Raw genomic sequence first — 115,343 nt, 5'->3', positions numbered from 1 at the left:
TACTGAGGCGTAAACCCACATTCGCTAGCAGTGTTTACGATCAGTAATACCTGACCTTTGTATTCCGATAGATCGTTTGACTCACCGTTTAATCGGTTTACTTTTTGGTCGTAAATCGGGTGGGACATGTTGGACTCCTGAACTCTGCAAATTAAATTGCAACTTTATTTAACAACATCTTACAACACAACACGGTATTTGATAATCTTTTCGCACTATTAATCTGGAGATAGAAATGAAAAGTATAATTACCCAGTTATTCATTGCTTTAGTGATTGTTTTTTCGCCTGCGTTGGTAATGGCAGCCGGTAAACTAGATCAAGCTGATATTGAGAGAGCTGCCGAGTTAAGAGATAAAGCGCTTAAAAGTGATCTGGCTTATGACATTTTAGAGTCTTTAACCACCGAGGTCGGGCCCCGTATGGCGGGCACCGAAGGGGATAAGCGAGCAGTCAAATGGGCTAAAAATAAGTTCAAACAATTGGGGTTTGATAAAGTATGGACTGAACCGGTCACTTTTCCTTCCTGGGATAGAGGCGTTGAGCAAGCTGAAATTATTTCACCCTTTCCTCAAAAAGTGATTGTTACTGCATTAGGCAACAGTGTGGGTACTGGTAATGAAGGCGTAAGAGGTGAGATTGCTCATTTCAAAACCTTTGAAGATCTTCAGGCTGCTGAAAGAGGGGCTGTAGGAGGTAAAATCGTTTTTATAAGCCACAAAATGAAGAAAACTCGGGATGGACGCTCTTATGGCAAAGCGGTTGCTGCCAGAAGCCGGGGAGCCTCTGTTGCTGGCGAGAAGGGCGCCAAAGCCATTGTCATTCGATCCATCGGTACCGATCATGACCGTTTACCCCATACCGGTAACATGGGTTACGCTGAAGGTGTGAGAAAAATTCCGGCAGCCGCCTTATCAAACCCCGATGCCGATTTATTGCTTAATCAATTAAAGCGCGGTTCTGTGGAGTTTGGCCTAACTTTAACCTCTTCGCCCGGTGAGTTGTTGACGACTTACAACGTAATCGGAGAAATTACTGGTCGAGAAAGTCCCGAAGAAGTGGTAGTGATAGGCGGTCACCTTGATTCGTGGGACTTGGGTACGGGCGCGGTTGACGATGGCGCAGGCGTTGCAATTACCATGGCTGCTGCAAAGCTAATCAGTGAAGGCAAACGACCGAGAAGAACCATACGGGTAGTTTTATGGGGAAATGAAGAGCAGGGATTGTGGGGAGCGAAAGCCTACGCAAAAGCTCATAAGGATGAAATGGATAAGCACATTACAGGTGCTGAGTCGGATTTTGGCGCCGGTCTTATTTGGTCATTTGATTGGACTTCAGTCAATGAAAACGAGCCTCTTATCGATCAAATGGCGCAATTGTTAAAGCCGCTGGGTGTAAAGAAAGGAAATCCAAAAGCAACCAGTGGGCCGGACTTATGGCCATTAAGAGGCCTGGGAATGAGCACTTTTGCTTTAAGACAAGACGGTACCGATTACTTTGACTTGCATCATACCGCAAATGATACTCTGGATAAGGTCAACCCTGAGCACTTAAAACAGAATGTAGCGGTTTATTCAGTATTTGCCTATGCCGTTGCTGAAGTAACGGGTGATTTTGGTCGTGGTATTAAATATTAGAGCCGTTGGTTTACTCTAAAACAGGATTTCATAAAATGAGTCAGAGCAATATTATAAAATCGATTGATGGCGCTGTAGTGACATTACAATTTAATCGAGCAGATAAGAAAAATGCTATTACGGCAGACATGTATCAATTACTTGCGGATGGCTTAAACGATGCGAATAAGGATCCCTCGGTAAAACTGGTTAAAATTATTGGTGCTGATAATGCTTTTTGTGCGGGAAATGATTTAAGTGACTTTTTGAAAAATCCGCCCCACGAAGATGATAATCCTGTGTGGCAATTCTTATTCGCACTGGATGCCTTTGAAAAGCCTTTGATTGCTGGCGTTAATGGTCCTGCGGTAGGCATAGGAACGACTCTATTGCTGCATTGTGATTTGGTCGCCGCATCATCCAGTGCTGTCTTTGCATTACCTTTTACTGCATTAGGTTTATCTCCTGAAGCGGCATCCAGCTTGTTAATCCCGAAACAATGCGGCCTTAAAAAGGCCACAGAGTGGTTAATGCTGGGAGAGCGTTTTAATGCTGCGGAGGCTGAAAAGTTCGGATTGATTAATTGTGCACTGGAAACACCGGAGCAAGTCAGCGAACAAATAGAAAAATGGCAGGCCAAGTTATTGAAACTTCCATTTGAATCGGTGATGGCGACTCGAAAGTTGCTGCGTCAGGTAGATGATGGAAACGTTAAGGCCAGAATGACGCAGGAAGGTGATATCTTTAAACGTCTGCTGAAAAGTGATGCCGCTCAGGCGGCATTTCAAGCCTTTTTAAATCGATAAAATATCTATATTGAAACATCACAGCAGCCTATGAAAAGTTTGCTGTGATGTTGATTTCAATTCGCTATTCAAGCAACAGTCATTCGAGCATATACCATTCGAGCAAACATCGATTTCATAACAAAAAGTATTGAAAGCGAGTGTTTATTTCTCGGATATTTTGCTTCGACTCATCCGGCTTAATTCATCGGTTAATTGATTGGCCGGACCTCGTCTTTCGCGACGGAATAAAAATTCACCGCTTAATCCAAGGTTTGAGCGAGCGAAGGCTCGATGTTTGATTCGTCTTGTATTCATGGTGTTCATAATAATATTCCTTTATGTCAATTCAGTGACACCCATTGCCACCAGGTTCAGTATAACGATTAATCACCGAAATAGTAACACTCTCTAGCTGAGCAGCAGTAAACATGAGCCACTGATCACAACAACACCGACAAAATTTAGTGTCATTCCTTTACTGGCCATTTGCCTGACGGTCAGTTTTTCGCTGCCAAAGACCACTGCATTAGGGGCCGTGGCAACCGGCAACATAAACGCACAACTGGCACTCATGGCTGCAGGCACCATAATAATCGCAGGATCGATACCTGCTGCAATCCCCGCCGCTGCTAGAATAGGCATCAGCAGGGTAGTGGTTGCCGTATTGCTGGTGACTTCTGTAATAAAGGTGACCGATAAGCAAATTAATGGCACCAGCAACCAGAGCGGTTGATTGATTAATACTGTCAAATGCTCACCGGCAACCTGACTCAGCCCGGATTCAGCGAAGGCTTTGGCGATACAAATACCGCCTCCAAACAATATAAGAACGCCCCACGGGATTTTATTGGCCGTTTCCCAGTCCAGCAGTCGCTCGCCTTTGCCATTGGGCAACATAAACATTACTGCTGCAGCGAGTAGTGCAACGCTGGCATCGTTTGCCGTTTTAAGATCAAACCAGCTGCTCCAACCGCCAAAGGGTTCTTTACGGGTAATCCAGAGTAGAGCGGTGATCGCAAAAACAGTCAACACCCGTATTTCTTCGGTTCGCCAGTGCCCCGGATGAGGCACTTCAAGATTATTACTGGCGGATAAACCCTTACGCAGCCAAAGCCAGGCGAGCGGGATCAAAACCACCACCACCGGCACAGCCCAGCTCATCCATTCAGTGAAGGAAAGCGATTGACCAGTGGCTTCTTCATAAACACCGCGAAATAGCATATTGGGGGGTGTGCCGATGGGCGTACCAATACCGCCAATGGAGGCTGCATAGGCGGTGCCCAATAACAAAGCTGGAACTAACGTCCTGTCGGTATTCTTCTCAAGTACCGCTAATGCAACGGGTAACAGCATTAGGGTTGTGGCAGTGTTAGAAATCCACATGCTTAACAGAGCTGAAGCAACCATAAATCCGAGCAATACTTGTGAAGATGATTTACCACCAAAAAGATGAATCATCTGTAAAGCAATGCGCCGGTGGGTGCCTGATTTCTCCATTGCTTTTGATAACATAAAACCGCCCATCAGCAATAAAATCAGTGAATGACCGTAAGACTGGGCAACTTGTTTGCTGTTCAACACGCCAAATAATGGAAACAGAGCTAAGGGTAATAAACTGGTAGCGGCAATGGGAACAGGCTCGGTGATCCACCAGATGGCACACCAGAGAGTAACGCCAAGGGTTAGCCCCATAGCAAAGCCAAAATCGGTATTAGCAAGAATTAAGGTCACTACAAGACACACCAGCGGCCCTGTAATTAATGCAAGCTGTTGAATTATTGAGAATTTATTTTTACCGGTATTCGAGAGTTGTTCCGTCATAAGCAAATAAGTTACTGTTGTTATCTATCTTATTGATTTTTATGGAGTATATTACATCATTTATCCGAGGGCTTAGCGAATGATAATTTATAATCCACACAAATTATAATCGATTTAAGTTAATTTACCTTGGTCGTTGTTTGACCAAATATAAAAAAAAGGCCAAAATAATCAATATATTGCAAATACAATCTATAATTGAGTTTAACTAAAAGTAATAATAAAGATTATGTCCGCAAAAGTTATTGCAATCGCACAGGCGAAAGGAGGAGTGGGTAAAAGCACTCTATGCGCCAATCTCGCGTCGACGTTTGCCGATGTTGCCAAAACATTGGTAGTTGATTGCGATCCACCCCAGCACTCCATGAGTGCCTGGCACGATGTCCGGTTTGAAATCTATGAAGAAACCGGTATGGATCTTCAACTGGCCACAAAACCATCCGAGCTTTTGAATATTCTTGAAAAAGAGCAAAACAATTACGATGTTATATTGCTTGATGGTCCACCCCATATCAATGCGATGACCCGCACAATGGTTGCAATAGGCTCAATGGTACTGGTTCCTCTGGCACCATCTCCGGTGGAAATTTGGTCGTTTCAGGAAATGGACAAGCTGGTGAGTGAAGCCCAGAAGTTAAACCCAGATTGCCAGTCTCGTATTTGCTGGACCCGGGTAAGAACCCGTGTAAAGTCAGCGGAAGATCTTATTTCAGAAGTTAAAAGTGCCAGTCATATTAAACCTTTTAATTGTCAGCTGACTCAACGGGTGGCTTACGTTGATTCATTTGCCGAAGGATTGTCGGTATATGAGTGGCCAGATCCCGTGGCCCGGGCTGAAGTATGGTCGCTGCACTCGGCGATACAGCGACTGATTAAAAAATGCGGTACACCCAAGTTTACCAAACGTACTAAAATCCTCGAGTTTTCCAGGCAGTGATGGTTTTAAAGAAGCATTAGAAGATTCAAAAGGATTTTTAAAGAGTTTTTAAACAGCTTCTTAAAGAGCTCTCAAGTTTATTGAGCTTCGAATGACACTTACAGAAACACTCAATTGACCGTTGAAGATTGGCTAAATAGAAAAAATTAAAACCTTTTTGCCATTTAATACGTCTATATCATTATCTCAGGGTATCTAATCAGTATGTCTTTTGACTGGAGAAGGTCATGCGCTCACATCTTAGTAAAAGCTGGATTTACACCGCAATATTAGTTGGTTCATTAGTCTTTACTTTTCTATCACTGCATTCCGGCACTCATCGATTACAATTGCAGGCTTTTTTACCTTTTAATGATCAACCTCTTTTGATTGAACTTGCCGATGAATATTCGGAAAAACAGATGTCGGATCTATGTGGATAGTTGCGAGAAACTCTAAATTATCCACTGAACAGATCCGATTTACGCTCCCTACCTATGATTCTCACAATAACTCTCTGTTGAAAAAATAACCCGCCGGGGAGGCGGGTAAATGGGGTTATTTTGAGGAGCTTGTCTTAACCAAGTGTTACTTTGGCTAAAAAAGCATCTTAAGAATATACCCGCCGAATGTGATTGAGTGTGTAAAGGTGTAAAAAGTTATTTCAGGCGAATGTTTTATATCCGCTTAATATTTATATTTCATAAACGTCCTCATTTCAGTATGCGTTATTAAATCCGTCTATGGATAAATTAATAGCAATATGCAAGCTTAGCTATTTTTGAGTTGTTGGGCTCTCATGCTAAAGTAGTTTGGAGTTATCAATGGCATTGTTATAAGAGCAAACCTGTGACAAATACAACCAATCAACGACAACCGATACATAATCGTAATATTAACTCTACAGGCTATTTACGTGATGATGGTCTTTGGGATATAGAAGCTGTATTGATCGACACCAAAGATTATTATTTTGAAACCATAGAGCGGGGCACTTTATCGCCTGGAGAGCATGTCCATAATTTAACGGTTTGTGTAACACTGGATGATAGTTTTACCATTCGGGATGTTAACGCGGTAATGGAAGCAACGCCTTTTCAACTTTGTAAACAAGTACCCCCAAGAATGAACAAAATAGTCGGAATTACCATAGGTAAAGGCTGGATTAAACAGGTACTAGAATTATTGGGCGGAACTCAAGGGTGTACTCATTTTATTGAAATGCTTAAAATCATTGCAACTACCGCGTATCAAACCATTCATCCTTATCGAATAAAAGATACCCAAGGTCCAAAGATTATTCATCCATCCATCGTCGATCAATGTCAGGGATTTGCATCAGATGGCAGTGTCGTTCAGAAACACTTTCCCGAGTACTCTTTATTAAATGTTAAAGAGACATCATGAGTCAGATTCATCAGGAGTTAATGTCATTTATTGATGAGCTTAGCTCGACAATGAGGCAGTTAAATCTTTGGGCAGAACAACCACCTGAAGAATATTGTTTTGAAAGCACAGCGCCGTTTTGTGCGGATACCATGGCTTTTGAGCAGTGGCTACAGTTTGTGTTTATACCCAGGTTACAAATGTTGGCAGAACAGCAGGGCACTTTGCCGGCACCAGCTAATATATTACCCATGGCAGAGCAAGTTTTTAAAATGGATTATCAAACCAAAAAACCACTGTTGCTGCTTATGGCTTATTTTGATCGATTATCGAAGCGGTTAGTTAATGTTAAGTGATAAACAAGTAAAGCATTATTACCAGAAGCTGATGACTCTCAAGCAGGAGCTTCAGGATGATATAGAGTTAGCTCAAGATTCTGCGAAGACGGTTGAGCTGGATCAAACCTCCACTGGCAGAGTGTCACGGGGCGATGCACTGCAACAGCAAGCAATGGCGAAAGCCGGGTTGGAGCGTGATCAGAAACGTTTTATAAAAGTAATTAAAGCACTGAGCAGGATAAGCGATGACGATTACGGTTGGTGCTTACGGTGCGATGAACCCATTTCAGAAAAACGACTCGAGATAATGCCTGAAGCTGAGTTTTGTATTGATTGTGAGGCTAAAAAGGAAACTCAACAGAGTTGATATTTGGTTACGGTTTTACTTTACAGTTTGGTTCGATTAAGTGATTATCCTGATCAAATAACGGTGTCTGACTGTAAACAGAAACCGTAATAAATTATTTAATGTTATTAATGATCCCTAAAGCGGAGAGTATCATGATAAAACCAATTATAATTGCATGCCTGTGTGTTTCTTCACTGGCTATGGCTGACGATCCCATTTCTGCAGACAGACCCGGTTTTAGTAGCGGGACTTATACTGTTGCACCTGGTCGTATCAACGCAGAGTTTGGTTATCAATACAGTGCCAATAATCATGGTATTGATCAGTCTACTCATACGTTACCGCTTATGGTATTGCGAGCCGGTTTTTTATCGGATATGGAAATAGATTTGATGTGGGCTGGTTGGGATATTGACAAAGTTGGAGAACAGTCGTCAACCAATTCTTACTCGGATTTAACCGTAGCAACAAAATACAGGTTACACCGGGGTAATGATTTTAATTTAACCGCATTAGCCAGTGTTTCGTTGCCCATTGGTTCTGAGCCTTCTACTTCTGACAATACCGATCCATTAATTGGTTTGCTCTGGGATTATCAACTGGTTAATGACGTGAGTTTATTTGGGGTGGCTCAGGTGAGTTCGTTTAAAGTGGCGGGTTCCCGTGAACAAGATTTGCAATTAGCCATTGGAGCATCGTTTTCGCACAGTGATGGCTATGGCTCCTTTATTGAACTCTATACCATACAGCCGTTTGACTCCCGTTTGGACGATGAAGTTGTAATCGATGGTGGCATTACTTACTTGGTGAATAATGATCTACAACTGGATTTTAATATTGGTCTGGGGTTAAACGATACATCGAGTGACTTTGTGGGTGTTGGAGTGGCTACTCGTTTTTAATGTCGGTGATTTTTTCACACTATTTTATCCAACACGAAATTTCTGAACATGAAATCTATCACCCTTGTTGATGTCTTCAAGGGTGATGTTGATTGGATGGCTAAAACAGGGTGCGTTTGTCACCAGTGTATGAAACTCGCCATTTTCCCCACATGGATCAACCGAGGATGGAAGTTCATTCAATAGTTGTTGGTTGTAATTGCGGCCAACAAATTGACCATCAAGTTGGCTAGTATCGACGGTTATTAATTGAGTTTCGATGTTTCTTTTGAGAATCTCCTGAGAAAGACTTTCAGGTGTCTGACCCAGTAAAGGGAAAACGCATTCAAAACCTGCGGGCTCTAGAAACGAGCGACGGTAGTCTTCAATGCCATTACAAAACATATCACCAAATGCAATGGCATCAATGGGGACCTCTGCGTTTTTTAAATGATCCACAACTATCTTCTGATAAATGTTGTTATCCGGAAATGTTTTTGGCAGTTCTGCCGTTATTAAAGGTAAGTTTAATCGCTCAGCCTGCATTTTTATAACATCAAGAGGTGTTTCCTGAAACGGCACATGATTTTTCACATGTGTGGTGAATAACCCTGTGACTTTATAAGCAGGGTTATCGAGCAGTTCTAACAAGCATAAGCAAGAGTCTTTGCCGGAAGACCAGCTAACAACCACGTGTTTAAGTTTAGAAGTCACTTAACTGTCCAGTCTTTGGTAAATGGCTTCAGCAAGTGCGAATGCAGCAGGGCGATGAAAGCGGAAAAACAATTCAGGCTCAATCAGTTCAAGTTCCATTAATGATAGTTTGTCATCATTGTCACGAATAATATCAACGCGTGCATAGATGGGTTTTGGATCACAGGCCAGTATTGCTTGTTCGGCAAATTGAGTTTCGTTTTCATCTGGCTGATGAGGCACAACGGTTCCACCATGATCATCCTGCACTCGAAAATCACCTTCGGCCGCTATTTTTCTAACCGCATGAGTTACCTTACCATCAATAACCATAAGTGAAAGCTCGCCATCTGACATAATATTTTTTTGAAAAGGTTGTAACATAAAGTCTTCCTGCTTGATAAGGTCAGACAATTTTTGCTCCATGTCATCTATATTTTCTTTGGTTATCCGATAGGTATGTCGGGCGGCACCTGAAACCACTGGCTTTAAAATGGCCTCTGAAAGTCCATGGTCTTCCAGTGTTCGTTTTAAGTTGACAACTTTCCCTTTCGGTAGAATATAGGTATCAACCGATCGAATACCTTTTTGCGCCATTTCGATTAAATAACGTTTATCCATATTCCACAGAATAGTTGACAGATCGTTAATGCAAACCACTTTCGATTCGATAGTTTTTAGCCAGTGAGAAAACTCACCAAACCGGTCAAAATAATCCCAGGTAGTACGGAATAAAACGGCACGGCACAGAGACCAGTTGTAGTCAGGATCGGACCAGCTTTTTTTAATGACGTTTAATTTTTTCTGTTTCAGCGCATCAATCACAAGTTCATCTTCAAGTAAAACTTGCAGTGTGTACCAGCCAAGCTCAGGCAGTTGTTGTTTATCGGCAGGCGCGTATTTATCTTCCGTCAGTACAACAATATCAACAGGACTGTTGTTATTTACAGAATTACTATTCATAGAACTACTCTTATTATCAGAGAAAGTATCCTTTGCAGAACTTGTCATTCGGGTCACAATGTTATTGATTTTTCATAGTCGCATAGTAACTGATCGAGTCTGCATGTCACAAGCCGCCTGGCTACGAAGGAACATTGGTTATTCGATCAAAGCAAGACGGCTTTTCATACCAAGAGAGGTGCTATAACCGACACTGACAGACTCTAACTGATCATTCGAGTTACTAATGTAATAAGTTGGAAATCCTTTGATATTAAAGTCTTTTAGCTGCTGAACGGTGCCGAGCAATACATCCACGGGCAGATCGTGTTCGGAAACAAACTGTCTGACCTCATCAACGGTTTTCCAGTCCAGAGCAATAATATAAACGTTAACATTTTTATTATTGATATCCTGTTTCAGGGTATTGATATTTTCTATGGATAGATGGCAGATATTGCACCAGGGGGCAAAAAAATAGTAGATACTGGGAACCGCTGCTTTGTTATTCGAATCAATAATCTGACCGGATAAACTTGGCAGTACAAATGAAGGTGCAGTGTTTGCACCATCTGTTGGCAGACTATCTTTGACTTGCCAAAAGTGGATGCCGATCATTATGGCGATAATAATCATTAGATCGCGCCAGCTAAACCAACGATTTTTACCTGCGTCATTGGTATTATTGGTGACACTACTTTTATTCAAAAACTTGTCAAACAACTGTCTTAGTTTTGTCATGTATCAACTTTATAACTGGGGTTCATTTAGCAAAGTATGTATTAATTTATTACCTGGCAGTTTGGGAGCTCACATGAAATCGGTCGAAACGATTAATTCACAATCAAAATTTCCATCACAAGCGCAATTACAATCAATAGACTATCAAACACTCGGAAAGTTACTGGGCATTAACTTTAATCAGTTAAAATCTTCTGAACAACAACCTAAGTGGCGAAAGCTTGAAGTGTTGAATGAATTGAAGCAACTTGAGTCGGATGTTAATGACTTTAACATAAACTGATTGCGCACTAGTGTTTGTATTTTGCGATATTGAGGCCCAGGCTTTGAGCCCAATGTTCAACAAGATGGTATGAAATGGAGCCGCTGCTCGGCAATATTATGTCGCCACTTTCCAATTGCTCAATAAAATTGTCTGCATTAACCCATATGGCATGCTCAAGCTCCTGATCAAGCAAATGCACATTCTGGCTCGATGCTTCGGCAGTAAAACCAATCATGATGGAGCAGGGAAAAGGCCAGGGCTGCGAGCCAAGATATTCGACATTGCTGACCTTTAATTGACTTTCTTCCCAGACTTCGCGTTTTACCGCCTGTTCAAAACTTTCACCTGGCTCAACAAAACCGGCTAACACTGAGTATCTGTGCTCAGGCCAGCTGGACTGCCTGGCCAGTAATAATTCATCTTTATAAGTGACAGACATAATAACGGCCGGATCGGTTCTGGGGTAGATCGCTGAATCACAATGACTGCATACCAGCTCATGACCCGCAGAATATATTTCTGTCGGTTCACCACAACGACCACAATATTGGTGTTGCTGATGCCAGTAATGCAAAGCTTTGGCATAGGCAATGGTTGATGCATAAGGTTCTGCAATTAAAGGCAATGCCAACCGCAAAGATTTCCATTGTTGGTGGAAACTGAGTTCAAAGTCATGACTGTCAACAACGGCGCTGAACCAGGGGGTATTTTCTGCATGGCCCAGATAAAGCCAGTGTTGTTGATCTGGAGCATTGGTGTGGTGCGCTGCATTTGCTGCATGAAGTCCATCGGGTGACATAAGCAGCTGTAAGTCTTCGTTAAACACGACCAACTTTACGTTATCTTGCGCTCGCCATTTAGCCTGTTGAGTCTCATCTGAGCGGCAGTGCGATTGTCGATCGAGTGGTGAAAATGAAAACTTCCACATGATTGAATCCTAAGTATATTTAGAGTATCTGTAGTCTGAAAGAAAAATTCTGTCTGGCACATTCGGTCTGGCACATATAAAGCATCTGGAGTTTGAATGCTTCTGAATAATTATCAATCTATCGATAACAAATGAATCATTTACAAATAAGTTACTTACAAATAAATGACAAGTGCCAGAGAAACCACTGCTAACACCAGCCAGAGTATAGCGCCCATAATCAGTGGTTTGCTATCCACCTGTTTAATAACCTGAGGTGTAATGCCGAGTCCTAATAGATAAAGTGCAAATATCAGGAAGAACTTCGCTATTTCGGAAATCTGCTGGAAGACAGGCGCAAAACTTGGTATTGCACTGTTGGCGGCAGAGGCTAAAACAAAAAATACGATAAACACCGGTAAATTAAGTCTGGACTTATGCCCATTAAACCAGACTGAAGCGAGCAGGGTTACCGGAATGATCCACAATGTTCGGGCCAGTTTGGTCGCGGTTGCAATTTGCAAAGAAGCATCACCGTATTGAGAAGCCGCACCTACAACGGAACTGGTGTCATGGATGGCTAAAGCGGCCCAAATACCAAATTGGTATTGGGTTAAATCAAGCCAGTGGCCGATATAGGGAAAGGTATAGAGGGCAACAATATTTAATAAGAACACCACGGTAACGGCCATAGCTGTCCGATCCGGATGGCTTTTAATAGCCTGTGATACGGCCGCTATGGCACTACCTCCGCAAATTGCAGTACCCGAGGTGATGAGCAACCCGGTTTGATGATGAATTTTCATAAGTTTGAACACGACAACACCGGTTGCTATAGCTACGGCGATGGAGATAAAGGTGATCAAAAAGGTATCTTGGGTGGTTTGCCATAATCCTTGCAAATTCAAACCGAAACCAAGGCCAACAATGGATAGCTTTAGTAACTGCGCAGACACTTTACGGCAAAACCCGCTGTATGAATGACGCAGCACTAAAGCCGTCGCCAGTCCTGCAAACAGAGCGAGTCCAGCGTTTAGCAAATTAAGGTAAATCAAAACAGCTACGGACAGCGAAATTACGATAACAACGGAGCGTACCACAAGACATCTCTATGACTAAATTTTAGCGCATGCTACCACATGAACTGGTTAAAGCGGTATCTCAGAAAGATTTGTTACAACTTCAAGTTAACATAAAGATATTATAAAACAGATAGTTAGAGTTGATTGGTAGAACGTTTAATCGATTCGATGAGAATATTTTATTGCGTTATGCTGATATGGTGATATAGTTATATATAACACCAGTTCGGTGGTTTGGTTTGTATCAACGTCAGGCCAATTTTTTATGACAAAGGTGAATGAACTATGCAAGCAAACTGGAACGATAGTCAGCCTATTTATCGTCAGTTACGAGATAAGGTCATCGCATCCATTCTGGATAATGAGTTGAAGGAAGGGGATGCATTACCTTCGGTACGTCAGGTGTCTGCTGATTTTCAGTTGAACCCTATTACCGTATCGAAGGCTTATCAGGAACTGGTTGATGACAGTGTGGTGGAGAAAAAAAGAGGGGTTGGAATGTTTATTCAGCAAGGTGCTCGAGAAAAGTTACTAAATCAGGAACGACAGCAGTTTTTAACACAGGAGTGGCCATTGATTGTTGAACGAATCAGTCGACTAGGGCTTAAGTTAAGTGACTTGCCTGATGCTGACACAAAGTCTAACAGTGAAGGAGGTAACTCATGAGCGCGGTTGTAACAGCAAAAGGATTAAGAAAATCCTATGGTGGTTTTGATGCCTTAAAATCTGTTGACTTTACCATTGAGCGCGGCCGCATTGTTGGTTTGATTGGACCCAATGGTGCTGGAAAAACCACTGCATTAAAGTCACTGCTTGGTTTAACGACTTTCGATGGTCACCTTGATGTGTTTGGACTGGATCCCAGACAGGATCGTCATTTGCTTATGCAGCGGGTCTGTTTTATAGCCGATGTCGCGGTTATTCCTCGTTGGATGAAAGTGTCACAGTCCTTGGAGTTTGTAGAAGGTGTGCATCCTAAATTTGATCGTGTTAAAGCCGAACGGTTTTTACAGAAAACTAAAATTAACCTGAACAGTAAAGTTGGGCACTTATCCAAAGGTATGGTGACGCAGCTTCATCTGGCACTAATTTTAGCCATAGATGTTGAACTGCTGGTACTCGATGAGCCGACACAGGGGTTGGATATTCTGTATCGAAAAGAGTTCTATCAGGAGCTTTTAGGTGAATTTTTTGACGACAACAAAACCATCGTTGTAACAACCCATCAAGTTGAAGAGGTGGAGAATTTATTGACCGATCTTATGTTTATCAAAGACGGCAATATTGTTCTGGACTCAACCATGGATGAAGTGGGTGAACGTTTTGTTGAAGTTATGGTGTCAGGCGACCAAGTAGACGTAGCAAGACAACATAAGCCCATTGCAGAGCGAGAGGTTTTTGGCCGAAAAGTATTTTTATTTGATGGCATTGGTAGTGAAACCGCCGAGTCATTGGGTGACACTCATAGACCGAGCGTTTCAGACTTATTTGTTGCAAAAATGAAAGGAGTTAGCGCATGAACATAACCGTTTTTAAAACATTGTTATTGCGAGAGTACTGGGAAAATAAAAGTTTTGTCAGAGCACCTCTTATCATTTCGGCAGTCCTTATTTTTTCCATGATTGTTGGCATGTTCACTGCACAAAGCATGATTTTTTCGCTCGGTGATGACTCAGGCTTTCAGTTTGATGCCGGCTTTGAAGCTTTGAGCGAAGCCAATTCTTATGAGCTAACCAAAGGTTTGCAAGCGTTACAGTTTGGTGTGTTTTTATCGCCTCTAATCGTTGGCATGGTGTTTGTTTTATTCTTTTATGCACTTGGCAGTTTGTACAATGATAGACGCGATCGCAGCATACTGTTCTGGAAGTCTATGCCAGTGTCTGATTTGCAAACGGTTATGTCAAAGGTTTTCTCAGCACTGATTATTGTGCCTGTATTGACTGCAATTGTGGCAGTAGCCACCCAGATAGTCGGTCTTATTTTAATGACTCTGATGATCTGGTTTAACGGTGGTTCAGCTTGGGACTTGTTGTGGAGCCATTCATCATTTTTTAGCGTGATTTTTAACTACTTTGCATCACTGTTTATGTTGGCATTGATTATGGCGCCTATCTTAGGTTGGCTATGGTTGGTGTCGGCTTATGCCAAACGAGCTGCATTTTTAATCGCGCTGTTTATTCCATTAGGATTGATGTTGGTTGAAGGTATGATTTTCCACTCTGGTAATCTTGCAAAATTGATTGGTGATCATATCTCAAAAACTGAAATTATTATGGAAGGCGTGGTTATGCATGGGCATCCGTTTGCGGTGCTTAGTGAAGGCGGATTTTGGGGTGGTTTGTTGATTAGTGCAGCATTTATTGCGGGTGCAATCTATATACGCCGCTTTAGAGATGACAGTTATTAGCCCACATATTTAAAGGATAGGGTGCGAAAATAAATTTCGCACCCAGTGGAGAAAAGTTATGAAACAAGTAAGACGTTACATTGACCGCGTGAGTTTAGCCGTATTTATTATCAGTACTGGATTTATGCTGGCAAACCTAAAATCGTTTCCTGAAGTTGCGCATTATGAAAGTACCAGCGAAGCGATTATTGAGATGATGTGTATTTTATTGTTTTAAGTGTTTTATTTGAAAGCGTTTAAATTAATCGATCATAGCTATTATTAATTTTTTGATGGTGTGGTTGACACTAAATTGACAGTAAAGTTATAAAATTAATTAAATAGCTGGCAGTGCGCCACGATCATGCAAAAACTGATAGATGCTTTCTGCTAATTTTCGATAACCAAGTTGATTTAGGTGAATAGTATCTGATTTAAGTTGTTTATCAGACAGTAAATCCGAAAGGGCATCTTCAATCAATGGAACATTCGTCTCTTTGGCAACTTCTTCATAAATGTCAGCGTCCGACAAAAAAACACCAATGTCGGGTACTGCAATTAATACAACTTCTGAATTATTCTGTTGTATCCGATGAATAATGTTGATTAAATTTCTTTTCGTTTCTTCCGACTTTCTTTTCCTTAAAAAATCATTGCCGCCTAAACACAAGAGTACAAGATCCGGGTTATAGGTTGATAACATGGTATCAATTCTTTCTAGACCATCTTGAGTTTTATCGCCTGGTATTCCTCTATTGATGACTTCAAGCCCGGTTAGAGCCATAAGTACATCCGGGTAGCTTTCGGCGCTTTTGGCTCCGGTTCCATAGGTTAAACTGTCACCAAAGGCGACTATGGTTGATTCGGAGTTTAATGGTGAAAGGTGAGGAGGGGTATCACAGGCAAGTAACAGCAGTGAAATACATGCAAGAATATGAATTTTAAACTTTTGCATTACGGCGTAACTTTATTTTTTTTGAGCAAAAACGAAAGGAGCCACAACGACTGCCCAAAAAGGTGTGTCTGTTTGACAATTTTGTTTTACCCAGTCAATAGTAGGTAAAAACAATTGCTTATTGTTTAATTGTTGTTCAATAAAAGATTTGTCATCGTTCGAAACTCTGGCCGCTGTTGAGATCAAATCCTGTTGCTGTTCGACAATGTAAAGCTGTCCTTTGGCGAAAAAACGTTCAATTTCAGCCCAGGCAACGACGGCTGTTTCCAAGTTTAATTTATCGGTAACTGATTCTGGCGTGTTATCGGAGGACATTGTTTACTCTTGTATTCATTTGACTAGCTTGCAGTGATGCTAACTCTAACTGTTTTGGAGTTCAATATTTTGTGTCTAATCATTGTTTGACTCAATATTATTGAACGAGTCGCTATCTTTTAGTGGCAATGTAAAGCAGGCAGTATACTCAGTTTTGCCCGATTGTGCATTGTTGGACTCTATCCATAACTCTCCATTGAGCTGATTTATGATTTTCTCAGACAAAGACAAAATACTGCTTTTAGTTGTGTTGTGGGCTTTAGTGTTTTCTGTTGTACAAGTGTTTTTTGATAAGGGGACATTGGAAATTCTTATCATTAGATGTTGCTGGCTCGGGTAGGCGTGGAAGTAAATAGTTCCCACACCCATATGAGTTATCAGATAGTCTGTGGTATTGAATATAACCTGATTAACACAATGTTCATCGGCCCATACATCAGGCGGAGTCTGAATATTATTGATAAAGTTTATAGACAGATCATCAAGACTGTCGTGAAATACATCAATTAATACGGGTATTAGACTACTTAGTTTTACAAAGTATTTTTCGGTGCATAACGAATCAATATTGTTGGTCACGGAAAAAATTAAATTTCTAAGGTGAATGTTCAACTTTACTGAGTGGCATGTAAGAGATTTGATTTGGGCTTTGGACAACTGCTGTTTGTCAGATGATTGAAGATCATGTCCCAAGTTATTAATTGCTTGCAATGGCTTTAATAATTTATCTTGAAGCTTTTTATCAGAAAGTTGTTGTGGGTTAATATTATTTTTTAGAGTATCCCATGAGGCTTTTGCAGGCTTGCTATTCATTTTTTTATTTTTATAATAAATTATTGATATAGCTAATAATATGATAAGAATGACAATCACTCCAAAACTGAATAAAAGCCAATTTTCAAGTTCACCGTACTTTAAGGTTTTTAGATTTAGTTGGGTATTGAGCTCAGTGATTTTCTGATCTTTTTTCAAAAGTTTATTCTGAAATTCGACGCGTTTTACATTGTTTCCCTGGTCCTCTCCTAGCAGTTCCTCGGCAACGTTTTTATATTGTTTATAGTGATGTAAAGCCGCTTTATGATTTTGATTTGTTTCATAAGCATCAGCCAGGTGTTGATGAAAACGCATGATCTTTTCTTTTTCAGATGTTTTTATTGCAATGGATAATCCTTTTTTCCAGAAGTCTATAGCCGCTGTAAAATCATCCAGACTGATATGGAGTTGACCGAGTTGAAATAATGCTTCATTTTGTACTTGAGTCGCTTGTGAGGCTAGTCCAAGTTGATGAGCTTTTTCCAGATGAAGCTGTGCTTCAGCTAACCTGTTTTGTTTTATTAAAACGGCACCTATGGTTGCATGTGAAAACCCTTGTCCGCGTTTGTTATTAATTTCCTGCTCTATAGACAAAGATGACTCATAGTGTTCGATCGCCTGTTCAAACTGACCTAGTTTCTCTAATGCTTGGCCTTTATTATTAATGGGATCCGCTTGCTCTGTACGTAAGCCGAGTGATTGATAGACTTCGATGGATTTATTGTAATAAAGAATGGCTTTTTCATATTGTTTTAAATAGAAATAGACGACACCAATATTATTTAAGGTCGAGGCAACAGAGCCCGGATTATCAAGGGATTCTTTAATTGCCAGGCTTTTAAGTAAATAATCCAATGCCTGCTCATAATTTCCAAGATGACGATGAATAATTCCCAGGTTATTTTGTGCTATTGCTATGTCATGAGGCTTATTAGCTGCACGGTACAAATTTAAGCTTTTCTCAAGACTGTCTACTGCTTGATAGATATCACCCTGGTACCAGTATATCTCGCCTTTTCTTGACAGGGCCTGAGCCTGTTTATCGGCATGGGTCTGAATGGATGTGTGTGCGAGTAAGTGTTGAAGCAGCACATGTGCTTGTTGGTAATTATCCTGCTGTACATAAGTGTCCGACAGGGTGATATTCAGGACATAATAGAGTTCAAAGTCGGGTTGTTGTTCAAGTAGCTCAAGCCCATGCTCAATGAGCCTTATCGCTTTTTGGGGATTTTCATATATGAGTGAGTTGGCTTGCTGGTTTAGCTCAAGGACTTGTTGGTGCAGTTTAGTAGCTGAGTGAGCCGGTTGGACGAATTGGATGTAAAGTAAAACAAAGAGAGCTCCTTTACCGAACAGCCCCAAGCATACCGATTTTATTTTCAATCCTTTATACTCCCGAATAATTCAGGTATCAAAACAATAAGATATCGGTTTCAGGAACTCAAGTTTTATCCCAATAATTTAATTAAAACGTATTAAAGCATAATGGGTTGACCTGCAATAACTTGTTAATATTAAAAGGGAAAATAGCTTGAGGACCCGTTCTGTATAGTGTAGTGTAAAGTATACCTACTTAATGGAGGTGTTTATTTATGAAACATACTACTCTTCGACCTTCCGCTATTAAACTTTTGCCCATTAGTATTGCTGTTATTTTCTCAGCATCGACATTTAGTGGCGTTCAAGTGAATCTGGTTGAGCCTGAACGTTATACCGATATTCAAGACACAAACTCCAGCCGAAAATCTTCTATCCAAGACTTTGAAAAAGAGATGAAAAGCTTTTTCGACAGTAAAAGCAAGGCTGTGCTTAAGTCAGGACATAATCTGTCAGTTGATATACTGGATGTGGATCGAGCCGGTGATCTTCGTTATAACTACACGGCAACTCACGAGGATATGCGTATACTTCGTGATACTGTCAGAGTTCGTGTAAAACTGAAGTATACAATTTCAGACTCGGATAAAAATGTGATTAAGTCTGGCGAAGAGCATTTAAAAGAGTTTTATCAAATCGGTAGTATTGACGCTCGAAAAAACCAGCGTGAAAAGCTTTATTATGAGAAAAAACTGATTAGTGACTGGCTCGATAAGTTATATTAGAAAAAAAGCAGCGAAAGCTGCTTTTTTTATGCCTAAACATTTCAAAAATACAATCAGTTGAGCTAGATTTATATTAGGTGGTTGTTAAAAAGTGGGGATGTGCGATGCCAACGAACGATATTGTTTTTTTATTGCAAGATTTGGAGCAAAAGCTAAGTGATCTGGAAACGAATGATCCGGCTGTGGCAAAAGATGTCAGGTTGGCCAGGCATCAAATTCGCAGCTTGTTATCTAATCCAGATAGTGTGCCAGAACCTGATGAGTTTTTAATTGATCAGCTGGCGGGTGTTGCCGAGCATTTTGAAACTGATCATCCCGTGTTATCGGAATGGGTTAGCAAACTGAGTGACTTATTCAGCCGAATTGGTATATAACCCGTAGCTATTGGCATTTTTTGTTTAACTTAAGAATAATTAAGCCATGAATACTTTTAATACATCTCTAATTTACCGAGCGATTCCTCCCATTTAGGAGGCGGTGATTTAGTGTTTACACTAAACCCGCAGTTTTTTATGAACTGCGGGTTTTTTTATGCCAAAAATAATTGACTGATTAGATAACCTAAACGGTTAAGTTGATAGTTAATAAGTGAGCTTGCTTTTGGATTCCAGTAAAACGGTGGTTATTAAACTCGGCAGTCAGGTGGTGAGTAAACTCTTTAATGACAGACACTCTGTATTCTGGCAACAGCTGCAGTTACTTTACGATAAAGGCTATCAGCCCGTTATTGTATGTTCAGGCGCGGTCGCTCTGGGTTGGCAGGTATTTCAATCAATGGCTTCAGATAAAGCTAAATTGCTGTCGAAATCAATCAGGTTTGAAAAAGCGCAGTTGCAAAAGCATTCATTTCAGAAGGAGCAGTTTCAAACAGAGCCAAAACAAACAGCTAAACATCAAAGTTATCCTGTAGCCAATAAAACAATGCTCGCCTCTATTGGACAGGGTGAATTAATCAATATGTGGAGAAATGGTTTAGGGCGGCCAGTTGCCCAAATTCTCGTGGAGCAAGCGCATTTTAACGAACGTCATTGTTATAACGATTTATCGGCAACTTTTCGGCAGTTGTTAAAGCATGATGTTGTACCAATCATAAATCAGAATGACGCACTGGCAGAGGCTAACAGTTTAATTTCTAATAATGATCGTCTGGCAGCACATGTGGTTAATATGCTTGGGGCGAAATGGTTATTTATGGTCAGCGAAGTTGGTGGCATATACCGAGACTATCCAACCTGTCAGCAATTGGTTTCTGTTTTTGAAGTTAAAGAGCCTGATTCTGAATATCGTTATGAAGATGTTATATCCAGTGATTGTTCTGCCATGGGCACAGGCGGTATGAGAGAAAAGTTGGATGCTGCATTATTGGCAGCCAGGCAAGGCGCTCAGTGCTTCATTTGCGATGAAAAAGCACCGTTTTTGCATATTATTGAGTCCAGAGCGACCTATGGCACATACATTCGTTATTCGTCTCAGCCAGTAAAAAGAATAAAACACTGGTTGCTTAATACTGCTGAGTCAAAAGGTCTGATTATCATTGACTCTGGTGCTGCAACCGCACTACGACATCGTAATGCTTCTTTGTTAATGTCAGGGATCGTTGGGGTTGCTGGCACTTTTTCAAAACAAGCCATTGTTGAGGTAAAAGAACAGGGGACTGGTGAAATTATTGCCAAGGGCATGGCCCGTTTAAATTCAAATCAGATACTGATAAATCTTGCTTTAAGACAAAATCAGGCATCGAACAGCCAATTTATTCCATCCAATATTGTACCTGACAACCCATTACATTTAGCTAGCGAATGGGTGGTAGATAAAATCGAACACAATGACATCCAAGAACATCCCGATAATAGTTTAATAAAGGGGTCTACTATTGTGCTGCATCGAAACCAGTGCGCTCTGTTATAAGCTGACTAATAAGCTTAGTTATTTTGTATAAACGTCTATTGTTTGAAATTTATCCATTAAGAGGCCGATTTGTTGAAGAAATAATCAGTGCTGGTAAGACTTTACCGAATCATAGCTGTTTTTAGTCAATACTCACTTGCGCAGACTGGATTAATTGTGATGTTATTGGGGTTTATCTTAATATTAACGAGTGCTGCAGTGCAGCAGGCTGGTTGGGGCACGTCTGCACTGGGCGTATATGCACTTAGTAGAACGTATAACTAAAAAGCTAACAAAAAGAGAATATTCATTATGGCCGCCAGAGGTTCATTTGATACACGTTTGGGATTTATTCTAGCTGCCGCTGGTTCGGCAGTGGGGTTAGGTAATATATGGAAGTTTCCATTTGAAGTAGGCGATGGTGGGGGTGCTGCCTTTGTAATTGTATACCTCGCATTTTGCTTTATTCTTTGTTATCCGGTTTTGGTCACCGAAATAGCCATTGGGCGTAAAACCCAAAGAAATCCGGTGGGTGCCTTTAAAGCGCTCGGTTATAAAAAATGGTCGATCATTGGTTACATGGGCCTTGCGAGTGGTGTACTCATCTTGTCGTTTTACAATGTGGTTGCTGCCTGGTCTTTTGGTTACGTTATAGAGATGATTCAGGGCAACTTTGGTATCGGTGAAGATTTTGGAGTATTTATTACCGATGCCCTAAAAGTCGGCTTGTACGGTGTGATTTTCATGTCGACCACCGCGTTTATTGTTTCTAATGGTGTTTCCGGTGGTATCGAACGTGCCGCGAAAATTTTAATGCCAAGTCTTATTTTTATCATTCTTTGCTTACTGGCCTATGCCTTAACCCTGCCAAATGCGATGGAAGGGGTGAAGTTTTATCTGGTGCCTGATTTTTCAAAACTTACCGGTGATGTTATCTATTCGGCCCTTGGGCAAGCGTTTTTCTCCTTATCATTAGGTATGGGCGCTTTAATCACTTACGGCAGTTATGTGTCCCGTGATCAAAATATCGTCAGTGCCGGTGCCATGATCACTCTGGCAGATGTTGGTATAGCCTTTATCGCTGGATTTATGTTGTTTCCAATTGTTTTCAGTCAAGGCATTGAGCCAAGCGGTGGGGCTGGATTAATCTTCATCACCTTGCCAGGGGTGTTTGAAACTTTGGGGCCAAATATGGGCGTTGCTGTTGGCGTTCTGTTTTTCTTACTGCTGACCTTTGCCGCATTAACTTCAACCGTGTCCTTGTTAGAAGTACCAACCGCTTATGTGGTTGATGAGCATGGTGTAGAGCGTAAGAAAGCCGTTTGGGGACTGGCATTTGTTATTTTCCTAATCGGTATTCCATCTTTATTATCAAATGGTACCACTGAGTGGTTAACGTCCTTTATCCAATTGCCAGGCCATGATTCACCCATCAGCTTTATGGATTTCGTTGAAGATTTAGCGGCCGATTCGTTCTTGCCTGTGGGTGGATTCTTAATCGCTGTCTTTGCTGCCTGGGTATGGCGTAAAGAGAATTTGAACGAAGAGCTAGCCTATGGTGATCCTTCGATTCGAGGCGGCATACTGCTGAAGTACATTAACTTTGCAATCAGTTATATCTGTCCATTAATGCTTGGCCTGATTGCTGTAGTGACAATTCTTGATCGTTTCCTGGGTATTCAGTTGATTGGTTAAGATCGATATTAATAAAGGGCTCAATTGAGCCCTTTAAGTTATCAGTATGTAAATTGAAGCATGTAATTAGCAGTTTGCAATTAGAAGCATGCAATACGAAGTATTTAAGTTTTATTTTTAATAATAATTAATAACGATTACAAAAGCAGGACCCTATGACGCAAACCAAGTCTCCATCGTTACTGGATGCTCTGATTCCCGTGTTAGTACTGGTAGGGCTATTGGCTCTGTCGGTTACTTTGTACGGTGCAGATTCTTCCTATGGTGCGAATCAGATTGCTTTAATTATTTCTGCCGGGCTGGCCGCTTTAATTGGCATTAAAAACGGCTACCGCTGGAAAACCATTGAAGAGGGCATCGTTAAAGGCATATCCAGTGCACTGGGTGCGATTCTAATATTGCTGGCGGTTGGCTCGCTTATTGGTACCTGGTTATTGTCGGGCACTGTACCTACCATGATTTATTTTGGACTGCAGATAATGCATCCATCCATTTTTTATTTTGCAGCTTGTATTATTTGTGCGCTGGTATCGGTAAGTATTGGCAGTTCCTGGACTACCGCAGGTACTATTGGTGTCGCCTTAATTGGTGTGGCTAATGGACTGGGCTTGTCTCCAGAAATTACTGCTGGTGCAATTATTTCTGGTGCCTACTTTGGCGATAAAATGTCGCCACTTTCAGATACTACCAATTTAGCTCCAGCTGTCGCTGGCAGTGACTTATTCACTCATATTCGCCATATGATGTGGACAACCGGTCCCAGTATTATTATTGCCTTAACGGTGTTTTTTGTTATTGGTATGGTTCAGACATCCGATGGTCAGGTGGAAAAACTTGAACAAACTTTGATGGTGATCGATCAACACTTTAACGTCACTGTCTGGACATTAATTCCATTGGTAATTGTGTTCGCTATGGCGATAAAAAAATACCCGGCATTTCCAACCATTATGACCGGTGCATTGGTGGGTGGTGTGTTTGCGTTCTTCTTGCAGCCCGACGCCATTAATCAGTTTGTTGGCGACACCGGCCATTATCGATTTGTCGATAAGATAGATGCTGTATGGCGAGCGTTGTTTAATGGGTTTACTATCAATACCAGTAACGCCGAAGTAAATGAGTTATTAAACCGTGGTGGCATGAGTAGCATGTTAAATACGGTATGGCTTATTTTGTGTGCGCTGACTTTTGGTGCGGTACTTGAGCGGACTTTGCTGCTTGAAAGGTTAGTGATATCCGCACTTAAAATGGTGCACTCTACAGGCTCTTTAATCGTTACGGTTATTTTAACCTGTATTGGTATTAACATTATTGCTGCGGATCAATATATCGCCATTGTTTTGCCCGGCAGAATGTATAAAGCAGAATTTAAACGACGTAAATTACAAAGTAAAAACCTTTCCAGAACCCTTGAAGATTCAGCCACGATTACCTCACCACTTATTCCGTGGAATACCTGTGGTGCTTATATGTCGGGCACACTAGGGGTTGCAACACTGGCTTACCTGCCATTCTGCTTCTTTAATCTGGTTAACCCTTTTGTGTCGATGCTTTACGGTTTGTATAATTTCAAACTGGAAACATTTGAAGAGCTTGAACAGCAGGGCGCTGAGACATCATCTTAATTTAAAGGCTTTGTATACTTTATGACGAAACAACTTTTTTCATTAGCGGGTAATTCACAAAAACTGGATGGCGGCGCCATGTTTGGCAATGTGCCAAAAGCCATGTGGCAAAACTGGGTAACCGTGGATGAAGAAAATCGAATTGATCTGTCCTGTCGCGCGCTTTTGGTAAAAGAGCCTTCTCGAAATATATTATTTGAAACCGGTATTGGTGCGTTTTTTGAGCCCAAATACAAACAGCGGTTTGGGGTAAATGAAGATGATCATATTTTACTGGATTCGTTAAAACAGCATGGATTAACCCATGAAGACATTGATATCGTTGTGTTGTCGCATATGCACTTTGATCACGCAGGTGGTTTGCTGACAAAGTATCAGGAAAATAAAGAGCCTGAGTTGCTGTTTCCAAATGCAACCTATCTGGTTGGTGCTGCAAATTGGGAGCGTGCCAACAATCCGCATTTTCGAGACAGAGCTTCATTTTTACCGGTATTAAATAAACTACTGGAACAATCCGGTCGGCTGGTTATTGTTGAAGGCAATTCGAATGATTTGTTAGGAGAGGATTATCACTTCCATTACAGTGATGGTCACACCCCCGGTATGATGTTAACCGAAATAGCCACAGAGAAAGGGCCTGTTGTATTTGCCGCGGATCTTATTCCCGGAGCTCCCTGGGTGCACTTACCCATTACCATGGGCTATGACCGTTTTCCGGAGCACTTAATTGAAGAGAAGTCGTCATTACTCGGTGATTTAAGCACGCGAGATGGCTGGATCTATTTTACCCACGATCCTGAGATTGCCTGTGGTAAAGTTTCGAAAAATGAAAAAGGTCGATTTCAGTTATCGGAATCCTACTCGGATTTAACGGGCTGGTAATTTCGTTCACTATAATGGCAAGTGCCATATAAGCGGTGATTTCCTAAAGTACAAATCGACTGAGCATTTGAGTTGCTAAACTCGGTGGTTGGTGTAAAGTTAAATCATGCGTTATGACTAGGGGCTTCTTATGTATAAAGAGATGTATTATCACGATGATTTGGAAAACCTGGCCGAAGAAATCGTCTTTGAACAAATACACGAGTTAATACAGTCTGGCGAGCAGGATTTCAATCAGTCGGATGTCAATATTCAGGATATTGCAGCTATTGCACTGAATAATATGCCTGCTAAGTATGTCTGTAATTTCCTTGAGAAACAAAACCCTGGGCCAAATTTAAGAGAAGAAGTTAATGATCTTAAAAAGTACGCAAAACGTCAGGTGATAAAAGCCATCAAAAAAGTCAATAAGCATCCTCACGACTGATTGCCCGATTAGTTAATCCTTAAATCCTAAATACAATGGTATTGCTCAACCTGTGATCCAACATAATCTTTCTCTTTGTGGTACTCAATGTGCAGTGCATGAATACGGTTTAAGCGATGGTGAGCCGATTATTTTATTACATGGGTGGTTAGATAACCTCGCCAGCTTTGAAACATTAATTCCTTTTTTTAAACAGTATCGTGTTATTGCTCTGGATTTCCCGGGGCATGGATTCTCCAGTCATTTACCAGAAGGTATGGCGTACCATTTTTTTGATTTGGTATACGTGATTCAGGACTTAATTGCAGCTTTTAAACTTGATTCGGTAACTCTTATTGGTCATTCAATGGGTGGTGCGGCCTCAACTCTGGTGGCCTCGGTTAATGAATCGGTTAAACGTCTTATTTTGTTAGAGGCGCTTGGGCCACTTACGGTATCAGCCAAAGGAACTGTTGAGCTTATGCAAAAAGCTTTGGCAGAAAGAGCTAAAATTAACAATAAATCACTGCGTTTGTTTGAATCTGAAGCGCAAGCGATTTCGGTACGCGCGAGTCATTCTAATATGGACGCTGATATTATTGCGCCTGTTGTTCGGCGAGGATTATTAAATAAAGGTAATGGTTTTCAGTGGCGTAGCGATCCGCGCTTAAGAATCGCCAGTATTAATCGGTTAACCGAATCTCAACTGGAACCTTTACTGAAAAAAATTACCTGTCCTGTTTTGTTGATTGAAGCGGATAAAGGGTTGTTTGCCGATAACCAGGCAATACAGGCGCGTAAGCAATTGCTAAATAATCTGACAACAAAAGTATTAACCGGCGGGCATCATGTACATATGGAACAGCCGGAAAAAACGGCTGCCATGATTGTCGATTTTATTGAAAAAGAAAGTTTAGATTAGAAAAATATCCCTTCCAAAATACGAGAGTTAAGTATTCAGTGGAAGATATTCTATTAAAAGTATTTTCTAAGCGAAGTTAAAACGGACTCTGTTTATAGTCACTACAAGTTACTTCTTCTAACTGAGCACAGTCGCCAGTAACTGTTTAACGTGATCCGGTTCAAATGGTTTGTCACAAATTGCAGACACACCTATTTGTTCGATATTGTTTAACACTGCGCGGTTTTGTTCACTGGTTACCATTAAAACAGGAATATGCGAAATTAATTCATTTGAACGAATGTATTGAACCAGCTGCTTTCCATCAACTTCAGGCATATTATAGTCGGATACAATTAAATCAAAATCGCTGTTTTGTTTTAATAAATCAATGGCGGCTTGTCCATCTTCTGCTTCAATAAAGTTCTGAACGCCTAAGCCTTGTAAAGTTTTAATAATAAAGGTGCGAGCCAGCTTACTGTCATCCACCACGAGCACTCTAAGGGTGGTCGGATCATAGTTATCCAGTTCAAGCTCATCGGGTTCAAGAAAGTGCAGGGTATTTTTAAGCGCTGTTTGTAATGCTTCATGGTCAAATGGCTTGGGTAAAATAGCCACCACACCGGCCTGCTTGATGGGATCAATTCGGCCAAAGCGTATTTCGCTCGACACTAACATAAACGGCAAGCGATTCAGTTTATCGTGCTCTCTTATGTATTTTACCAGCTCGAAGGCTGTCATATCTTCAAAATACATGCTGCTGACGATTAAGTCGGGCTGCGTATGTTTCAAATATTCCAGCGCCTGATTGCCACCTGAAACGGCATCCACTTTTTCGACACCCGCATCGGCGAGGTTGTTAATGATAATTTTGCTCTGGGTAGAAGAAGGCTCAACTAATAATATCGTGAGATCGCTCACTAATAGCTTTGACAAAATAACACACTCTTAATGGGTAATGAGTTAAGTGTAGAACAAGTTTCCAAGACTGCCACAGCAAGGTGTTTGGCTATAAAGTAGCCAGTGGAGTGCGGGTATGGTCAAATTGGTCGGACAAGTACTTTCCTTCCACAACGGCAACTGATAGCATTGAGTGATACCTTAAAACTAAAGAGCTGTAATTTAACAGCCGTTTCGCATCAAATATGCGCATTTACGTGACAGGAGTTGGTGATGGATAAAGTCTGGCTGAAGAGTTATCCGGAAGATGTAGCATCAGAAGTCGATCTGGATCAATATCAATCGATAGTTGATATTTTTGATGAAAGTGTCGAACGATTTAAACAAAAACCGGCGTTTACCAATTTAGGCGTGACATTGTCGTTCCAGGATTTGGATGAACAGTCAGCCAAGTTTGCCAGTTATCTGCAAAATAACCTTAAGCTGCCTAAAGGCTCGCGCGTCGCTATTATGATGCCAAACCTGTTGCAATATCCGGTTGCTATATTTGGTGTGCTGCGCGCCGGTATGACCGTCGTTAATGTTAATCCTTTGTACACGGCTCGCGAATTAAAGCATCAGCTTAACGACTCACAAGCAACAACCATTGTTATTGTCGAAAACTTCGCCTCTACGTTAGAAAAAGTAATCGATGAGACCAGTATACAAAATGTAGTGTTAACAGCCATCGGTGACTCTTGCGGCTTTTTAAAGCGATTTATAGTGAATACTGTTGTTCGAAAAGTTAAAAAGATGGTTCCAGAATACAGTATTAAAAAGTTTCACTGGTTTAATGATGCAATGGCGAGCGGAGCAAAACAGCCATTTCGCAAAGTGTCCGTTGTGGCTGACGATATAGCTTTCCTGCAATACACAGGTGGCACAACTGGCGTGGCGAAAGGCGCCGTATTATTGCACCGAAATATGGTGGCCAATATTCAGCAGGCATCGGCCTGGTTAAAGCCGTTAATTGAAGAAGGCAAAGAAGTGATTATTACTGCGCTTCCGCTTTACCATATCTTTTCATTAACCGCGAACTGTATGACCTTTATGAAGTTTGGCGGACTGAATGTTTTGATCACCAACCCTAAAGACATGCCGGGTTTCGTTAAAGAGTTATCCAGTTTTAAATTTACGGCACTAACCGGTGTTAATACCTTATTCAATGGTTTATTGAATACCGATGGCTTTTCAGATCTCGACTTTTCACAATTAAAAGTCACCCTTGGTGGTGGAATGGCTGTGCAGGAATCCGTTGCTAAACGATGGCAAGACACTACCGGCACGCCATTGCTTGAAGCCTACGGCCTGACAGAAACAGCGCCGGCTGTTTCAATTAACCCCATGAACTTAAAACAGTACAACGGCACCATTGGCCTACCTGTTCCCTCAACTGATGTGTCGATTCGAGACGAAAAAGGGAAAGAGTTAGGATTTAATGAGCCGGGTGAACTTTGGGTGAAAGGCCCTCAGGTGATGGACGGTTATTTGGGACGTCCGGAAGAAACTGCCAAAGTTATTAAAGAGGGTGGTTGGCTGTTAACAGGTGATATCGCCTGCATTGATGAAAAAGGTTTTCTGAAAATTGTCGATCGTAAAAAGGATATGATTTTAGTTTCCGGCTTTAATGTTTACCCCAATGAAATTGAAGACGTAGTAGCGTCGCATCCTGGAGTACTTGAAGTTGCCGCGGTAGGTGTTGAGTCCGAATCAAGTGGTGAACAGGTAAAACTGTTTGTGGTTAAGAAAGACAGTGACTTAAATGAAGACCAATTGTTCGACTACTGTAAAGAGAACCTCACCGGTTATAAACGGCCAAAGCTGATTGAGTTTCGGGATGAGTTGCCCAAATCCAATGTCGGTAAAATTTTGCGCCGTGAATTACGGGATGAAGGATAGTCATTGTTTTATTTTTGTTCAAAGCCAGTTAAATAGAAAGGATCATTTTGAACGATTCTCATACCGCTGATTTTCAATGGGTGACACACTCAGATGATCTTTCTCAACTGGCTCTACAATGGCGTTCTTTGGACGCATTGTTCATAGATACCGAGTTTCATCGCGAAAAAACCTTTTATCCGGAGCTGGCCCTTATTCAAATTTTTGATGGCCAGCATTGTTATTTGATCGAGCCAGTCGCGGCTGATCATTGCCCTCCGTTTATCGAATTATTGACTTTAGAATCCTTGCGTAAAGTGTTCCATTCCGCTTCGGAGGATTGCGAAGTGTTGTATCGCCGGTTCGGCTGTCGTCTGGTTAATTTATGGGATACTCAAATTGCCGCTGCGTATCTGGGCGATGGTTTAAATTTGGGTTATGCGGCAATGATCCAAAAGTATTGTGATCATACCTTAGAAAAGGGTGCGACCCGCTCAGATTGGTTGCAGCGACCTTTGAGTGCTCAGCAATTGCAATACGCTATTGATGATGTGTTGTATCTTGGCAAAGCCTATCAGCAGCAAATGAAGCTGACTCAATCTTTGCCGAATAGTGAAAGTTGGGTTACTCAGGACTGCGAGCAATTGGCTGCGCGGGTTGATGAGCTTGATGATATCGAGTCCGCGTATCTGGATATTAAAAATGGCTGGAAGCTGAGTAACCGTCAGTTGCAACGATTAAAAAATCTGGTTGAGTGGCGTGAGCGGCTGGCAAGGGAACGAGATGTACCTAAGTCATTTGTTTTGAAAAATGATGTCCTGTTTACCTTGGCTCACAAAGGCTTGTTAAACGACCAACGATTGCCCGATATCACTAACTGGCATCCAGCCTCGAAACGTCGCTATTCCGAGGCAATTATCCATATTTTAAAACAACCGTATGACGAAGCACTTCAAGTCAAGGCGCCATTAAGCCCTAAGTTTTGGCAGGAGTATACCCATAAGTTACAGCAAGCAAAGGATGTTGTTGCATCGGTAGCCCAAACACTTGGGTTTGAGCCAGATGTCATTTGCAGTAAAAAGTTATTACGCCGTTATGCGAGCTTTCTATTGGGCTTTTCTAACCAGCCTCCCCGAGGATGGACCTCCTTGCGAGAGCAATACCTGGGTGAACAATTGCACTCTATTTTTCAAGAATAAACGGATGTTCAAAGATAGCGCTTTTCAAAAAAGAGTCTTTAATGTAAACCCTCTTTAATGTAAGTCCTCTTTCAAAGTAAACCACTATCCAGTGTAACCATCCTGAACAAGCTTTAAATATTGGCTTGATCTTCAATTTTGCCACTTTTGAAACCTTTAATGACTTTTTCAGTCAGCAAAAAGCCAATGATTTAAGTCGCTTAGCTGTCGGAGTTTTCTAGATTCTGATTTTCTGCGACAATAGACGACATTGAATTCCTTTAAAATAATTGAAGTCTTAACGCCTTGTTTGGCTGATTTAGCCGGAAGTGCTGAATAGATAATTTGTATTCTTGATAAGAGACGTAGTTTTCCATGTTGACCTTTGTTTACCGTAGCCCTAAAAGAAGTGAAATGTACCTGTATTTGATGGAGCGTGATAATTTTGATGCGGTGCCCGAGTCATTGCTTAAAGCGTTTGGCACTCCAGAGTTTGCTTTACATGTTAATTTGGAGAAACGGGAAACATTGGCACGCGAAAACATAAATGAAGTGAGACAGCAGCTTAAAGAGCAGGGCTTTTTTCTGCAAATGCCACCGTCGCAATTGCTTGATAAAAATCAGTTAAAGCCAGCACAGCAATGAGTCAGCCAATAACTAACTATCAACCAATAATGAACTATCAGCATCAAAGTGATATAGATTCTATTAAGCGTTTGCCCGCTGGCAAGGTAGTTTGCATAGGCCGTAATTACGCGGCGCACGCCAAAGAGTTAGGAAATCCTGTACCCAAACAGCCAGTTATCTTTATCAAACCCTCAACCTCCTTGTGTCACTGGAATGAAAAGGTTTACATTCCAGCTGGTTTGGGGGAATGCCACCATGAGGTTGAACTGGCGATATTGATTAAAGAACGGTTAACTAACCTTGATGAAACCGATGATGTCGTATCTGCCATTGCCGGTGTTTCGCTGGCACTGGACTTAACTCTAAGAGACCTTCAGCAAACATTAAAGTCTCAAGGACATCCATGGGAAATGGCAAAAGCGTTTGATGGCGCCTGTCCGGTGGCAAACTGGGTTGAGCTGCCTTCGGCAAAATGGTTAGAGCAGGCGGAGTTTAGTCTGTCGATAAATGGTGAGTTACGCCAAAGTACAACGGCTCAGTTAATGCTCTGGCCGGTTATCGAGTTAATCCGTTATATTTCTCAAACCTTCACATTACAGCCGGGCGATATGGTTTTAACCGGTACACCAGAGGGCGTAGCTGCTTTACAGCCTGGCGATAAACTACAGGCCAGTTTATCCGATTTACTAACAATCACTTCTAAGGTTGAGTCATATGGCGGATAAACCATTTTGGCAAGTTACCGCGCTTGATGACATGACCGAAGAGCAGTGGGAATCACTGTGTGATGGTTGTGGAAAGTGCTGTGTGTATAAACTTGAAGGCGACGAAGGGGAGTTTTATCAAACCGATGTCAGTTGCCAGTATTTCGATCAGCAATCCTGCCGCTGTAGCCAATATACTAACCGTTTTACACTGGTGCCCGACTGTATTCAGGTAACCCCTGATGCAGCAAGAAGTTTTGACTGGTTACCCAACACCTGTGCTTATAAATTGTTGGCAAAAGGGCAAGATCTGCCGCAATGGCATCCGTTGGTCAGTGGCAACTCTGAATCAGTGCATCTTGCAAACCGCTCTGCACGGGGTAAGGTGATTTCCGAGAAAAAGGCCTCTGAGCTGGAAGAGCATATCATTGCTATATTGATCCCAGAAGATGATGAGGCGGATCCATTATCAGAAATAGAGCCGGAGCCGGTTAATTAAATGTGTTCTGTTGTCTTGCTTTTTATTCGTCTATTCTAATTAACCTATTAGTCGTTAAATCAAAGGCTTAGCACCAGCCCATGTTTAAAATCGTCAAATTATTCGACAAAATGTGATGGTGTGGCAAAAATGTTCAATTTCTCGGGCTAAGTTAAAGCAACTTCTTGATTTTTACGCTAAACTTCTGAAAATAGATACATTTATTGTCATAGACAAGTTGATAGGTGGTACAGAATTGCTTCTGTTTGATTCGTCAACAATCGGCAATCGGTCGCTCTAAATCCGGTGCCACCAGTCAATAAAACGCATTTATCACGATAGCGGGTGTGCATATGTCACAAAGCCGAGCCATAAAAACCAGAATGCCAGGCAAACGAACTGCGTTTATCGCACTAGTGCTTCTTTGTTTACATCAATTCGCCTACACAGCGGAAGCGGACAAACAGAAACGTTCTGATGTGCGCGTGTTAATTGATATTTCCGGCAGCATGAAAAAAAATGATCCTGAAAACTTACGGATCCCGGCGTTAAAAATTATTACCAACCTGATGCCTAAAGGCTCGGAAGCTGGCGTCTGGGCGTTTGGTAAATACGTCAATATGTTAGTACCTATCAAGGAAGTCGACAGTCAGTGGCAAGCTAATGCCAACAAAGCCGCTGACAAAATAAATTCTGCAGGACTGTTTACCAATATCGGCGACGCTATGGGCAAATCCAGTTGGGACTGGAATAAACCCGATGATTCTGAGTCCCGAAGCATGATTTTGTTAACCGACGGAATGGTCGATATATCGAAAGATGCGGCAAAAAATAAGGCTGAGCGAGAAAGAATATTAAATGTGTTATTACCAAGACTTAAAAATGCCGGCGTAACCATTCATACCGTTGCTTTATCTGAACAAGCGGATAGCGAGCTGCTATCAGAATTATCCAATCAAACCGATGGCTGGTTTCAATCAGTCTCAAATGCAGAAGATTTACAGCGGGTATTCCTTAAAATATTTGAGCAGGCAACGCCCAGAGACAGCCTGCCGCTGGACAATAATACCTTTAAGGTTGATGCCAGTGTTGAAGAAATGACCTTACTGGTGTTTCGCGAAAAAGACAGTGAGCCAACACGATTGGTTGAGCCTACTACAGCGACGCTGGATAAAAACAGTGACAAGCAAGGATTACGCTGGTTTTCCACCAACGCCTATGACTTGATCACCATTGAAAACCCACAGCCCGGAGATTGGCAGATAGATGCTGCAATTGATCCGGATAACCGGGTAATGGTGGTGAGTAAGCTTGGGCTGCAAGTCAGTGATATTCCCAATAATGTATTGGCAAACGAACAAATCAGCTATTCCGTAAAGCTTATTGAAGATGGTCAGGTTATTACCAAGCCAGACTTTTTACAGCTGGTTGATGCAAAGCTCGAGACTCGTTACAAAGGCAAAACTCAAAACACACCATTACTGCGGGACGATACGGGTACTTTTCGTCAGGTGTTTTTTGCAGGTGAAGAAGATGGCGTACTTGAAATTAAACTGACCGTTAAAAGTCCAACATTTGAGCGAAGTCGTACCCATGCCGTCAATATCTACGGCAATCCGGTTGAAACAGACCTTCAGTTATCTTACGAGGAAAACGAGCCTCATAAAATACATCTACGAGTGGCTGAAGACGTTCTCGATTTATCGAGCCTTAAAGTAGCCACCGAAATCACCTACCCGGATGAGAGCAGTCAGTTCATTACTTTCAGTGACTGGCAAACACCCCAAGCAATTGAGTTAAAACAATTCCCCAAAGGTGGTCGCTATAAAGTTCAGCTAACGGCAAGAGGGCATTCTCCTCTTGGTCGAAGTTTTAGCAGTGAAATGCCCGTGGTTGAGTTTGAAGCCGAGCCGCTGGAAGGGTTTGCGACGCCGGAAACGCCTGTCGAACAAGAGCCGGTCAAAGAAGAACCGGTTAAAGAAACTGAACCAGAGCCAACTACTGCAGAGCCAGAAGTTACCACTCCTGAAAAAGTCGATGAGACTGCCGATGAACCAGTAAAAGAGCCGGTAAAAGAACCGGTTAATTGGACTTTATGGCTAAGCCTGGGACTTGTTGGCAATGTGGCTTTAGTGGCACTGGGTTGGTTTGGTTGGCGAATGCTGCGGAAAAAGTCGCGCAGCAGTTCGGAAAAACTTGCAGAAGAATTATTTGAAGACGAAGAAGGCAATGATTCGCCGGAGGAAGATCGTTCATGAATGAATCATGGTTTAGCTGGTTACTGGTGGTGGAAATCGTACTGCCCTTTGTAATCGTTTCTATTCTACTCATTGTTTTATTGGTTAGAGGTCAGTCTCGATATAAAGATGCCATGCGGGAGCTGATCTTAAATGTAAAAGATAACGAACCTGTGCAAAAAGAAGCCACCCAACGGTTTTTGCATGAAAAGCTAGGCCTTGATGAGAAAGCCGTAGAAAAGCATTCGGCGGATATCATACGAGAACGAAAGTTTTTCTTTCGTACCTTTGTAAGCAGTGTCTTAAACAAAGACGTTGAAAACTTAGCGTCGCTGGATGAAGAGTTGTCCCGGATCACCGAGAAATACCATGATCTAACCGTCGGCTCAGCAACGAAACCTGCTCCGGAAGAGTCTGACGCCAGCTCTGATACCAGTGCCCTTAACAGTCAGTTGGAGGCGAAAGAGGCTCAAATTGAAGCGTTAAAGCAAGAGTCCAAAAGTCTGAAACAGGAAGTTCATATAACTTTAACCACCTTAAACAATATTTTTGCCGAGTATTCATCAATGTTTGGAGAAGATATAGCGAAAAAGGACATGTCGGTTGAGCAAATTTTAACGGCTATGGAATCATTTTCTGGTGCCAAATCTGACGACAGCTCTTCGGATGCTGCTCCAATGGATGCGACTACCGAAGATGAGCCCGATGATGTCTCTGATTTAGATTCAATGCCGTTAGAGGATATATCCACAGGCGAAGCCGATGATGATGCAGGTACTCAGGAGGAAAGTGGTTCGGATGATCCTAGCTGGGAAGATGCGTTTGAAGAGTCTGGCGATGAGATGGAAGAGTCGGATCAAAATAAATCGTGATCTTGTGTTTATTTTTAAGCACAAAAATCAGACAAATTAGCCCAGAATTTGATGTTTAAATAATCAGTTTGAACAGCATTTAATCGACTGATTTTAAATGTTAAAAAATTTAAAAAAGTTTGTTGACAGGCCTAAGGGCTATACGTATTATAGCGCCCACCTCGCAAGGGGTACCTAAGCGGAGCGGTAGTTCAGCTGGTTAGAATACCGGCCTGTCACGCCGGGGGTCGCGGGTTCGAGTCCCGTCCGCTCCGCCATTTTCCTTCTCTCTTTCCAAATTTCTGAACACTCAATTTCCTATATATTTACTCAATCTGTAATTAAGTTTTTTTCGTTATCCGTCTGATTAATCTTGATATCTTGTTGTTTTTGCGCGAGTATTTAGCCTATCAAATCGCAATATAAAGATAGAGAGGACATAATGAAAAGGCTTGCGGTCGCAATCATTCACGGGATGAGCACTGAAGACCAACATTTTTCAGTTGAGCTTAAGCATCGAATCATTGAAGAATATGTCGCCGGTGGTGAAGGTCGACTTGAAGATGATTTAATGTTCAAAGAAATTTACTGGGCAGATGCCATCAAAGATGAACTGTCAGAGTTTTACAAAAGCATTAATTACAAAAATGATTTGGCCTACGAAGGTACTCGAAAAATGTTTATCGATTATCTTGGGTCAGGGTTGGCGTACCATAAAGGTTCCAGGCTTTACTCGAAAGTGCAAAATCGTGTTGCCGATTCTTTGAGAGAGTTTGCCGGTCATCGTCGGGTGAATGAAGAAAAAACACCATTGATAGTGCTGGCGCATTCATTCGGATCAATCATTATGCAAGATTATATTCGAGAAATGCGAAATACGACGCCAAAGACTTCTAACTTTGAATCTATGCAAAATTTAGTTGGTTACGTTACTTTTGGTAGTCCTCTGGCAATTTATGTTCGTCACCACGAAGAGTTACACCAGCCAGTAAAAGTGGCGGGTGATGCGCTTCCAGAAGATTTTGCAGAACGCGCACGCTGGTTAAACTTTTATGATAAAGACGATATTGTTGCTTACCCATTAAAAGGTATTAATGAATCTTATAATAAAGCCGTTGCAGGTGATTATGAGATTAACGTGGGTAATCCGGCGACGTCATGGAATCCTGCTTGTCATAATGGTTATTGGGAAGATAAAGATTTTATCAAACCAGTAGCAAAGTTTATGGCTGATGTATTAAAGCCCCACGAAATCTGGGATTAAGCTTTAATAATTTCCATAAAAGCCTGTTTGTTTATGGCAAACAGGCTTTTTTCGTTTTTGCCAATTGATATAATATCGTTCGACTTACTAATCCTGTTATTACCGATTTGTTCTCACGCTAATTTTTTAATTTGCAGTTTCTTTCACTAACAGACTTATATTCGATACTGGATTTTACGGTTATACAATGTCTAATAATTCCTCTACTGATATTCTTGAGTGTCTGACACGTGATGCTGGCAAAATAATAGGATTGAAAAAGAAAATCGCTGGTCTAAAACGGCGTAACAAAGATACTCAATCGGCTGAGCAGTCATTACAAAAATTATTTGATTCCTCAAAACATTTAAAAACACAGCGCGATAGCCATAAACCCACCATAAGTTTTCCTGCCCAATTACCCGTCAGTGAGCAGTCTGAAAAGATTATCAAGTTGATTCAGCAAAATCAGGTTGTCGTAATAGCGGGCGAAACCGGTAGTGGTAAAACGACTCAGCTACCAAAAATTTGTCTTAAGGCCGGATACGGTGGTCGGGGATTCATAGGTCACACTCAGCCTAGACGTGTTGCGGCGACGTCTGTTGCTTCCAGAATAGCCGAAGAAGTCAACACACAACTGGGTCAGGATGTTGGTGTGAGTGTACGGTTTTTTGAAAAAGTGTCTGAGCAAAGTTACCTGAAGGTAATGACGGACGGCATGTTACTCGCCGAGATTCAGCAAGATCCATTTCTCAGTCGTTATGAAGTTATCATTATTGATGAAGCCCACGAACGCAGCATTAATATTGATTTTTTATTAGGGCTTTTAAAGAATTTGACCCAAAAGCGTCGAGATCTAAAAGTTATCATTACATCGGCAACAATCGATGTTGAACGCTTTTCAAAGTTTTTCGACGATGCACCGGTACTGGAAGTTAAAGGTCGTACTTATCCGGTTGAAATGCGTTATTTGCCTGCTGACAGCATGGAAATCCCCCACGGTGAAGAACCTGAACTGTGGCAAATTAGAACCGCGGTACAGCAAGCCTGTAAAGAAGGTCCGGGTGATATTTTGATCTTTCTACCCGGTGAAGGGGAAATTCGTCAGGTAACACGTCAGCTGCGGCGTTTAAATTTATCCCAAACTCACATTTTACCCTTGTACGCCAGATTAAGTATTGGTGATCAGCAAAAAGTATTTAAGCCACTACAAGGTCGGAAAATTGTATTGGCAACCAATGTTGCTGAAACCTCGTTAACGGTACCGGGTATTCGTTTTGTGATTGATCCTGGAACAGCCAGGATCAGTCGCTTTAGTATGCGCAGTAAAATTCAACGTTTGCAAATTGAAAAAATTTCACAGGCCAGTGCCAATCAACGGGCAGGGCGCTGTGGTCGTGTGTCATCGGGTATTTGCTTTCGGCTTTATTCGGAAGACGATTATGACAGTCGATCTGCGTTTACCCTGCCAGAAATTAAGCGAACAAATTTGGCGTCGGTGATTTTGCAAATGAAATCCATGGGCATTGATCAGCCAGAAACGTTTCCGTTTATTGAAAATGCCGAAGAAAAACACTGGCGTGATGGCATGAACATGCTGTTTGAACTGGGGGCTTTGGACAATGATTTTAAGCTGACCAAAATCGGCCGGCAAATTGCCCGGCTGCCCGTTGATCCGAAGCTGGCGGTTATGTTGTGTTCGGGAACCGAGTTTGCACTGAAAGAAATGCTGGTGATAGCCAGTTTATACAGTGTGCGCGATCCCAGAGAGCGGCCGCACGATAAAGCACAAAAAGCAGATTCAGCCCATGAACAGTGGAACGATAAAAAGTCAGATTTTATAACCTTTTTAAACGTCTGGAATGGCTTGCATAAATTGCAGGAAGATATGGCAAACCGGCAGTTTAAAGATTATTGCGCTACCCATTTTATAAACTTTCCTGCTTGGCTTGACTGGCGCAATACATTTCGTCAGTTAAAACAGTTAATGTTGCAAGCTGGTCATAAACTGAATAAAGCTCCGGCGGATTATGAGCAGATCCACCGGGCACTGCTACCAGCTTTAATTACCAACGTTTTAACAAAAACCAATGAGGCGCATTATCAGGGGGCCAGAAATACAAAAGTCTACGTTCATCCATCGTCGGTTAACTTTAAAACAAAATCACAGTGGATGCTGGCGGCAGAGTTAATTGAAACGGGCAAACTTTATGCACGTGCAACGGCACCTATTGAAGCAGACTGGATTGAAGATTGTGCCGAGCATATCGCTAAAGTCAGTTATCTTGATCCTCACTGGCGTAAGAAAAAAGGTGAGGCCTGCGCGTATCTGCAAAAATCGTTGTTTGGACTTATTTATGTGGCCAATAGACTGGTTGGTTACAGTCAACAAGATCCAGCACTGAGTCGAAACTGGTTAATAGAGAAGGGCTTTATTGATGGAGAGCTTAATACCAATGCGCCTTTTCAAAGTATCAATCAATCGTTATTAAATGAATTTCGGGACGAAGAATCCCGTCAACGTCGAACCGATATTATTAAAACGGATGAAGAACTGGTTGACTACTTTGACCAACGGCTGCCGTCACAGGTGTTTAATTTAAAAACATTATTGCGTTGGTTAAAAAAAGACTGGAAAGCCCGTAATCAGCAATTAACTTTAACCGAGCAGGATATTTTAAATCCGGAAGCTGAACTGGATGAATCGGCCTTTCCGAAAACACTGGTCATCAGAGATACCGAGATTAAACTGGAATATCGTTTTGAACCGGGACATCCTGATGATGGCGTTTCCATCTGCTTACCGTTACCCATGTTAAAACAGTTTAAGCCAGCGGATTTTGAATGGCTGGTTCCCGGTCTGTTGCAAGAAAAAATACTCTGTTCCATAAAAGCCTTACCCAAGTCTATCCGTAAAAACTTTATCCCGGCACCGGAATTCGCATCGGCCTGTTATGAACGACTGAAAGATAATTTTGGCAAAGGTGACTTTTTTCAAGAGTTAGCGACTGTACTTTATCAAATATCCGGCCGCTCAATTGATCTTGATTACTGGAATAATCTGGAGTTGCCCAGCCATTTAACGCCAAACTTTAAAGTGTTTGCAGAAGGTAAACAGCCTATAAAAAAAGGGCGGCAGTTGAGCGATTTACAACAGTTCTTAAGTGACAATGTAAAAGCCGCATTGCAACTATCGACAGAGCAAGTTAACAGTGCTGGCAATAAAAGCCAAAAAACAGCCCATAAAACGGTTAAACAACCGACAAAATTAACCGAGTGGCCAGCAGGCTATCAATTTCAGCTTGAAGTGGTTAATACAAATAACCGACAACAAACACGATTGTTGCAGGCTCTGGAGGACAATCAAGATTATGTCCAACGAGTTGGGTGCGAGTCCCGTTTTGTCGCTGAGCAAACTCATCAAAGAGGCCTATGTCGATTACTGTTGCTAAGTCAGGATAAAAAGCTGAAGTATTTTTTACGCTCATGGCAACATCGAAACGAGTTGACCAAACTGGCTATCTTGATAGACGGTTATCCGGCGTTGGTTGAAGATTTGGCGATGGCCGTTGCCAAAGACTGTTTACCCGATGCTCCAATTGAATCGGAACAGACGTTTAAAGTCGCTAAGCAACGGTTCGCAAAAATATTTACAGAGCGAATGAATGATAATTTGTCGTTGATATTGTCGTTATTACGAACAACACAAGCGATCAATAAGCAGGTTTATGAGAAGGTCGAGCCAAAATATTTACAGTCGTACCTGGATATTCGTCAGCAGCTGGAGTCCCTATGGTACACAGGTTGTATTTATCAGCACGGTGTTGAACGATTAAGAGATTATCAACGTTATTTAACGGCACTGGATAAGCGACTCGAACGTATGATGGTGAACTTTCCTCGCGAGTCCACCTGCCTTAAAGAATTTCAGAGGATCCAGCAACGGGTCAATAAACTTGAACAATCGCCGCATAATAAAGCTTATTCGAATGCTCTGGATGAACTCTACTGGATGTTGCAGGAGTTCCGGATCTCCTTGTTTGCCCAAGGTATTAAAACAGCCTTTCCAATATCGACAAAAAGGATTGAAAAACAGATAGATAGCTTAAAGTACTTAGAATAAGCTTTAACTATATAAGGTAACTCAGAATAGCGCTAATTGCCTATAAATGTAATAAATTGTGTTAAGTTGGTCGCAGTTTAACCAAGGGGTTGTTGAAATATTAACCAACTTTGCTAGGCTTAATCTGTGTCTGGTGGCTACTGGTTTCTAACCCGGTCCACCATTTAATCTTCTTGGTTGTTGTTTCAGGTAGGTCTATGAGTGCTTTGAGTTTGTTGTCCAATGCATTCGTGTCAGGGAAGTACATGAGTGCTGTTTTACCTCGGTTTATGCTTTCTTGTCTGGTAGCTGGTGCTGTTTTTAATAGCACGGCAGCTTCAGCGTCCGGTAATCGATTTTTATCCTCCGTATTATTCTCTGATACTGTTCTTAAAGAGAATGCTATTCAAGAGAATGCTATTCAAGAGAATGCCATTGAAAATAATGATTTAGAGCCAAAAACGACGGATTCTATTGATTTGGAATTGCCGCTGGGTGATCGCTATGGCATTGAGTACTCCATTGATAAAAACCAGAGTTACAGCGATATGGTGTCGCTTTCCTTTCTTAGCCGTTATGAAAACTCGGACCAAAGTGCAAACCGCTATTCCTTCGCCAAACCAGTTGTTTTCAGGGTTACCCTGAAAGGCTACAGCCTGTTTCAGTCCGAGCAGGGTGAGAACTACTTTTTCTCTCTCGATAAGGCCCGAGAAAAAGAAATCCGTAGCCCCCGTTTCTTACTGTCGTTAACCAAGCATTTCTAACGGTTCAATCATTTCTAACAGTTATTGTTACTCGATTTCATTATGGTCGATTTTTACAAGTCTTCCCGGTAATTTTCATACCAGAGTGCTGTCGCGCCCGCGACAGCAACTGGCATAACCAGAATGTTCGCTACCGGAACCATGGTTATGAGCATAACGGTACCACCAAACCCAAGTGGCCCACCGCGCCTTGCTCTGAGCTGGGTAAGCATGTCATGAAAGCTGACTTTATGATTATCCATTGGATAGTCTATGTACTGCACGGCCATCATCCAGGCGCTGAATAATACCCAGATAACCGGTGCAACCAGGTTAACCCCGGGGATCAAAAATAAAATCAGGCAGGCCAGTGCCTTTGGTAGCCAGTATTTAAGTTTTGCCCATTCACGCCCAAATATTCTTGGTAAGTCTTTGATAACCGAACTAAAAGACTCATTTTGTGAGGTATCCTTGCCGGCAAGGTGACGTTCCACAGCTTCTGAGAGTAAGCCATTAAATGGCGCCGCCAACCAATTAGCGATGATGGCAAAAAAATAAAAGACCGAGAGAAAAATAACAATGAAGACCACCGGCCATAACAGCCAGCCAAAGTTATCCAATATCCATTGGACCCATTCCCAGCTCCAGTTATAAAACTGCGTTTTCCAGTCAAGCAGTTTGTTGAACACCCAAATACAGGCCGATAACAATAAAACGATGTTGATGAGCAGTGGTAACACCACAAAGTGGCGAATGCCCTTTAATCGTACAAGCTGTAAACCTTTGGTGAAATATTGAGCACCACTGAATCCGCTTTTTATCATAGACTAAAAATTTCTCTCATTTTTTGATACTACTGTGTGTGTTTAGCAGTGAAATAATTTACACTACTCGGCTTAATCAGAATAAATAAAACTGTTTACAAAATGTAAGTTCACGGTCAGCCGAAGGCCATTGTAAAGATAAAAAATACAGATTTCAGGGTTATGCGCTTAAAACAAATAAAATTAGCTGGATTTAAATCGTTTGTTGACCCCACGGTTGTTCCGTTTCCTCAAAACCTGACCGCTATCGTAGGGCCTAACGGCTGTGGTAAGTCGAACCTGATAGATGCGGTACGCTGGGTTATGGGGGAGTCCTCGGCCAAACATTTGCGTGGCGACTCCATGACGGATGTTATATTTAATGGCTCAACAGCCCGTAAACCAGTTGGTCAAGCCAGTATTGAGTTGGTGTTTGATAATAGTGAAGGTAAGTTAGTTGGTGAATACGCCTCTTATGCTGAAATTTCCGTACGCAGAACCGTCACCCGCGACGGTCAATCCTCTTATTTTCTAAATGGCACCAAATGTCGTCGAAAAGATATAACCGATATTTTTCTGGGAACCGGTCTTGGACCGCGATCTTACGCGATTATCGAACAGGGTATGATTTCCCGGCTGATCGAGTCAAAACCCGCCGAGTTACGGGTGTTCATTGAAGAAGCTGCCGGTATTTCAAAATATAAGGAACGACGCCGCGAAACGGAAAATCGTATTCGACATACCCGTGAAAATCTTGAACGACTAGAAGACATCCGCGAAGAACTGGGCAAACAGTTAGCACACTTGCAACGCCAGGCAACCGCGGCACTAAAATACAAAGATTTTAAAAGTGAAGAGCGCGAACTAAAAGCTCAGTTATCGGTATTGCGTTGGCAGCGTTTTAACAAACAAATGCAAGAGTTTGATACCTTAATCAGTCAACTTGAAACCGAGCTTGAGTCAAGAGTTGCTGAGCAGCGCAGAGCAGATGCTGAAATTGAACAAACTCGTGATTTACATGTTGAGTTGAGTGATCAGTTTAATGAAGTGCAGGGGCGTTACTATGGCATAGGCGCCGATATAGCACGACTTGAACAAGCCATTAAGCATCAGTCTGAACGTAAAACACAGCTGCATGAAGATCTGCAAAATGTTTCGGCATCACTGAAGCACGTTAATGAGCAGAAACTCAGTGATGAATCCCGTATAGAAACATTACAGCAAGAATTAATGGAAGCAGAGCCTGAGCTGGAAATGCACAATGAAACCGTTGATGTATCGCAGGAGACTCTGCATCAGTTGGAAGATGCCATGAACAATTGGCAACAGGACTGGGATAACTTTAATCAGGGCGCTTCAGGAAATACGCAAAAGCTGGAAGTTGAAAAAACACGAATTCAATCGCTTGAAGCCCACTTAACCCGGTTATCTGCGCGAATTGACGCAATGGATCGAGAGCTGGATGGTTTTCAGTCCGAGCCCATGGAGTCATCGGTTATCGAAGCATCAACGGAACTCTCCAAAGTTGAGCTGGAAGCGGCCACCTTGTCAGAAACCGTTGATGAGTTCGTAGAGAAAATATCGGAACTGCGTGAGCAGCGGCAGCGAAAATCCCAAAGTATGGATGAGCTGCGTCGTGAAGTTCAAAAGATGCAGGGACGAAAAGTATCACTTGAAGCGCTGCAAAGTGCTGCTCTTGGTAGTGAAAATAAAGCCACTCAAAAGTGGTTAGAGACTGCCGGCATGCTTGAGCAACCCCGTCTGGTGGAAAAACTCGATGTTGAAACGGGTTGGGAAAAAGCCGTTGAAACCGTGTTGGGTGATACGCTACAAGCCGTACTGGTTGATGACTTCAGTTTAACGGAAAACTTGGAGACTCTAACCGAAGGTTCATTACAGTTTATCGAAGGCTCTGCCCAATACAGCGGCACAAAGAGTTCATTAGCGACAAAAGTTTCGGGTGCCGTGGATATCAGTCATTTATTGACCGGCATCAGTGCAGTAGACACGTTAGACGAAGCCATAAAACTCCAGGCTAATTTAGCGGACGGTGAAAGCATCATTACCAAAGATGGCATCTGGATTGGTAAGCATTGGTTAAAAGTTTCCAGAAGTACCGATAAAGAAGCCGGGCTGGTCGAGCGTGAAGCCGAGTTAAAAGAACTTTCGCTTAAGCTGGAAGAAAAAGAAATGTTGCTGAACGAGCTCGAAGAACAGGAATCTGCCATTCGAGAGCAAATTCGTGATCTGGAAGGTAGCTGGGAGCAAAAGCAGCGCGAGCTTAAAGACGCCAATAAACGCTACTCTGAACTGCGGGCAAAAGTTGGCAGCCAACAAGCGAAGCTTGAACAAACTCGTCAGCGCATTGAAAAGCTAAACAAAGAAAAAGCTGAAGCCACACGACAAATGAAAGACGATGAAAAAGCCATGTCTGCCAGCCGTGCGGTAATCGAAGAACTGGTTGAGCACCTGGCCAGTGACACTGATGAGAAAGAAGCCCTAAGCGCAAAGCGAGAAGAAATCAGAAGTGAACTGGAGCAATCGAGAAATCGCTCTCGTGAAGCTAAAGATGTGGCGCATAAATTGGCGCTTCGAGTGGAATCGCTCAAAACAGAAATTAATTCAGCACAGAATAACTTTCAACGAATGGATCAACAGATTACTCAGTTGCAGCAACGTAAAGTTGAACTTGAAGACAGCCTGAACAATATGGAAGAGCCGGGCGATGACCATAAAATAGAGCTCGAAGAAGCACTTGAAAAACGCTTGTTGGTTGAAGAAGAATTAAAGTCTGCTCGTGAAAAAGTGACGGAAGCGGATAATAACTTACGAGCTTTTGATAAAAAACGTCTTGAAGCCGAGCAGGCTGCACAAGCGATTCGAAGTCGACTTGAGCGCGCAAAAATGGAATGGCAGGAATGTAAAACTCGCCAAAATACTCAGGCCGAATCGTTGGCTGATGAAGAGTTAAGTATTAAAGCCATTGCTGAATCAATGCCTGAAGAAGCCAATGAACATGATTGGCAGCAAAATCTGGAAGTTATCAGTGGAAAAATTCAGCGTTTGGGTGCTATTAATTTAGCGGCCATCGAAGAACACAAACAACAAGAAGAGCGAAAGGTTTATCTGGATGCGCAGCATGAAGATCTGGCCGAAGCATTAGAAACCCTTGAAGCTGCAATAAGAAAAATTGACAAAGAAACCCGTACACGATTTAAAGAAACCTTTGAGCGAATTAATGCTGGCTTGAAAGATTTATTCCCAAAAGTTTTTGGCGGTGGTCATGCTTATCTTGAGTTAACCGGCGATGATTTATTGGATACAGGCGTTACGGTAATGGCACGACCACCTGGTAAACGCAATTCGACGATTCACTTGTTATCCGGTGGGGAAAAAGCATTAACAGCGATTGCGTTAGTGTTTTCTATATTCCAGTTAAATCCTGCGCCGTTTTGTATGCTTGATGAGGTTGATGCACCACTTGATGATGCAAACGTTGGGCGCTTCTGTAATCTGGTTCGTAGCATGGCTGAAAAAGTTCAGTTTATTTATATTTCACACAACAAAGTCGCCATGGAAATGGCTCATCAACTTGCAGGTGTTACCATGCAAGAGCCTGGTGTTTCTCGACTCGTTGCGGTAGATATTGATGAAGCCGCAGCTATGGCATCTATGTAACAGGAGGTTCAATACATGGAGTGGGAGCTTCGAATAATTCTAGGCATTATTGGCGCCGCCATCATAGGCTATGTTGCTTTTGACGGTTGGCGTCGCAGTCAAAAAGCCAAACAAGCGCGTCAGGAAATTAAAGATTTGGTCAATGTTGATCAGGATGCTCGCGATCGACAAGGTTTTGACTACCTAGGTGTGAGCGAGCCGCGAACGATAAAGCAATCGTCGGCTAATGAACAAGACAGCGATAACTCTGCCAGCGAAATAGATAACGCATCCGTTAGACCTTCTGCTTCAAATACAAATGCTGATCAATCAAGTGATAAGTTATCCGCCAATAAAGCAGAACAAATTGTTATTACAGAAGATGATGCAATAACAGCCGATCGTCATACGATGTCGTCTGGTGGAGAAGAGCATTTAACCGCTGAACCATTGGTGAAGTCCTCCGATAAATCATCCAGCAAACACACCGATACTGTTACTCATCAAGAACCAGAGTTGATTTTTTCGTTAACGTTATTATCGCAAGAGACTCCGTTTAATGGCGATGCATTATTGCAGCGATTAATTGAGTTTGGTTGTCGCTTTGGTGACATGAATATTTTTCATTGTTGTAAAACACCAGGTAACGATAGCGAAAAATATTTTTCTGTGGCCAATGCATTTAATCCAGGCGTGTTTGATCTGGATAACATGTCGCAAGAATCGTTTAAAGGCGTATCTTTCTTTATGGGGATCCCGGGTGCTTATGAGCCTGAAGTCGCCTATAAAAAAATGGTAGAAACGGCCCGTGCTCTGCAGAAAGAGTTTGGTGGTAAATTAATGGACAGTTCCAGAAGTGTATTTACCGAGCAAACCTATCAGCATGAAAAAGAACAAATCAACGACTACAAACGTAAATCTTTAACCCGAAGTTAATCTATCTATGAGCCAGTCTGTAGAGCAGCGCATCAGTGAACTGCGTGACCAAATAAATGATCACAATTATGCTTATTATGTACTTGATGATCCTTCAATTCCTGATGCCGAGTTTGATCGACTGCTAAAAGAATTGCAGCAAATAGAACAACAACACCCGGATCTCATTACTGCTGACTCACCAACGCAACGTGTTGGTGCTAAATCCGATACCGCTTTTAATGAAGTGGCCCATGAAATACCTATGCTGTCGCTGGATAATGTATTTAGTGACGAAGAACTGTCTGCTTTTGAAAAACGTATTAGTGAACGATTGGTTGCTGCAGAAAAAATTAATTTTGTCTGTGAGCCTAAGCTTGATGGTTTGGCGGTTAGCATACTTTATGAAAATGGTCAGCTTGTTCGCGCCGCTACACGGGGTGATGGACAAGTCGGTGAGGATATTACACAAAATATTCGAACCATTAAAAGTGTACCTTTAATGTTACGAGGTGACTTTCCTGATCGGGTTGAAGTGCGCGGTGAAGTGTTTATGTTAAAGCGTAGTTTTGACCAGTTAAATCAGGTAGCTAAAGACAATAACGAAAAAGTTTTTGTTAATCCACGAAATGCCGCCGCGGGCAGTTTACGGCAACTTGATCCTTCCATTACCGCAAAACGAAACCTTTCAATCTATATTTACAGTCTTGGCCTGGCGCAAGGCGTGCAGCTTGCAGACAGTCATTTTCAGCGTTTACAGCAAATCAAGCAATGGGGCTTACCCGTCTGCCCTGAGGTAAGACAATTGACGGGCACCGACGGTTGCCTGGAATACTATAAAGACATAGGCGAACGACGTCAGCAGTTGCCTTATGAAATTGATGGTGTGGTTTACAAAGTTGATAGCATCGAGAAGCAGCAACAACTTGGCTTTGTAGCCAGAGCTCCGCGTTGGGCGATTGCACACAAGTTTCCGGCGCAAGAAGAAATGACCGTGTTGGAAAAAGTCGAGTTTCAAGTAGGGCGCACGGGGGCTATTACACCGGTGGCACGATTAACCCCCGTTTTTGTAGGAGGTGTAACCGTTAGTAATGCGACATTGCATAATATGGATGAAATTAATCGACTTGGCGTTTATCAGGGTGACACGGTCATTATTCGTCGAGCGGGTGATGTTATACCGCAAGTTGTCAGTGTTATAAAAGATCGTCGACCAGAAGATGCCCAGCCGATTGACATGATCCGGCAGTGCCCGGTTTGTGGCTCTCCGGTTGAGCGTGAACAAGATCAAGCGATTTATCGTTGTACGGGCGGTTTGTTTTGTGGTGCTCAACGCAAAGAAGCCATTAAACACTTTGCTTCTCGTAAAGCAATGAACATTGACGGACTTGGCGATAAACTGGTTGAACAGTTTTGCGACTTAAATATGGTTGAGTCCTTATCGGATTTATACCGACTTACGGTAGAGCAAGTTTCCAGTATTGAGCGTATGGGCGAAAAGTCATCGGAAAACCTTATTAATGCCTTGGAAAAAAGTAAGCAAACCACACTTGGTAAGTTTGTTTACGCACTGGGGATTCGAGAAGTGGGTGAAGTTACAGCATTAACGTTAGCAAATGAACTGCAGACTATCGACAATATAATTGCAATTAAAGAGGATGAGTTATTAGAGTTGCCGGACATTGGTCCCGTTGTTGCCCATCATATTGTTTCTTTTTTTGCTAATGACACAAATTTAAAAGTGATCAATGAGCTCATCGAGTTAGGTGTTAATTGGCCTGCGATAGAGAAAAAATCCGCAAGCGAACAACCTTTACAAGGGCAGACTATTGTCTTAACCGGTAGTTTTGAAACCATGTCACGCAGTGTAGCCAAAGAAAAGCTTATGGCAATGGGAGCTAAAGTGAGTGGTAGCGTATCAGCAAAAACATCCATTGTTTTTGCGGGCCCCGGTGCCGGATCAAAATTAAAAAAAGCACAAGAGTTAGGTGTGACGGTAAAAGATGAGGATGAGCTGTTGTCTCTGATTAAATAACCAGAACCAAAACTATATTCGAAATACTGGTAATAATAATTAATTACAATAAAGGTGGGCGCATGTTTCGGTTTAAAAGTAGTATAACTTTTATTAGTTTGATGTTTTTATCTTCAATAGTTTCCCAGGCTAAAGAATATTCTACCAACGATCTCTTACAGCGTTCAGCGACATTTGACAATAACGAGTTGTTTCAGCAGGGGTTAAAAGTTGACAGTTTAGGTCGCGTATTGTCACCGCGCGAACGCATAAAACCGATCAACGACATAGTAAAGTATCGCCTTGATCACTTACTACCTGAACTGATGCGTCAGTCTGATCTTGATATGTGGATTGTCATCAATCGAGAATATGGAGAGGACGCTTTATTTTATACACTGGTACCTCAACCCACCTTTGCAGCTCGTCGAACGACCATATTGGTTTTTGCCCGTAAAAATGACAAGGTCGAACGATTCAGTGTTAGCCGTTACGCCATTGGCGACTTTTACCCGACACGATGGCAGGGTGGAACCATAGACTCTCAATGGCAACGACTCGCCGAACTGGTTGCTGAGTATGATCCTGAAAAAATAGGCATTAATACCAGTCAACACTGGGCATTGGCGGACGGTTTAACTACCGGACTTCATCAACAGTTACGAGCTTCATTACCGAAAAAATACGTTAACCGTTTAACCAGCGCCGAGTCACTGGTGGTCCGTTGGCTGGAAACTCGAACCGAGCCAGAGATAAATATTTACCCGCATGTTGTTAAATTGGCGCGCCGTGTGATCGCTGAAGCTTTTTCACGACAAGTGATCACACCAGGTATAACCACAGCAGATGATGTTGCCTGGTATATCCGGGAACGTTTTGAATCACTAGGGCTTACTCCGTGGTTCCAACCCTCGGTTAGTACCCAGAGAATGGGTGACGATAATCGTGAGTACAGTAGTTTTTTTGGTCGATCCAACCGAACAATTTTACCCGGTGATATTTTGCATACCGATGTTGGGATTTGTTACCTGAATTTATGCACCGATACTCAGGAAATGGCTTATGTGGCAAAAATGGGTGAAACAGAATTACCCACAGGGATTAAAGTGGTTATGGCAGCCGGAAATTTATGGCAAGATTCATTAACCGCAGAATTTAAAACGGGTTTGAGCGGTAATGAAATTTTAGATCGTGCCAAATCAAGCGCTGCATCTCTTAATTTGAACGCCAGTATCTATACGCATCCTATCGGTTTTGTCGGTCATGCCTCTGGGCCAACCATTGGTATGTGGGATAATCAGAATGCAACACCGGTTAAAGGTGATTGGTTATTGTACCCAAATACAGCCTACGCTATAGAAGGTAACGTAAAGGTTCAGTTGCCAGAATGGAACAATCAATGGATACAGGTAATGTTGGAGCAAACGGCACTATACGATGGTAATCAAGTTTATTATGTCGGTGGTCGTCAAACAGAGTTTCATTTTGTTCATTAATAAAATGTTAAAGCTGGTTTAAATAAGTTAGTTACAGTCTCCAGTCACAGAGCAGTCTCATGTTAAACCAGCTCTTTTTAGGCTCACATACAAATCTTCGACTTTAGTTTCGCAGTGGAAATACACTTACTACAATTTTTTATTGTTTTAATGTGACTGCTTTCATGTCTTTCATATAGGCTCGAAGTTTCCGACCAACAAGCTCTACTGGATGGTTGCGAATAGAATCGTTTGCCATTTTGAGCATTTGGTTTTCCACTTGATAGTCACTCACATCAAGGCTATGTCCCATAAGCTGAGTGTTTAACTGTTCGGTAATTTGAGGCATTAGCTGATTTTGAAGCAAAGTAAGTGCTTTATTAGTGAATAAGTAATTACCATATTCAGCGGTATCAGAAATAACCACATTCATTTCATGCAATCGTTTACGAGCAATAGTATTCGCAATTAGCGGGACTTCATGCAACGATTCATAGTAGGCCGACTCGGGTAATATGCCACTTTCTACCATTAGTTCAAAAGATAATTCAACACCAGCTTTAATCATTGCAACCAGAAAAATGCTTTTATCAAAATAGTGTTGTTCAGGTATATATTCATCTGTTGTTGCTGCATGTTCAAATGCAAGCTCACTGGTTTGCTGTCGCCAACTTAATAGTTGCTTATCATTGTTGTGCCAGTCTTCAATCATCTTGGTAGAAAAATGACCCGATAAAATATTATCCATATGTTCTGTAAATAATGGCCGCAGTATTTCTTTGGCTTGTTCAGATAATTGATTTGCCGCAAGTTTTGACGGGTTGTTAAGCCTATCCATCATGTGGCTAATACCGCCCACCTTTAATGCTTCGGTGATAACTTCGAGTCCATTTTGTATCAGCTTAGCGGCATAGCCAGAATCAATTTTGCTGGCGGTCATAAAGTCAAACGCCAAAATCGAAGCGGTTTGTAACATGCCGCATAATATGGTTTGTTCACCCATAAGATCCGACTTAACTTCAGCAATAAAAGAAGACTCAAGTACACCTGCGCGGTCGCCGCCGGTAGCTGAAGCCAATGCTTTGGCTTGCTCCAAACCTTTATTGTAGGGATCGTTTTCTGGATGCACGGCAATTAAAGTGGGTACACCAAATCCGCGTTTGTATTCTTCACGAACCTCTGTACCGGGGCATTTTGGTGCACACATGATGACGGTGATATCGCTGCGGATTGATTGAGCTTGCTCAACAATGTTAAATCCGTGCGAGTAGGCGAGAGTTGCTCCTTGTTTCATTAGTGGCATGATTGTTTCAACCACGCTTTGATGTTGCTTATCGGGCGTGAGGTTATACACCACATCGGCCTTGGGTATCAGATGATTGAAACTGGCAACTTTAAACCCGTTCTGCGTTGCTCGCTGCCAAGATGTTCTTTGTTGTTTAATGGCTTCATCCCGCAGAGCATAACTGACGGATAAGCCTGAGTCACGCATATTAAGGCCTTGGTTCAATCCCTGAGCGCCGCAGCCGATAATTACGATTGATTTATTTTTTAATGCATCACAGCCCTGTTCAAATTCATCTTTAGACATGAATCGACATTGACCTAATTGCTGACGCTGTAACCGAAACGGCAATTGATTGAAGTAATTACTCATAATGTAGTCCCTGATAAGTGGTGTGGCAAAATTAGATTAAATAACAACACTCTTAGGCTAAATATTTTTTAAAGTTGCGTAAAACGATATATTGGCAACTTGTGATTGCAAAAAATGCAATATAATATGATAAGGAAATTGAATTGGTTGATAATGGCTATTGAGAGTTTTGAATGGATTTAAAAGTTATTCAGGCATTTTTAGTGTTGGCTGATACACTGCATTTTGCTAAAACGGCGGAGACAATACATGTGAGTCCATCTACCTTAAGTCGTATGATGCAGCGACTTGAGCATGAGACTAAGCAGTCTTTATTTCAAAGGGACAATCGCCAGGTCGTTTTAACGGAAGCAGGGCAACGGTTTCGGTTATTTGCTGAAAAGGTAACTAAGGAATGGCAACGATTGACCAGTGATTTTGACCGTTATTCGTTAGAGCTGACCGGTAAGTTATCTTTATATTGCACGGTGACCGCGGCTCACAATTATTTACCGCAATTGATCGAACCTTTCCGCCGTCAACATCCGGGATTAAACATTGATTTAGAAACTGGTGATGTGAGCGTTGCGTTTTCAAAGGTTAAAAAGCAACACTCCGATATTGCCTTTGCGGTTGCGTCAGAAAAAATACCCGAAGAATTTTATTTTTATCCACTGGATATCATTTCATTGAAAGTGATTGCACCCAAAAAATACGTTGAGTCAAATCGTGTATTCAGTAGCCATGAGATCGACTGGGACAATATGCCGATAGTCATGGCGGAGTCAGGGCCAGGGCGTACGCATACACAAAACTGGCTGCAACGAATGTCTATCAACCCTGAAATCTATGCCAATGTCTCTGGCCATGAGGCGATAGTCAGTATGGTAGCCTTAGGCTGCGGTATTGCGCTGGTGCCTGAGCCTGTACTGCAAAACAGTCCATTAAAGGATAAGGTGGCTCAGTTATCATCGCCTGTTGCACCAAATCCTTTTACGCTGGGTATTATTTGTTTGCAGCAAAACAGACATAAGCCTCAAATAGAAGCTTTTATATCGCTCGTCCATCAGGTATTTTCAGCGACTGTTTAGCCAATTAAGGCTTAGGCTTCCAAAATTGGTTATATTGACCAAACCTTTTACATTATCGTCACGTCTAAACTCAAGATGGGAGAGCTGAAAATCATAAGTTATTGATTATTATAAATTAAATAATTGGAACGATAGTTGCTATCTCTAGCTTATAACAAGCATTTAACTCTCTTAAAAAACTCAATCTATTAAGGAATGGAAGATGAACGTAAAATCAAAGCTTAGTTTGTTGTGTGCGATGACATTGTCGACCGGGATCATCACCAATAACGTTAACGCGGGTGATTTCGATATTGAAAAAACTGAATCTTTAGAAATATCTGCAGCCAATCTGAATTCATTATCAATCAAAGCTGGCGCTGGCTCCTTAACCATTAAAGGAAACTCTGAACTGTCACATATAAAAGTGTCGGCTGATCTTAAAGTGGACAAAGATAACTACGAACTCAGCTTAACGTCAGAAGATGAAGTTGCATACTTGGTTTCTGATGCAAATCCAAACAATGACAGTAACTGGTGGGGTGAAAGTCCTTCTATCGATTTGACGGTTGAACTGCCTGATCATTTTAAATTAAAAGTAAAAGATGGATCCGGTGAAATCGATATTATTAATATTTCAAATGACTTAACTATTCGCGATGGATCCGGTTCTATTGAGGTATCGGGTATCAAGGGTAACCTGGATATTAACGATAGTTCAGGCAGCATTACGGTGAATGATATTGATGGCGAATTAACCATTGATGATGGTTCTGGCAGTATTACTGTAACCAAGGTTTCTGGAAAAGTAGTGATTGATGATGGTTCCGGAAGTATCAATGTTTCCAATCTTGCCAGCACACTTGATATTGAAGATGGTTCCGGCAGTATGAGCATTACCGGCATTAAAGGTCATGTCACCATCGATGACGGCTCTGGTGGCATTTCACTGGTGGATTTAGCACAAGGTGTCACTGTTATTGAAGAGGGCAGTGGTGGGCTCTCCATGAAGGATGTAAAAGGCAAAGTGAATATGAAGTAGTCAAGCTTCTGACTTTCTTTCTAAAAAGCCGGGCAGTATTCTGCTCGGCTTTTTATTGAGTCGAACAATTGTTTTGCAATAGTGTGGTTATGCCATAAAAAACATCTTTTACTTTTCTTCACTCATTATTTTTGTAACACTACCGGCATTAAACGTTATTGATTAAGATAAAACTATGGTTCAAGGCACACTTAAAAAAATGCGCTCAAATTTAGCGCAACCAGTAGAATATTTTCTACCCGTTGGTGATGAAAATATTCCGTTAAATCCTGTTCTTGGAAAAACCATTAAGCTTCATCATACAGGCAATATTTTTTGCGCCAATTGTGAACGGAAAACCAACAAAAGTTTTTCACAAGGTTATTGTTTTCCTTGTATGAAAAAGTTGGCACGTTGTGATATGTGTATTATGAAACCTGAGCTTTGTCATTACCATGAAGGCACCTGCCGGGAACCTGAATGGGGTGAAACCAATTGTTTTATTCCACACTATGTCTACTTATCTAATACCAGTGGTTTAAAAGTGGGAATAACCCGACATTCTCAAGTGCCCACCCGCTGGATCGATCAAGGCGCTACACAAGCGCTATTAATGTATCGAGTTGCCACCCGACAACAATCGGGATTGGTTGAAGTCGCGTTTAAAGATTTGATTGCTGACAAAACCAACTGGCGAGCCATGTTAAAGGGCAACGCTGATGATATGGACTTAATAACGCACGCCAATCAATTAAAACAAAAGCTTAATGATTCCATTGCCAATATTATTACGCAACATCCTGATAACGATATTGAATCGATTGAAGATGAAGTAACTCAAATTAGTTATCCCGTTATGGAGTTTCCAACTAAAATTTCGTCTCACAACTTTGATAAAAATCCGACAGTAGAAGGTACTTTACTCGGCATAAAGGGACAGTATTTAATACTTGATACGGGTGTTATTAATATTCGTAAATTCACGTCTTATGAAACAGAGGTTTCATTGTAATAAACTATAAATATTATGATTTAGAGCTGTGTGATCTGGCTACACTAATCTGGAGACTCAATTTCATATAAACTTAGCATTAGAAATTGAGGACAGTATAGTGACGAAAAGAAGTAAGCAAGAATATAGCAAAGCGCAGTTAAAATGGTGATTTCATCAGATAAATCGATCGCTCAAATAGCCAGAGAATTAGGTGTTAAAACACCCACACTATATTCTTGGGTCAATAAAGAGAAAGATGACGAGGTGACGAATGAAGAAGTCACTAAAGCTGAGCTGTTCGATGAATTGAAGCGCCTTAAACAGGAGCTTGCTGACGTTAAAGAGCAAAGAGACATCCTAAAAAAGGCAACGGCATACTTTGCGAAAGAAAGCCAATAAAGTGTGCCTGGATAAAGGCACATCGGGAGGCTTTCAGCATAGAAAAGATGTGTCAGATGCTCGGAGTTTCCACTTCAGGCTATTATGACTGGTTAAATCGTCCGCCTTCACCACGGCAGTTAGATGATAAGCATTTAATCCCGCTCATCACCGAAATCTTTAACAGTCAACGCAACGGTTGTGGAACGCGAGTGATTAAGAAAGCGCTGAGTCGACAAGGTTTTCAGCTCAGTCGCCGACGGATAGGCAGATTGATGAAGCTGGCAGGACTTAAGTGTAAGACACGAAAGAAGTTTAAAGCGACTACGGACTCTAGACATCACTATCCGGTTGCACCGAACTTACTAAATAGAGCGTTTGTGGTTGATAAGCCCAATCGAACATGGGTTGGCGATATCACCTACGTGTGGACAGATGAAGGTTGGTTATATCTGGCGATGGTGATTGACTTGTTTTCCCGTCGAGTAGTTGGATGGTCTATGGATAAAAAAATGAAAACATCACTCGTTAACAACGCATTACTGATGGCTATTTGGCAGCGAAAACCAGAGCGAGGATTGTTATGGCATACCGATCGAGGTTCTCAATATGCATCGGACAGTCATAGAGAAATTCTGGCCGACCATGGCATTACACAAAGTATGAGCCGAAAAGGAAATTGTTGGGATAATGCCGTTGCTGAAAGTTTCTTTCATACGTTAAAAGTTGAGCTGATCCATCAGAGTCGATTTAAAACCAGAGAAGAAGCTAAGCAAGCCATTTTCGATTACATTGAAGTTTTTTATAACCGACAAAGACTTCACTCAACCAATGATTATTGGTCTCCGGTTGATTATGAAAAGATGAATAAAGTTTCGTAGATGAGTGTCCGGGAAAGTGTTGACGGATCAGTGTTATTGAGTAATACAGTTATAAACGTTTATGAAATAGAAATGAGCGATGATCAGTTTAGTCATCGCTTTTTGAAGCTTCTTTTTTATCTTGTGCGCTTTCCAGTGTTATTAACTCTACATTTTCAACCGTTACCATAATGGTCTCATCACAGGTTAAGTGATACAGGTAAATAAACCGGGTAGTGGTGCCCAATAATTTCCATTGACTATCATTCCCAGACCAACACTGTGGTTTTATGGGTCCACCGTTTTGCCATGCTTGAACAAAATTACTCTGACTGGTTTTGATTCGCTTTACTTCTTCTGCAATAAACAGCTCCAGGAAAATCATAAAGTATGCAATCAGGGAGATAATGAGTGTTAGCCGAAATAAAACAATATTCTTTGGCACATAAAATATCAAATTGAAAAAGTACCGTCGCTTACCCGTAAATAAATGCGGCCGCTTGTTTTTGAATTTTTCAGACCATAGGGTGGAGTAATATATAAAAGTAACCAGGACTAGAGCACTAAATAATGCCAGTGATACCCGAGGCTCTTGCAGTCCGGCCAATAATACATCACTGATCTCAAGTGTTTTTAAAATGGGAATATTAAAATTCGCATAAAATACAATCAGATAAATTATGCCAATAACCGCCCAGGAAAAATACGCAATACTTAATAAAAAGCCGGGGTGTGCTTTAAATGTTTTAATTACACCGCCGACGGTTTTTTGTTGTAAGTCACTCATCAAGTATTCCTTGTATTAATCAGCAAATGCTGACAAATCATAATTAGCCTAAATGACACAACTAAAGTCATAAAACACTGAAATATCTTACGGGCTTATTCCATTGTAAGTGATAAATTTATCACTTAATTTACTTGTTATTTAAATTATCCAGCTTAAAAAAAAGGCTCTTATTTTGATAAATAAGAGCCTTTCACTAAGCTATTTTAGTAATAAATACTAATTTGCTTTTGCCAGGTCTTCCATAATTGCTGCCAGGAACCGGGCTGCTTCACCACCAGTACATGCACGGTGATCGAAGGTTAAGGATAATGGCAACATTTTTTGATTCATAATGCCTTTATCGGTTAGCTGCAATTCGTTTCTAAAGCGACCCGTACCCAGTATGGCTACTTGCGGTGGAGAAACAACTGGCGTGCCATATCGACCGGCGATCGAGCCAAAGTTCGACAAGGTGATGGTGGCATTTGCCAGATCATCTGGCTTAATGCCTTTATTGGCAATTTTATCGCGTAACACCTGAACCTGAGCGCGAGACTCGGCCATACTCATTTGATCGGCATTATGGACCACAGGAACGTATAATCCGTCAGGTGTATCGACAGCAATACCGACATTAACATCAGGATGAACCAGCTTTTCCATATTATCGCCATCGAACCAGGCGTTCAACGCCGGCTCAGCACGACTGGCGACAACCAAAGCGCGAATATAACGGGCCAGTGAATCGGTTCCTTTTGGCCACGCAGAAATATTAACATCCTCCACCAATGTAGTTGGTACCACTGTGGCGTGAGAATGTGCCATACCTTGAGCCATTGCACGACGCGCACCACGAACCGGTTGAGGATCGCGGGTTACGGTAATGCTAGGTAGACGGGAGCCACCAGAAGAAGTGGTAGAAGATGCGCTGCTTGCTTGTGATTGAGCGGCTGCAGGTTTACTGCTGCCACCCTTGGCGGCTTGCTCAACGTCATCACGGGTAATACTGCCTTTGCGTCCCGAAGCATTACACTGACCTAAATCAACACCCAGGCGACCGGCTAAAGCGCGAACGGCCGGTGAGGCTTTGTAAGCCAGTGGGTTAGAGGTTTCAGTATTTGCAGTCGGCGCTGACTGGCTGGACTGACCTAATTTAGCACTGCCATCTTTTGCCGCAGCTTTGACATCGGCTTGAGTGATTTTACCGTCTTTACCGGTGCCGGTTACTTTTGTCAGGTCGACTTTTAATTTACGTGCTAGCGCACGAGCCACCGAATCGGCAGATTCTGCAACGACCTGATCACCCACTTCAACGGCACCAACAACAGTTCCTGCATCAGAAGATTTTTCTTCAGCGGCAGGTTCTTCAGCACGTTCCTGATGATCGCTGGCGGCTTCAGCGCCAGAGCCGGCAAAGGTGACCAGTGGTGCGCCTACTTGAATGACGTCACCTTCTTGACCGTGTAATGTACCAATTGTTCCTGCCACAGGTGAGGGAACTTCAACCACCGCTTTTGCGGTTTCCATTTCAACCATAGGCTGATCAACGGTCACTTCATCGCCTTGTTTTACTAACCAGCGAACGACTTCAGCGTCGGGTAAACCTTCGCCCAGATCCGGAAGTTTAAACACTTCACCGTTGGACGATTGCTTGGCAGCAGGTTTATCGGCAGGTTTTTCCTCAGCAGCGGCTGGTTGTTTTGCCGGTGCTTCAGCTGCAGCCGAGCTACCATCGCCATCAAATTCAACCAGTGGCGCGCCAACTTGAATGACATCGCCGGGCTGACCATGAAGCTTTGTGACTTTTCCATCAAATGGAGAGGGGACTTCAACTACCGCTTTGGCAGTTTCCATTTCAACCATGGGTTGATCGACAGAAACCGTATCGCCTTCCTTAACTAACCAGCGTACGACTTCAGCGTCGGGTAAGCCCTCGCCTAAATCGGGTAAGTTGAAGATGTTCATTTGTACTCCATAATTTTTCTGGCTTCTTCGAGAACGCGATCTACCGTAGGCATGTACTGCTTTTCCAGACGATAGTAAGGCATAACCGTATCATAACCGGAAACACGACCAATAGGCGCTAATAAGTTTAGAATGCCTTTTTCAGCAATTTCGGCAGCAATTTCTGAGCCCAGGCTGCCGGCTTTGGGTGCTTCTTGAACAATCAGTGCACGGCCTGTTTTTTCTACCGATTCTAAAATGGTATCAATATCCAGAGGACTGACAGTTGCGACATCGATCACCTCGGCGCTAATGCCTTCTTCAGCCAGTTTATCGGCTGCCTGATTGGTTTCGTGCAACATGGCACCCCAGCTGATTAATGTAATGTCGGTGCCTTCGCGATCAACAAAACAACAGCCAATTGGGTAATCTTCGCCGTTATCTTCCACTTCGTGCTTAACAATTCGATAAACACGCTTAGGTTCCAGGAAAATAACCGGATCGGGATCCCGTATTGCCGCAAGCATTAAGCCGTAAGCCCGTGACGGGTTTGATGGAATAACAACTTTTAGACCCGGAATATGGGCAAAAATGGCTTCGGTACTTTCAGAGTGATGCTCTGGTGCATGGATACCACCACCAAAAGGTGCACGTACCACCATTGGAAGTGTGATACGGCCACGGGTTCGATGGCGCATTCTGGCCATGTGACAGATAATTTGGTCCACCGCAGGGAAGATAAAGCCCATAAACTGCATTTCAGCGACGGCTTTGATGCCTTGTGCGGCCATACCGATAGAAACACCGGCAATCATTGATTCTGCCAGTGGTGTATCAATAACGCGTTCTTTACCAAACTTGGCCTGTAAACCATCGGTTGCGCGGAATACACCGCCATTGGTGCCGACATCTTCACCTAAGGCAACCACCGATTTGTCTTGCTCCATTTCGTGAGCGAGCGCCATATTAACGGCTTCAATTAACGTAATTGCTGGCATGGTTACTTCGCTCCTTTGTTGGCACGTTGAATGGCATACTCACGCTGCTCCATGGTGCGGGCAGGGAGTTCATCATATAAGTAGTCAAACATGGCTTCTGGAGCATCGGGTGGCAAGTTAACGTAGTTGTCGACCGCTTGCTGAACTTCTTTTGCAAGTTCTTCTTGCATGGTTTTTTCGTCGTCTTCCGTCCAGGCGTCTAGAGACTCAAGGTATTTACGCAAACGTAAAATAGGCTCTGCTTTCCAACCTTCGTCAAGCTCGCCTTCTGGGCGATAGCGACGGGCATCATCGGCGGTTGTGTGGTCACACAGTCGCAGAGAAATGCATTCAATAAGTGTTGGTCCTTTGCCTTCACGGGCTTTCTTGTAGGCTTTTTCGGCGGCTTCACGAACAGCTATGACGTCGTTGCCGTCAACTTGTATCGCTTCAATACCGGCAGCAATAGCTTTTTGAGCATAGGTTTCGCAAGCGGTTTGAATTTCAGAAGGTACAGAAATGGCCCATTGGTTATTATTGATGAAGAAAACCACTGGAAGATTCCAGATACCGGCAACATTGATAGCTTCATAGAAATCACCTTCGGAGGTTCCACCTTCGCCGATTTCAGTGGCAACGCAACGTTTCTCACCTTTAATTTGCATTGCTTTACCGATGCCAGCAGCGTGCAGTAGCTGGGTTGCAATGGGGACCGCAATAGGAAAGTCTTCTTTGGCGTTTTTAAAGTCTGAGCCGCGCTCATCGCCGCCCCAGTACAACAAAACTTCTTCCATGGTAACGCCATGCTCGATCATGGCAGCATGACCACGATAATAAGGGACCAAAACATCTTCTTTAGTTAATGCAGAACCAAAGCCAACACCAACGGCTTCCTGGCCAAGTGCAGCCGGGTAGGTTCCCATTTTACCGGTACGCTGTAGTGCGTAAGCTTTGGTATCAAGCGTTCGGATAAGATTCATTGAGCGATACAGGGTTTTTAATGTATCGACATCTTTAGCAAGTTTTGGCAGCTTCTTGGTAGTCGGCTTACCATCTTTGTCCAGGTACTGAGTGTACTTTATTTCAAACTTTGCAACCGTGGTCACAACAAACCTCCTTTCGAGGCAGCCTGGTAGAAATTACCGGCTGGTTTATAGTCAATTTTCATGCGGCGCCGATCATAAGGATCTCAAAGGCATTTGTATAGTTAAAAACAGTAAAAGTTACTCTTTGTTGGCTGTATTTTGTTCAGTTTTAGCGTAAATTAGCGTCAAATTCGAAACATATCAGACCAGTTAAGTGTAATATGGGTTTTGATTTTAACGACTTTCCGTTAGGCTTTGCATCATAAAGTCAGACTGTTGTTTGCATAAATATCAATTGAATTAAAGGCTTTGAGACACCTCTATGAAAAACTCTTCGGCACCGATTACAAAGTATAGAAAGGATTACCAGCCTTCCAACTTTTTAATTTCTGAAACCCATTTAACATTTATATTGAATGAGCAAGAAACTCTGGTGAAGTCGCGACTTTTGTTGCGCCGCAACCCAAAGGCAGACCTTGAAGCAAAATCAATCCAGTTTGACGGCGAAAATCTGACGCTGCAATCCATATTATGGAATGGTGAAGCGCTGAGTGCCGATGAGTACAAGGTTACCGACGAGGGCCTTGAGCTCACAAAAGTTGCCGATGAGTTTGAACTTGTGACTGTTTGTAAAATACTGCCACAAGACAACAGTTCATTAGAAGGCTTGTATAAGTCGGGCGATAAATTTTGTACCCAGTGTGAAGCCGAAGGCTTTCGTAAAATTACCTATTATCTTGATCGACCCGATGTGTTGTCGCGTTTTTATGTGCGAATCGAGGCCGATAAGTCACGCTATCCATTATTGCTTTCTAACGGCAATCCTGTAGCCAGTGGTGATATGGACGACAACCGACATTTTGTCGAGTGGCAAGATCCTTTCTTAAAACCCTGTTATCTGTTTGCGCTTGTAGCGGGTGATCTTGATTTACTGGAAGATCAATTTATTACCAAAAGTGGTCGTACCGTAAAGCTGCAACTCTATGTCGATAAGGGCAAACTCGATCAGAGTGACTTTGCCATGCAGTCGCTAATCAATGCCATGAAATGGGATGAACAGCGATTTAACCTCGAATACGATCTGGATTTATACATGATTGTTGCCGTAAGTGACTTCAATATGGGAGCCATGGAAAATAAAGGCCTGAATATATTTAACACCAAATATGTTCTGGCCAATCCACAAACGGCAACGGATCAGGACTTTGAAGGCATCGAAAGTGTTATTGGTCACGAGTACTTTCATAACTGGACAGGAAATCGGGTTACTTGTCGAGACTGGTTTCAACTGAGTTTAAAAGAAGGACTGACGGTATTCAGGGATCAGGTTTTCACCGAAGATATGCGCTCTAAAGCGGTGAAACGCATTGATGATGTGAAAGTGATCCGCAGTCATCAGTTTGCAGAAGACGCCGGCCCCTTGGCCCATCCCATTCGGCCAGATGAATACATTGAAATGAATAACTTTTACACGGTTACCGTTTATAACAAGGGTGCTGAAATCATTCGAATGATTCATACCCTGTTAGGTGAGCAGGCTTTTCAACGAGGAATGGCGTTGTACTTTGAACGTCACGATGGTCAGGCCGTTACCTGTGATGATTTTGTTAGTGCCATGGCTGATGCCAGTGACATTGATTTATCGCAGTTTAAACATTGGTACAGTCAGGCGGGCACACCGCAAGTATCCATAAACTATCAATATCATAAAGATGAGGGGCGAATGACGCTTATCGTCAAACAATCGAATCAACATCCTTCATCTAAACAACCCTTCTTAATCCCATTAAAGCTTGGCCTGGTTGGTCGTTCAGGAAAACCTCAGTCATTTTCGCTAGAAAAGCAGGACAATAAAGTCACTGAAACGCTGATACACATTACCGACTCATCACAAGTTATTGAGCTTTATAAGGTGGATGAATCTTCGGTTCCTTCATTGTTCAGAGACTTTTCGGCGCCGGTTAAATTTGACGTCAACTATACACACGACGATTTAGCCTTTTTATTTGCTTACGATGAAAATACATTCACCCGTTGGGATGCCGGTCAACAACTGATGGAACAATGCATTGTATCTGGCAATGATGCGCTCATGTCTAATATAGCCGAAGCGTTTAAACAAATACTGAATGATTCAACGCTGGATAATGCTTTTAAAGCAAGAGCACTGGTCATTCCCGATCTTAAAACATTGTTCGAGTCACACAGTTCGAAAGGCGTGGACTTTTTAATAGAGCGTCGTCGTTCGTTAAAGGACTTTTTGGCCAAGTCTTTAGAGCAAGACTGGCTCAAGCAATACCAGTCGCTGCATCAGTTGTCAGATAAGTCTTTGGATCAGGACTCTATTGCTCGTCGCAGTATCAAAAATCTAGCGTTAAGTTATTTGGTTTGTGCCAGTGACGAGCATGCTGAGCTTTTAAAGCAGCAGTTTAGTCAGGCGCAATTAATGACTGAAGAAATCAGTGCGCTATCCATAGCGGCACATGAGCAGGTTAGGCCGGCTCAATCAATGCTCGATGATTTTTATAAAAAATGGCATCAAGAACCGCTGGTTATGGACAAGTGGTTATCGGTGCAATCGACCATTGATTCAGACAATGTGTTTGAGGTAATTGAGCGGTTAAAACAAGATCCTGTTTTCAGCTTAAAGAATCCTAATAAAGTTCGTTCACTTTACTCCGCTTTTGCCGGGTTAAACTTTGCCCAGTTTCATCGAAAAGATGGCAAGGGTTATCGTTTAATTGCCGATACTGTTTTTGAGCTAGATTCTATTAACGCACAAATTGCGGCGAATCTTTCGAAGCAGTTTTCGGGCGCCGCTAAACTTGACAAGCAGCGTCAAAAGCAGGTGGCTGCTGAACTGAAAAAAATTAAAAATAAACCTAACCTATCCAAAGATGTCTTTGAAGTAGTGTCAAAAACATTGGAACAATTAGTAGAGTCCGGAGACTGATTATGGCGATAATTAAATGCCCAGAATGTCGTAAGCCTATTTCTGATAAAGCCAATATATGCACTCATTGTGGCTATGCAATGAAAGGCGCAACCGACGAAGATTTAGCGCGTGCCGCCAGAATAAGTCGCCTGAAAAAACAGAATCGCATGCAAATGATTATTTACGGTTCCATGGTGGTATTTTTGGCAGGCGTGCTGTTTTTCTATTTTGGCCGGGAGTCAGGCTCTAATTTGTATCGGGTATTAGGTTACTTTGGTATTGCCCTTGGAGGGCTCGGTTATCTGTTCAGTCGTATACAGTCTGTGATAAGTAAACGCCGCTGAACAATAATTGGAAAAAGCGTTATATTTTTATTGCAGTAAACAAAAATTAGCCTATAATTCGTGCTGAAACTTGATAAGGGCAACCTGAACTGAAAAGTGCAGGGCGCAAAACTACCGGCCTAAGGGGCAACCTGTAAAAGGGGTTACCTACGGCAGCGGAGTTTCCGGGTTTACAGCACATCTACGATAGCCAGTCCCCAAATCGCTCTTATCTCCGTTAAATAATTAACATGACTTTTGTTATTTTTTGGAGAAACCAATGAAATACATACTCGTTCTTTTGCTAATCACTAGCACAGGTTTGGCTCATTCATCCATGGATGAAATCAACCGGTTATCTTCTGCTTTGTGCGAGTACATCAAAAATGATGACCGCACCAGTATTCGTAAAAAGCTTCGTTCTGCCAACCTTGATCTTCGAAAAACTTATACAGGGTTTGTTTGCCAGCCTGAAGGTGATTTTAAAGGTGGCAGCTTGCTTCGGACAGCAACTTACTTTGGAGCAAGCCAGGTATCGACATTTTTAATACGTAAAATGGAGCGCTCGGATATCGCCTTTAAAGAACACGACGGTAAAACAACTGTTGAGTGGGCTAAAGAAGCAGTCGAATCCGGCGCTGTTAAAAATGCCGATAAAGCCAAGTCAATATACGCTGAAATGGAAAGTCGTTCAGCCGATTAACCATTAACATTGAACTGTCAATTGATGACAAATGTTTGGAAGTTGACACTCGATGAGATGAGTTGCAATTTATAATCTGAAATAAATCTAATTATAAATGCAACTCATTGTTGTGTTAGAACGGAGGTGCTTGGGCTAGTGATTCTGGGTTAGCTTAAAAAATCATGCCTTAGCGCTGCTGATGTGAAGCTGCGTTTGTTGTGCCTTTCCTTTAGAGGAGTAGGTAGTTAAGTTATTAGGACGCAGTGACTGTTTAAAGATATTAACAGTACGCTCCAGACTTTTTTGCGACAGGTCAATGATCCGCCCATTTATTTCATTTTGTGTTTTGCAGCGAAACATGGCTGTTTTAAGTGACTTCCATTGATCGAGTAGCTCAGTGTTATTGGCTATTTGTTGTTCGTAAATATCTTGATGATTTTTAAGCAGTGACTTGATACCAAATACAGCCAGTCGATGCTCGGAAGATTTTTCAAGTTCATCCAATAATTTCGACTTCTCTTTAAGAATTGTTGAGATTTCATCGATATTTTGTGTCTCATAGCATTTCTGTTCGTCAGCCAGTAGCTCAAACAGTGTTTGACATAGGGTTTCTTCACGAGACATTGCTGTCTTTAAAAAGTTAGTGACATTGGAATCAAGCATAACTTATCTCACTTTACTGTAGCCGACTTCGAAGTCGAGCATTTTATTGGCGACTCGTTCGGGTTCTATTTCATAGCGCCCCTGGTCAACTTTTTCTTTAACCGGTTCGACACGGCTGTTATCAACAACCGGTGACGACATCATTTGCTTTATTAACGATTGAATTTGTGACGCTTTTCCGGTGAGCTCCACAGAGTCAGCAGCAGTATCACCTGAATCATCAGCATTACTGACAGCATTGTCTTTCAGCTTTTTACTTTTTGTACTGTTGGTACTGATTTTTCCGGAACCAACGTTTCGTACATCAATAACCATAAATTGCTATGCTCTTTTGGGGTTGTTGTTGTGTTTCAATAAACTCAAGGTTTATCATAAATTAATCGTCACTTTTTTCTCTGCAACTACTGTTCCAGAAATTTCACGCTTTGATTGTAAATTTTCAATTAACACGCGTTCACCATAATGTCCGTCTTCTAAAGCCGTGCCCGCCATAGATACTGAAAACCGCTTGTTGCCGGTGGTGATCATAAGTTTATCGCCTTTACACACCATGCAGGCATTTCGGGCATTAACGGTTTGGCCATCAAGCACTCTACGTTTCAATATTGAACCAACAATCTGGCTTTTCTTGATTAGAGGCGTGTGTCTTAACTGGCTAATATCGACCTGTTTAAATTCAATGTCGGCTTCTGAAACGCGGTCACCTTTTGCCATGGTTTTATTGTAGACCAGTATATTTTGTTTAATAACAAGAGATACCGGAACATAAATATGCCAGCTTTTGACGCCGACACAGCGTATGCCAACAATTGAGTTACCTTTTAGATCGGTACCTTGCGGAATAAAAGCGCTTAGTGGCTGACTGCATTTTGACAGTCGCAACCTGGGATCAACCTTACCTATGTTGATTTCAACCTGATTTTTATCGGCAGAAAAGTGCTCCTGAAGGAAAGTTTTTGCCGTATTGATAATTGTTTTAACCGGTTGAGCTTCTGCATTAGCCACGGGTGAGCTAGCAAATAATGATAGCAGCAGAGTGTGAGTTAAAAATTTACCTAAATTCATAAGCTTGGCTCAATTATATAAACTCCAAATTAATGCCTTGAATACTGCAATTCAATAAATTTGGGCTATGCTATAAATATTCAGTTTTAATACTTATCGGCATAATCTCAAAAAAGCTAAGGGTTATTTATGCGCTTTATTATAAAGCAGTACAAAAAGTGACCTAAGCCTCGCAGTTTCACTAAATTAACTGATATGGGATTAAAGGTAGCAACTTTTGTGCCGTTAATATTAACGACTGTGCTTTAACGTTTAATAAGTGCTTCTGTAACAATTTGCAGACATCGGAGAAATTAATGTCGAGTATTCTTGATAGTGTTAATCAACGCACCCAGATGGTGGGGCAGAATCGCCTTGAACTGTTATTGTTTAAGCTGCGAGGACGACAGGTTTATGGCATTAACGTCTTTAAAGTTCGCGAAGTGTTGCAATGCCCTGAACTGACTCAAATACCTCAACGGCACAATGTAGTGCGGGGTGTCGCACATATACGTGGGCATACCATATCGGTCATGGACTTAAGTCTGGCAACGGGTGGGCCGGCACTTGAAAATCTTGATAAGTGTTTTGTGGTGATTGCAGAGTACAACAGAGGAGTCCAGGGCTTTCTGGTTAACTCGGTTGAAAGAATAGTTAATATGAACTGGAGTGATATTCATCCACCGCCCAGAGGCAGCGGAAATGATCATTATCTGACCGCCGTTACCGAAATTGATAATGAGTTGATTGAAATAATCGATGTGGAGCGGGTTTTGGCCGAAATTGCACCCACAAGTGATGTGGTTAGCGAAGAAGTTCTGGCAAAATCGGCGGGTAAAGAACCTGAAGATAAAATCGTTCTAATTGCCGATGACTCGGCGGTCGCTCGTAATCAGATTAAGCGAACAATCGAACAGTTGGGTATGAACGTGGTAACCAAAAAAGACGGTCGAGAAGCGCTGGATTACTTACTCGGTTTAGTGTCTGAAGGAAAAGTGATTAATGATGAAATTTTATTGTTAATTTCCGATATTGAAATGCCCGAGATGGATGGCTATACCTTAACGGCTGAAATCAGAGCGCATGATCAACTGAAAAGCTTGTGGGTGCTATTACATACTTCATTGAGTGGTGTGTTCAATCAGGCAATGGTCAAGAAAGTAGGCGCGAACGATTTTATTCCCAAGTTTAACCCTGATGAGCTGGCGAGTGCTGTACAAAAACGACTTGAAGTAGAACAAGATTAAAGTAGGCGTTCAGAATTAAATGATACTTTCTGCAAGTGAATACAGTGAGTTTCAGAAGCTGTTACATACTAAAACGGGAATATTACTGGGTGATAATAAACAGTATCTGGTTTCCAGTCGGCTTAGCGCTTACCTGAAAGAGAATAGTTTAGAATCTTTTGGTGATCTGCTAAAGGTGCTAGCGCGGCCTGGTAGTAATGTGCTTCTGCAACAAGTCATCGACCGTATGACCACCAATGAAACCCTATGGTTTCGTGATGGCTTCCCTTTTAGCTATTTAATGTCGCATATAATGCCTGAGTTAAAGAGCAAAGGGCAGTCGCGTGCGAATATCTGGTGCGCGGCCTGTTCGTCAGGGCAGGAGCCTTATTCGATCAGTATTGCATTAGAAGAAGCCTACAGCGGAGCGTTTCGTCATAAAATTCCGGCTCAGGTGGATATATTGGCGACGGATATTTCGAGCCGTATTTTAAAACAGGCTCAGCGGGCGGAATATCAGCCTCTTGAAATTACCCGTGGCTTATCACCAGAACGGCAAAAACGTTTCTTTGAACAATCGAGCACTGGTAGCTTTCTACTTAAGCCCGAGTTAAAGAAACGGGTTAAATACATGACGTTAAATTTGATGCAATTACCTTATCGGAGCATTAATCGTTACGATGTTATTTATTGTCGCAATGTTTTAATCTATTTTTCAGCGGAACTGAAAATTCAGGTGATCAAAGGAATGGCCGATTGTTTAAAACCTGGTGGTTATTTTTTCCTCGGCGCCTCAGAGTCTATGCCAAGCAGTATTCCCGGATTTGAAATGGTTCGTTGTAATCCGGGTCTTGTGTATCGCAAAAAGTAAACACGCTCTAATTTATAACTGCAAATAGATTTAAAACTCCCATCAAAACAGACATTTCGTTTGTTGCCGCTTTCGCGGATCTCCCTTGCCGCTTTATACCTTTTTAACCAAGCATTATATAGATTTATCGCTCTAATTCATTGAAATAAAACAAATACCCAATTTTGGCACAGTGATTGCTCTATCTAAGTGAAACAGAGTTTGGAGAGATTTAATGGGCATTTCATTTGACAAAGCACTCGGCATTCATGAGCACACTTTGTCATTGCGATCTAAGCGTGCGGAAGTCATTGCTAATAACTTGGCGAATGCAGACACACCTGGCTATAAGGCGCAGGCATTAGATTTTGACAAGGCATTACAGAATGCCATGAATGGTCATAACAAAGGCTTATTAAGAACTCATGAGAAGCATATTTCATCTTCAGCAGGTTCTTCAGCGTTTAGTGATGTTGTTTACAGCGTACCAAACCAACCAGACACTGGTGATGGCAATACGGTCGATAGCCAAAAAGAAATGGCGAAATTTGCTGAAAATGCCATGGAGTATCAAACCACTTTGATGTTTCTGAGTAAAAAGTTTAAGGGTATGAAAACGGCTCTGAAGGGCGAGTAATTCAAGCATGAATTTAGCAATTAACATGATTATAGCGACAAACAGTTAACGATAAAGGTAAGCAAGCATGAGTTTGTACAATATTTTCGAAATTTCTGGTACCGGCATGAGCGCACAAAGTGTTCGGCTTAATACCACAGCCAGCAATATGGCTAATGCCGAGAGTGTCGCCAGTAGTGTTAATGAAACCTATAAGGCACGACACCCTGTTTTCAGTGCGGTTTATCAATCGTTAAAAGGCAGCAATTATTCGGGAGCAGGGGTTGATGTACTGGGTGTCGTTGAGAGTGAAGCTGCGCCCAGAGTGAAGTATCAACCGGAAAATCCAATGGCTGATGAGCAAGGCAATGTTTATTTACCAAACGTTAACATTGTTGAAGAAATGGCGAATATGATTTCTGCATCTCGCAGTTATCAGGCAAATGTACAAATTGCCAATACAGCTAAAACTCTCGTTCAACGAACGTTAAATCTTGGTCAGTAACAAACGATCAGTAATCAATGGTCAGTAGAAATCAACGGATAAAGCAATGACTACTATAAACAACGATGCAAACAATATTCTTCGCGACCTGGGCTTAAACCAGGAAGAAAACCTTGAGTCGGGTCGTAAAGAACAGTTAGGCCAGTCAGATTTTTTATCATTGCTGACCACACAACTTGCCAATCAGGATCCCTTTGATCCTATGGATAACAAAGAGTTTATCTCGCAAATGGCGGAGTTTTCCAGTTTGTCCGGGATGGAAGAGTTGAATCAAAACTTTAATACATTAGCGTCTTCCTTGACTTCAAATCAGGCATTACAGGCATCTGCTTTGGTTGGTCGAAGTGTCATGGTGCCGACAAGTGTTGGCCATCTGGGTGAAGAGGGTGGTATTGAAGGGCGCGTCAGTTTAGATCAGTCCACGCAAAACATGTGGGGCGAAGTAAAAGACGCGTCGGGTCAGGTTGTTCGACGGTTTGAAATCGGTAATTACTCGCAGGGTGATCTTGAGTTTGAATGGGATGGTATGAGTGATACCGGTGAGCGAATGCCCGAAGGTGTTTATTCCGTCAATATCTACGGCCAGGTTGGCGGCACAACCGAACAACTGGGTACCGTGATAAAAGCACAGGTTAACAGTGTCAATCTGGGTGGCAGCGATGGCCAGGTTGTGTTGAATTTAACAGGGTTAGGTCAGGTGAACCTGGCGGATATCGAAGAGATTGGAATATAGAGCGCAGAGCGTTTTATCAAATAATTGTTCATTATGTTGGGTAAGTTGGAGAAGTAACTATGTCTTTTAATACAGCGTTAAGTGGTTTAAATGCAGCGCAGGCTGACTTAAATGTCACCAGTAATAATATTGCGAATGTATCAACCACCGGATTTAAATTTTCTCGTGCAGAGTTTGGTGATATTTTTGCAACATCAACGCTCGGTAGTTCAAAAACAGCGATTGGTAATGGTGTTATTTTAGGAAACGTGGCCCAGCAGTTTGGTCAGGGAAATCTGGAATTTACTTCTAATACGCTGGATCTTGCTGTGTCAGGTCAGGGCTTCTTTGTACTGGAACCGAGTCAAAATAATCAAAACCAGATCTTTACCCGCGCTGGCGAATTTGGCGTCGATAATAATGGTTTTGTGGTAAATAATGCTGGCGCCCGTTTACAGGCTTTCCCAACAAACTCTGATGGCACCGTAACCGCTACCGCTTTATCCAGTACCCAGCCATTACAGATTCCACAATCCGCCGGTTCTCCAACATCCACCACAGAAATTGATATCGGCGTTAATTTACCTGCCAATGCTACGGGACTGAATGTTAACGCATTTGATCCTAACTCACCCTCAACATTCAGTGCTTCAACGTCATCCACTATTTTTGATTCATTAGGTGAAAGTCATATCGCTACTGTGTATTACGTTAAAGATGCCGGAGCACCAAACCAGTGGGCTTCTTATTACTTCGTGGATGGTAACCCAGTTGATATTACTGGTGGAACGGCAGGGGCAAATGGTCAGCTGTATCACACCGTCGAGTTTGATGCAGCGGGTAATTTTCAACAAACCGTACCGGCAAATCCATCAACGGCTGCATTAGGTTTTACCAATGGCTCTAATGCTGCGCAAACAATTGCACTTGATTACGCAAATAATGCACCTACTCAATTTGCATCCCCCTTTACGGTTAATACTTTAGATCAAAACGGTGCAACCATTGGACGGCTAGCGGGAATCGAAATTGGAGAGTCTGGAGTAGTACGAGCAAACTTTACCAATGGTCAGTCGAACTCCATCGGTAAAATTGCTCTGGTTCGTTTTCCCAACCCTCAAGGATTAGCACAATTAGGAAACAATGCATGGTCAGACACCATTGACTCAGGACAGCCTCTAGCAGGTGAAGCTTTAACATCAAGTTTTGGTCAAATTCGATCTGGCGCATTGGAAACTTCCAACGTTGATTTAACGTCGGAACTGGTGAACTTGATTACAGCACAACGTAATTTTCAGGCCAATGCCCGAACCATCGAAACCAATAATCAGGTCACACAGACCATTATTCAAATTCGATAAATAATCCGTTAAACGAGTGAGTAAAACAGGACTAAACAATGGATAAAATGGTTTACCTCGCAATGTCTGGCGCTAAAGAAAATATGTTGGCTCAGGCAAAGTCTGCCAATAATCTTGCCAATGTTAGCACCACAGGTTTTCGTGCTGATTTACAGCAAGCACGATCCATGCAGGCTTTTGGTGATGGTCATCCGAGTCGTGTTTTTTCACTCACTGAACGTCCGGGCTATAAGTTTGAAACCGGCACCATTCAAACTACCGGAAATGATTTTGATATTGCTGTTAAAGGTGAAGGCTGGATTGCTGTGCAAGGTGCTGATGGTAATGAAGCTTATACCCGTCGAGGCGACCTGAAAATTAACGCCAATGGATTACTGGAAAATGGCGCCGGTCATCTGGTTCTTGGAAACGGTGGACCAATTGCTTTACCGCCTTTTGCAAAAGCGGATATAGGTGTTGATGGCACTATTACAATTCGACCAAAAGGCGCGGCACCGAATGAATTACTGGTGGCTGATCGAATTAAACTGGTTAATCCAGATAATGGGGATCTTACAAAAGATCAGTTTGGTTTGTTTGTACGAAAAGACGGCGGTATTGAGCCGCCAGATGCCGCCGTTAATGTGATTAATGGTGCAATTGAAAGCAGTAATGTCAATGCCATTGAAGAAATGGTGCAAATGATCAGTTTATCCCGACAATTTGAACTGCAAGTGAAAATGATGAAAACCGCTGAGGAAAATGGACAAGCATTGGATCAGCTGGTTCGAATGGGTTAGTAAATTTTTAAATTAGTTAAAAATTACAATAGTTGAGTAACAGGATCGAACTAAAGCCAACGAGCTAAAGTATTCGAAACAAGCGTTAATACATAAGTAGCGCAACCCGATTAACAGGTGGAGTAAGGTTATGCATCCCGCACTTTGGATTAGTAAAACCGGTTTGGACGCACAGTCGACCGATTTGCAGGTAACGTCAAACAATCTGGCCAATGCCAGTACTGTTGGCTACAAGAAAAATCGTGCCGTGTTTGAAGATCTTTTTTATCAAACTGTACGAGCTCCTGGCAGTCAGTCGTCGCAAAATACTAATTTGCCGTCCGGTTTAATGTTGGGTACCGGTGTTAAAACTGTTGCCACTCAAAAAGATTTTACACAGGGTTCTTTTCAGTTAACCCAAAACCAGATGGACATGGCAATTGAAGGGGCTGGTTTCTTTCAAGTGTTAATGCCAGATGGCAGTACCACTTACACCCGTGCCGGTAATTTCGCATTAAATGAAGATGGTCAGGTTGTTACTTCTGGCTCAGGATTTTTATTACAACCCAATATTACTGTACCCGACGATGCCACCAGTTTTGATGTCAGCATCGACGGTATCGTTACGGCCCGTGTTCCTAATAATCCGGCTCCAGTCAATTTGGGCCAGATTCAGTTAGCGGATTTTATTAATCCCGCAGGTTTAGAGCCGATAGGGCAGAATTTATTTCGAGAAAGTCAGGCCAGTGGTGCACCCATTATTGGCAATCCATCCGAAGATGGACTGGGTAATTTACGTGGTGGTCAACTGGAATCATCCAATGTTTCTGTAGTGGAAGAACTGATTGGATTAATTGAAACGCAGCGTGCTTATGAAATTAATGCCAAAGTTATATCGGGTGTTGATCAAATGCTGCAGTACGTTAATCAAACGCTTTAATGTTAGTCAGTAAATAAGAAACTATTGCTTAGAGAATTTATTATGAGCCGTTACAGTTTGATTGTTTTAAGTCTGTTGTTAATCACTGGGTTGGTAGGGTGTGCATCCTTTACGCCTCCTGCACCGGATGATCCTTACTTTGCGCCCAAAATTCCTGATGTACCAAAACACCAACGCGTCAGTAATGGTTCATTGTTTTCAACAAACAGCCAAATGTTGTTGTATGAAGATCGTAAAGCCAATCAGGTCGGCGATATCATCACGGTTATTTTAACCGAAGTAACCGATGCTTCAAAACAGGCCGACACAGAAACCAAAAAAGAGTCCGATGTATCATTACCGAACCCAATCATTGGTGGCCGTAACTATACCTTTAACTCAGGACAGTCTTCATTTGAAATGGACATTGGCATGGAGAGTGAGTTCAAAGGTGAAGCGGAGTCGAAGCAAAGCAATAAACTAAATGGAACCATTTCAGTAACCGTACAAAATGTATTACCAAATGGAAATTTAATTGTTCGTGGTGAAAAGTGGATTACGCTTAATCAGGGCGATGAGTTTATACGTGTCTCAGGCATTATTCGGCCACAAGACATAACATCCGATAATACCGCACCATCATCTCGTCTGGCGAATGCCCGTATCCAATACAGTGGCACAGGTGCGGTGGCCGATGCCAACAGTCACGGATGGTTGGCACGATTCTTTAATAGTAGTTGGTGGCCATTTTAAAAAAGAGAGCAACCCATGAAGGCAATTGTAACGTTTTTTGTAGTTTGTACGCTGGTGATGAGCCAGAACAGTTTTGCCGATCGGGTAAAAGATATTGCATCAATTCAAGGCGTTAGAAGCAATCATCTGATTGGATATGGCTTGGTGGTTGGTCTTGATGGCACTGGAGAGCAAACCGCCTACACCGCTCAAGCGTTCAAAACAATGCTTAACCGATTCGGCATAACCTTGCCGCAAGGACTGAATCCCAAGCTGAAAAATGTTGCCGCTGTTGCCGTGCATGCCGAGTTACCTCCGTTTATTAAACCCGGACAGACCATTGATATCACGGTTTCCAGTTTAGGTAATGCCAAAAGCTTAAGAGGCGGGGCACTGTTATTAACGCCGTTAAAAGCGGTGGACGGTCAAATTTATGCGTTAGCACAAGGTAATATGGTGGTGGGTGGATTTGGTGCCGAAGGTAGAGATGGCTCAAGTGTTACCGTTAATATTCCAACCGCAGGACGCATACCGAATGGTGCAATTGTTGAGCGCAGCGTCGCCAGCTCTTTTGCAGACGGCGATCATTTTATTTTTAATTTAAATCAGCCCGACTTTACAACCGCGCGGCGTCTGGCAAAAGCCATCAACGAATTTGTTGGCCCACAAACCGCAAAACCGATGGATGCTACTTCAGTTAAAGTCAGTGCACCAAGAGATGTATCCCATCGTGTGGCATTTATGTCGGCGTTGGAAAATGTTCAGGTTGAACCGGCCGATAGCAGTTCAAAAATAATTATAAACTCACGCACTGGAACCATCGTGGTTGGTAAAAATGTCCGTTTGAAGGAAGCTGCGGTTGCTCATGGTTCACTTGTGGTGACCATTGCCGAAGCACAACAAGTCTCGCAACCTAATCCTCTTGCGCAAGGTGAAACAACGGTAACACAACAATCACAGGCTGCGGTAGCCCAGGAAGATGCAAAGATGTTTCATTTCGATCCCGGTGTTTCGCTTGATGAGTTAGTTAGAGCGGTGAATGCGGTGGGTGCTGCACCAGGTGATCTAATGGCAATACTCGAAGCCTTAAAGCAGGCAGGTGCCATTCAAGGCCAACTGGTGGTCATTTAATAATGATTTCTTTTGGAATGGCTGGTTTAGAGATGATCGATTTAGAGTTGATCCGTTTAAAGATAAGCAGTTTAGATATGTTCTGTTTAAATACGCACTGTTTGAAAGTGCAAGGTAAAGCAGAGGCATTATAGTGGACTTCTCAAAACCGGCAACAGCATCACCAAGCGTTTATCACGACTTAAACTCTCTGAATAAGTTAAAGTCAAATAACCCTCAGGGTGAGCGCGAAGCTTTGCGAGCTGCGGTAAAAGAATTTGAAGCCTATTTTTTAAACCTGATGTTAAAAAACATGCGCTCTGCGAATAAACTTTTAAATGAAGATAGCCCGCTAAACAGTAGTGATGTTGAGTATTATAATGAAATGCACGATCAACAACTGGCGGTTAATCTGTCGCGCTCCAGTCAGTTTGGTATTGGTGATTTATTGTTTAAACAGTTATCGGCTCACTTGCCAAAAGACAGTTCAGAGAAACAACAAGCACAGGTTCGGCTACCTAATTATTCCGATGTTAGCCTTGGAAAAAATGTTGATTCTAATCATACGGGTATTAATCAGAGTAATAAGGCAAATAATTCTCCAAATACAAACTCATCAGAAAGCTACAATGTTAATCCATTGATGACCATGAATGTATCGGTGCGAAATTTATTGGTTAATCCTGAGCAGTCGAAAGATCTTTTGGCCAAACAAGCCGTCGAAAATAACGCGGCGGTCTCTGTAAATAACTCTCAATTGAATCAATCAAACATCGGCAAAGCAGTTTCAGGTAAAGATGATTTTTCTTTATCCTTTGCTTCAAAGTCCGACTTTATTGATAAAATTAAACCTTATGCCGTATCTGCGGCAAAAGCTATTGGGACTCATCCTGGAATTTTAATTGCACAAGCGGCACTTGAAACAGGATGGGGGCAATTCTTTGGCAAGAATGAACAGGGCAAATCGTCATTAAATCTATTTGGCATTAAAGCGGATAGCCGTTGGAGTGGTGAGTCTGTCGCAACCCCAACGTTAGAATTTAAACAAGGGATCCCGGAAAAAATAACCCAGTCATTCCGCGCATACGACTCTCTGGAACAGAGCTTTAATGATTACGTTGACTTTATTCTTAATAATCCACGTTATAAAAATGCATTAAATGAATCCAGTGATCCTGAGTCTTACATTCAGCAAATACAATCAGGCGGCTATGCAACGGATCCCGACTATGCCGAAAAAATAAAGTCCATATTCAATCGCGAATCTTTGTTTAATATAACAAGTGAAAAGCCGTAAATACGATTTTGAAATTTTATCATTAACTTTTACATTCCATTCACCACTCAAGCCACCCAGCGATTGTCCTTCGCAAATACTTGGTACGAAACCTGCAGTTATATCCACTATGTTAATCAACCAATTGATAATTTTACTAACACTGTTGCAAGTCTTCAGTAGGGAGCCTATTTATGGCCGGTAATTTCTTAAACGTTGGGGTTTCAGGACTCTTGTCCAATCAGGCTGCCCTAAATACGGTATCGCATAATATTGCTAATGCAAATACCGAAGGATACAGCCGACAAGTTACTGAAATCGATACCCGACTACCGCAATTTCTTGGTGGTAACTACGTTGGAACAGGGGCTCAGGTAGACGCTATTAAACGTGTGTTTAACTCGTCAGTTGCAAATGAATTAACGGCAAATACGTCCGTTTTCAACCAGTTAGAAACATATCTTGATCAAGCGTCTCGTGTCGACAGCATGGTTGCGGATGCATCAACTGGTTTGAATCAGGCATTACAAAACTTTTTCTCTGCGGTGCAAACTGTGTCGAATGATCCAACCTCTATTGCGTCAAGACAAGTGATGTTGAGTCAGGGCGAATTACTGAGCGATCGATTTAAAACGTTAACAGAACAGTTTGATACACAAACTCGTTCACTTAACTTGGCGTTAGAAACGTCAGCTGAAGAGATTTCCGCATTGGGGCAAAGTATTGCCGATATTAATGTTAAAATTGCCGCTGCTTCAGGCGGCGGGCAGGGTACGCCGAATGACTTATTGGATGAGCGAGAACGTTTGATTAATGATCTGGCCGAGTTGGTTGATGTTAAGCCTTTAAGACTTGATGATGGAACCATGAGCATTTTTATTGGCAGCGGTCAGGCGTTAGTGGTTGGTGCAACAGCGAATAAAATATCTGCCGTTCCGCGTCCGAACGATCCTAAAAATATGTCACTGGTTTTACAAACAGGTTCCGCGTCTATTCCAATCACAGAAAGTATAAAAGGTGGAAAGATGGGCGGCTTATTGAGGTTTCGAGAAGAAATATTAGAGCCAGCTTATAATGTTTTAGGGCGGGTAGCTTTGGCCGTTTCCGATAGTGTTAATTCACAAAGCCAGTTGGGAATGGATTTAAATAATCAGCTTGGCAGTAACTTTTTTAATGATATAAATGATATCGCAGCTATGCAGCGTCGTGTTGTGGCCGGAAGCGGTAATACCGGTACGGCCAGTATCGCGGTTCAGATTGATGATGTGAATGCCTTGGGCAATGATAACTATCAATTATCCTTACAGGGCGGTACATACACCTTAACTAATCAAACAACCAATTCGGTAGTTGCTAGTTTTGCTCCTCCTGGTGCAACTCCAACAACAGTTGCCGTGCCTTCGGAAGGAATTAGCATTGTATTTGAGGCTGGTGCGGCGGCTAATGGTGATGAGTTCTCTTTGTTTCCCACACGTAATGGTGCGGCTGAAATAGGTATGAATATAACGAATCCTTCTCAAATAGCTGCGGCATTACCGGTTGCTGCTAATGAAAACCAGAGTAATATAGGAACAGGTAATGTCAGTAGTGTAACCGTATCTGATACGACAACACCTCAATTTACGAATGTTCCTGGTGATCTTGATCCACCATTAATATTCGAGTTTGTCGGACCTAATTCTTTTAACGTTCGTGATGCAAATACCAATGCAGTTATTACAGGGCCGGTTGGTGGTTATGTGCCTAATCAGCAAAATGACATGATGGCTTTGGCTGGTTTAAATCATGGTTATGAAGTTACGCTTAACGGTGCCCCACAAAGCGGCGACACTTTTAATATTTCTTATAATACTAATGGATTCGGTGATAACCGAAACAGTTTATTGATTGGTGATTTGCAGCAACAAGATACGCTTGATAATGGTACTTCTAATTTTCAGGAGGCGTTTGGTCGTCTGGTAAGTGATGTCGGAACCCGAACTCAGGAGTCTCGAATTAACTTATCTGCATCTGAAAGTATTTTAAATCAGGTAAAAGAGCGACGAGAATCGATATCTGGGGTGAATTTAGATGAAGAAGCGGCAAAACTAATTAAGTTTGAACAAGCGTATCAAGCATCCGCACAAATAATTCAGGTGGCCAGAACTTTATTCCAAACGGTACTTGATTCTACAAGGTAGAGAGTCTAACTATGAGAATCTCCAGTAATCAAATAAATACAGCCGGCTTACAGGAAATACTGCGCAAGCAGAGTGAAGTGCGTGAAACACAACTTCAAATTTCTACTCAACGGCGGTTTTTGACCCCTGCAGATGATCCCGTTGCAGCCACATCAGCGTTAAATATTGAAACGGAAATTTCTTTGACTGAACAGTTTAATCGTAACGGTATATTTGCAGAAAACAATAACGAGCTTGAAGAGTCAATTTTGACGGGTGTCACTGAAAATCTATTTCGCGTCCGTGACCTGATGATATCCCTTGGTAATGGCATATACGGACAGGAAGAATTGCAAGGGTTAAAAGCAGAGGTTGTTGAGCGGCTTGATGCGATAGCTGGGCTTGCAAACAGCCAGTCGTCAAATGGAGAATATGTTTTTTCAGGATTTCAATCTGACACTAAGCCTTATGTAAAAGACGCCAGTGGAAATTATATTTATCAAGGTGATAATGGTCAGCGTCAGCTTAAAGTTAGTAGCGGTACCAGTGTCGCAATTTCTGATTCTGGGCAAAAAGTATTTGGCAGTTCATTTACCGGCAATAAAACATTTTCAACGTCGGCAAATGCAGCAAATACAGGCTCTGGCAGTATTACAGTTGGTTCCTATCAGGGAGCATCTCAGTTTTTGGCGGAACCTTATCAAATTAATTTTACAGCGGCCAACACCTATGAAGTGGTAGGAGTTAATAGTGGAACAACTATAGTGCCTGCTACAGCATTTTCACCGGGAGACAACATAAGCTTTTTAGGGGTAAGTGTTGAAGTGAATGGTACACCAGCAGCAGGGGACAGCTTTAATGTTGCTCCCAGTCAGCGACAAGATATCTTTACTACACTGCAAAACGTTATCACAATGGTTGATAACTTTACGGGGACTCCGGCAAGTCGAGCCCAGTTTGAGACTGAGCTAGATTCTCAACTCGCAAACTTTGATAATGCCTTTGATACCATCGATTTAGTCCGAGCCGATGTTGGTAGCCGACTGAACGCCATAGAGACAGCAACCTTTTCAAATGAAAGCCTGGTGCTCAATTTCAAAACAACATTGTCAAAAATTCAAGATTTGGATATGGTGGAGGCGGCCAGTCGGTTATCTCGCCAAACCACAACACTAGAAGCTGCACAAGCAAGTTTTGTAAGAGTGCAAAACTTATCGATCTTTAATTTCTTGAGATAATTTTTAAGATGGTTCTCGACATAGTTATAGAGGTAGTTTGTTAGTTGTCTAATGCTATAAAAGGTATATTACTGTAACTGCTTTCTGCAGGTGACCGAAGTCGGTATCAAACCAACTGAGTCCCAAAATTTTTCTGCCACCTTGTTATTGGCGGCGTACTCCACATCATAATAGGGCAGGCGCTGCTCTTTGAACAACTGCTCGATAAACTGAACAGTTTGTTTGCCAAAACTTTTCTTTCGACAGGTTTCTTCTAACCATAGTGACTGCACAAGTCCATAGTGCGTTATATCGGTAAAGTTATTGTTTACAGGGACTACTTTTATGTGGGCAAACCCTACGGCAGTCGAGTCGAGATAAGATAGGAATAAAATGCTTTCTGGCAGGTTGAGTTCTAAAGATAGCCAGTCTTTAAGATGACGTTTAAAATCTTGTTTGACGGTTGGGGTGGTTAGACTGTCTTTTGTTTCAAATTGATGGAGCTGATAGGTTCTATCTGTTAGATAATCCAGATCATTAATGGTTGCCTGGCGAAATTCAAGTTGTGCATCAGGTTGATTCATGAATGGATTTATATTGTTTAGCAGCTTTAAATTTTGATTTTATATCAATTATATTGCTACTTTCACCTTTTTTCTGATTTTTTACTTCCTGAGCGTATGCTTGATCCAGTTTTAATATACGCTCAATACTATTTTTAACTTCATCTACCAGGCTTTTATCGATATCCTGATTAAAGATGCTTTCTAACTTTTGCTGCCGTTTAACAGTCAAAGACGATAGTTGATCCCACTGCTTATTCTTAATAAGTGTTTTATAGGACTCTGTTTCATTCTCAATATGTTTTAATGACTCTAAAATCGATGGCATAGTAATTCTTATTAAGTGAATTGAATGTTAAACAGCTGCTGTTTTCTGATTCGATGAAAATATTTTTTTTGCTTCATCTTCAATACCATCCCAACCTTCTTTGATATTTTTAATGACCGATATTGCGCTATCAACATTTTCGATGTTGTTAGTCTGGTTGGCAGTAATTAAGTTGTGAATGGCGTATTCGTATAAGTCATCCAGATTGTTTGAAAGATCTCCGCCAGCGTCAGCGTCCAGACTGTCTCTTAGTCCATTGATTATTTTAATAGCCCAGCTGATGTGGTGAGATTTTTTATCGTATTCTTTACGATCAATAAAGCCTTTCGCTTTAGACATTTTCTCAAGCGCACCTTCCATTAACATCTGTATAAGGCGATGTGGATTTGCATCGATCACACCACTTTGAGTGCTGGTTTTCTGGTAAGCATTTAAACCACGTAAGCTCATAATAAACCTCTAAATGTTAAGATTTGGATGCACCTGGCAAAGCAGCAAGCTGCTGAGCCAAATAGTTTCCTGTAAAGTTAAACTGACTTACTAAAGCGTCCATCGCGCCAAATTTTGAGCGCAACTGTATCTCAAGCTGTTCAAGTCGGTAATCCAGGTTGAGTCGTTTGTCTTCAATTCGATCAAGTTGCTGATTTAGCGATTGTTCGCGTAAGTTTATAATTCCATTTAATTGAGTATAAGGCTCAACCGTATCAGACAGTTGAGTTGCGATACCATTGGACCCGGCAAAAAGCTCTGATAAATCACTAAAGGCATCGTCGCTTATTTTATCAAATTCGACGGTATCAAAGTTTAAGTCACCGGTGTCTAATGTTTTAATCCCAATGCTCGACAAGGTATCGAATCCTGAAGTAATGCCTGAAACACTGTTTCCTACGACATTTCTGACTCTAGAAACAATCATTCGCAATGTGGAATCACCAGCAAGATCACCAGTAGCCAACTCTGAGCTTTTCCCCAGACTGTTAGCCGTACTGATAAAGCTGTTGTAACTGTCTACAAACGTTTGAATGTTTTCTTTTACTGTTTCGATATCTTTACTAATGGTTACATCAACAGCTGTGGCTGTTTCTTTCGTCGCAGTAAAGGTTATGTCTTGTATGGTATCGGTAAAAGTATTGGTTGAATTAGTTATCTGAATATTATCAACAAATATGGTTGCATCACCGGCGGGTTGGTTAGTGACTAAGTTAGTAGAAATGCTATCAAGCGATGCATTGTCATTGGTTACGCTAAGAGTGTTTCCAGTACCCGTTACATCAGAGTCAAATACAAGATAAGTTTGCGTACCAGTATTAATTAAGTTTACGTTTACGCCAAAGTTGTCTGCAGCGTTATTAATTTTTGATCGGATGTCGGATAAAGTGTCTGCTGCATCGATAGTTACATCAAAGGTGTCACTACCAGCAGTTAAAGTGAGTGTTCCACTACCAACTGTGTCCGAAGATGAAGTAAATGCACCAGACTGCAATTCTGATCCTTGTGCCAAGGTATCAACTAATACGGAAAACGTCCCGGAAGATGCCGAAGAGTTAGCTGATCCTGTGATGGCTTCTTCATCGCTACTGGTAAATTCGTTAATTTGAAATTTATCGCTGGAACCTAAGTTTTCCAGTGCATCGGTCAGCGATGACAAGGAGCTTTTTAAGCTGCCAAGCGCAGACAGTGTTGTACTGGCTTTACTTTCCTGACGATTTAATGAGGATTCTAATGGGGCTCGTTCGGCTTTCAGCATAGCTGAAATAATCGATTCAACATCGATACCTGAGCCAATCCCTGCTGATGTAATTAAACCCATAAAATAAGTGCCTGATAATTAAATGAATGACTAATTTGTACTACTAAGTATATCGGCTTAAAAAACGTCAACTTTACTGATTTAATGAGATAATTATCACTGAAATAATTGACGTTGATATATGTTGCTTTCATCGAAAACACTACATGTTATCGTCTATTTACAAATATTGTCTGTTTATAAATTTACGTTAACAAACAGGTGATTAGCAGTAATTTAAACTGTCTATTAGATTAGGTTAAGCAATGCTTATGCCAAGATATTGCTTAACAAGCTATTACTATCTGAGTATTTCAAATACTAACCTCTAGCATCTAAGAAGAGCTGTTAATAGATTAAAAACACATCGATGTATTCTGCTAAGTATAGTGAAAATAAGAGAAAGAGCAGGGCTCTTTCTCTATTTAGGCTTCGGTTTGAATTAAAATACCTTGGGCCTTTGACATATCTTCATTGAGTTCTTTCAGTCGCTTCGACAATGTCAGCAACTCTTCAGGTGGAATTTGACGAATGGTTTCATCTGTTTTTCGGTCTATGACCTTGATGATAGTACTACCGGTATCTGTATCCACTTTAAAGCGTAGGCTTCGACGAATGGTTTGTTCCGATTGAGCAAACTTTTCCAGTTGTTGCTGTAACTCCTCTGCACCCAGTCCGTCTTTCGCTTTCGCGGAACCCTCTGGTTGTTGTGGAGCTACTACTTGATTCGTTTGTTTCACATTTTCAACTGCAACTGAACCAGTAGTGTTGTGAGTGAAGGAGGTCTCTGGCAAATCTTTGCCATTGCCTGACTCTCGAATCGGCTGAAAGCTGCCTATAGATTGTATAGTAGCCATTTCCCTAAACCTCTTGATTAACCACGGATAATGGCGTTAAAGCCATTATCCGATCGAACCTGATTATTAGAACTAAAGTGTTCATCAGGTGGTTATTCAAACTACTGAAGCAGTGAAAGTACAGACTGGCTACTGGCGTTTGCCTGTGCCAGAACCGATAAACCCGCCTGCTGTAGCACCTGATTTTTAGCCAACTGAGAGGTTTCAGCGGCAAAGTCAGTATCTCTTATACGAGATCGTGCAGCCGACTGGTTTTCGACAACATTCTGTAAGTTAGAAATGGTAGAAGACAAACGGTTTTGAACCGCACCTAAGTCACCACGTACAGAGTCAATGGTACTTAACGCCGCATCAAGTGCCGTAACCGCGCCACTAGCACCAGCTGCAGTAGAGATAGTCTCACCACTGGCGTCTAATCCAGAAGTTGCAGCAATTGCACCAGACTGGTCAGCAATGGTGAAGGATACATCTGTATCAGCCACTTCTGCACCCACCTGAATGTCAACCGAGTAACCGGTAAACAGGTTGGTTCCTGCAAAGGTTGTGTCATCAACGATACGGTTAACTTCTTCCGCTAAATCGGAAAACTCAGCGTTTAAAGCAGTACGACCGTCGGCTGTTGTATTACCTGATACGGACTGTAAAGCCAGGTCACGCATACGTAATACAATGTTGGTTACTTCTTGTAGAGCACCCTCAGCGGTTTGCGCCACAGAAATACCGTCATTGGCATTACGAATAGCAACATTTAAGCCGCTTACAGACTTACTTAACTGGTTAGAAATAATTAAGCCAGAAGCATCGTCTTTTGCACTGTTGATACGAAAACCCGAAGACAAACGTTGGAAGTTTGTGCTTAGGTCACTATTGGTTTTGAAAAGGTTACGTTGCGCCGTTAACGACGAAATATTGGTTTGAATTACATTACCCATGATAGATCTCCAGTTACCTTTGATGAACTGCTGAGAACAGTTAGCTACAAAGTGTGAACATTAAAGTACGACTAACAGTGCTGAGAACACGCTAGCCTCAGAGTATCTATCGGCTATGGAAATGCTGACTTTAAAAAGAATTGAATAAATTCATCAATAATATGTTAACCCATTGAAAAAAAAGGAGAAGAAACTTCTCCTTTAAAGGGTATTTCGTACGGTAGAGGGCCTAGATTTGTGAAATATTCATGAGTCTACCCCTGTAATAAGGATAGGATTCCTTGTCCGGATGCGTTGGCTTGCGACAAAATTGATAAACCAGCTTGCTGTAACACCTGATTTTTCGCCAGATTTGACGTTTCGACAGCAAAGTCGGTATCTCTTATGCGCGAGCGGGCAGCCGACGAGTTTTCGATAATATTTTGTAGATTGTTAATGGTGGAGGTTAGACGGTTTTGTACCGCACCCAAATCACCCCTAAGCGTGTCTATGGTATCTATGGCTGCATCAATGGCAGTAATCGCCTGGGAGGCTCCCGGTGCGGTACTGATGGTTTCAGCTGACACGGTAATGCCGGTTCCGGCAGCCTGATTCAAGTTGGCAATGGTCACTGTTATATCGGTTGAGTTGGCTTCTGCACCCACTTGCAGGTTAACACTGTAACCGCCTGCCTGAGACAGTACCGCAGCACCGGCAAAAGTGGTATCACTGACGATTCGTCCAATTTCCAGAGTGAGTTGCTCAAACTCGGCATTAAGCGCCTGTCGGCCGCTAGCTGTTGTATTACCACTCACAGACTGTAAAGATAGATCACGCATTCTTAAAAGGATATTAGTGGCTTCCTGTAAGGCGCCTTCTGCAACCTGTGACAGTGAAATCCCATCATTAGCATTTCTGATTGCGACATTAAGACCACTGACCTGCTTGGAAATTTGATTGGAAATAATCAATCCAGAGGCATCATCTTTGGCACTATTAATACGAAAGCCAGATGATAGACGTTGAAAACTTGTTCTTAAGTCATTGTTTGTATTAAATAAATTACGCTGCGCGTTTAGTGAGGCAATGTTTGTTTGTATGACGTTACCCATCTCGTACTCCCGATATTAACCATAAAAGCATATCTATGCTGTTGTTAAACACATTTAAGGTGACGACGATGAAATACTGAGAATATCCCTTCGTTTGCAACTCGCCATGTTGACAGGGAGAGTTGCGAACAAAAGATACTGAGAATATCTATTGCGAGGAAATCAAAGCTGAGAACTTCGATTCAAAAGTGTTATCGGCTCTGAAAAAGTCGACTTTAAATTATTTGCGAATTTTTTAGCAAACGTAAAACGAGAAAAGTTGGCACGCTGTATGCTTACTTTAAACTGCCGACATAAATTTAACCAAATCCCATGATAGGTCTAAGTTTGTGAAAGGCATATAAGTGGCACACAAAGGTTGCTGAGAACAACTTTTAAAGTGTCGTGAAAATTTCTCTTAAAGCTGCTGAGAACAGCGATTAAGTAGGAAGTTTTCAAGAAGGTTAGCTATTTTAAGTCGCTGAGAACGGCTTGGAACCAGTGTCCTTCAGTAGTACGGTAGGGGCTAAAGAGATTTAGCCCCTTTATTTTATCTCCCCCGGAATCAGGAATAGCTCTGCCGCAAAAGCGGTAAATATTTGCCTTAGTAACCATTTAAATGGATGAGTTTACTGTTATTGGCAATTAGCGTAGGCAGTCGTTTAATAAAACGATCAGTTTAAACATAGGGCACTGAAGGCAGGGTTTGTTCGTTCTGAAAAAGACCCATGAAAATTATAACAATTGATATTAATATTAAGGTAGGCTGGTCGTAAAAGTGATGCATGCTCATTATCTGAAATGGCAATAAACAGGATTGTGCAATGACTGAGATAATTAATACAAAAAATATAGAAAAAGGCATTAAACAAATTATTGCAACCGGCCAGGGTTATGGACCTGAGTTTAAAACTGCATTGAAGACCACTCAGGCCATTTTAAAAAAAATAAACAAAGGACGTCAGCATACTGCCCATAACTATTTTGAGTTGGCGCAATGCTTTATTCAATTGGAAGATACCGAGCTTGCCATGAATGCATTGAAAAAAGCGCTTTCAATTAAGCCTGATCATGTGGACTCCCTTTGTTTATTAATTGCATTGTTGGATAATTTGGGAATGTTTGCTCAGGCATCAATGGTTACAGACGATCTATTGCAGTTAAATCCTGACAATATTGAGGCCAATTTTCAAAAAGCATTGCTGTTGTACAAATTAAAAGACTATGTTTTAGCCATCCAATACGCAATAAAGGCGTCAACGGGCGATGATATTCACCAGGAAGCCCTAATATTACTGGGATCTTGTTTTAACGAATTAGCTGAATATCAGCACGCACTTAAGTTTTTACAGGTAGCCTATTATGCCAATTCAAATCACACCGAACTTTACTATCAGTTAGGCAAAGCCTATTACTACACGTTTAACTTTATTAAAGCAGAAAAGCTTTATCGAAGGGGCCTGGAAATTGACGATACTCATTATGAGTTAAATGTCGCATTGTTTAAAACCTATCTTGAATTGGGTGACCAGAAAAAACTTCGTCATTATCTGGCCAAAGCCGTTTGGCTGCAAAGAAAAGCGCCTCAGTCACTGTTTTATCTTGGTTTTTATTATGGCGCAGTATCAGAGTTTGATAAGGCTACCGGGTATTATAAAAAAGCTTTAGTTAAAAACCCGGGTGACGATACGGCAAAAATGAATATTGCGCATATATATCAGGTTCGTGGAGAGTATGATAAAGCAATCCCTATTTATGAAGATATTATTGCAAGAAAGTCTGACGCTGCGCAATCAAGTATAAATTTGGGTTTGATCTATATTGCAAAGGGAGAGCTTGAAAAAGGATTTAAGGTCTCAAATAATCGATTTTCGAATATGGCTTACAAGTACAGTCAGTTAAACTGGTCTGGTGAAAGTTTGTCCGGTAAAAAAATCTTATTAAGAAAAGAGCAGGGTATAGGTGACCAAATTGAAACGGCCTGGTATTTTAACTTGCTGCAAAACGAAAATGTCGACGCCACAGTTCAAGTTGATGAACGGTTGATACCATTGCTTAAGCGAAGTTTTCCCAAATTTAATTATGTTACCTTTAGTGATGACTATATCAATTCTGAACATTTTGAACGATTCGATTATCAAATATTACAAAAAAGCTTAGGGATTATTTATCACACTAAAATTACCGAAGCTTATAAAAATAAAAAATATACTGAAAAAGGCTTTCTAACGGTCGATACAGATTTATTTAACCAATGGAGTGAACGTCTTAAACCCTATAGAGGCAAATCTGTCGTTGGTATTGCATGGCGTAGCGGTCTTATGAATCGATCCCGTAAAGGCTATTATTTAGACGTGTCAGACATCATTTCATTATTTAAAGACAAAGATGTCACTTTGGTGAACTTACAATATAGCTTTACTAAACAAGAGTTGGACCTATTAACTCAAACTTTAGGTGATAAGTTTGTTCACTTTGAAGACATTGATCTTAAAGATGATCAGGACAATCTGGCAGCGTTAATTAAAAATCTTGACCTTGTATTTACTGCCCCAACCGCTGTATATGACTTATGTGGCGCGATTGGCAAGCGAACTTTGTGCTATTCCTATGCGCATACCGAGCTTGCGGCAAAAATGTATGGCTGTGACTCAAACCCGATGTTTCCAGATGTGGATATGATTTGGTCTGTAGGAAAAAGTGTTGCTGAGTCCATGGATTTAATTTCTAATCGCCTTAATGAGCATTTAAAAGAGCACAAAAATGTCTGATCGAATACTGGTTACCGGTGCAGATGGGTTTATAGGATCTCACTTGGTAGAATTATTACTTAAGATGGGGCATGAAGTCAGAGCCTTAAGTTTCTATAATTCATTCAATCATTGGGGATGGCTTGAAGATATTCCAGAGTCTGAAAAACTGGAAGTGGTTAGCGGTGATATTCGTGATCCTCATTTTTGTCAATCACTCTGTGAAAATGTTAGTTCTATTTATCACTTAGCGGCTTTAATAGCGATACCTTACTCCTATGTTGCCCCAGACAGCTACGTTGACACTAATGTTAAAGGGACGCTCAACCTATGTCAGGCAGCCAAAAATCATAAAGTAAAGCGATTTATTCATACTTCAACCAGTGAAGTATATGGTACGGCTCAGTATGTACCCATTGATGAAAATCACCCTATGCAGCCACAGTCACCTTATTCGGCATCAAAAATTTCTGCTGATGCTATGGCGATGAGTTTTTATTATACCTTTGGATTACCTGTAACGATCGCTCGGCCATTTAATACTTATGGCCCTCGTCAGTCAGCTCGTGCCATTATACCAACTATAATTACACAGATTAATCAGGGTGTGAAAACAATAGAGTTAGGGGACTTGTCGCCAACGCGCGATTTTAATTTTGTAAAAGATACTTGTCGCGGATTTGTGGCCTTAGGTGATTCCAAAGAAGCGATAGGCAAAACGATCAATATAGGATCCAATACAGAAATTTCTATGCAAGACACATTAGAGTTAATTAAAAAAATAATGGATAGCGATGTGGAGTTTCGTATTGACCCGGCTCGTCTGAGACCTAAGGACTCAGAAGTGTTTCGCTTGAAATGCGATAATTCGCTTATTAAAAAGCTGTGTGGTTATGAGCCAGACTACGATATAAAAAAAGGTTTAAACGAAACCATACAGTGGTTCAGCGATCCTGAGAACTTAAAAAAATATAAGTCGACGATTTACAATGTATGATGAGCTGTTTGATTTAATCAAATCAATTTATGCTAATCAGTCCAGTATTGTTTTACACGAACCAATACTTACTGAACATGATAAACTTTATCTTAACGATGTTATCGACTCCGGTTTTGTGTCATCGGTAGGTCAATACGTTACACAATTCGAGAAAAAACTGTCTTCTATTACAGGTGCTAAAGAAACTGTTGCTGTGGTTAACGGTACTTCTGCATTGCATCTTGCGCTAAAAGCGGTGGGTGTATCCCACGAAGATGAAGTGATTACACAATCCTTAACCTTTGTCGCAACGGCAAACAGTATCGCCTATTGTGGAGCGTCTCCTGTTTTCATCGATGTCGATAATCACACACTCGGTATGAGTTATTCATCACTGAAACATTGGCTTGAAAATAAATGCAAGAACACCAGTAAGGGTCTTATTAATCGTACAACGGGTCGTCGGGTTGCGGCATGTTTACCTATGCATACCTTTGGTAATAGCTGTGAGATTGAGAATATTGCAAGCTTATGCCGAGAGTTTCAGCTTCCACTTATTGAAGATGCGGCTGAAGCTATGGGCAGTTACTATAAACAACAGCATCTGGGCACTTTTGGTGATATAGGGGTTGTCAGTTTTAATGGTAATAAAGTAATAACCACTGGTGGAGGCGGAGCTCTATTATTTAATGATAAGTCATTAGCAGAGTCTGTCCGTCATTTATCGACAACGGCGAAGGTTCCTCATCCCTATCAGTACAGCCATGATCAAATTGGTTTTAATTACCGAATGCCAAACCTAAATGCTGCATTGGGTTGTGCGCAGCTTGATAAACTAGATGCTTTATTAGCCAGTAAGCGAAGAGTATTTAAGTCATATCATGACTTTTTTAATACAAAATTCCGATCAAAACCAATGTCACTCATTGAGCCGGTAAAATATTGTCAATCAAATCACTGGTTAAATGCTGTCATTGTTGAACAAGCTTCAAAAGTAAAAAATTTAATTGAGTTAGCTTCAGAACAAAATATTATGTTGCGACCGGCATGGCAACCTATGCATAGCTTGCCAATGTTTAAGCACGCGGATAGAGATGACTTGACTGTGACTTCGGATCTGGCATCAAGACTGGTAAATCTACCAAGCTCTGCTGTAATAAATGAGCAGTTAAACTTGCCAAAGCTACCCGAGTTTATGAGTGGTAACTGATATGACGGTATCTGATTTGACAACGTTAGCCATGGTAACATCAACACGTGCGGACTGGGGATTGTTAAAACCTCTGGCTAAACAATTAACATCAATTGAAGCGATCGATTTTCATCTGATTGTTTCTGGCACACATTTGCTTCCATCGTTTGGCCAAACAGTATCTGAAATTATTAGTGACGGATTTACCGATATTCACAAGGTTAAGTTTGATATGAACGGGCAAAAAACAACGGATACCATAGCTTCAACATCAGAAGCGTTATTGAAGTATTCCGAGTGTTTTGTTTCTCTAAAGCCAGATGCGATAATTCTTCTTGGCGATCGTTTTGAAATTTTTGCTGCAGCAGTATCAGCACTAATGCTTAAAATACCCATTGTGCATATTCATGGTGGTGAGCTTACTGAAGGTGCTCTCGACGATGCTTTACGTCATTGCATTACCAAAATGTCATCGCTCCATTTTGTATCAACCAGTACATATCAACAGCGTGTTATACAAATGGGGCAACCACCTGAAACGGTATACCTATCTGGAGCACTCGGGTTAGAAAATATTTCACAGGATGCCTGTTTCGATTTGTCCGATGACTTTGAAAAGTATTCAATCACTAAAAATGATGAACTAATCATGATGACTTACCAGCCTGAGTTTTATGGTGAGATATCGGACTGTTCTGTTCTTGAGAACTTGTTGGAAGCTTGTTTAAGCAAGACGAGTGCGAAAATACTTATTTCTTATCCTAATGCTGACTCAGGACGTGATTCCATTGTATCCGTCATTAATAATTGGCAGCATCAATACCCCGGCCGAATTATAGCGGAGCATTCTTTTGGTCGAAAGCGTTACTTATCATTGGCTAAACGTTGTCTGTTTGTTATTGGAAATTCTTCCAGCGGCTTAATTGAAATACCATCATTGCATGTACCTACTATTAATGTAGGTGGACGACAAAAAGGGCGTGTATGCGCTAAGTCGGTCATTAATGTTACTACCAGTTACGAAGCTATTAGCAAAGCAATTGAGCAAGCGCTGAATAAAACGTTTAGGGAGTCAGTAAAAAGTGTAGAAAATCCTTATTCTCTATATACATCGCCGTCAGAGTTCATTGCTTCCACTCTAAGTAACTATGATTACAGCAGGATAAATCACCGGTTCTTTGACTTACCGGATAATAGCTTAACCAAAGCTGAGTTGCCGACAAGTACCTTGAAAAACAATAACAATAAAACCGTTGAAACTAATAATATTGAAACAAGTGTCGTTGCATCGACTAATAAAGTTCAGGCAGATAGTGAAGATAAAGGCTCTAATGGGAAGGTGAGTGGATGAAAATTATTGCAGAAGCCGGTGTTAATCATAATGGCTCTCTTAAGCTGGCAAAGCAATTGGTTGATGCTGCAAAGTTATCGGGAGCGGATATAGTAAAGTTTCAATGTTTTAGAGCCAATTCTTTAGTGACACTCGATGCGGAAAAAGCTCAATACCAGCATGCTGGTGATAAACACAGTTCACAGCATGATATGTTATTGTCCCTTGAACTGTCTTATGAAGATTTTATAGAGTTATCAAATTATTGTCAGTTAAAAGATATCGAGTTTTTATGTACGGCATTTGATACGAACAGCCTTACTTTTTTGCTTGAAAACACTCAAATGAAACGGTTGAAAATACCTTCCGGTGAAATTACCAATGCACCCTTTGTATTACAACATGCAAGAGCAGGTTTGCCATTAATTGTTTCAACCGGAATGGCGTCACTTGCGGATATTGAGAATGCTCTTAAAGTTATAACTTTTGGGTTGTTAGCGCCTAAAAGTGAAAAGCCAGATAGCAACCGTATCGAACATTATTACTCATTGCCAGAAGCTCGCTCATGCTTGAGTGAAAAGGTAACGATTTTACATTGCACAACTGAATATCCAGCACCATTAACCAGTATTAATTTGAATGCCATGAGATCACTAGGTCAATGCTTTGGTTTGTCTTATGGCTATTCGGATCATACCAAGGGTACTACGGTTCCTGTGGCGGCTACCGCTTTAGGTGCCAGTATAATTGAAAAGCATTTTACACTGGATAAAACTCAACAAGGACCGGATCATAAAGCCAGTCTTGAGCCAGATGAGTTAAAAGTCATGATCAGTTCGGTTAGAGATTGTGTTTTGTCTTTGGGAAGTTCAGTAAAAACACCGGCGCCCGTTGAGCTCAAGAACAAGGTTGCAGCTCGAAAAAGTCTTGTGGCAGCAACATCAATTGCAAAAGGTGAGCAATTTTCTGAACATAACCTGACGATAAAGCGCCCTGGTAGTGGTGTTTCACCCGTGTATTACTGGGATTACCTGGGGCGTACTGCATCACGTCCTTTTACCAAGGATGAGTTAATTGATTAATTCGCCACTTGTCATGATCGGCGCAGGCGGTCATGCCGCCGTCTGCTTCGATGTGCTGGTAAAAAATCAGCAAAATAAAAATCTTTTAGGTGTTATTACTCCTGATATTGAAGCGGGTTCATATTGGCAACCTTTGAATCTGGTCAGCTTGGGAAATGATCAAAGTGGCCTCGCTTTAATTAATTCAAATGATTCCATTGGCTTTATTAATGGCTGTGGGTTTTTGCCTCGCAATTCCTTGCGTTATAGACTTTATCAAGAATATAAGTCGAAGGGGGCATCATTTACTACACTTATTCATCCCAGTGCGATTGTTAGCCATTATGCTAATCTTTCTGAGGGCGTACAGGTAATGGCAGGAGCGTGTCTGCAAATTGGCTGTGATATTAACCAAAACACCATTATCAATACACGAGCAGTAGTAGAGCACCATGTTTCCATAGGTGCACATTGTCATATCGCTCCAGGCAGTATTATTTGTGGTGATACGGTTGTTAAAGATCATGTTTTTATAGGTACTGGCGCTGTTATTTTGCAGGGTATAACCATTGGTACAGGTGCCATTATTGGGGCTGGCGTTACGGTTAAGTCGGATGTCGCAGAAAAGGCAATACTTAAATAATTGCTGTAATACATTTTAAGACCCAAAATACAGAATAAAATATACATTATAACTCCATTAATCAGGATAACCTTAAGAGAGTGAATATGTCGTTTCAAGATGATCGTTGGAAGTCGGCTTGTGTCTCTTCAACGGATTCTATCCGTGATGTGATTGGCGCTATTGATCGATCGGCCATTCGCGCTGCATTGGTCACCGATAATGAGTATAAGTTACTGGGTATTGTTACCGACGGAGATATTCGACGTGGCTTGCTTAATTACATCGATCTGGATGAGTCGGTTACAAAAGTCATGAACAGTAATCCCGTTTACTGTACGCCTGCAGATTCTACACAAAAAATATTAACGCTAATGGCTCGAAAAAATTTGCTTCATTTGCCTGTAGTTGATGACCACAAAGTTGTCGGCCTGGTTGTACTTGAGCAATTAATGAAAACTCCCAAACGCAGTAATCCAGTGTTTTTAATGGCTGGAGGGTTTGGTACACGTTTAAAACCATTAACAGACGATTGCCCTAAACCTTTACTCAAAGTTGGTAGTAAACCAATTTTAGAAACCATTATAGAAAGCTTTATAGAATATGGTTTCTATAAATTTTATATTTCAACCCACTATCTTGCTGATCAAATTAAAGACTACTTCGGTGACGGTAGCGCCTGGGGGATAGAAATACATTATGTTCATGAAAATGAGCCTCTTGGTACGGCAGGTGCTTTAGGGTTATTACCCGACACTACACCGCAACTACCTTTGATTATGATGAATGGTGATCTACTAACAAAGGTAAACTTTGATGAGTTATTAAGCTTTCATGAGAAAAAGGGCGCTGTGGCAACGATGTGTGTCTCCAGTTATGGTATTAAAGTTCCTTATGGTGTAATAGAAACCGATGGTGAAATTATCACCAGTATTGTAGAAAAGCCGACAAAACAATTTTTTATTAATGCTGGTATTTATGTTCTGTCTCCCGATGTGTTTTCAAAAATTGAAGCCAACAAAAAACAAGATATGCCGGATTTAATTCAACAATATATTAAGCGTAATAAACAGGTATCCATGTTTCCTATACATGAGTACTGGCTGGATATTGGGAAAATGCCTGACTTTGAGAAAGCACAAGACGATATTATAAAAGGGAATTAAGTTTGTCTTATATTGCAATCATACCTGCTCGCTCCGGAAGCAAAAGAATTCCGAACAAAAATATGCGTCTGTTTTCAGGTAGGCCGTTAATTGAGTGGACAATTATAGCTGCGTTAAATACAAAAGCTATCAGCCAGATAATTATTACCAGCGATCATCCAGACGTTAAAACGTTATGTGATCAATTGCGCGAAGGAGAGCATAATAATAGCGAGTCCAATTTAACTAAAAATCTGGACAGGCTGTTATTTTTAACGCGACCTGATAATTTAGCATCGGATACAGCAGGTATGGCAGAGGTGATTAGTCATGTTATAGACGAAGCTCAACTGAGCAAGGAGCAGAACATTATCCTATTGCAGCCCACCAGCCCTCTGAGAAGTGAGCTGCACATAACCGAAGCAATAGACTGTTTTGAACAACAACAGCATAACAATCTGGTTTCAGTGACGCCTATTTCTTTTCCACCCCAGTGGTGTTTAACAGTCAAACAGCAAGGCGACCTGAACATTCCTGAGTCATTATTTAACGGTAAACGTTCTCAAGATTATCAGTCTAGTTTTGTTCCCAATGGTGCTATCTATATTTCAAACATTTCACGATTTAGAGCAAGTAAAAGTTTTTATACAGCGCCGTGTTACCCGTATATTATGGCACCAGAGCATTCACAGGATATTGATGATGAATCTGACTGGAAACTTGCTGAAGCTCTGTTTCAATTAAATCAATAGTTGTTTGTGGCCATTACCAGTGCCGTAATGTTGCTATACGTCAATTACAGTAACTTGTGCAGAATAGTCTTTTACCAAATATTATCGTTTGCGAAATATGGTCGTTTACGAAATATTATCGATTGCCAAATATCATCAGTTAAGTTGAATGTTGATAGTGATGTAATTTACATTAGAATTAATTGACAAAAAATTGACAGATTACAAATCAGCTTCTATTTATTATCATAGGTTATTCATTTTAAAAAACTTTTAGCCGATCCAATTGGTTAAAAATAGAGCAGTTTTTTTACTCAGGGGTTTGCGGTGTTATCCGAATTAAAAGTACTTGTGATCGATGACGATGCCAAGCGAGGGCACGATATTAAAGTGATCCTCGATTTTATCGGTGAAGACTGCCTGATATCGGATTCAAAAAACTGGCAAAACATACTGACGTCACCGTCAGAATTTCTTACCGTTGCGATTGGCCAGCTGGATAACTACGATAAATTGTCGGATCTGGTTGCTGAAATTCAGCAATACTCGAAAAGCCTGCCGTTACTGATGATTGGCGATGTTTCCTACACTGGTGATATGAGTGATGCTCTGGCCTGCCAAATTGTAGGGCGAATCGATACCCCACCAAAATACAATGATTTACTGGAAGTGATGCACGCCTGTCAGGAATGTCACGGTAATCAGCACATTATTCAGCAGGGCAATCAACCGCTTGAGTTATTTAGAAGCATGGTTGGTGCCAGCGATGCGGTACAAGATGTTCGCACACTTATCTCACAAGTAGCCAACAGTGACGCTAATGTTTTGATTCTGGGTGAATCCGGAACCGGAAAAGAAGTCGCAGCCCGAAATATCCACTATTTGTCCGATCGCTCGGATAAGCCATTTATTCCGGTCAATTGTGGGGCGATCCCTGGCGAACTGTTAGAGTCCGAATTATTCGGCCATGAAAAGGGCGCTTTTACTGGTGCGCTGTCTGCCAGACAGGGGCGATTTGAACTTGCTCAGGGCGGAACCTTGTTTCTCGACGAAATTGGCGATATGCCACTTTCGATGCAAGTTAAAATATTGCGCGTGCTGCAGGAAAAGTGCTTTGAACGCGTCGGTGGCAATAAAACCATTCAGGCCAATGTAAGAATAGTCGCCGCAACCCATCGTCAGCTGGAGCACGAAGTATCAGAAGGAAACTTTCGCGAAGATCTGTATTACCGGCTAAACGTTTTTCCCATCGAGATGCCGGCTCTGCGCGAACGTGCCGATGATATTCCGCTGTTAATTAACGAATTAACCACTCGGCTGGAAAAACACGGTCGAGACTCGGTGCGATTCAGCGCCAATGCCATGGCATCACTGATGCGGCATGACTGGCCAGGTAATGTAAGAGAACTGGCGAATTTGGTGGAACGACTGTGCATCTTGTTTCCGTACGGTGTGGTGGATGTCAATGAACTGCCCACCAAGTATCAGTACCTTGATGGTCTGACACCTTACGAAGCGCCAAAACTAAAACAGCAGATTGAAAGTCAGCCACGGGTAGCCGCTGAATTTGATGTTTCGTCGGCAGAAAATCAAAGCCCAGCAGGTGAGCAGAGCGCTGAGTTGGAGTTGCCAGAAGAAGGACTTAACCTTAAAGAGTTTATGGCAAAGCTTGAAATTGAATACATCAAACAGGCACTCGACCGTGACGACTGGGTGGTTGCCAAAGCCGCCAACCGACTGGGTATGCGCAGAACAACACTGGTAGAAAAGATGAAAAAGTACGATATTTCCCGTACTGACGATATATCGGGTTAGGGTTGCTTATTTTTAATACCGCTGGTTGTTTGAAACTCTCTAATACATATCAATAACGATCCTTTGTTGGCTTAGAACCGATAATTGAGTTTTTGTTGCGCCGACCTCTCGATTTATCACCCAAAGGTTATCCAGATATTTACCAATAATATATTACCCAAATAATACCCATAACAATCACCTCCCTAAGTCTTGTTTTTTATCGACAGTTAAACGCCAGAAAATTGACTGCAGCTGTTTTAGAAAATTTTAATGCTACATATCTTATTGAAATAAAACAATAAATTAAAATAGGCACGCTATTTGCTGCTAAGCCATCAACGCTTTGGTTACCGCAAGCAGGAGACAGTAAACGATGCCAAACCCTCAACGTATTAAAACGTCAACCGATGAAACATCGGTGACTTCCGGCACGTCGATATTTTCTAAAGGTAACTCATCCAGCAAATCTATAAACCAGACAACCGCAAGCCATGCAGAGGCGAATGATTTGAACATTGAACATTTGCAGCAAGCATTTCAGCAGTTTAACCGGCTATCGGAAAACTTTGTCCATTCTTATCAGGATCTTGAAGATCAGGTGGAGTCACTGGCCGATAAATTAGCGCGCGAAGTCAGTAATAAACAGCACCAACTTATTGAAAAAGAAAAAGCGGCTTCACGTTTACAAAGCCTGCTGTCGATTTTACCCGCGGGTGTTGTTGTGATTGATGAGCACGGTTATGTGCAAGATTGCAATGCAGTATCCGTCGATTTATTAGGCCGGCCATTGCTTGGCGAGAAATGGATAGCAATTATTCAGCGCAGTTTTGCACCACGACTCGACGATGGTCATGAAGTGTCGCTGAAAGATGGTCGCCGGGTGCATATTGAAACCCGTTCACTGGATTACGAACCTGGTCAGTTGATTGTGCTTACGGATCTCACTGAAACCCGTAAGTTACAGGACAAGGTTAATCAGGATAAACGCTTATCCAGCATGGGTAAGATGATGGCGTCACTGGCGCATCAGATAAGAACGCCTCTATCGTCAGCGTTGATTTACGCAGACGGTTTATCGAACACCAATATGGGAAAGGATAAGCAAAAGAAATTCTCAGAGAAGCTGGTGAGTTGTTTAACACACCTTGATAGACATATTAACGATATGTTGCAGTTTGCCCGATCCGGCGGATTACAAAAGTCTATTAAACCTTGCTCCGAAATTTCACAGGCTGTTAGTCAACATGCGACCGATCATTATCCTGAGTTAATAATCAATAATGATACCAAGCATACATTTAATGTGGAGCTCAATTTAGACGCCGTATTAAGTGCTTTATCCAATATTATCGACAATGGGTTTCAGGCTTGTGAAAAAAATGAGTTAGCAGAAGTATCGCTATCAATTACAACGCAAGACAACCTTATTATGTTTAAAGTCTCCGACAATGGAGAGGGAATCGAACAGAAAAAAATCGATAAAATACTCGATCCTTTCTACACCACAAAGTCAGGAGGCACCGGTCTTGGTCTTGCGGTTGTTCATGGCGCGGTAAAAGCGCATCAGGGAGAATTAAATATTCAGTCTGAAATAGGCAAAGGGACAGATATTACGTTAATACTTTATCGAGCAATAACCTTAAATGCAGTAGAAGGCAGTCATCATGAACACTAATCGAGTATTAGTACTGGAAGACGATCAAACATTAAGAGAAGCCCTTACCGACACACTTGAGTTATCCGGCTATCAGGTTGATGAAGCAGAAGACATAGATTCGGCCATTGTTAAATGGTCATCGTCACAACCGGATATAGTCGTCAGTGATGTTAATCTGGGTGAGCGAAATGGGAAAGAGTTTTTGAAATTTGTCCGTGGCAAAGATATGAATACGCCGTTTATATTTATGACGGCTTACGGAACAATCGACATGGCTGTTTCGGCCATGCAGGAAGGCGCCAGTGAGTTTATTCAAAAGCCGTTTAAACCAACAATATTGTTAGAAATTTTAGAGCGCTACAAGCACACTGAGTTAAATGAAAAGTTACCGATTATTGCAGATGATAAAAGTCAGCAACTTTATCAGTTAGCCAAACGTATCGCGGCCACCGACTCAACGGTATTACTCAATGGGCCAAGCGGTTCGGGTAAAGAAGTTATGGCGAACTATATTCATAGTCATTCAAGTCGTAGTGAACAGCCATTTGTTGCATTAAATTGTGCCGCCATACCGGAGAATATGTTAGAAGCAACTTTGTTTGGTTACGAGAAAGGGGCATTTACAGGCGCTTATCAGTCTTGTCCTGGTAAATTCGAACAAGCCCAAAATGGCACTATTTTGCTGGATGAAATATCAGAAATGGATTTGTCTTTGCAAGCTAAACTGTTACGGGTGTTGCAAGAGCGTGAAGTGGAGCGGCTCGGCAGTCGCAAGATGATCCCGTTAAACGTACGAGTGATCGCAACAACCAATCGAGATTTGAAAAAAGAAGTCCAGGAAAAACGATTTCGTGAAGACTTATATTTCCGTTTAAATGTTTTCCCAATGACCTGTTTAGCTTTATCGGAGCGAACCCGAGACATTATACCGCTGGCAGAATTTTTGTTAGAAAAATACGCCCGTCAAAACAATCTTGATGTTCCATCGATAAGCAGTGATGCGAAATCAAAATTACTCAGCTATAACTGGCCAGGCAACGTACGAGAGCTGGATAACGTGGTGCAGCGCTGTCTAATTTTATCCGGTGGTGTAGAAGTTGACTCAGAACACCTGATGTTTGAAACCACCCATGAAATTATTGACTCAACTACACAAGAGATCGAAGACGATAATGTTTCTGCGCTTGGTGCAGGTGTTAGACAGCACGAATATCAAATTATTATTGATGCGTTAAAGCAGTGCAATGGAAAGAAAAAACAGGTTGCAGAAGAACTGGGCATTAGCCCCCGAACACTTCGATACAAATTAGCCAAAATGCGAGAGCTGGGCTACGAAATGCCCGCTTAAATTAGTGAAAGGTAAATTAATATGACTCAAATAACACCCGATCAAATATTGTCGCAAATGAGGCAGTTAAGTGCTGCAGCTCAAAACCCACAAACACAACAAGTTGCTGCCAGTGGTAATGCTGACTTTACCAATGCGCTTGGTGATGCATTAAAAACAATTAACCAACATCAAATGGCTTCTGCACAAGCTGCAAATTCTATTGAATCTGGTGATGGTGGTGTCAGTCTTGTTAAAGCAATGATTGCGTCGCAAAAAGCAAGTGTTGCGTTTGATGCTGCCGTACAGGTTAGAAATCGTGTGGTCAGTGCTTATCAGGACATTATGAATATGCCCATTTAGGCATGTCATATTCCTGAATAATTTAGTTTTATTGGAGAATAAAAGTGGCTGAAGCAACATCAACAGAGCTGTCCAATGTGAGCGCTGCGCCAAATATTTTACCGGGCATGAATAATCTTGGCGTATTTAAACAGCTGGGCATTATGATCGGCCTGGCGGCCAGTGTCGCTCTTGGTGTGTTTATTGTTTTATGGGGTTCAGAGCCAGATATGCGGCCTCTGGGTAATCTTGATGCTGGCAGTTCACTGGATGTTGTGAGTTATCTTGATCAGAGTAATGTGAAATATAAGCTCGACGGTAATGGCATGATATTAGTGCCTCAAGATCGTTACCAACGCATTAAAATGGAACTGGCTGGACAAGGCGTTAATTTAAATGCACAAACCGATCAATACCTGAATAAAGAAACCGGTTTTGGCGTATCACAACGATTAGAAAAAGCGCGATTAAAACGCAGTCAAGAATTACAGTTGGCAAAAACCATTGGCGACTTTAACGGTATAAGAGCCGCTAAAGTTCATTTGGCTTTACCCAAAGAAACCGCATTTTTAAAACACAAGCGCAAACCTCGTGCTTCGGTATTATTAAATTTATACGGCAATCGTCAACTTGATGAAGAACAGGTTAGGGCTATTGTTGATTTGGTTACTGGCAGTGTTGCCAATCTTGAAGCTGAACGTGTTACGGTGACTGATCAATTAGGGCGACTGTTGCATTCTGGCAGTCAGAGTCAACAAGAGCGTGAAACCAATCGTGAAATAAAGTTAACGCGCGAACAGCAAGCAGATTATCGCGACAAAATTGAGCAAATATTATTACCCATCGTTGGTGAAGGCAATTACACAGTACAAGTTAATGTTGATATGGATTTCACTAAAACCGAACAGACTCAACAAGTGTTTAATCCTGAATTGCCCGCCGTTCGAAGTGAGCGCACCATGGAAGATCAATCCGCTACCGCTGGCGCTTCAGGAATACCAGGCGCACTGAGCAATCAACCACCGGCAGCAGCCAATATTCCTGAAACATTACAGCAAGATGCGGGTAATCAGGCCGATAATGCAACTGCTGAAACACAAACGCCGGTGAATCGTCGCGTTGAAGCGGAACGTAATTACGATTTGGATACCACCATCAGTCATATTAAACAGCAGGTAGGGGTGATTCGAAAGGTTAGTGTTTCTGTCGGGCTTGATTACATTGACAATCCACAAGACCCAACAACACAAGTACCTATGTCGAACGATCAAATCACCAACATTACCCGATTGATTCGTGGTGCTATTGGCTATAATCCAAATAGAGGCGATCAAGTAGAAGTCGAAAGTTTTAACTTTGTACGACCTGAAGCGTTACCAACGCCAGCGCCATTAGCTTTTTATGAACAACCTTTGTTTCAGGCACTATGGAAACCGGTAACCGCTTTGTTATTAGGATTAGTTTTAATATTCGGCTTGCTTAAACCATTAATGAGTAAGTTAACCAAACAACCCGATGTTCCCGTAGGGACCCGTCAGGAAGATGACTTTAATATGGGCGAGATGGGAGCGGATACGTTAAGCTTAGGCAGTGATCCCGCATTAGAGTTACCAGGCCCTCAAATTGCTGGTTCACCAAAGAGTGAAAAGGCCAAAGGTGTTGCCGGGCAAGATCCAACCATGGTGGCACAGTTAGTGAAAAACTGGGTAGAAGAAGATGAGTGACGACAAACCTGAAAAAGAAAAAAAGACAAAACTGACGTACAGTGGCACCGAAAAGGCCGCTGTACTTTTGTTGTCGCTGGGTGAAGAAAATGCGGCTCAAGTGCTTAAACATATGGGACCAAAAGAAGTTCAAAAAATTGGACTTGCTATGGCGTCGCTTAAAAATGTAGAAAAAGAATCGGTAGAAGTGGTACTCGATGAATTTCTGGAAAAAGTTGAAGATCAAACCGGCATCGGAATCGGCACCGAAGACTATATTCGTAACACATTAAAAAATGCTTTGGGTGAAGATAAAGCCGGCGCATTAATTGATCGTATTTTACTAGGCGCCAACACCAAAGGACTTGATACGCTTAAATGGATGGATCCACGAGCGGTTGCCGATATTATTCGATTTGAACACCCGCAAATTCAATCGATTGTTTTATCCTATCTTGATCCGGATCAAAGCGCAGAAATTATGGGGTTGTTTCCAGAAAAAACACGACTTGATCTGGCACTACGAATTTCCGCACTTGAAGCAGTGCAACCGAATGCCTTACAAGAACTTAACAGCATTATGGAAAAACAGTTCTCAGGCAGTTCATCATCGAAAGCCGCGCAAATGGGTGGAGTCAAAAAAGTTGCGGATATTATGAACTTCCTCGATACCAGTGTTGAAGGATTGTTGATCGAAAACATTAAAGAAGTTGATGAAGATTTAGGTCAACAAATTCAAGATATGATGTTTGTGTTTGATAATCTGGCTGACGTTGATGACCGAGGCATTCAAGCACTGCTCAGAGAAATCTCTACCGATACACTTGTATTGGCATTGAAAGGCTCTGATGAAGCCATTAAAGAAAAAATATTCAATAACATGTCAAAACGTGCCGCTGAATTAATGAAAGATGACTTAGAGGCTATGGGGCCGGTTAAAGTAAGTGAAGTAGAAAACTCTCAGAAAGAAATTTTAACCGTAGCGCGTCGTATGGCGGATGCCGGTGAAATTGTACTGGGCGGTGTCGGTGAGGACATGATTTAATATTATGACAAACACTGATAACCCACAGTCATCTGAGAAACCGGGACAAGATAACAGGTCTAAAAGTTCTGATAAGTCGAAGCAGACAGAGACCGCGCAAGATGAGTCCGCTGATCAGGAACAGGATACAAGTAAATCCATGGCTGTAGAGGAATTGGAAGTAATGAGTGAGCAAGAAGGCGCCTTAAGTTCCAAACGTTGGGAGTTACCTTCGTTTGATTCAGGCCAATCACCAGGCACTCGCTCACAACAAAATAAAGGCGTACCTAAGCCGCCAACTGCTCAAGAAATTGCCGCAATACGACAAGCTGCATTTGATGAAGGTAAGCAGGATGGTTATGAGGCCGGCTTGCAACAAGCGCAAGCAGAACTGACTAAAATGAAACAAGAGTTTGATGCGTTAATGCATCAAATGGAAAAGCCGTTTGAACGAGAACAGGAAAAAATAACCGAAGAATTAGCGGAATTAGCGTCGATGGTTACGCGGCAGATCATTCGCCGTGAAGTAAAGCAAAATCCCGATCAAATTATTGCGGTGATACGTGAAGCAATAAAATTACTGCCATCATCAGGCCGCCAAGTTACCGTTAAAATGCATCCGGAAGATGCCAATTTAATTCGTAAAATATTTTCGGTGGATGGTGAACGACAGTCGGGCTGGACAATTACTGATGATCCTTCCATTTCACGCGGTGGTTGTTCGGTGTCCACCGATGTTTCAAACATAGACGCCACTATTGAAAAACGCATCGCCGATATTTTTACCCATGTTTTTGGCGATCAACGAGTAGCAAAAGATGACACCCAAACCTGAGTTTCAACTGGCCGATAATATCAGTCAATTCAAACAACGTTTGTCGACAGCGCCGGGTCTTGCCGTTGAAGGTAAGTTAACGCGTATGGTTGGTATGACGTTAGAGGCGGTAGGTTGTCAGGTGAATATTGGAGAGCGCTGTTTAATTACCACCAATCGTGGTGAAAAAGAGCCAGCTGAAGTGGTCGGTTTTTCTGAAGACAAAATATATCTGATGCCCACAGGCGATATTCAGGGCCTTGGTCCGGGTGCCAGTGTTATACCCACTGGAAGTACCGCTAACGTAAACGTTGGCGATGAACTTTTAGGGCGTGTTTTAGACGGTTATGGCGCACCGCTTGATCAACAGGGAACTCTATACACAGGTAATAAATACCCGTTGCAGGGCAGACCCATTAACCCTCTGACCCGACATCCGATAGATGAACCTCTCGATGTTGGTGTTGCGGCTATTAATTCATTGCTAACGGTGGGCCGTGGTCAACGTATGGGGTTGTTTGCGGGCAGTGGTGTCGGTAAATCGGTTTTACTGGGAATGATGACGCGGTTTACTTCGGCCGATGTCATAGTGGTTGGCCTGATTGGTGAGCGGGGTAGAGAGGTTCAAGAATTTATTGATCATATTTTGGGTGAGAAAGGGCGTGAGCGTGCGGTAGTGGTTGCGGTTCCTGCGGATAATTCACCTTTAATGCGGCTGCAGGGTGCTATGGTGGCCACCAGTATTGCCGAGTACTTTCGCGATCAGGGTAAAAATGTACTGCTGCTTATGGATTCCTTAACCCGTTTTTGTCAGGCGCAACGAGAAATTGCATTGGCCATTGGAGAGCCGCCCGCTACTAAAGGGTATCCGCCTTCTGTTTTTGCCAAGCTACCGCAATTGGTTGAACGTGCCGGCAACGCTGAAAAAGGCGGTGGCTCTATTACGGCATTTTACACCGTATTAGCAGAAGGCGACGATCAACAGGATCCCATTGCTGATGCTGCCAGAGCGATTCTGGACGGTCATGTGGTGCTATCAAGAGAGTTGGCTGATGCAGGCCATTACCCGGCAATTGACATAGAAGCGTCGGTGAGTAGAGCGATAACGCAAATTGTCGATGAAGAACATATCAAAGATGTTCGTGAATTTAAGCGTATTTACTCAGCATTTATGCGCAATAGAGACCTGATTAATATAGGTGCCTATGAAAAAGGTAGTGATCGTGAAATCGACGAAGCCATTGAGCTTATGCCAGAAATGCGCGCGTTTTTGCAGCAAAACACCTCAGAAAGTCGCACATTGGAGCAGTCAATTGAGGGTTTAAGGTCTATACTTCAAAACGTACCCGACAATAATTCAAGTGGAATGGTTGTTTCATGAAATCAAGCTCACAACGCATAGAACCTGTCAAAAAGGTCGCCGAGCAACGTGAAAAGAAAGCGGCCGATACTCTGAGTCGTGCCCAGAATGTTTACGGAGAGGCGCAGTCAAAACTCCATGAACTGGTGCAATACCGTTCTGATTATATGAGTGAGTTTCAATTTCGGGCACAAAGGGGCATGAGTGGTTCTCAACTACAGCATTATAAGTCCTTCCTGTTACAACTCGATAAAGCCATTGAGACGCAAAAGCAGCAAATAGAATTGCTGCAAGGTGAAGTTAATAAACAGCGTAGCCAGTGGCAAAGCCGCAGTCAGCGTACTCAGGCCGTCAGTAAATATCAGCAGCGAGTACAGAAAAAAGAGCAGTTGAATAAAGACAAAGCAGAAAACCGCCAGATCGAAGACGATATCAACAATCTTCGCCATTCCAAACAGTCATAATTTTCGACAAGTATTCCCCAAAAAATATCGGCAAATTTGCCATGATCTGCTATAAACAATAGACAGGTTTAATAATCAGCTATAACTAATTGATAATACATGGAAAACAAAGTGAGCGTCAGCTGTGGTTCACAGGTGACTATTCAACAGGCTGAGGCCTTAAAACAACGCTTTTTAAACGCGCTGAATAAACAGTCAAATCTTTGCTACGTGAATGCCAGTAAAGTGGAAAAGCTGGATACTGCGGGCGCGCAGCTGCTGTATGCATTTATTCGGCAGGCTGAGACCATGTCTATCGAAGTGCGCTGGCAACATCCTTCGAGTGCTCTGCTGGCGGATGCAAAGCTTTTGGGTATGCAACAGGCACTTCAGCTAAACAACCTTTAGAATCTTAAAGTAGAATTATAATCTTAAAATAGAATTAGGCTCTTGGAATAAAATCAGGTTCTTAGAATAAAGTAGAGCTAAGTAAAACAATGAGAATAAACAATGACCAGAATATTAGCCGTTGATGACTCTAACTCAATACGTGAGATGGTGGTATTTATTTTAAAAGATGCCGGGTTTGATGTGGATGAAGCGCAGGATGGTCAACAAGCGTTACAAAGCGCGCAGAAAACACAGTACGACCTTATATTATCGGATGTCAATATGCCCAACATGGGAGGAATTGAACTGGTTCAGCAACTGCGACAGTTATCTTCTTATCGATTTACACCCATCTTAATGATCACCACAGAGTCAACCAAAGAAAAAAAATTAGAAGGCAAAAAAGCTGGCGCAACAGGATGGATCGTAAAACCTTTTCAACCAGAGCATTTAGTCGCAACCGTAAAAAGAGTAATTGATTAATGTTTACAAGTTGTCCGTTAAATCGTTTAGCCAGGCAATAGGTTAGTTTATGGCTATCGATTTAAGTCAGTTTCATGATGTTTTTTTCGAAGAAAGCTTCGAAAGTCTCGATATTATGGAACAAAATTTACTGCAGCTACCGACAGAATCCGATACTCACCCGGTTGAACCCGACAGCTTAAACAGTATTTTCCGTGCTGCTCACTCCATTAAAGGCGGCAGTGCTACATTTAAGTTTGATTCCGTTGCTAACTTTACTCATACACTGGAAACACTGCTTGATGAAATGCGCAGTGGTCGTTGTCAATTAAACCCAGAAATTACCAATACCTTATTGCAGTCGGTTGATTGTTTAAGAGAAATGTTAACCATTTTGCAAAATAATAAAACACCCGACGAAAGTTTGTATCGACCACTTAATGACGAATTGAGCCAGTTATTAAAAATTTACACGAGTGAAACGGGAACCAGTGCAGGCATAGAGCCAGATTCAGGTACAGATACAGGTACAGATAGTGATAAAGATATTATTAATGCTGGTCAAAGTAACCGTGAGCAAACCTCTGAGAATACGACCAGCCTTAAGCAAAATAACATCCAGAATTTAAGTCAAAACGCTCAAATATCCGGTCAATACTGGGTCATTACTTTTAAACCACAGCCACAAATTTTACGAACAGGCAATGAACCTTTACGTATGTTTCGTGAACTGGCAGAGCTCGGTGAACTTACTGTTGAGGCAAATACAGACTCTGTGGTTACTTTAAACTGTTTGGAGCCAGAAGAGTGCCTGTTGCAGTGGACATTATTGCTACAGGCAAACACCGAAGAATACATGATAGAAGAAGTCTTCGAATGGGTTATGGATGAGTGTGAGCTGTCCATAGAATCAGTGGCTGAACAAGTATTTTCTGAACGATTACTTAGCATAGTGAAGCAATCTACTGTTGAACCGTCCGGATCTCGCAATCCCCTTATTCATTCTGCGCAACAATTAACTCAGAAATCAGATAAAGCAAAAGCAACCAAAGCCTCTTCTCAAAACAGCCCATCCATTCGAGTGAATACAGAAAAAGTGGATACGCTGATTAACCTGGTTGGTGAGTTGATTATTACTCAATCCATGTTAGGTGAAATTGGTGAGGATTTTTCAATCAATAAGCTTGAAAAATTAAAGGATGGATTGAGTCAGCTTGAAAGTAACACTCGTGAATTACAGGAGCATGTTTTACAAATACGCATGTTACCGATTAGCTTTGTGTTTAACCGCTTTCCTCGAATGGTACGCGATTTAAGTGTGCAGTTAGAGAAAAAAGTTACCATTAATATAACGGGTGAAACAACAGAGCTGGATAAAACCTTAATGGAACAAATTGGTGATCCTTTGGTGCATTTAATTCGAAATGCTATGGATCATGGTATTGAGCTTCCCGAGCAGCGACTTAATCAGGGAAAACCAGAAACCGGTGTTATCAACTTATCGGCTTATCATCAGGGCGGTCATATCGTTATCGAAATTAATGATGATGGTGCAGGCATTAATCGTGAAAAAGTAAAGCAACGTGCTGTTCAAAACGGACTTATCAGTGCAGACAGTGAAATACCGGAAGAGCAGTTGTACGCATTGATTTTTGAACCCGGATTTTCCACCGCTGAAACAATATCCGATGTATCCGGTCGAGGCGTAGGCATGGATGTGGTAAAGCGCAATATTGCAGCACTTGGTGGCACAATACAGGTGTCTTCAACAGAGGGCTCGGGCAGCAGCATCACCATCCATATGCCATTAACATTAGCCATATTGGACGGCCAGTTAATACAGGTAGGCGATCAAACATATATTATTCCACTAACCTCAATTGTTGAGTCGCTACAGCTAAAGGCAAAAGATATCATAAGCGTTGCTGGCAATAACCAGGTATTTTTACTGCGTGATGAACATGTGCCCATTGTTCGTCTTTATCAGTCCTTTAATGTAATGCCTAAACAAAAACAAATAACCGATGCTACTATCATTGTTGTTGAAGGAGCCGGTAATAAAGTTGGTTTAATGGTGGATGAGTTATTGTCTCAACAGCAAGTGGTAATTAAAAGCCTGGAGTCGAACTTTATCGCTTTGCCGGGTTTGTCGGGCGCCACTATTTTAGGCGACGGGACGGTTGCGTTAATTATAGACGTGGTTGGTTTTATTCATCATTACTCACGCAAAACTAAAAACAGAGTGATTGCTGCATGAGTAATCAATTAATTGAAGTGCCAGAATCTAAAGCAAATAACGACCTTCAAGACGATATTTTTGATGGCGAACAGTTTTTAGGGTTTGTCGTCAATAACGAGTTTTATGGCATCAATATTCTATCGGTTCAAGAAATTAGAAGTTGGCAGGCTTGCACTCAACTGCCTAATGCGCCCGAATATCTAGCTGGTGTTATCAATATACGGGGCGATATCATCCCGGTAATTGACCTCGGAATAAGATTGGGCATGAATGCCGTTAAGCCGAATAAAGAAACTGCCATAGTGGTACTGAATGTTATATACAGTGGTACGCATAAAAAGATAGGTGCCATTGCCGACTCTGTTTTTGATGTGTTCGAAATTGATCCAGATAATATCAAAGCGGTGTCTGAGACCATTGGCAATATTGATGATAAGTTCGTTAAGGGATTATGTCAGACCCAAGGCAAAACCTTGGTTTTACTTAATGTCGAGCAATTGCTGGATCTCACGGAAGTGGCTAATCATTATGCAAAAGTTGTAGCGTTATGATTGCAACACATGCCGACAGTCATCAATATTTATCTTTTGGTTTGCAGGAAGAGGCATATTGCATCGACATTTTAATGGTTCAGGAAATTCGCGCTTTGGAAAAAGTAAAGCCAATTCCCAATGCACCTAAATTTGTATTGGGTGTCATTAATCTACGTGGGCAAGTCATTCCGGTTGTTGATTTAAGAAAACGCTTTAACTTGTCTAAACCTGATACCAGTCAAAAACCAGTCACTATTTATATCGAGTTAGAAAATTTACAAAAGATAGGTATTGTTGTTGATTATGTGTCAGATGTGCATGAGATCTATCCATCCATGATTAAGAAAAACCCCGACATTACCAACACAGTGGATACGACTTATCTTGACGGTATAGTGACGGTTGATGATGCAATGATCGCCATCATCAATATGAATAAAGTATTTGAGAAAAAAGAATTGTCCGATTTAAGTAATTTGATAAGTGATTAGGTGAAATACTTATGATGTTAGTAAATATCAATAATAAATTACGATACGATGTTATCAATAGGAGTCAATCATGAAAAGTACATTGCTTGGCAATATGAAACTTGCCAATAAGCTCGGTATTGCATTTGTGGCTCTAATGGTTCCTCTGGTTATCAACTTGATAATTCTGGTTCTTGATGATCATGAGCGTGCAGAATTTGCCCATCGTGAAGTGGATGGAATAAATATTATTAGACCAACCATTGAACTCACCTCTAATATTGCGAAGCATCGTGGTAAAAGTGCCCAGCTGTTGGCAAAGGCAGATAGTCGACAGCGACTTAATGGTTCAGAGCTTTCAGAATTTCAAACTAATGTAGACGATAGCTTTACAATAGTAAAAAATGAATTGGAAAGACTAGGCGATGTTGATTTATCCGATAAAATAAAAAAGTTATCCCAACGCTGGAACAATATTCGTAACCAGGCCTATAGCTTTACAGCGGATCAATCCTTTGAGCAACACACCGATCTTATCAATACAACGATACTCTTTTTAGAAAATGTATCGGCCAGCTATAATTTAAAGCTTGAGCCAGCTCTTGATATTAACTATCTGAGTGCAACCATTGCTTCTTACATACCTCAAACTATTAATACGTTAGGAAAAATACGAGGTCTTGGCTCAAAAGTTATCAACTCTGATATAAACAATGAAGCCGATAGATCTCGGTTATACGCTTATACAATTAACATTGAAAACCTTGCCTCTCAAATGAAGGTGGCTCATCAAACCATCACCAAGGTAAATCCTGATATTAAAAGTGAAATTGATAATAGCTATAAACAAACCTTTCTTGCCATATTAAAGGGTGTTGAAGAAATTAACCAGAGAGTTTTAATTAATACAAACAATAGATCACAGAGTGACTATTCAGCTGATAGCTTTTTTAATCATATGACCGATCAAATTAATCAGGTTGAGAATTTAGGTATTACTATTGCTCCATTACTCGAGCGTCGATTAAATAATCGAGCAGATGAGCAAGTGAAACATATGTATACTCAACTGGCTATTATTTTAACAGTGATTGTGCTGGCAAGTCTTATTGTTATATTAGTGGTTAAAGATCTGGTTTATCGTGTGCATGGGGCACGGCATTTATTTAAAGCCATTTCACGGGGTGATTTAGATAACAAAATAGATATTTCAGCGACGGATGAAATTGGTGATCTTTATAAATCTCTAAGTGAAATGCAAGCCACTTTAAAGCAAAAGATTAAAGAAATTGGTCGTCTGGCTTCAGTGGTTGAAAATACATCTGTTAATGTTGTTATGACGGATATGAATAACACTATCACTTACGTCAATCCTGCTGCTATTCGTTTATTTAAACGACGAAAGAAACAGTTAGCCTCTAAAATTCAAAGTTTTAATCCCGGATCATTGGTCGGTAGAAATATTAATATCTTTGATGATGCGAATCGTACATTTGATATGTGCAGTGACCATAATCATCTGCCTTATTATAAAGAAAAGTTGATGGATGGACTGACTTTCAAAATCTCGGCATTTAGTCTGGTTGACTCTAATGGCGATTCGATTGGTAGTGCATTTCAATGGCAAGATATTACTGAAGAGAAAGACGCCGAACGACAAATTGAATCGTTGATTAATGCGGCTGTTAAAGGCAAGCTGGATTCTCGGATTGCGGTTGATGAATACGAAGGCTTTATGAAAAATGTTGGGCAGGGGATTAATCAGCTGATTGAAACAGTGGTTACACCGATCCGAGAGACCACTCGTATAATGCAGGCTATAGCCCAGGGTGATTTAACCGAAGATATACAAGGCAAGTTTCAGGGTGAATTTAACGTTCTTGCAAAAGCCATTAATCAATCTGTTGAAAACTTGCGTGGCATGGTTAGTGAGATTATTGAGTCTTCGGGTCACGTTTCAAGTTCTGCAAAGGAAATTGCGCTTGGCAATACAGACCTTAGTCAACGCACGGAAGAGCAAGCATCAAGTCTTGAAGAAACGGCTTCAAGCATGGAGCAGTTTACTAGCTCTTTGCAGGAAAATGCGAGTAATTCCAAGCAGGCTTCCGATCTTGCTGAAAATGCCAAAGATTTAGCAATTCAGGGAGGCGATGTTGTTAATAGTGCTGTCAAAGCAATGAAAGATATTGAAGATGCATCCAAACGTATATCCGATATTATCAGCGTGATTGATGAAATTGCATTCCAAACCAATTTGCTCGCACTTAATGCTTCCGTTGAAGCTGCCCGTGCCGGTGAACAGGGCAGGGGCTTTGCTGTTGTTGCATCAGAAGTTCGAAGTTTGGCCCAACGCAGTGCCGGTGCCGCTAAAGAGATTAAAACATTAATTCACGACAGCGTTAATAAAGTAGCTGACGGTGCCGACTTAGTCGGTAAATCTGGCTCCACACTGGAAGACATTGTCCGTTCTGTAACGAATGTAAATTCTATCATTACTACCATTAACAACGCGACTCAGGAACAGGCAGCAGGTATCGAACAGGTCAATGAAGCTGTGGGACAGATGGACGATATGACTCAGCAAAACGCAGCTCTGGTTGAAGAGGCGGCCGCCGCGGCAGAATCTCTTGAAGAGCAGTCTTCAAGCTTGCTGCAAAAAATGATGTTCTTTAACACCGGCGAAAACTTTATTGAAAAGTTTCAGGACGATAAAAAACCAACGTTTAATTCAAACATTAAGCCTAAAAAATCAGGTGGTTCAACCTATCATGGGCGATTTAGCAGTAGCAAAAATACTGATGACTGGGAAGAGTTTTGATTGAATATGGCGACAGTACTAAAAAAGCAGTTTGAGTTTACAGCAGCCGATTTTACTACTGTTCAAAAGCTTATTCATCAATACGCCGGAATTAACCTTAACGACCATAAGTTTGAAATGGTTTACAGTCGACTGGCTCGGCGACTGCGTGTTTTGAATATTTCAACCATGGCCAACTATTTAAAACTGGTACAGAGCGACCACACTGAAAGCATACACTTTATTAATGCTATCACCACAAACTTAACTTATTTTTACCGTGAAACGCATCATTTTGATTATTTAAAACAAAATATATTGCCTGAATTGTCATTGAAACATAAGGATGATAAGCGGGTTCGATTGTGGAGTGCGGGATGCAGCACTGGTGAAGAAGCCTATAGTATAGCCATGTCGCTTCATAGCTTTTGTCTAAATAAAAAGCACTGGGACATTCGTGTGTTGGCGACCGATCTTGACACCAATGTGTTAAATGCTTGTGAGTACGGTGAATACCCTACAGATAAATTAGATAATGTTTCAGCGAGTGAGAAAAAACATTATTTTAATTTTCATCAATCTTTGGCAACTGTGAAGCCCAAACTTAAAAAATTAATAGCGTTCAAACGATTGAATTTAATGGAGCCCTGGCCCATGTCAAAAAAGTTTGACGTTATTTTTTGTCGAAATGTACTCATTTATTTTGATCGCTTAACTCAGAATAAATTGATTCAACGATTTGCTCGTCAACTTTTACCTGGGGGCTATTTAATTCTTGGTCATACAGAATCAATCGGCAATAATATTGATCTGTTCGAAACCAGAGGACGAACAATATTTCAGAAAAGACAGCAGTCAGTAGAGAAATTAAGTCAATATTTCGAAAAAGGAACGAACAAAGCCAAAAGAGTTGAGCAACGTGATTAAGTTTCTTAAGCCAAAGATACCTGAAGCATTACCAGGGTTTGATACTGTTGCTCGCTATTATGATCGCCACAATCAAAAAGTAGCTGCCAAGATAAAACCCGGTGAATACTATGTTAGTAATACGGATGAATTGATAGTGACTGTTCTGGGCTCCTGTATCTCTGCCTGTATCCGTGACCGAGTTAATCATATTGGTGGAATGAATCATTTTATGTTGCCGGTAACGGATGAAGAAAAATTTACTGGTGCAAATGCTCATAAAGGCGCCGCTCGATACGGTAATTTTGCCATGGAATTTTTAATCAATAATATTTTAAGAAATGGCGGCGAAAGACAACATCTGGAAGTTAAGTTATTTGGCGGGGCTAAAGTTATCAAGAAAATGTCAGATGTCGGCGATCGAAATATCCAGTTTATCCATGAGTATATGAGTTCTGAAAACCTTCAAGTTTTGGCTTCTGATCTGGGGGGAAATCATCCTCGAAAAGTGTTGTATAACCCTTTAACCGGGGTTGTAAGGGTTAAAAAGCTTCGCAACCTTCACAATGACACCATTGTTAGAAGAGAAGATCGTTATCTGAATGATATTCAAAGTGATCAAACGGTTAAAAGCGATATAGAGTTATTTGACTGAATGAAAAAAATTCGCGTGCTAATTGTTGATGACTCAACGCTGGTAAGGTTGATGCTTGACCGTATTTTGTCGAATGATGCTTCGATTGAAGTTATTGGGCATGCGGCGGATCCTTACGAAGCCAGAGAAAAAATAAAGCGATCGCAACCTGATGTCATCACACTTGATATCGAAATGCCTAAAATGGATGGCATTACCTTTCTAAAGAACTTAATGCGACTTAGACCGATTCCGGTTGTTATGATTTCAAGTTTGACCCACAAAGGCGCAGATATAACCATAAAGGCATTATCACTTGGTGCTGTAGACTTTGTCTGTAAACCCAGTGGTGACCTTAAACAGCAATTAGCCAGTTATGGCGATGAGATCATTAACAAAGTAAAGAACGCTGCGAATGCCAATGTCACTTCAACGGCTTCAAATAATGCTTTAGTCAAGAAAGCTCCGATACATCAGAATAATCGATTTGAAGTGATAGGTTTGGGTGCATCCACAGGCGGTGTAGATGCCATTAAAACAATCGTTACCCGCTTACCCACAGGCTTGCCACCCATAGTGGTGGTTCAACATATACCGGATGTTTTCTCTACATCTTTTGCGAAGCGACTCGATAATATGACGGACTTAAAGGTTATTGAAGTCAGACAGGCGATAGTGATGCAGCCCAGTCACCTTTATATCGCTCCGGGAGATGATCATTTATTTATTGAGCGTG

At 41.7% G+C, this 115,343-nt stretch carries 109 protein-coding genes, 1 tRNA gene and 1 riboswitch (2 of these 111 cut by a window edge); of the genes, 82 read left to right on the top strand and 28 right to left on the bottom strand.

What is annotated here, in order from left to right; genetic code table 11:
* On the bottom strand, positions 1-128 hold the 5' end (the start) of the coding sequence (locus C8D97_RS12150; RefSeq protein ID WP_109764052.1) for a glutathione peroxidase. The gene continues 355 nt to the left of window position 1, outside the view; the window shows 128 of its 483 coding nt (coding positions 1-128); it begins with the start codon at positions 126-128; its stop codon lies off the left edge, out of view.
* 107 nt (positions 129-235) lie between these two features.
* Between C8D97_RS12150 and C8D97_RS12145 the strand changes: the two genes are divergently transcribed.
* Together C8D97_RS12145 and C8D97_RS12140 are read left to right on the top strand one after the other, a co-directional pair.
* Entirely contained in the window at positions 236-1,636 is a 1,401-nt protein-coding gene (locus C8D97_RS12145; protein WP_109764051.1) for a M20/M25/M40 family metallo-hydrolase, read from the top strand.
* A gap of 35 nt (positions 1,637-1,671) precedes the next feature.
* Entirely contained in the window at positions 1,672-2,421 is a 750-nt protein-coding gene (locus C8D97_RS12140; protein ID WP_109764050.1) for an enoyl-CoA hydratase-related protein, read from the top strand.
* Positions 2,422-2,565: 144 nt separating this feature from the next.
* Here C8D97_RS12140 and C8D97_RS18175 read toward each other — a convergent pair whose 3' ends face one another.
* Complete coding sequence (locus C8D97_RS18175; protein WP_170115238.1) at positions 2,566-2,727, bottom strand: hypothetical protein; 162 nt, start codon at positions 2,725-2,727, stop codon at positions 2,566-2,568.
* 84 nt (positions 2,728-2,811) lie between these two features.
* Positions 2,812-4,224 (bottom strand): SLC13 family permease, encoded by a 1,413-nt coding sequence (locus tag C8D97_RS12135; protein ID WP_109764049.1) that lies wholly within the window; start codon positions 4,222-4,224, stop codon positions 2,812-2,814.
* A 229-nt stretch (positions 4,225-4,453) separates the two neighbouring features.
* Between C8D97_RS12135 and C8D97_RS12130 the strand changes: the two genes are divergently transcribed.
* From C8D97_RS12130 to C8D97_RS12105, 6 genes are all read left to right on the top strand, one after another.
* Positions 4,454-5,161, top strand: coding sequence for a ParA family protein (locus tag C8D97_RS12130; protein ID WP_109764048.1), 708 nt, complete (start codon positions 4,454-4,456; stop codon positions 5,159-5,161).
* A gap of 227 nt (positions 5,162-5,388) precedes the next feature.
* Positions 5,389-5,583, top strand: a complete 195-nt coding sequence (locus tag C8D97_RS12125; protein ID WP_109764047.1) for a hypothetical protein — start codon at positions 5,389-5,391, stop codon at positions 5,581-5,583.
* A gap of 406 nt (positions 5,584-5,989) precedes the next feature.
* Entirely contained in the window at positions 5,990-6,547 is a 558-nt protein-coding gene (locus C8D97_RS12120) for a DUF2889 domain-containing protein (RefSeq protein ID WP_170115237.1), read from the top strand.
* Positions 6,544-6,882, top strand: a complete 339-nt coding sequence (locus C8D97_RS12115) for a YqcC family protein (protein WP_109764045.1) — start codon at positions 6,544-6,546, stop codon at positions 6,880-6,882. The genes C8D97_RS12120 and C8D97_RS12115 overlap by 4 nt, the downstream gene beginning before the upstream one ends.
* Entirely contained in the window at positions 6,872-7,231 is a 360-nt protein-coding gene (locus C8D97_RS12110) for a TraR/DksA family transcriptional regulator (protein ID WP_109764044.1), read from the top strand. The genes C8D97_RS12115 and C8D97_RS12110 overlap by 11 nt, the downstream gene beginning before the upstream one ends.
* A gap of 134 nt (positions 7,232-7,365) precedes the next feature.
* Complete coding sequence (locus C8D97_RS12105) at positions 7,366-8,115, top strand: transporter (protein ID WP_170115236.1); 750 nt, start codon at positions 7,366-7,368, stop codon at positions 8,113-8,115.
* A gap of 24 nt (positions 8,116-8,139) precedes the next feature.
* Here C8D97_RS12105 and C8D97_RS12100 read toward each other — a convergent pair whose 3' ends face one another.
* The 3 genes from C8D97_RS12100 to C8D97_RS12090 form a co-directional block, all read right to left on the bottom strand.
* A complete protein-coding gene (locus C8D97_RS12100) occupies positions 8,140-8,808 on the bottom strand; it encodes a Dph6-related ATP pyrophosphatase (protein ID WP_109764042.1) in 669 nt (222 codons plus the stop codon).
* Entirely contained in the window at positions 8,809-9,750 is a 942-nt protein-coding gene (locus C8D97_RS12095) for an ATP-grasp domain-containing protein (protein ID WP_109764041.1), read from the bottom strand.
* Between the two features lie 138 nt (positions 9,751-9,888).
* Positions 9,889-10,470: a redoxin domain-containing protein gene (locus tag C8D97_RS12090; RefSeq protein WP_109764040.1), complete on the bottom strand. Its 582-nt coding sequence runs from the start codon at positions 10,468-10,470 to the stop codon at positions 9,889-9,891.
* A 73-nt stretch (positions 10,471-10,543) separates the two neighbouring features.
* On the opposite strand from C8D97_RS12090, the gene C8D97_RS12085 reads away from it, so the two are divergent.
* Positions 10,544-10,753, top strand: a complete 210-nt coding sequence (locus C8D97_RS12085) for a hypothetical protein (RefSeq protein ID WP_146196140.1) — start codon at positions 10,544-10,546, stop codon at positions 10,751-10,753.
* A gap of 7 nt (positions 10,754-10,760) precedes the next feature.
* Here the strand turns inward: C8D97_RS12085 and nudC are convergent, their stop codons facing one another.
* Together nudC and C8D97_RS12075 are read right to left on the bottom strand one after the other, a co-directional pair.
* Positions 10,761-11,663, bottom strand: coding sequence for an NAD(+) diphosphatase (gene nudC / locus C8D97_RS12080; protein ID WP_109764038.1), 903 nt, complete (start codon positions 11,661-11,663; stop codon positions 10,761-10,763).
* Between the two features lie 155 nt (positions 11,664-11,818).
* Entirely contained in the window at positions 11,819-12,742 is a 924-nt protein-coding gene (locus C8D97_RS12075; RefSeq protein ID WP_109764037.1) for a YeiH family protein, read from the bottom strand.
* Between the two features lie 267 nt (positions 12,743-13,009).
* On the opposite strand from C8D97_RS12075, the gene C8D97_RS12070 reads away from it, so the two are divergent.
* The 4 genes from C8D97_RS12070 to C8D97_RS18170 are packed head-to-tail and all read left to right on the top strand — an operon-like array spanning position 13,010 to position 15,348.
* Entirely contained in the window at positions 13,010-13,390 is a 381-nt protein-coding gene (locus C8D97_RS12070; protein ID WP_109764036.1) for a GntR family transcriptional regulator, read from the top strand.
* Positions 13,387-14,244 (top strand): ABC transporter ATP-binding protein, encoded by an 858-nt coding sequence (locus C8D97_RS12065; RefSeq protein WP_109764035.1) that lies wholly within the window; start codon positions 13,387-13,389, stop codon positions 14,242-14,244. The genes C8D97_RS12070 and C8D97_RS12065 overlap by 4 nt, the downstream gene beginning before the upstream one ends.
* Positions 14,241-15,131 (top strand): hypothetical protein, encoded by an 891-nt coding sequence (locus C8D97_RS12060; RefSeq protein WP_109764034.1) that lies wholly within the window; start codon positions 14,241-14,243, stop codon positions 15,129-15,131. Before C8D97_RS12065 ends, C8D97_RS12060 begins: the two co-directional genes overlap by 4 nt.
* 58 nt (positions 15,132-15,189) lie before the next feature.
* Positions 15,190-15,348, top strand: coding sequence for a hypothetical protein (locus C8D97_RS18170; RefSeq protein ID WP_170115235.1), 159 nt, complete (start codon positions 15,190-15,192; stop codon positions 15,346-15,348).
* A 99-nt stretch (positions 15,349-15,447) separates the two neighbouring features.
* Here the strand turns inward: C8D97_RS18170 and C8D97_RS12055 are convergent, their stop codons facing one another.
* From C8D97_RS12055 to C8D97_RS12045, 3 genes are all read right to left on the bottom strand, one after another.
* Positions 15,448-16,065 (bottom strand): GDSL-type esterase/lipase family protein, encoded by a 618-nt coding sequence (locus tag C8D97_RS12055; protein WP_109764033.1) that lies wholly within the window; start codon positions 16,063-16,065, stop codon positions 15,448-15,450.
* Positions 16,066-16,077: 12 nt separating this feature from the next.
* Positions 16,078-16,380: a DUF2288 family protein gene (locus tag C8D97_RS12050; protein ID WP_109764032.1), complete on the bottom strand. Its 303-nt coding sequence runs from the start codon at positions 16,378-16,380 to the stop codon at positions 16,078-16,080.
* 75 nt (positions 16,381-16,455) lie between these two features.
* The gene (locus tag C8D97_RS12045; RefSeq protein WP_109764031.1) at positions 16,456-18,576 is read right to left on the bottom strand and encodes a tetratricopeptide repeat protein; all 2,121 of its coding nucleotides are present in this window, start codon (positions 18,574-18,576) and stop codon (positions 16,456-16,458) included.
* 209 nt (positions 18,577-18,785) lie between these two features.
* On the opposite strand from C8D97_RS12045, the gene C8D97_RS12040 reads away from it, so the two are divergent.
* The 8 genes from C8D97_RS12040 (at position 18,786) to C8D97_RS12005 (ending at position 26,712) form a co-directional block, all read left to right on the top strand.
* Positions 18,786-19,295: a DUF3016 domain-containing protein gene (locus C8D97_RS12040; RefSeq protein WP_109764030.1), complete on the top strand. Its 510-nt coding sequence runs from the start codon at positions 18,786-18,788 to the stop codon at positions 19,293-19,295.
* Between the two features lie 104 nt (positions 19,296-19,399).
* Positions 19,400-19,669: a DUF4404 family protein gene (locus C8D97_RS12035; protein ID WP_109764029.1), complete on the top strand. Its 270-nt coding sequence runs from the start codon at positions 19,400-19,402 to the stop codon at positions 19,667-19,669.
* A 226-nt stretch (positions 19,670-19,895) separates the two neighbouring features.
* A complete protein-coding gene (gene proB, locus C8D97_RS12030) occupies positions 19,896-21,203 on the top strand; it encodes a glutamate 5-kinase (protein WP_170115234.1) in 1,308 nt (435 codons plus the stop codon).
* Positions 21,204-21,494: 291 nt separating this feature from the next.
* Positions 21,495-22,877: a sodium-dependent transporter gene (locus tag C8D97_RS12025; protein WP_170115233.1), complete on the top strand. Its 1,383-nt coding sequence runs from the start codon at positions 21,495-21,497 to the stop codon at positions 22,875-22,877.
* A 155-nt stretch (positions 22,878-23,032) separates the two neighbouring features.
* The gene (gene nhaC / locus C8D97_RS12020) at positions 23,033-24,502 is read left to right on the top strand and encodes a Na+/H+ antiporter NhaC (protein WP_109764026.1); all 1,470 of its coding nucleotides are present in this window, start codon (positions 23,033-23,035) and stop codon (positions 24,500-24,502) included.
* Positions 24,503-24,523: 21 nt separating this feature from the next.
* Positions 24,524-25,384 carry an MBL fold metallo-hydrolase gene (locus C8D97_RS12015; RefSeq protein ID WP_109764025.1) on the top strand — a complete coding sequence of 287 codons (861 nt, stop codon included), beginning with the start codon at positions 24,524-24,526 and terminating at the stop codon, positions 25,382-25,384.
* 130 nt (positions 25,385-25,514) lie between these two features.
* Positions 25,515-25,811 carry a late competence development ComFB family protein gene (locus C8D97_RS12010; protein WP_109764024.1) on the top strand — a complete coding sequence of 99 codons (297 nt, stop codon included), beginning with the start codon at positions 25,515-25,517 and terminating at the stop codon, positions 25,809-25,811.
* A 52-nt stretch (positions 25,812-25,863) separates the two neighbouring features.
* Positions 25,864-26,712, top strand: coding sequence for an alpha/beta fold hydrolase (locus C8D97_RS12005; RefSeq protein WP_170115232.1), 849 nt, complete (start codon positions 25,864-25,866; stop codon positions 26,710-26,712).
* Positions 26,713-26,829: 117 nt separating this feature from the next.
* Here C8D97_RS12005 and C8D97_RS12000 read toward each other — a convergent pair whose 3' ends face one another.
* Positions 26,830-27,627 carry a response regulator gene (locus tag C8D97_RS12000; protein WP_109764022.1) on the bottom strand — a complete coding sequence of 266 codons (798 nt, stop codon included), beginning with the start codon at positions 27,625-27,627 and terminating at the stop codon, positions 26,830-26,832.
* 237 nt (positions 27,628-27,864) lie between these two features.
* Here C8D97_RS12000 and C8D97_RS11995 point away from each other — a divergent pair, with 237 nt between their 5' ends.
* The 11 genes from C8D97_RS11995 to C8D97_RS11945 all read left to right on the top strand — a co-directional run bounded on the left by C8D97_RS11995 (position 27,865) and on the right by C8D97_RS11945 (position 41,692).
* Positions 27,865-29,529, top strand: coding sequence for an AMP-binding protein (locus tag C8D97_RS11995; RefSeq protein WP_109764021.1), 1,665 nt, complete (start codon positions 27,865-27,867; stop codon positions 29,527-29,529).
* 47 nt (positions 29,530-29,576) lie between these two features.
* Entirely contained in the window at positions 29,577-30,707 is a 1,131-nt protein-coding gene (locus tag C8D97_RS11990; protein ID WP_109764020.1) for a ribonuclease D, read from the top strand.
* A 354-nt stretch (positions 30,708-31,061) separates the two neighbouring features.
* Entirely contained in the window at positions 31,062-31,331 is a 270-nt protein-coding gene (locus C8D97_RS11985) for a YcgL domain-containing protein (RefSeq protein WP_109764019.1), read from the top strand.
* Positions 31,328-32,038: a fumarylacetoacetate hydrolase family protein gene (locus C8D97_RS11980; RefSeq protein ID WP_245411442.1), complete on the top strand. Its 711-nt coding sequence runs from the start codon at positions 31,328-31,330 to the stop codon at positions 32,036-32,038. The genes C8D97_RS11985 and C8D97_RS11980 overlap by 4 nt, the downstream gene beginning before the upstream one ends.
* Positions 32,028-32,516 (top strand): YcgN family cysteine cluster protein, encoded by a 489-nt coding sequence (locus C8D97_RS11975; protein WP_109764018.1) that lies wholly within the window; start codon positions 32,028-32,030, stop codon positions 32,514-32,516. The genes C8D97_RS11980 and C8D97_RS11975 overlap by 11 nt, the downstream gene beginning before the upstream one ends.
* 332 nt (positions 32,517-32,848) lie before the next feature.
* A complete protein-coding gene (locus C8D97_RS11970; RefSeq protein ID WP_109764017.1) occupies positions 32,849-34,753 on the top strand; it encodes a vWA domain-containing protein in 1,905 nt (634 codons plus the stop codon).
* Entirely contained in the window at positions 34,750-35,604 is an 855-nt protein-coding gene (locus C8D97_RS11965; protein WP_109764016.1) for a hypothetical protein, read from the top strand. The genes C8D97_RS11970 and C8D97_RS11965 overlap by 4 nt, the downstream gene beginning before the upstream one ends.
* A gap of 180 nt (positions 35,605-35,784) precedes the next feature.
* Positions 35,785-35,861 (top strand) — tRNA-Asp (locus C8D97_RS11960).
* 164 nt (positions 35,862-36,025) lie between these two features.
* Positions 36,026-36,847, top strand: a complete 822-nt coding sequence (locus C8D97_RS11955) for an alpha/beta hydrolase (protein WP_109764015.1) — start codon at positions 36,026-36,028, stop codon at positions 36,845-36,847.
* A gap of 187 nt (positions 36,848-37,034) precedes the next feature.
* Complete coding sequence (gene hrpA, locus C8D97_RS11950) at positions 37,035-40,949, top strand: ATP-dependent RNA helicase HrpA (protein ID WP_109764014.1); 3,915 nt, start codon at positions 37,035-37,037, stop codon at positions 40,947-40,949.
* A 245-nt stretch (positions 40,950-41,194) separates the two neighbouring features.
* Entirely contained in the window at positions 41,195-41,692 is a 498-nt protein-coding gene (locus tag C8D97_RS11945; protein ID WP_109764013.1) for a hypothetical protein, read from the top strand.
* A 53-nt stretch (positions 41,693-41,745) separates the two neighbouring features.
* Here C8D97_RS11945 and cysZ read toward each other — a convergent pair whose 3' ends face one another.
* Complete coding sequence (gene cysZ, locus C8D97_RS11940) at positions 41,746-42,495, bottom strand: sulfate transporter CysZ (protein ID WP_109764012.1); 750 nt, start codon at positions 42,493-42,495, stop codon at positions 41,746-41,748.
* A 162-nt stretch (positions 42,496-42,657) separates the two neighbouring features.
* Between cysZ and smc the strand changes: the two genes are divergently transcribed.
* From smc to C8D97_RS11920, 4 genes are all read left to right on the top strand, one after another.
* Positions 42,658-46,152: a chromosome segregation protein SMC gene (smc, locus tag C8D97_RS11935; protein WP_109764011.1), complete on the top strand. Its 3,495-nt coding sequence runs from the start codon at positions 42,658-42,660 to the stop codon at positions 46,150-46,152.
* A 15-nt stretch (positions 46,153-46,167) separates the two neighbouring features.
* The gene (zipA, locus tag C8D97_RS11930; RefSeq protein ID WP_109764010.1) at positions 46,168-47,067 is read left to right on the top strand and encodes a cell division protein ZipA; all 900 of its coding nucleotides are present in this window, start codon (positions 46,168-46,170) and stop codon (positions 47,065-47,067) included.
* Between the two features lie 7 nt (positions 47,068-47,074).
* Positions 47,075-49,081 (top strand): NAD-dependent DNA ligase LigA, encoded by a 2,007-nt coding sequence (gene ligA, locus C8D97_RS11925; RefSeq protein ID WP_109764009.1) that lies wholly within the window; start codon positions 47,075-47,077, stop codon positions 49,079-49,081.
* 62 nt (positions 49,082-49,143) lie between these two features.
* Positions 49,144-50,556 carry a M24 family metallopeptidase gene (locus tag C8D97_RS11920; RefSeq protein WP_109764008.1) on the top strand — a complete coding sequence of 471 codons (1,413 nt, stop codon included), beginning with the start codon at positions 49,144-49,146 and terminating at the stop codon, positions 50,554-50,556.
* Between the two features lie 139 nt (positions 50,557-50,695).
* On the opposite strand, the gene ilvC is transcribed toward C8D97_RS11920, so the two are convergent.
* The gene (gene ilvC, locus C8D97_RS11915; RefSeq protein ID WP_109764007.1) at positions 50,696-52,192 is read right to left on the bottom strand and encodes a ketol-acid reductoisomerase; all 1,497 of its coding nucleotides are present in this window, start codon (positions 52,190-52,192) and stop codon (positions 50,696-50,698) included.
* A gap of 173 nt (positions 52,193-52,365) precedes the next feature.
* Here ilvC and ilvY point away from each other — a divergent pair, with 173 nt between their 5' ends.
* The 4 genes from ilvY to C8D97_RS11895 all read left to right on the top strand — a co-directional run bounded on the left by ilvY (position 52,366) and on the right by C8D97_RS11895 (position 56,515).
* Positions 52,366-53,262: an HTH-type transcriptional activator IlvY gene (gene ilvY / locus C8D97_RS11910; protein WP_109764006.1), complete on the top strand. Its 897-nt coding sequence runs from the start codon at positions 52,366-52,368 to the stop codon at positions 53,260-53,262.
* A gap of 202 nt (positions 53,263-53,464) precedes the next feature.
* On the top strand, positions 53,465-54,283 hold the full coding sequence (locus C8D97_RS11905) for a DUF4097 family beta strand repeat-containing protein (protein WP_109764005.1): 819 nt from the start codon (positions 53,465-53,467) through the stop codon (positions 54,281-54,283).
* 175 nt (positions 54,284-54,458) lie between these two features.
* Positions 54,459-55,274, top strand: coding sequence for a DUF2797 domain-containing protein (locus C8D97_RS11900; protein ID WP_109764004.1), 816 nt, complete (start codon positions 54,459-54,461; stop codon positions 55,272-55,274).
* 144 nt (positions 55,275-55,418) lie between these two features.
* Positions 55,419-56,515 (top strand): IS3 family transposase gene (locus tag C8D97_RS11895; RefSeq protein ID WP_425348733.1). Its coding sequence is split into 2 segments (ribosomal slippage): positions 55,419-55,653 and positions 55,653-56,515, totalling 1,098 coding nucleotides; the frame shifts between segments, so codons are not numbered across the junction.
* 88 nt (positions 56,516-56,603) lie between these two features.
* On the opposite strand, the gene C8D97_RS11890 is transcribed toward C8D97_RS11895, so the two are convergent.
* The 4 genes from C8D97_RS11890 to pdhA all read right to left on the bottom strand — a co-directional run bounded on the left by C8D97_RS11890 (position 56,604) and on the right by pdhA (position 61,290).
* Positions 56,604-57,281: a hypothetical protein gene (locus C8D97_RS11890; RefSeq protein ID WP_109764003.1), complete on the bottom strand. Its 678-nt coding sequence runs from the start codon at positions 57,279-57,281 to the stop codon at positions 56,604-56,606.
* A gap of 219 nt (positions 57,282-57,500) precedes the next feature.
* The gene (locus C8D97_RS11885; RefSeq protein ID WP_109764002.1) at positions 57,501-59,228 is read right to left on the bottom strand and encodes a 2-oxo acid dehydrogenase subunit E2; all 1,728 of its coding nucleotides are present in this window, start codon (positions 59,226-59,228) and stop codon (positions 57,501-57,503) included.
* Positions 59,225-60,205 carry an alpha-ketoacid dehydrogenase subunit beta gene (locus tag C8D97_RS11880; protein WP_109764001.1) on the bottom strand — a complete coding sequence of 327 codons (981 nt, stop codon included), beginning with the start codon at positions 60,203-60,205 and terminating at the stop codon, positions 59,225-59,227. The genes C8D97_RS11885 and C8D97_RS11880 overlap by 4 nt, the downstream gene beginning before the upstream one ends.
* A gap of 2 nt (positions 60,206-60,207) precedes the next feature.
* The gene (gene pdhA, locus C8D97_RS11875; RefSeq protein ID WP_109764000.1) at positions 60,208-61,290 is read right to left on the bottom strand and encodes a pyruvate dehydrogenase (acetyl-transferring) E1 component subunit alpha; all 1,083 of its coding nucleotides are present in this window, start codon (positions 61,288-61,290) and stop codon (positions 60,208-60,210) included.
* 301 nt (positions 61,291-61,591) lie between these two features.
* On the opposite strand from pdhA, the gene pepN reads away from it, so the two are divergent.
* The 3 genes from pepN (at position 61,592) to C8D97_RS11860 (ending at position 65,230) form a co-directional block, all read left to right on the top strand.
* On the top strand, positions 61,592-64,222 hold the full coding sequence (gene pepN / locus C8D97_RS11870; RefSeq protein WP_109763999.1) for an aminopeptidase N: 2,631 nt from the start codon (positions 61,592-61,594) through the stop codon (positions 64,220-64,222).
* Between the two features lie 2 nt (positions 64,223-64,224).
* Complete coding sequence (locus C8D97_RS11865; RefSeq protein WP_109763998.1) at positions 64,225-64,548, top strand: zinc-ribbon domain-containing protein; 324 nt, start codon at positions 64,225-64,227, stop codon at positions 64,546-64,548.
* A 68-nt stretch (positions 64,549-64,616) separates the two neighbouring features.
* A riboswitch (cyclic di-GMP riboswitch) is annotated at positions 64,617-64,717 on the top strand.
* Positions 64,718-64,807: 90 nt separating this feature from the next.
* Positions 64,808-65,230, top strand: a complete 423-nt coding sequence (locus C8D97_RS11860; RefSeq protein ID WP_109763997.1) for a DUF3718 domain-containing protein — start codon at positions 64,808-64,810, stop codon at positions 65,228-65,230.
* A 162-nt stretch (positions 65,231-65,392) separates the two neighbouring features.
* Here the strand turns inward: C8D97_RS11860 and C8D97_RS11855 are convergent, their stop codons facing one another.
* The 3 genes from C8D97_RS11855 to flgA are packed head-to-tail and all read right to left on the bottom strand — an operon-like array spanning position 65,393 to position 66,940.
* Positions 65,393-65,875 (bottom strand): flagella synthesis protein FlgN, encoded by a 483-nt coding sequence (locus C8D97_RS11855; RefSeq protein WP_109763996.1) that lies wholly within the window; start codon positions 65,873-65,875, stop codon positions 65,393-65,395.
* A 3-nt stretch (positions 65,876-65,878) separates the two neighbouring features.
* Positions 65,879-66,190 carry a flagellar biosynthesis anti-sigma factor FlgM gene (gene flgM, locus C8D97_RS11850; RefSeq protein ID WP_109763995.1) on the bottom strand — a complete coding sequence of 104 codons (312 nt, stop codon included), beginning with the start codon at positions 66,188-66,190 and terminating at the stop codon, positions 65,879-65,881.
* Positions 66,191-66,244: 54 nt separating this feature from the next.
* Positions 66,245-66,940, bottom strand: coding sequence for a flagellar basal body P-ring formation chaperone FlgA (gene flgA, locus C8D97_RS11845; RefSeq protein WP_109763994.1), 696 nt, complete (start codon positions 66,938-66,940; stop codon positions 66,245-66,247).
* A gap of 296 nt (positions 66,941-67,236) precedes the next feature.
* On the opposite strand from flgA, the gene C8D97_RS11840 reads away from it, so the two are divergent.
* From C8D97_RS11840 to flgL, 13 genes are all read left to right on the top strand, one after another.
* Positions 67,237-68,166, top strand: coding sequence for a chemotaxis protein CheV (locus C8D97_RS11840; RefSeq protein ID WP_109763993.1), 930 nt, complete (start codon positions 67,237-67,239; stop codon positions 68,164-68,166).
* A gap of 19 nt (positions 68,167-68,185) precedes the next feature.
* A complete protein-coding gene (locus tag C8D97_RS11835; RefSeq protein ID WP_109763992.1) occupies positions 68,186-69,016 on the top strand; it encodes a CheR family methyltransferase in 831 nt (276 codons plus the stop codon).
* 214 nt (positions 69,017-69,230) lie between these two features.
* Positions 69,231-69,632, top strand: coding sequence for a flagellar basal body rod protein FlgB (flgB, locus tag C8D97_RS11830; RefSeq protein ID WP_109763991.1), 402 nt, complete (start codon positions 69,231-69,233; stop codon positions 69,630-69,632).
* 67 nt (positions 69,633-69,699) lie between these two features.
* A complete protein-coding gene (flgC, locus tag C8D97_RS11825) occupies positions 69,700-70,116 on the top strand; it encodes a flagellar basal body rod protein FlgC (protein WP_109763990.1) in 417 nt (138 codons plus the stop codon).
* A gap of 46 nt (positions 70,117-70,162) precedes the next feature.
* Positions 70,163-70,849, top strand: coding sequence for a flagellar hook assembly protein FlgD (locus C8D97_RS11820; protein WP_109763989.1), 687 nt, complete (start codon positions 70,163-70,165; stop codon positions 70,847-70,849).
* A 59-nt stretch (positions 70,850-70,908) separates the two neighbouring features.
* Positions 70,909-72,189: a flagellar hook protein FlgE gene (flgE, locus tag C8D97_RS11815; protein ID WP_109763988.1), complete on the top strand. Its 1,281-nt coding sequence runs from the start codon at positions 70,909-70,911 to the stop codon at positions 72,187-72,189.
* A 38-nt stretch (positions 72,190-72,227) separates the two neighbouring features.
* Entirely contained in the window at positions 72,228-72,968 is a 741-nt protein-coding gene (gene flgF, locus C8D97_RS11810) for a flagellar basal-body rod protein FlgF (protein WP_109763987.1), read from the top strand.
* A 130-nt stretch (positions 72,969-73,098) separates the two neighbouring features.
* Complete coding sequence (flgG, locus tag C8D97_RS11805) at positions 73,099-73,887, top strand: flagellar basal-body rod protein FlgG (protein WP_109763986.1); 789 nt, start codon at positions 73,099-73,101, stop codon at positions 73,885-73,887.
* Between the two features lie 42 nt (positions 73,888-73,929).
* Positions 73,930-74,619 (top strand): flagellar basal body L-ring protein FlgH, encoded by a 690-nt coding sequence (flgH, locus tag C8D97_RS11800; protein ID WP_109763985.1) that lies wholly within the window; start codon positions 73,930-73,932, stop codon positions 74,617-74,619.
* A 15-nt stretch (positions 74,620-74,634) separates the two neighbouring features.
* Positions 74,635-75,729 (top strand): flagellar basal body P-ring protein FlgI, encoded by a 1,095-nt coding sequence (locus C8D97_RS11795; RefSeq protein WP_109763984.1) that lies wholly within the window; start codon positions 74,635-74,637, stop codon positions 75,727-75,729.
* Between the two features lie 133 nt (positions 75,730-75,862).
* Positions 75,863-77,005 carry a flagellar assembly peptidoglycan hydrolase FlgJ gene (gene flgJ, locus C8D97_RS11790; RefSeq protein ID WP_170115231.1) on the top strand — a complete coding sequence of 381 codons (1,143 nt, stop codon included), beginning with the start codon at positions 75,863-75,865 and terminating at the stop codon, positions 77,003-77,005.
* A gap of 173 nt (positions 77,006-77,178) precedes the next feature.
* Positions 77,179-79,164 carry a flagellar hook-associated protein FlgK gene (flgK, locus tag C8D97_RS11785; RefSeq protein WP_109763982.1) on the top strand — a complete coding sequence of 662 codons (1,986 nt, stop codon included), beginning with the start codon at positions 77,179-77,181 and terminating at the stop codon, positions 79,162-79,164.
* An 11-nt stretch (positions 79,165-79,175) separates the two neighbouring features.
* Positions 79,176-80,381: a flagellar hook-associated protein FlgL gene (gene flgL, locus C8D97_RS11780; RefSeq protein ID WP_109763981.1), complete on the top strand. Its 1,206-nt coding sequence runs from the start codon at positions 79,176-79,178 to the stop codon at positions 80,379-80,381.
* Positions 80,382-80,449: 68 nt separating this feature from the next.
* Here the strand turns inward: flgL and C8D97_RS11775 are convergent, their stop codons facing one another.
* From C8D97_RS11775 to C8D97_RS11745, 7 genes are all read right to left on the bottom strand, one after another.
* Positions 80,450-80,944, bottom strand: a complete 495-nt coding sequence (locus tag C8D97_RS11775; protein ID WP_109763980.1) for a GNAT family N-acetyltransferase — start codon at positions 80,942-80,944, stop codon at positions 80,450-80,452.
* Positions 80,931-81,251, bottom strand: a complete 321-nt coding sequence (locus C8D97_RS11770; protein WP_109763979.1) for a flagellar protein FliT — start codon at positions 81,249-81,251, stop codon at positions 80,931-80,933. Before C8D97_RS11770 ends, C8D97_RS11775 begins: the two co-directional genes overlap by 14 nt.
* A gap of 27 nt (positions 81,252-81,278) precedes the next feature.
* Positions 81,279-81,701, bottom strand: a complete 423-nt coding sequence (gene fliS, locus C8D97_RS11765) for a flagellar export chaperone FliS (protein WP_109763978.1) — start codon at positions 81,699-81,701, stop codon at positions 81,279-81,281.
* A 16-nt stretch (positions 81,702-81,717) separates the two neighbouring features.
* Positions 81,718-83,061 (bottom strand): flagellar filament capping protein FliD, encoded by a 1,344-nt coding sequence (gene fliD, locus C8D97_RS11760; RefSeq protein WP_109763977.1) that lies wholly within the window; start codon positions 83,059-83,061, stop codon positions 81,718-81,720.
* 404 nt (positions 83,062-83,465) lie between these two features.
* Positions 83,466-83,897, bottom strand: coding sequence for a flagellar protein FlaG (locus tag C8D97_RS11755; RefSeq protein ID WP_109763976.1), 432 nt, complete (start codon positions 83,895-83,897; stop codon positions 83,466-83,468).
* A gap of 101 nt (positions 83,898-83,998) precedes the next feature.
* Positions 83,999-84,829 carry a flagellin N-terminal helical domain-containing protein gene (locus C8D97_RS11750; RefSeq protein ID WP_109763975.1) on the bottom strand — a complete coding sequence of 277 codons (831 nt, stop codon included), beginning with the start codon at positions 84,827-84,829 and terminating at the stop codon, positions 83,999-84,001.
* A 254-nt stretch (positions 84,830-85,083) separates the two neighbouring features.
* Entirely contained in the window at positions 85,084-85,920 is an 837-nt protein-coding gene (locus C8D97_RS11745) for a flagellin N-terminal helical domain-containing protein (protein ID WP_109763974.1), read from the bottom strand.
* Positions 85,921-86,723: 803 nt separating this feature from the next.
* Here C8D97_RS11745 and C8D97_RS11740 point away from each other — a divergent pair.
* The 26 genes from C8D97_RS11740 to C8D97_RS11615 form a co-directional block, all read left to right on the top strand.
* Positions 86,724-88,670: a tetratricopeptide repeat protein gene (locus tag C8D97_RS11740; RefSeq protein ID WP_109763973.1), complete on the top strand. Its 1,947-nt coding sequence runs from the start codon at positions 86,724-86,726 to the stop codon at positions 88,668-88,670.
* Entirely contained in the window at positions 88,663-89,646 is a 984-nt protein-coding gene (locus C8D97_RS11735; protein ID WP_109763972.1) for an NAD-dependent 4,6-dehydratase LegB, read from the top strand. The genes C8D97_RS11740 and C8D97_RS11735 overlap by 8 nt, the downstream gene beginning before the upstream one ends.
* Complete coding sequence (locus C8D97_RS11730; RefSeq protein WP_109763971.1) at positions 89,639-90,838, top strand: LegC family aminotransferase; 1,200 nt, start codon at positions 89,639-89,641, stop codon at positions 90,836-90,838. The genes C8D97_RS11735 and C8D97_RS11730 overlap by 8 nt, the downstream gene beginning before the upstream one ends.
* A 1-nt stretch (position 90,839) precedes the next feature.
* Complete coding sequence (neuC, locus tag C8D97_RS11725; RefSeq protein WP_109763970.1) at positions 90,840-92,171, top strand: UDP-N-acetylglucosamine 2-epimerase; 1,332 nt, start codon at positions 90,840-90,842, stop codon at positions 92,169-92,171.
* On the top strand, positions 92,168-93,232 hold the full coding sequence (gene neuB, locus C8D97_RS11720) for an N-acetylneuraminate synthase (RefSeq protein WP_109763969.1): 1,065 nt from the start codon (positions 92,168-92,170) through the stop codon (positions 93,230-93,232). Before neuC ends, neuB begins: the two co-directional genes overlap by 4 nt.
* Positions 93,225-93,854, top strand: coding sequence for a NeuD/PglB/VioB family sugar acetyltransferase (locus tag C8D97_RS11715; RefSeq protein WP_109763968.1), 630 nt, complete (start codon positions 93,225-93,227; stop codon positions 93,852-93,854). The genes neuB and C8D97_RS11715 overlap by 8 nt, the downstream gene beginning before the upstream one ends.
* Before the next feature lie 86 nt (positions 93,855-93,940).
* Positions 93,941-94,999: a nucleotidyltransferase family protein gene (locus C8D97_RS11710; protein ID WP_109763967.1), complete on the top strand. Its 1,059-nt coding sequence runs from the start codon at positions 93,941-93,943 to the stop codon at positions 94,997-94,999.
* A gap of 2 nt (positions 95,000-95,001) precedes the next feature.
* On the top strand, positions 95,002-95,730 hold the full coding sequence (locus tag C8D97_RS11705) for an acylneuraminate cytidylyltransferase family protein (protein ID WP_109763966.1): 729 nt from the start codon (positions 95,002-95,004) through the stop codon (positions 95,728-95,730).
* 306 nt (positions 95,731-96,036) lie between these two features.
* Complete coding sequence (locus tag C8D97_RS11700; protein ID WP_109763965.1) at positions 96,037-97,524, top strand: sigma-54 dependent transcriptional regulator; 1,488 nt, start codon at positions 96,037-96,039, stop codon at positions 97,522-97,524.
* Between the two features lie 355 nt (positions 97,525-97,879).
* A complete protein-coding gene (locus C8D97_RS11695) occupies positions 97,880-99,181 on the top strand; it encodes a sensor histidine kinase (RefSeq protein ID WP_109763964.1) in 1,302 nt (433 codons plus the stop codon).
* The gene (locus C8D97_RS11690; RefSeq protein ID WP_109763963.1) at positions 99,171-100,511 is read left to right on the top strand and encodes a sigma-54-dependent transcriptional regulator; all 1,341 of its coding nucleotides are present in this window, start codon (positions 99,171-99,173) and stop codon (positions 100,509-100,511) included. Before C8D97_RS11695 ends, C8D97_RS11690 begins: the two co-directional genes overlap by 11 nt.
* Positions 100,512-100,532: 21 nt before the next feature.
* Positions 100,533-100,853: a flagellar hook-basal body complex protein FliE gene (gene fliE / locus C8D97_RS11685; RefSeq protein ID WP_109763962.1), complete on the top strand. Its 321-nt coding sequence runs from the start codon at positions 100,533-100,535 to the stop codon at positions 100,851-100,853.
* Positions 100,854-100,897: 44 nt separating this feature from the next.
* Positions 100,898-102,556 (top strand): flagellar basal-body MS-ring/collar protein FliF, encoded by a 1,659-nt coding sequence (fliF, locus tag C8D97_RS11680; RefSeq protein ID WP_109763961.1) that lies wholly within the window; start codon positions 100,898-100,900, stop codon positions 102,554-102,556.
* A complete protein-coding gene (gene fliG / locus C8D97_RS11675; protein WP_109763960.1) occupies positions 102,549-103,580 on the top strand; it encodes a flagellar motor switch protein FliG in 1,032 nt (343 codons plus the stop codon). The genes fliF and fliG overlap by 8 nt, the downstream gene beginning before the upstream one ends.
* 4 nt (positions 103,581-103,584) lie before the next feature.
* Positions 103,585-104,394: a flagellar assembly protein FliH gene (locus C8D97_RS11670; RefSeq protein ID WP_109763959.1), complete on the top strand. Its 810-nt coding sequence runs from the start codon at positions 103,585-103,587 to the stop codon at positions 104,392-104,394.
* Positions 104,378-105,754, top strand: a complete 1,377-nt coding sequence (gene fliI, locus C8D97_RS11665) for a flagellar protein export ATPase FliI (protein WP_109763958.1) — start codon at positions 104,378-104,380, stop codon at positions 105,752-105,754. The genes C8D97_RS11670 and fliI overlap by 17 nt, the downstream gene beginning before the upstream one ends.
* Entirely contained in the window at positions 105,751-106,197 is a 447-nt protein-coding gene (fliJ, locus tag C8D97_RS11660; protein WP_109763957.1) for a flagellar export protein FliJ, read from the top strand. The genes fliI and fliJ overlap by 4 nt, the downstream gene beginning before the upstream one ends.
* A gap of 111 nt (positions 106,198-106,308) precedes the next feature.
* The gene (locus tag C8D97_RS11655) at positions 106,309-106,584 is read left to right on the top strand and encodes an STAS domain-containing protein (RefSeq protein ID WP_170115230.1); all 276 of its coding nucleotides are present in this window, start codon (positions 106,309-106,311) and stop codon (positions 106,582-106,584) included.
* A 102-nt stretch (positions 106,585-106,686) separates the two neighbouring features.
* The gene (locus C8D97_RS11650; RefSeq protein ID WP_109763955.1) at positions 106,687-107,049 is read left to right on the top strand and encodes a response regulator; all 363 of its coding nucleotides are present in this window, start codon (positions 106,687-106,689) and stop codon (positions 107,047-107,049) included.
* A gap of 49 nt (positions 107,050-107,098) precedes the next feature.
* The gene (locus C8D97_RS11645; protein WP_109763954.1) at positions 107,099-109,285 is read left to right on the top strand and encodes a chemotaxis protein CheA; all 2,187 of its coding nucleotides are present in this window, start codon (positions 107,099-107,101) and stop codon (positions 109,283-109,285) included.
* A complete protein-coding gene (locus C8D97_RS11640) occupies positions 109,282-109,818 on the top strand; it encodes a chemotaxis protein CheW (RefSeq protein ID WP_109763953.1) in 537 nt (178 codons plus the stop codon). The genes C8D97_RS11645 and C8D97_RS11640 overlap by 4 nt, the downstream gene beginning before the upstream one ends.
* Positions 109,815-110,291: a chemotaxis protein CheW gene (locus C8D97_RS11635; RefSeq protein ID WP_109763952.1), complete on the top strand. Its 477-nt coding sequence runs from the start codon at positions 109,815-109,817 to the stop codon at positions 110,289-110,291. Before C8D97_RS11640 ends, C8D97_RS11635 begins: the two co-directional genes overlap by 4 nt.
* Positions 110,292-110,361: 70 nt before the next feature.
* On the top strand, positions 110,362-113,088 hold the full coding sequence (locus C8D97_RS11630; protein ID WP_109763951.1) for a methyl-accepting chemotaxis protein: 2,727 nt from the start codon (positions 110,362-110,364) through the stop codon (positions 113,086-113,088).
* A 6-nt stretch (positions 113,089-113,094) separates the two neighbouring features.
* Positions 113,095-113,994: a CheR family methyltransferase gene (locus C8D97_RS11625; RefSeq protein ID WP_109764122.1), complete on the top strand. Its 900-nt coding sequence runs from the start codon at positions 113,095-113,097 to the stop codon at positions 113,992-113,994.
* Positions 113,987-114,628, top strand: coding sequence for a chemoreceptor glutamine deamidase CheD (gene cheD / locus C8D97_RS11620; protein WP_245411441.1), 642 nt, complete (start codon positions 113,987-113,989; stop codon positions 114,626-114,628). Before C8D97_RS11625 ends, cheD begins: the two co-directional genes overlap by 8 nt.
* Positions 114,629-115,343 carry the 5' portion of a protein-glutamate methylesterase/protein-glutamine glutaminase gene (locus tag C8D97_RS11615; RefSeq protein WP_109763950.1) on the top strand. Its footprint extends 314 nt past the window's final position, so the window shows 715 of its 1,029 coding nt (coding positions 1-715); the start codon lies at positions 114,629-114,631; its stop codon lies beyond the right edge, outside the window.

This window comes from Pleionea mediterranea, assembly GCF_003148745.1.
Classification (GTDB): Bacteria; Pseudomonadota; Gammaproteobacteria; order Enterobacterales; family Kangiellaceae; genus Pleionea; species Pleionea mediterranea.
Note: the sequence above shows the minus strand (reverse complement) of the source record. Positions and strands in the feature narration are given on the sequence as shown.

Excerpts from the sequence above, each read along its gene's own strand:
- fliE (WP_109763962.1), top strand. The coding sequence starts at position 100,533 with ATGACTCAAATAACACCCGATCAAATATTGTCGCAAATGAGGCAGTTA.
- ilvC (WP_109764007.1), bottom strand. The coding sequence starts at position 52,192 with ATGAGTAATTACTTCAATCAATTGCCGTTTCGGTTACAGCGTCAGCAA.
- C8D97_RS11865 (WP_109763998.1), top strand. The coding sequence starts at position 64,225 with ATGGCGATAATTAAATGCCCAGAATGTCGTAAGCCTATTTCTGATAAA.
- C8D97_RS11795 (WP_109763984.1), top strand. The coding sequence starts at position 74,635 with ATGAAGGCAATTGTAACGTTTTTTGTAGTTTGTACGCTGGTGATGAGC.
- C8D97_RS11745 (WP_109763974.1), bottom strand. The coding sequence starts at position 85,920 with ATGGGTAACGTCATACAAACAAACATTGCCTCACTAAACGCGCAGCGT.
- C8D97_RS18175 (WP_170115238.1), bottom strand. The coding sequence starts at position 2,727 with ATGAACACCATGAATACAAGACGAATCAAACATCGAGCCTTCGCTCGC.
- C8D97_RS11690 (WP_109763963.1), top strand. The coding sequence starts at position 99,171 with ATGAACACTAATCGAGTATTAGTACTGGAAGACGATCAAACATTAAGA.
- C8D97_RS12135 (WP_109764049.1), bottom strand. The coding sequence starts at position 4,224 with ATGACGGAACAACTCTCGAATACCGGTAAAAATAAATTCTCAATAATT.
- C8D97_RS11970 (WP_109764017.1), top strand. The coding sequence starts at position 32,849 with ATGTCACAAAGCCGAGCCATAAAAACCAGAATGCCAGGCAAACGAACT.
- C8D97_RS11640 (WP_109763953.1), top strand. The coding sequence starts at position 109,282 with ATGAGTAATCAATTAATTGAAGTGCCAGAATCTAAAGCAAATAACGAC.
- C8D97_RS12055 (WP_109764033.1), bottom strand. The coding sequence starts at position 16,065 with ATGCAAAAGTTTAAAATTCATATTCTTGCATGTATTTCACTGCTGTTA.
- C8D97_RS11855 (WP_109763996.1), bottom strand. The coding sequence starts at position 65,875 with ATGCTTGATTCCAATGTCACTAACTTTTTAAAGACAGCAATGTCTCGT.
- smc (WP_109764011.1), top strand. The coding sequence starts at position 42,658 with ATGCGCTTAAAACAAATAAAATTAGCTGGATTTAAATCGTTTGTTGAC.
- C8D97_RS12130 (WP_109764048.1), top strand. The coding sequence starts at position 4,454 with ATGTCCGCAAAAGTTATTGCAATCGCACAGGCGAAAGGAGGAGTGGGT.
- C8D97_RS11735 (WP_109763972.1), top strand. The coding sequence starts at position 88,663 with ATGTCTGATCGAATACTGGTTACCGGTGCAGATGGGTTTATAGGATCT.
- C8D97_RS11635 (WP_109763952.1), top strand. The coding sequence starts at position 109,815 with ATGATTGCAACACATGCCGACAGTCATCAATATTTATCTTTTGGTTTG.
- ligA (WP_109764009.1), top strand. The coding sequence starts at position 47,075 with ATGAGCCAGTCTGTAGAGCAGCGCATCAGTGAACTGCGTGACCAAATA.
- C8D97_RS11710 (WP_109763967.1), top strand. The coding sequence starts at position 93,941 with ATGTCGTTTCAAGATGATCGTTGGAAGTCGGCTTGTGTCTCTTCAACG.
- C8D97_RS11955 (WP_109764015.1), top strand. The coding sequence starts at position 36,026 with ATGAAAAGGCTTGCGGTCGCAATCATTCACGGGATGAGCACTGAAGAC.
- flgM (WP_109763995.1), bottom strand. The coding sequence starts at position 66,190 with ATGGTTATTGATGTACGAAACGTTGGTTCCGGAAAAATCAGTACCAAC.
- C8D97_RS11945 (WP_109764013.1), top strand. The coding sequence starts at position 41,195 with ATGAGTGCTGTTTTACCTCGGTTTATGCTTTCTTGTCTGGTAGCTGGT.
- C8D97_RS11905 (WP_109764005.1), top strand. The coding sequence starts at position 53,465 with ATGAACGTAAAATCAAAGCTTAGTTTGTTGTGTGCGATGACATTGTCG.
- C8D97_RS12050 (WP_109764032.1), bottom strand. The coding sequence starts at position 16,380 with ATGTCCTCCGATAACACGCCAGAATCAGTTACCGATAAATTAAACTTG.
- C8D97_RS12040 (WP_109764030.1), top strand. The coding sequence starts at position 18,786 with ATGAAACATACTACTCTTCGACCTTCCGCTATTAAACTTTTGCCCATT.
- fliG (WP_109763960.1), top strand. The coding sequence starts at position 102,549 with ATGAGTGACGACAAACCTGAAAAAGAAAAAAAGACAAAACTGACGTAC.
- C8D97_RS18170 (WP_170115235.1), top strand. The coding sequence starts at position 15,190 with ATGAAACAAGTAAGACGTTACATTGACCGCGTGAGTTTAGCCGTATTT.
- C8D97_RS11965 (WP_109764016.1), top strand. The coding sequence starts at position 34,750 with ATGAATGAATCATGGTTTAGCTGGTTACTGGTGGTGGAAATCGTACTG.
- C8D97_RS12065 (WP_109764035.1), top strand. The coding sequence starts at position 13,387 with ATGAGCGCGGTTGTAACAGCAAAAGGATTAAGAAAATCCTATGGTGGT.
- C8D97_RS12110 (WP_109764044.1), top strand. The coding sequence starts at position 6,872 with ATGTTAAGTGATAAACAAGTAAAGCATTATTACCAGAAGCTGATGACT.
- fliD (WP_109763977.1), bottom strand. The coding sequence starts at position 83,061 with ATGGGTTTAATTACATCAGCAGGGATTGGCTCAGGTATCGATGTTGAA.
- flgK (WP_109763982.1), top strand. The coding sequence starts at position 77,179 with ATGGCCGGTAATTTCTTAAACGTTGGGGTTTCAGGACTCTTGTCCAAT.
- C8D97_RS11740 (WP_109763973.1), top strand. The coding sequence starts at position 86,724 with ATGACTGAGATAATTAATACAAAAAATATAGAAAAAGGCATTAAACAA.
- C8D97_RS12145 (WP_109764051.1), top strand. The coding sequence starts at position 236 with ATGAAAAGTATAATTACCCAGTTATTCATTGCTTTAGTGATTGTTTTT.
- zipA (WP_109764010.1), top strand. The coding sequence starts at position 46,168 with ATGGAGTGGGAGCTTCGAATAATTCTAGGCATTATTGGCGCCGCCATC.
- C8D97_RS12085 (WP_146196140.1), top strand. The coding sequence starts at position 10,544 with ATGAAATCGGTCGAAACGATTAATTCACAATCAAAATTTCCATCACAA.
- C8D97_RS12070 (WP_109764036.1), top strand. The coding sequence starts at position 13,010 with ATGCAAGCAAACTGGAACGATAGTCAGCCTATTTATCGTCAGTTACGA.
- C8D97_RS12015 (WP_109764025.1), top strand. The coding sequence starts at position 24,524 with ATGACGAAACAACTTTTTTCATTAGCGGGTAATTCACAAAAACTGGAT.
- nhaC (WP_109764026.1), top strand. The coding sequence starts at position 23,033 with ATGACGCAAACCAAGTCTCCATCGTTACTGGATGCTCTGATTCCCGTG.
- C8D97_RS11885 (WP_109764002.1), bottom strand. The coding sequence starts at position 59,228 with ATGAACATCTTCAACTTACCCGATTTAGGCGAGGGCTTACCCGACGCT.
- C8D97_RS11840 (WP_109763993.1), top strand. The coding sequence starts at position 67,237 with ATGTCGAGTATTCTTGATAGTGTTAATCAACGCACCCAGATGGTGGGG.
- C8D97_RS12090 (WP_109764040.1), bottom strand. The coding sequence starts at position 10,470 with ATGACAAAACTAAGACAGTTGTTTGACAAGTTTTTGAATAAAAGTAGT.
- pepN (WP_109763999.1), top strand. The coding sequence starts at position 61,592 with ATGAAAAACTCTTCGGCACCGATTACAAAGTATAGAAAGGATTACCAG.
- C8D97_RS11975 (WP_109764018.1), top strand. The coding sequence starts at position 32,028 with ATGGCGGATAAACCATTTTGGCAAGTTACCGCGCTTGATGACATGACC.
- C8D97_RS11995 (WP_109764021.1), top strand. The coding sequence starts at position 27,865 with ATGGATAAAGTCTGGCTGAAGAGTTATCCGGAAGATGTAGCATCAGAA.
- C8D97_RS11775 (WP_109763980.1), bottom strand. The coding sequence starts at position 80,944 with ATGAATCAACCTGATGCACAACTTGAATTTCGCCAGGCAACCATTAAT.
- flgA (WP_109763994.1), bottom strand. The coding sequence starts at position 66,940 with ATGAATTTAGGTAAATTTTTAACTCACACTCTGCTGCTATCATTATTT.
- C8D97_RS12060 (WP_109764034.1), top strand. The coding sequence starts at position 14,241 with ATGAACATAACCGTTTTTAAAACATTGTTATTGCGAGAGTACTGGGAA.
- C8D97_RS12095 (WP_109764041.1), bottom strand. The coding sequence starts at position 9,750 with ATGAATAGTAATTCTGTAAATAACAACAGTCCTGTTGATATTGTTGTA.
- hrpA (WP_109764014.1), top strand. The coding sequence starts at position 37,035 with ATGTCTAATAATTCCTCTACTGATATTCTTGAGTGTCTGACACGTGAT.
- flgC (WP_109763990.1), top strand. The coding sequence starts at position 69,700 with ATGAGTTTGTACAATATTTTCGAAATTTCTGGTACCGGCATGAGCGCA.
- flgG (WP_109763986.1), top strand. The coding sequence starts at position 73,099 with ATGCATCCCGCACTTTGGATTAGTAAAACCGGTTTGGACGCACAGTCG.
- C8D97_RS11650 (WP_109763955.1), top strand. The coding sequence starts at position 106,687 with ATGACCAGAATATTAGCCGTTGATGACTCTAACTCAATACGTGAGATG.
- fliI (WP_109763958.1), top strand. The coding sequence starts at position 104,378 with ATGACACCCAAACCTGAGTTTCAACTGGCCGATAATATCAGTCAATTC.
- C8D97_RS11625 (WP_109764122.1), top strand. The coding sequence starts at position 113,095 with ATGGCGACAGTACTAAAAAAGCAGTTTGAGTTTACAGCAGCCGATTTT.
- C8D97_RS11770 (WP_109763979.1), bottom strand. The coding sequence starts at position 81,251 with ATGCCATCGATTTTAGAGTCATTAAAACATATTGAGAATGAAACAGAG.
- C8D97_RS11890 (WP_109764003.1), bottom strand. The coding sequence starts at position 57,281 with ATGAGTGACTTACAACAAAAAACCGTCGGCGGTGTAATTAAAACATTT.
- C8D97_RS11880 (WP_109764001.1), bottom strand. The coding sequence starts at position 60,205 with ATGCCAGCAATTACGTTAATTGAAGCCGTTAATATGGCGCTCGCTCAC.
- C8D97_RS12140 (WP_109764050.1), top strand. The coding sequence starts at position 1,672 with ATGAGTCAGAGCAATATTATAAAATCGATTGATGGCGCTGTAGTGACA.
- cysZ (WP_109764012.1), bottom strand. The coding sequence starts at position 42,495 with ATGATAAAAAGCGGATTCAGTGGTGCTCAATATTTCACCAAAGGTTTA.
- flgE (WP_109763988.1), top strand. The coding sequence starts at position 70,909 with ATGTCTTTTAATACAGCGTTAAGTGGTTTAAATGCAGCGCAGGCTGAC.
- C8D97_RS11645 (WP_109763954.1), top strand. The coding sequence starts at position 107,099 with ATGGCTATCGATTTAAGTCAGTTTCATGATGTTTTTTTCGAAGAAAGC.
- C8D97_RS11630 (WP_109763951.1), top strand. The coding sequence starts at position 110,362 with ATGAAAAGTACATTGCTTGGCAATATGAAACTTGCCAATAAGCTCGGT.
- C8D97_RS12035 (WP_109764029.1), top strand. The coding sequence starts at position 19,400 with ATGCCAACGAACGATATTGTTTTTTTATTGCAAGATTTGGAGCAAAAG.
- C8D97_RS11920 (WP_109764008.1), top strand. The coding sequence starts at position 49,144 with ATGTTTCGGTTTAAAAGTAGTATAACTTTTATTAGTTTGATGTTTTTA.
- fliS (WP_109763978.1), bottom strand. The coding sequence starts at position 81,701 with ATGAGCTTACGTGGTTTAAATGCTTACCAGAAAACCAGCACTCAAAGT.
- nudC (WP_109764038.1), bottom strand. The coding sequence starts at position 11,663 with ATGTGGAAGTTTTCATTTTCACCACTCGATCGACAATCGCACTGCCGC.
- C8D97_RS11900 (WP_109764004.1), top strand. The coding sequence starts at position 54,459 with ATGGTTCAAGGCACACTTAAAAAAATGCGCTCAAATTTAGCGCAACCA.
- C8D97_RS12115 (WP_109764045.1), top strand. The coding sequence starts at position 6,544 with ATGAGTCAGATTCATCAGGAGTTAATGTCATTTATTGATGAGCTTAGC.
- C8D97_RS11860 (WP_109763997.1), top strand. The coding sequence starts at position 64,808 with ATGAAATACATACTCGTTCTTTTGCTAATCACTAGCACAGGTTTGGCT.
- C8D97_RS11670 (WP_109763959.1), top strand. The coding sequence starts at position 103,585 with ATGACAAACACTGATAACCCACAGTCATCTGAGAAACCGGGACAAGAT.
- C8D97_RS11750 (WP_109763975.1), bottom strand. The coding sequence starts at position 84,829 with ATGGGTAATGTAATTCAAACCAATATTTCGTCGTTAACGGCGCAACGT.
- C8D97_RS11985 (WP_109764019.1), top strand. The coding sequence starts at position 31,062 with ATGTTGACCTTTGTTTACCGTAGCCCTAAAAGAAGTGAAATGTACCTG.
- flgB (WP_109763991.1), top strand. The coding sequence starts at position 69,231 with ATGGGCATTTCATTTGACAAAGCACTCGGCATTCATGAGCACACTTTG.
- C8D97_RS11820 (WP_109763989.1), top strand. The coding sequence starts at position 70,163 with ATGACTACTATAAACAACGATGCAAACAATATTCTTCGCGACCTGGGC.
- ilvY (WP_109764006.1), top strand. The coding sequence starts at position 52,366 with ATGGATTTAAAAGTTATTCAGGCATTTTTAGTGTTGGCTGATACACTG.
- C8D97_RS12105 (WP_170115236.1), top strand. The coding sequence starts at position 7,366 with ATGATAAAACCAATTATAATTGCATGCCTGTGTGTTTCTTCACTGGCT.
- fliJ (WP_109763957.1), top strand. The coding sequence starts at position 105,751 with ATGAAATCAAGCTCACAACGCATAGAACCTGTCAAAAAGGTCGCCGAG.
- C8D97_RS12025 (WP_170115233.1), top strand. The coding sequence starts at position 21,495 with ATGGCCGCCAGAGGTTCATTTGATACACGTTTGGGATTTATTCTAGCT.
- flgF (WP_109763987.1), top strand. The coding sequence starts at position 72,228 with ATGGATAAAATGGTTTACCTCGCAATGTCTGGCGCTAAAGAAAATATG.
- C8D97_RS11835 (WP_109763992.1), top strand. The coding sequence starts at position 68,186 with ATGATACTTTCTGCAAGTGAATACAGTGAGTTTCAGAAGCTGTTACAT.
- flgL (WP_109763981.1), top strand. The coding sequence starts at position 79,176 with ATGAGAATCTCCAGTAATCAAATAAATACAGCCGGCTTACAGGAAATA.
- C8D97_RS11980 (WP_245411442.1), top strand. The coding sequence starts at position 31,328 with ATGAGTCAGCCAATAACTAACTATCAACCAATAATGAACTATCAGCAT.
- neuC (WP_109763970.1), top strand. The coding sequence starts at position 90,840 with ATGACGGTATCTGATTTGACAACGTTAGCCATGGTAACATCAACACGT.
- C8D97_RS11695 (WP_109763964.1), top strand. The coding sequence starts at position 97,880 with ATGCCAAACCCTCAACGTATTAAAACGTCAACCGATGAAACATCGGTG.
- flgH (WP_109763985.1), top strand. The coding sequence starts at position 73,930 with ATGAGCCGTTACAGTTTGATTGTTTTAAGTCTGTTGTTAATCACTGGG.
- C8D97_RS12010 (WP_109764024.1), top strand. The coding sequence starts at position 25,515 with ATGTATAAAGAGATGTATTATCACGATGATTTGGAAAACCTGGCCGAA.
- C8D97_RS11730 (WP_109763971.1), top strand. The coding sequence starts at position 89,639 with ATGTATGATGAGCTGTTTGATTTAATCAAATCAATTTATGCTAATCAG.
- C8D97_RS11755 (WP_109763976.1), bottom strand. The coding sequence starts at position 83,897 with ATGGCTACTATACAATCTATAGGCAGCTTTCAGCCGATTCGAGAGTCA.
- C8D97_RS12125 (WP_109764047.1), top strand. The coding sequence starts at position 5,389 with ATGCGCTCACATCTTAGTAAAAGCTGGATTTACACCGCAATATTAGTT.
- neuB (WP_109763969.1), top strand. The coding sequence starts at position 92,168 with ATGAAAATTATTGCAGAAGCCGGTGTTAATCATAATGGCTCTCTTAAG.